The sequence below is a fragment of the Streptomyces sp. NPDC090022 genome (assembly GCF_044748145.1).
Classification (GTDB): domain Bacteria; phylum Actinomycetota; class Actinomycetes; order Streptomycetales; family Streptomycetaceae; genus Streptomyces.
This window is the reverse complement of sequence record NZ_JBIVFN010000001.1, coordinates 735,353-849,443: the sequence shown is the minus strand read 5'-3', so window position 1 is coordinate 849,443 and position 114,091 is coordinate 735,353. Positions and strand designations below refer to the sequence as shown.

The following is a 114,091-nucleotide window of genomic DNA, read 5'->3' as shown; positions in this document are numbered from 1 at the left end:
CCCCCGAACAGGCCAGCGGGTACGCTCCCCCACTCCTCGGACTTGGCATGAACGAGTCGTTCCCACCCTTCGCCCGGTGCCCTACTGTTCGGTCGAACAAGACGCGGCCCTCGCGTCCTTCGGCGCGCCGGCGTGACAGGAAGACGAGAGGACGATGACGTGACCGACCCCCTCCGCACCGACCCCCTCCGCGCTGATCCCCTCCCCGGCCGCCGGGACGTCCTGCGGCTCGGGGCGCTGCTGACCGCCGGCGGACCGGCCGCCCTGGTGCCGACGGACCTCACGTACGCCGCGACGCGCGCCGGCGGGGACGGCCGGACCGAGACGACGACGTACCGCGGCCGCTCCCCCTTCGGCTTCGACCAGTGGGCCTCCGTCGACTTCGACGTGCCGGCCGGGGTGCGCCGCATATCCGTCGGCTCCAGCTTCGACCCGGCCACCTCCCCCTCCCTGCCCGGGACCTGGTCCAACATGCTCGACATCGGCATCTTCGGGCCGACCGGTTTCCGCGGCTGGTCGGGCGGCGCCCGGCGGGACTTCACCCTGTCGGCCGCCGACGCCACCCCCGGCTACTTGCCCGGCCCCGTCCAGCCGGGCAGGTGGTCCGTGGCCCTCGGCCCGATGGTCAGCGAACCCGGCGGCATGGGCTGGGAGGTCCGGGTGACCCTGGAGTTCGGCGACCCGCCGCCCACCGCTCCCCACGACGTCCTGCCCGCTGCGGTGTCCGGCCGCGGCGCCGGCTGGTACCGCGGGGACCTGCACCTGCACACCGTCCACTCCGACGGACACCGGACGGTCGACGAGCTCGTCGCCGCCGCCCGCGCCGCCCGGCTGGACTTCATCGCCACCTCCGACCACAACACCAGCTCCACCGGCCTGTCGTGGCGCGGCAACGTCCCCCGCGACCTGCTGGTCGTCAACGCGGAGGAGGTGACCACCCGGCACGGGCACTGGCTGGCCCTCGGACTTCCGCAGGGCGAGTGGGTGGACTGGCATTACGGCCCGTCCGACGGGGCGTTCGACGGACACGTACGGCGCGTGCACAGCCTCGGCGGTCTCGTCGTCGCCGCGCACCCGATGACCCCCGGCGCCGGCTCCCTGTGGACGTTCGGCCTCGACGGCGTCGACGCCATGGAGATCTGGAACGGCCCCTGGACCCTGGACGACGAGGCGAACGTCGCCCTCTGGCACGCCCGGCTCTGCCTGGGCCGACGTCTCGCCGGTGTGGGCAACAGCGACGCGCACGCCCCCGGTGACGTCGTCGGGCGGCCGCACACCGTGGTACGGGCGGGCTCGCTGTCCACCGCCGCGCTGCTCGAGGCCGTGCGCGCGGGCCGCTCGTACGCGGCGGAATCGGCCGCCGTGACGGTGGACTTCACCGCGTCCGCGAACGGGGTGAGCGTGGGGCCGGGCGAGGAGCTCCCGCTGTCGTTCTTCGACACGGTGGACGTCCACGTCACCGTCACCGGTGCCCCGCACACCGTCGCGGTGCTCGTCACCGAGTGGGGTGTCATGGCCTCGACGGCGATCGGCGCCGGCGGCAGCGCCCGCCTGCACTGGCGGGGCTGGGGCAGGGCGTCCCTGTTCGCCCGCGCCGAGGTGCGCCGCCCGGAGCCCGCGTGGACGGTGCCGAACCAGATGGTCGCCGTCACCAACCCGATCTGGTTCTACGGCCGTCCGCTGCCTCCGTACGCGATCGACGGGCGCACGCTGTTCCTGGCCGAGCGCGCCGCGGACGGCGGCTGGGGCGGCACCCGCCCGCTGCCCGGGGCCGGGGGCGCCGCGGCCTTCGACGGCGTACGGGCCGACGCGGCCGCGCTGCCCGACGGGACCACGCTGGTCCTGGGCATCGGGCCCGACCGCGGCCTGTGGCTGATGAGCGCCGGCCGTACGGAGAACACGCCGCGGCCCTGGCAGCGCCTGGCGGGACCCGACGGGGCCGGCTCCTTCACCGTGCTGGACGCGGGGGTCGCGGGCCTGCGGGACGGCAGTGCCCAGATCGTCGCCGTCGGCACGGACGGCATCCTGTACCACCAGCAGGTCCGGACCGACGGCGTCCCGGCCGGTTTCCGTCCCGTCCCCGGCAACGGCGGCGCCGCCCGCTGGAGCGCCACCCAGGTGGCGATCGCCGCGATGCCGGACGGCAGCACACAGCTGGTGTGCTTCGGCGCGGACGGCGCCGCCCACCACTGCGTCCGGGACGCCCGCGGGAGGTGGACGCCCTGGGGCCGGCTGGCCGGCGCCCACGGGGCCGCCTCCTTCAGCGGCCCGGCCCTGGACATCGCGGGTCTGCCCGACGGTTCCGCCCAGGTCCTGGCCATCGGACTGGACGGGATCGTCTACCACCAGGTCCGCCACGCCGATGGGTCCTGGAGCGGGTTCCGGTGCCCCACCGGGGTCACCACCAGCCTCATGGGGGCGAGTTCCGTCGGGATCGCCGGCATGCCGGACGGCAGCGCGCAGATCGTGGCGGTCGGGCTCGACCGCCACGCCTGGCACCGCATCCGCGACCGGGACGGCTCCTGGACCGGCTGGACCCAGGTCAGGGGGCCCGGCGGCACCGATCCGTTCCCCGCGAGCCAGGTCCGCATCACCGCGCTGCCGGACGGCGCCGCGCGCGCCGTCGGCATCTCGGCCTCGGACGATGCCTCCGCCACCACCTCCTCCGGTAGCACCTCCTCCGGTACCGCCTCCTCCCGTACCACCGCCTCCGACCGGGCCGTGCCCGGCTTCCGGCTCCGCAACCGCCGCTCCGGCAAGGTGCTCGGCCTGGACCGGACGGCGGCGCCCGGCCGCGCCGGGATCGTCCAGGACACGGACGACGGCAGTGCCGGCCACGCGTGGGAACTCCAGGCCCACGACGACGGCTGGTACGTCCTGCGCAACCACCGCTCCGGCAAGGTCCTCGCGGTGGACGGCATGTCCACCGCCGAGGGCGCCCGGGCCGTCCAGGCCGCGGGCTCCGGATCCGGCACCGCCCCCGACGGCCACCTGTGGCGGCTCGTCGGCGACCACGACGGCTGGTACCGCCTGCGCAACAAGCACTCGGGCAGGGCGCTCGCCCTGGACGGCCGTCCGACCACGACCGCCGACGGTGCGCGGATCGTCCAGCGCGCCGACCTCGCCGCCGAGGACCGGCTCTGGCTGCTCCAGCCCGACGGCCCGGTCCGGATCGCCGACCCCGGGTCCGGCGAGGTGCTCGGCGCCGGGCGGGAACCTGCCGCCGGCCCGGCCCCGGTCGGGTCGTACGCCGACACCGCCACGCCCGGCCACCGGTGGACGTTCCTGGCCGACGCCGACGGCTGGTTCCGTATCCGTGACGCCCACGGTGGCCGCGTGCTCGGCGTGGAGCGGATGTCCACCGCCGAGGGCGCCCGGATCGTCGCGTACGCCGACACCGGGTCCGACGGCCACCGGTGGCGCCTCGTCCACCACGGCTCCGGCTGCTTCCGCCTGGTCGGCGCCCACTCCGGCAAGGCGCTGGGCGTCGAACGGGCGGCGGCGGACGGCGCCGCCAGGATCGTCCAGCGCGGCGCCGACGGCACGGACGGCCCGCTCTGGCGGCTGCGCTGACCCGCCGCACCACCGGGGTCCGAGTCCGGCCCCGTACGACCGGCCGACCACCCCCCGGCCGGTCGTACGGGGCCGCCGCGTGGACCCGCGCGCGCGGCGCGGCTGCCTCCGGCCCCGCAGCCGTACGCCTACGATCGCCGCCATGACCGCACAGCAGCCGCCGGGTTCCGGGTCCGGGGCCCTCGCCGTGCCGCCCGCGTACCGGACCGGCGCGGGCCGGGTGCTCCCGTGCGCCACCGGTCACCCGGGCCGACGGCGGGCGGCCCCGACCGCCGAACGCACCGGCGCCCACGCCTGCGCCCGGCGGTGACGTACCGCGGGAAGCCGGTCCGGCCCGCGGCGGCCGAGGGGCCGGCGCACCCGGCCGCCGCGGCGCGGCGCCGGTTCGGCGCGGTGGTGGGACCGGCGGCCCGCCTGGTGGTGTGCGCCGCCGTGTCGTGGGGCCTGTGCGTCCGGCTCGGCACCAGCACGGCCCCGGTGCCGGCCGCCCTCCCCGCCGTGCTGATCCTGCGCGGGGACCTCTTCGCCGCTCCCCGGCTGGCCCTGGAGCGGCTCGCCGGAGTCGTGGTGGGGGTGCTCGTCGGCGTGGCTGTCCTGCACTGGTTCCCGGTCTCCACCACCTCGTTCCTGCTCATGCTGGTCTGCGGCTGTGCGGGCATGTACCTGCTGGGCGGGGCGAGTTCCCCCAACCAGCAGGTCCTGATCTCCGCCCTGCTGATCTACGCCACGCCGGTGCCGGGATACCCGCTGGCCAGACTGGCGGAGAGCACGGTCGGCATCGCCGTCGTGGCCCTCCTCGGTCCCCTGCTGTGGCCGCCCGACCCCTGCCGCGCGGCACGGGAGGGCCTGGACGCGTACCGGACCGACCTGTCCGCCCTCCTCGACGGCATCGCGGCCCGGGCGGCCCTCGGACAGCCGGCCCCCGCCGGGCCGGGGGCCGCCGGGCTCTGGCAGCGGCCCCGCGAACTGGCCGCCCAGGCCGACGGGACGACCGCGCGGCTGCGCCTCCTGCCGTGGCGGAGCGCCGACCGGACCCGCCTGGCGGACCTGCGGCCCCGGCTGCGCCTGGCGGCGCGCACCGCGCTCACCCTCCAGTTCTTCACGGACGAACTGGCGGACCGGGCCCGCGACCGGGCCACCGTGCCCGACGAGGCCGTACGCGACCTCGCCCCGCTGCTGCGGGCCACGGCCCGCGCGCTCGACGAGGCCCTGCGGGGAGCGGACTGCACCGCCGCGCTGCGCCGTGCCCGCGCACTCGACGCCGCCCACCGCACCGCCCACCCGACCCGGCACGACGCCGTCCTGCGCACCGGGCTCCACCTCACCCACGAGGCGCTCACAGCCCATCTGGCGCGACCGGCACCGCAGGACGACGGCACCTCCTAGTCCCGTACCAGGGATCGGCCTCCTCGTCGTCGCCACCTCCGGTGCCTCTGCGCATGGTTTAATAAATGAACGTACATTTACTATCGGAGGGTCGGCGGAGAGAGATGGGGCGTCCCCGCGGGGTCGAGGATGTGGTGATCCTTCGCGCGACGGCGCAGGTCATGGGGCGGGTGGGGCCCACGGGCCTCACGCTGGCCGCCGTGGCGCGCGAGGTCGGGCTCGCACCGGCGACGCTGGTGCAGCGCTTCGGGTCCAAGCGCGGCCTGCTCCTGGCACTGGCCGAGCAGTCCGAGCGGGACGCGGGCGAGCTGGCGGAGCTGGCGCGCCAGTCGCACGACTCGGTGCTCGGGGCCCTGGCGGCGCTGACGACGAAGTCGGCGGCCGAGATGGCCACGCCGGAGAGCTTCGCCCATCATCTGGCGTTCCTGTGCATCGATCTCGGCGATCCGGAGCTCTACGAGCGCGCGCTGGCCGTCCACCGCACCCAGAAGCGGGCGATCGAGGGGCTGCTGACGGAGGCGGCCGGTGCGGGCGAGCTCCGGGCCGGGACCGATACCGCGGCGCTGGCCCGCACCGTCCAGGCGATCGTCGCCGGTACGGGCCTGGCCTGGGCGCTCGACCGCGAAGGAACCCTCGAGCAGCGGCTCCGGCACGAGCTCGGCGTCGTCCTGTCCCCCCACCTTCCGCCCCGGCACGACCACGGCGACGGCCACGACCACGACCTGGAGGAATCATGACGACCGACGCACGCCCGCTGACCGGAAAGGTGGCCCTGGTCGCCGGCGGTACCCGGGGCGGCGGCCGGGGCATCGCCGTCGAGCTCGGCGCCGCCGGCGCCACCGTGTACGTCACCGGCCGCAGCAGCGGCACCGGCGGACGCTCCGAACTGGACCGCCCGGAAACCATCGAGGAGACCGCCGAAAAGGTCACCGCCGCGGGCGGGCTGGGCATTGCGGCCCGGACCGACCACAGCCGTCCGGACGAGGTCCGGGCCCTCGTCGACCGGATCTCCGCCGAACAGGGCGGACGGCTCGACATCCTGGTCAACTCCGTCTGGGGCGGGGACCCGCTGACCGACTGGGAACGCCCGGTGTGGGAGCAGGATCTGGACACCGGTCTGCGGCTGCTGCGACAAGCGGTGGAGACCCACATCATCACCAGCCGGTTCGCGCTTCCCCTCATGGTCGCCCGCGGGAGCGGCCTGGTCGTGGAGGTCACCGACGGCAACACCGCCCGCTACCGCGGCACGTTCTTCTACGACCTGGCGAAGTCCGCCGTCATCCGCCTCGCCGTCGCCCAGGCCGCCGAGCTGCGGCCCCATGGCGTCGCCGCCGTGGCCCTCACGCCCGGTTTCCTGCGCTCGGAGGCCATGCTGGAACACTTCGGCGTCACCGAGGCCAACTGGCGCGACGGCGCTGCCCAGGACCCGAACTTCGCCCACTCCGAGACCCCGGCCTACCTGGGCCGGGCCGTCGCCGCCCTGGCCGCCGACCCGGACATCATGGCCAAGTCCGGCCGGGCCCTGGCCACCTGGGGCCTGTACCGGGAGTACGGCTTCACCGACACCGACGGCACACAACCGGACTTCGCCGCCCATTGGGCCGAGCACCTGGAGGCGGAGTACGGCCCCCTCGGGGACCCCCTGTGAGCGCCGACGGCCGCTGACCCGGGGAGCCCTTACCGGTGGGCGCGCTGGGCCTCGACGATCTTGCGCATGGAGCCGCCGCCGAAGCCCGCCCTGGCCTGGACCCGTTCGGCGAAGCGGGGGAACTGGCCCGCGACCGCGCTCAGCAGCCGCAGTTCCAGCGGGGCCACGTTGACCTCGCACAGGTCGCGCCGGACGGCCCGTACGACGCCGTCGGCCACCTGGCCGGGGGTGACCGTGCGGATCCGGTTCGGGGTGCTGGCGCCGGTCGCCGCGAACATGCCGGCGTCGCGGACGAAGCCGGGCTGGACCAGGGAGACGCCCACGCCGGTACCGATGAGGTCCTGGCGCAGGGCGAGGGCGAAGCCGCGCAGCCCGAACTTGGTCGCGTTGTACAGGGAGGAGGAACGGGTCGCCGCCTTGCCGGAGATGGATCCCACCAGCACGATGTGGCCGCGGCCACGCTCCGCCATCCGCGCGGCGAGCAGCCGGGAGAGCAGCACGGGGGCACGCAGGTTGACGTCCAGGGCCCGGTCGATCTGGTCCTCGGTGTAGTCGAGGAGTTCGCCGCTGGCCGGCAGCGCGGCGTTCGCGATCAGCAGGTCGGTGTCCGCGCACTCCTCGGCGAGGCGGGAGACGTCCGTACGGGAGGCGAGGTCGGCGACGACCGGGCGCGCGCCGTACGCGTCCGCGGTGGCCCGCAGCGCCTCCTCCCGCCGCCCGGTGATCACGAGCCGGGCGCCCCCGGCCGCCAGGGCCGCGGCCAGGGCCGTACCGATCCCTCCGGTGGCGCCGGTGAGCAGAACCTGCGATCCGCGTACGTCCACGGCAACTCCCCTTCCCGGGCTGTTCGTTCGAACGAACAGTAGGGATGACGGGAGAGGTCTGTCCAGAGCCCGGGACGGCCCGGACGAGCACCGCACCGGCCGCCGGACCGGCACCGCACCGGCCGCCGGGCTCGCCGGGGGTGCCCGGACGTGCCGTCAGGCGCTGCGGCAGAATGCCGTCATGTCCAGCGACTCCGCCCCGGCCGCCGTGCCCGGCCCCGCCTCCGGCACCCGTCAGAACATCATCGACGCCGTGCTGCGGATCATCGGGCAGGACGGGATCGCCGCCGTGAGCAACCGGCGGATCGCGAAGGAGGCGGAGGTCTCCCTCGGGTCCATCACCTACCACTTCGCCACCCAGCACGAACTCCTGCGCGAGAGCCTGCTGCTCTTCGTGGCCGAGGAGACCCGGCACTTCACGGCCCTGGCCGACGAGTGCCCGGACGACTGCCTCGACATCCGGCAGGCGGCCGAGGTGGTGGCCCTGGTCGCGGGCGGCGACGGTTTCGACAGCCGGCACATCGCGCCGTTCGAGCTGTACGTCCAGGCCGGCCGGGACGAGCGGCTGCGCGCGGCCGCGGCCGAGTGCTTCGCGGCGTACGACCGCCTGGCCGCCCGTATCCTGACCCGCCTCGGTCTGCCGGACGCGGACCGCATGGCCCCGGCCGTCGTCGCGGTGGTCTTCGGGCAGCAGCTGCGCCGGCTGGCCACGGGCGCGCCCATGGAGGACCTCGTCGACGCCCTGCTGGTCCTGACCCGGCGCACCGGCGGCTGAGCGGCCGGTTCAGCCGCTGCTCGCGGAGAAGTGCTGGTAGTCCGGGTTGCTCCAGCGGCCGCCCCAGTACCAGCCGACGGCACCGAACGCCCGCACCACCACACCGCCGCCGTCGATCATCCCGAGCCGGACGGGCTCGCGCCGCAGGTAGTCCCGGCCCGCCGGCGGGTGCACCGTCCCGCTCACGTCGACGTACGGGTTCTCGACGGGGTTGATGTCCACGGCGTCGCCCCACGCGTGCCGGGAGAGCTTTCCGGGATCCCCGACCACCGGCCGGCAGTTGAAGGCGGACGTGTTGTCGTCGGCCATCGACCGGAGGTCGTCTCCCCCGTACTCGGCCATCACCCGCATCCGCCGGATCGGGAACCGGGCCTCGAAGGCCTGGCCGAAGGCCTGGATCAGCGGGGCCACCGCGTCCTGGTGCGCGATCAGCTCGCCCCGGTGCACCTGGCCGTCGAACCCCCAGTGGTTCATCCGTATCAGGCGCAGCCGCTCCGGCGGCACGGGGCACCCGGGCCCGTGGCTCGCGCCGAGCTTGCCGGGGGGCACGTCCGTGACGGCGGCGGCGAGCACGGGCACCCGCGCGGCGGGCCGCACGGGTACCGTGACCTGCGACGACGGCGCGGTGCACGACACCGTGCTCACGCACAGCGCGGCCGCCACGATGAGGGAACCGGACGAAGGGCGCACGCTTCACGGTACGTCGGCCCCGCCCGCACCCGGGTTCGATATGCACCCATTCGGGTGATCCCGGCCGCCCCTGGCGACCTACGGCCGGCGTAGGGGCGGTGGGCGGCGGTCAGGGGGTGTCGGGCCGCCCGGCGGTCAGCCGGGTGATCACGTCGGCGTCGAGGTCGATGCCGAAGTCCTCCCGCAGGACCCGCTGGAGGTCGCCGGGTCCGATCTCGCTCTCGGTCCGGGTACCGTCCGGCAGCGTGGTGCTCCAGGTCAGTCCGTCGATCTGGTCGTGCCGGGTGGCGCTGAACCGCTGGGCGAACAGCCGCTTCACGAACGGCGAGCGGGGGTGGGTGCCGACGTAGTGGCTGCCGACCACGTAGTCGATCCGGTACTGCGGGTTCAGCGTGAAGGTGTGCCGGTCGACCCAGCCCTCCGGCCCGTACTGGTGCAGCCACCAGTGCGCGAAGCCCTGCGCGTCCGGACGGCGTTCCATACGGAAACGCCATCCGTCGAACTCCGACTCGGCACCGTCGGCGAGTTCGACCGGCTCCAGCGGGCCGCCGCCGAAACCGACGTCGCACAGCCAGGTCCGGTCGTCGTCGGCGGGGGTGACGGCCAGCAGGGCGTGGGTCGCCGGGAGGATCTTGTCCGCGCCGAGCGAGACCCGTCCGCTGAGGGCGGTGAACCGGAAGCCGAGCCTTTTGAGGGCCGCGGCGAAGAGGGTGACGTGCTCGTAGCAGTAGCCGCCGCGGGGACTGCGGACGAGTTTGTCCTGGACGGACTCGATGTCGAGGGGCAGTGGGATGCCGAGGACGGCGCTCACGTTCTCGAACGGGATCGAGGTGGTGTGCCCGCGGTGCACGGCGCGCAGGCACGCCAGGGTGGGTGCGCGCTCGCCGGTGTGGCCGATGCGTGCGAGGTAGGCGTCGAGGTCCAGCAGGTCCCCGTGCCATCCGTCCCCGCGGTCGCGCACTGCGGTCGTCGTCATGCTCGTCCGTCCTCCCCGTGGTCCTGCTGCATTCGGCTCCGACCCTAAATGATGATCTTCCCCCTGCGGCGCCGGCGGGTGGCGCGCCCGGGCACCGGACGCCGGATGCCCGGCGCCGGGTAGCCAGGCTGCCGGCGCGGCACCGGTCTCAGGAGTCCCGCAGGGCCGCGTCGAGCGCGTGGTACAGCGCGTCCAGCCGGCTGCGGCCGGGGCTGCGGGCGGGCAGCTGCCGCACGAGCGCGCGCACCTCGGGCGGCACGTGGCCGCTCGCCCACCGGATCTCCTCGTCCCCGGGCCCGGTGCCCGTCCCGACCGCGATCTCACGGGCGCGCGCCCCGTACACGGCGGGCGCGAGGACATGCCGGGACTGGTGCGGGGTGACGAGGGGATGGAGGTACGGGACCGCCGCCGCGTAGCCGGCGGCGCGGGCGGCGGCGGTGGCGGCCGGATCGCCGGCCTCGCGGGCGGCCGCGAGGGCCGCCCACGCGAGGGAGCGCAGCCGCGCGGTCCGCTTCCCGTCGCGCACGAAGTCCCGGACACCCTCGATCGCTTCGCGCGGGCGGGCGTCGTCCGCGACCGCCGCCTCGAACAGCGGCAGCACGCGCTCGGCACAGTCGCCGGCCCACCGCGCGAGGGACCGCCGGTCCTCGTCACCGATGGTCAGTGGGTCAACCACAGCTCCAGCCCTCCGGATCCGGCTTCCCGTCTGCGGACTTCCTATCCGACCGGGCCGGCGGGCGGCAAACGAGTTATGCCGCGGCGCCGACCTCCCGAGATGTGCGGTGCGCCCGGTCGGCGCATGATGGCCGAAGGCCGGCAGGCCCGGGCGGGCGCCGGCCTTCCGGGGCGGTACGTCCGCCCGCCCCCCCACGAGCGGCCGGGAGGCGAGACGTGGAGTTCGACGAGTCGCGCAGGGCCTGGGGCATGATCATCGCCACGGTCACGATCATCCTGGCCAACCTGCTGGCGATCATCCTGATGAACGTCTTCGGGCGGTGACCGGACCGGGGCCAGGACCGGGGTCCGGAGCGGGGTCAGGACCGGGGCCAGGACCGGGGTCAGGACCGGGGTCAGGACCGGGGTCAGGAACCCGGCGGCGCCGGGGTCCCGGGGTGCGGGCGCAGGCCGGTCAGCAGCACGTCGAGGGCGAGATCCGTCGCCTCGGACAGCGGCGTGTCCTCGAGCAGGGAGCCGACGGCCAGGGCGGCCAGGCCGTGCACCGTGGAGAACGCCACCTGCGCGAGACGGGCGGGGTCGCCCTCCCGTACGGCACGCTCCCGCTGGGCGAGCGCGATCAGTTCGGCGGCGATCCGCAGGCTCTCGTGGCCGCGCTCGCGCAGCTCCGCGCTGGAGTCGTCGGCGTGCTTGGCCGTGAACATCAGGCTCAGCAGGGGTGCGTGCGCGACGGCGAAGCCGATGTACGCGCGCCCCATGCCCGCGAGCCGCCCGGCGACCGGACCGGGCGCGTCCACGGCCGCCCGGAGGCGTTCGTTGAGCCGGACGAAGCCGTTGGTGGCGAGCGCGTCGAGCAACGCCTGCCGGTCACGGAAGTGGCGGCCCGGCGCCGCGTGGCTGACCCCGAGATCGCGCGCGAGGGCACGCAGGGACAGGCTGTCCGCCCCCGAGGTCACGAGGACGGTCTCCGCACGCGCCAGCAGGGCTTCGCGGAGGTTGCCGTGGTGGTAGGGCGCATCGGTGCCGGTCAAGGCGGTCTCCCCTTCCTCCGGAGGATGCGATGTTGTCATTGACAACAATGTTTGCTCTGCCTACATTCGAAAGTATCCCCCATCGCGGGCGATCTGCCCGTATGCCCCCCGGAACGGAGCGCCGACCATGTCGATGACCTACCGCGGAACCACCGCCCTGATCACCGGGGCCAGCGCCGGCCTCGGCGTCGAGTTCGCCCGGCAGTGGGCGGAGCGCGGGGCGGACGTCGTCCTCGTCGCCCGGCGGGTCGACCGGCTGGAGGAGCTGGCGGCCGACCTCGAGCGCCGGCACGGGGTCAAGGCCCGCCCGATCGCCGCGGACCTCGCCGCGCCGGGCGCGGCGGCCGCGCTGCACGCCGAGCTCGACACGCTCGGCATCCCGGTCCACACCCTGATCAACAACGCCGGCTTCGGCAGCCACGGCCCGTTCGCCGCCCAGGAGCCCGCGCAGATCAGCGAGATGATCCAGCTCAACGTGGCGGCGGTCGCGGACCTGACGCGGCAGTTCCTGCCGGCGCTGGTGGCCGACGGCCGGGGCGCGCTCGTCAACATCGCCAGTTCGGCCGCCTACCAGCCGACCCCGTCGATGGCGGTCTACGGCGCCACCAAGGCCTTCGTCCTGAACTTCACCGAGGCCGTCGCGTACGAGACACGGGCGTCCTCCCTGCGGGTGCTCGCCGTCTCGCCGGGCCCGGTGCGCACCGAGTTCTTCGACGTCGTCGGGACCCCGGACGCCGCCGTCGGCCGGATGGCCACCCCCGCCGAGGTCGTCACCGCGACGCGCCGCGCGCTGGAGCGGGCCACGACCCCGCCCAGCATCGTCGTCGGTCTCGGCAACCGGTTCTCCGCCACGGCGTCCACGCTGGCGCCCCGCCGCCTGGCCCTGACCGTGGCGGGACACGCCCTGAAGGCCTGAACCCGGGCCTCACACCCTCACATCACACGACGGACCCGCGCGGCGAACCCGCCGACCCGAGTGCGGGACTAACGTGACGGACTCGCGTTGAGCTCCGCGACGACGGAGGCCGGCGTGTGGCCGCTGCCGTCCGACACGCGGTGGAAGTCGACGGAGACGAAGTTCGGCCCGCGGCCCCCGGCGGCGGGGCGGCACCGTTCGGCGATGCGGTCGCGCAGCTTGGCGCCGTTGTCCAGGGCCGCCGTCAGGACGGTGGGCACGTTGCGGTGGTGGCTCATCGTGAACAGCCGCCGGAATCCCGGCTCCTGCCGGTCCAGCGGTACGTCGGACCAGCGGCTGACGCACGCGAGGTCATGGCCCAGGTCCCCCAGGCTCCAGTAGTTGCTCACCGTCCAGGACTTGTCGTACATGACGCCCAGGTGCTCGCGGTCGGACCGGTCCGAGAAGATCAGCAGGCGCTTCCCCGCGGTGACGAGGTCGGCCACCTTCGGCCAGCCGTGCTGCCCCACGCCCCACTCCTCGGGCCGGAACAGCAGCCCGGACAGTCCGCCGACCCGGTCGAGGGACTGCCGCAGCTGGTCGGCGCTGACGTAGTCCTCGAGGAAGACGGTCACCACCTCCTGCGGGTGGGCGGCGAGGAAGTCCACCACGGTCCGCAGGGTGCCGTGGAAGGACTGCCGCGGCAGGGCGTACGTGGCACCGGCGAAGGCCTTGCAGTCGCCGTGGCACAGGTACACGTCACTGGGGTAGCAGTCGCTGCCGAAGCTGATGACGCACAGCCAGGTGCTGCGCTCGTACCAGTGCGTGTCCAGGCTCAGGCCGCGGACGCCGTGGTCGAGCTGGGCCCGTACCGACTCGGTCTGGTTCACCGAACTCCAGCGGGAGTCCTCGTAGTTGGTGAAGGCGTTGTGCGTGGCGAGGAAGGCGACCTCGTCCAGGCGCCGGTCGCCCCAGCGGGCGGTGGCCGGGTCCGCCGCGACGGCGGGGCCGGCGGAGGAGGCGGTGGTGGTGGTCGGGCGGGTGCCGGGCGGGGGCGCGGCGCTCGCCGCGGACACCGCGCCCAGGAGCGCCAGCAGGAGCAGGAACACGACGGCGTACCGCCCGCCCCGGCGGCGTCCACGCACCCTCGACTTCGCCATGCCCACGTCAATCATGGACGGGAGACTACCGCCCGGAACCGGGTCCGTCCCGGCGAACGACGAAGACCCCGGCCCCCACAGGGGGCCGGGGTCTTCCGCGGAGCGCTGGGCAGGCCTTGCACCTGCATCTCCCCACAGGAAGTGGGGTGCCTTTCCTTGGACCACCAACGCCAGGCCCACCACCGCGGACCGCGGCGCGAGCTCAAGATCTACTGTAGCCCATCCGGGACACCGCCCGCACCCACCTCCCCTCCCCGCGCCCGCCGTTCAGCGCATGCCCGGCAGACGCAGGCTGAGCAGCGCCGTCAGGGCGATCAGCACGAGCTGCACCAGCAGGGTGACGCACACCGCCGCGCGCATGCCCGCCGCCGGGACCAGGGCGAGGAAGAGGCTGCCGAGCGTGGCGACCCCGAGCGCCAGCGAGGACTGCTGGGCGGTGATCATGACGCCGCCGCCCACGCCCGCCCGGTCGGCGGGTACGTCGGAGAGGATCAGGCGCATCAGCACCGGCAGTTGCAGCCCCTGCCCCAGCCCCGCGAGGGCCACGCCCGGGGCGAGTTCGGCGAGGCCGAGGTCCGGCCAGCCGTACCGGAGGGTGACCAGCAGGATCGCGATGCCGGCCGCCTGGAGCACGCCGCCCGCGGTGACGACGCGGCTGCCGTGGCGGCCGACCAGGCGCGGCCCCGCCAGGGAGGCCGCGAAGAAGGCCAGGGCCATCGGCACCAGCGCCAGCCCGGCCGTCACCGGGCCCATCCGCAGGCCCTGCTGGAGCACCACGGCGAGGACGAACATGAAGCCGCTGAACCCGACCGAGAACGGCACCAGCAGCACCAGACCGCGCCGCATCGACGTCAGCCGCAGCAGGCTCGGCGGCACCAGCGGGGTGCGGCCCCGGCGGTCGGCCCGGCGCTCGGTGACGTAGAAGGCGACGGTGGCGACGGGGAACACCGCGAGGCTGACCCAGGTCCACAGGGGCCAGCCGGCGGCCCGGCCCTCGGTCAGCGGCAGCAGCAGGGAGACCAGCGACAGCGCGAGCAGGAGGGTCCCCGGCACGTCCACGCCGGCGGGCCGGCCGGCCCGGGTCTCCGGGACGGAGCGTACGGCGAGGACCAGGCCCAGGATCACGACGGGGACGTTGACCAGGAACACCGCGCGCCAGCCGGTCCCGGCGAGGTCCGCGGCGACCAGGACCCCGCCGAGGATCTGCCCGGCGACCATGGACAGCCCGGCGGTGGCCCCGTACAGGCTCATGGCCCGGGCCCGGCGCGGGCCCTCGGTGGTGGCCTGGATGGTGGCGAGCACCTGCGGCAGCATCAGGGCGGAGGCCGCGCCCTGGGCGACGCGGGCGGCGACCAGGGTCCAGGCGTCCGGGGCCAGTCCGCAGGCGAGGGACGTGACGCCGAACGCGGCCATGCCGACGAGGAAGAGCCGGCGGCGGCCGAGGCTGTCGCCGACGCGGCCGCCGAGGACGAGCAGGACGGCGTACGCGACGCCGTACCCGCCGACGACGAGTTCCAGCAGGGCGGGTCCGGCGGCGAGGTCGTGCTCGATGGCCGACAGCGCGACGTTGACGATGAAGAAGTCGATCAGGGGCAGGGCCGCCCCGAGGAGCACGGTGAACAGGCCCGTGCCGCCCAGGTGCGCTGCGGGTTTCCCGGCCGCCGGGGCGGGGCCCGCGGGCGCCGGAGGTACGGGGGTGGTGCGTACGGTGGTCTCAGTCACGCTCCGAGACTCCTCCCGCCGCCAGACGGGTACCAGAGTGTGCTTATCCGGGTACCAGCACTACCTGGCAACAGGATGGGCGGTCGGGCAGGCTGGACGTATGACGACCGTGGCCCCTGGAAGCGATGTCCGCCGGCACGAGCTGGCCGAGTTCCTGCGCAGCCGCCGCGAACGGATCGCGCCCGAGCAGGTCGGCCTCGTGCGGGGGCCGCGCCGGCGGACGCCCGGGCTGCGCCGCGAGGAGGTCGCGCACCTGTCGTCGGTGGGCGTGACCTGGTACACGTGGCTGGAGCAGGCGCGCGAGATCACGGTGTCGGCGCAGGTGCTGGACGCGGTCGCGCGGGCGCTGCTGCTGGACGCGAGCGAGCGCGCGCACCTGTTCGCGCTGGCCGGGAGCGCGGACCCGACGCCCCACACGCTCTGCCCCAGCGTGACGCCGGCCCTGCGGGCCATGCTCGACCAGCTGGGCCCCGTCCCGGCGTGCGTCCAGAACAGCCGGTACGACATCCTCGCCCACAACGCCACGTACGGCCGGCTCTTCGGCGATCTGGCGGGCAAGCGGCCGGAGGACCTCAACTGCATGTGGCTGGCCTTCACGGATCCCGAGTGGCGCGCGGCGGTGGTGGACCTGCCGGCCACGCACCGGACCATGGCGGCCAAGTTCCGGGCGGCGATGGCCGAGCACCTGGCGGAGCCGGCGTGGAAGACGCTGCTGGCCCGGCTGGAGGGGGCGTCGGCGGAGTTCCGGGAGGTGTGGGCGCGCCACGAGGTGGTGGGGCAGGGGGCGAAGGCGAAGTACATTCGCAACGCGCACGTGGGCCTGCTGTACCTGGAGCACACCAACCTGTGGCTGGGGCCGGCTTCCGGCCCGCGGCTGGTGGCGTACGTGCCGCTGGACGAGCAGACCCGGGAGCGGCTGGAACGCCTGGAGCGCTTGGAGCACCTGGAGAAGCCGGCGGCCACGACGTCCGCACCCCTCACCCCCCGGTCATAAATCCCGTTGATGGGGTCATAAAGAGGGGCCGGGTGCACACTTAGGATACCCTTAGTTTACAGTTCCCCTTGATCGCGTTTTGGACGTTCGAAGGGAATCTGTCATGCCTCGCCCCCTGCGCGTAGCAATTGTCGGTGCCGGTCCCGCGGGGATCTACGCCGCCGACGCGCTGCTGAAGTCCGAGGCGGCCGCCGAACCCGGCGTGTCCATCGACATCTTCGAGCGCATGCCCGCGCCCTTCGGCCTGATCCGCTACGGTGTCGCCCCCGACCACCCGCGCATCAAGGGCATCATCACGGCCCTGCACCAGGTGCTCGACAAGCCGCAGGTGCGCCTCTTCGGGAACGTCGACTACCCGACGGACATCTCGCTCGACGACCTGCACTCCTTCTACGACGCCGTGATCTTCTCGACGGGCGCCACCGCCGACCGCGCGCTGGACATCCCGGGTGTCGAGCTCGACGGCTCCTACGGCGCCGCCGACTTCGTCTCCTGGTACGACGGCCACCCGGACGTCCCGCGCACCTGGCCGCTGGACGCGGAGAAGGTCGCGGTCCTCGGCGTCGGCAACGTCGCCCTCGACGTCGCCCGCATCCTCGCCAAGACCGCCGACGAGCTGCTGTCCACCGAGATCCCGCCGAACGTGTACGACGGCCTCAAGGCCAACAAGGCGCTGGAGGTGCACGTCTTCGGCCGGCGCGGCCCGGCGCAGGCCAAGTTCAGCCCGATGGAGCTGCGCGAGCTCGACCACTCCCCCAGCATCGAGGTCATCGTCAACCCCGAGGACATCGAGTACGACGAGGGCTCGATCGCCGAGCGCCGCAAGAACAAGCAGACCGACATGGTCGCCAAGACCCTGGAGAACTGGGCGATCCGCGACATCGGCGACCGTCCGCACAAGCTGTTCCTGCACTTCTTCGAGTCGCCGGCCGAGGTCCTCGGCGAGGACGGCAAGGTCGTGGGCCTGCGCACCGAGCGGACCGAGCTCGACGGCACCGGCAACGTCAAGGGCACCGGCGAGTTCACGACCTGGGACGTCCAGTCGGTCTACCGCGCGGTGGGCTACCTCTCGGACGAACTCCCCAAGCTGCCCTGGGACGTCGAGTCGGGCACGGTCCCGGACGAGGGCGGCCGTGTGATCGAGGCCGGGCAGCACATGGCGTCGACGTACGTCACGGGCTGGATCCGCCGCGGTCCGATCGGCCTGATCGGGCACACCAAGGGCGACGCGAACGAGACGGTGGCGAACCTGCTGGCCGACCACGCCGAGGGCCGCCTGCTGACGCCGGCCACGCCCGCGCCGGACGCCGTCGACGCCTTCCTGGCCGACCGGGGTGTGCGCTACACCACGTGGGAGGGCTGGTACCGGCTGGACGCGGCCGAGAAGGCCCTGGGCGAGCCGCAGGGCCGCGAGCGCGTGAAGATCGTCGAGCGCGAGGGCATGCTCGACGCCAGCGGCGCCTGACCCGACCCCCGGACCCCGGCTCCGGGACCCCGGCCCCCGTCCTGGGCACGGCTCGCAGGGGACCCGGCGGCGCCGCCGCCGGGTCCGGCCCGCCGCGCCTCAGGACGTGGCGCGGCGGCGTGCCAGTTCCGGGTAGCCGACGACCAGGCCGTCCTCGTCGAACTCGACGTCGGCGGTGAAGTCCCCGGAGGCGTACCGGATCAGGGCGCCCGCGCCGTCGGTGCGGCCCAGGTGCGTGTACGTCTGCCGGGAGGCCGTGACGGTCAGGTCGGGCACGGACACCCAGGCCATCAGGAACACCTGCTCGCCCGGGTCCCGGTGCAGGGCGTGCCGCAGGACGGGCATGGTGTTGGTGAGCGGGCACAGGCCCAGGTCACAGTCCAGCGCCCCGTCCAGGTCCGGCCGCGGGTGGCCGTCGACGCTCCACCGGCCGGCCACCGAGCGCCGCAGGTCCAGCTCCCGGACCCGGAGGGCGTCCTCGACGCGTACGGTCAGGTGCCGGGTGACGAAGTCCTCGCCGGCCTCCAGCGCGTAACTGAGCCAGTACGGCTCGGGCTCCGTGCCCACGGCCCTGCCGCGGGCACGGAGCCCGGCCGGCCCCGGCGGGCCCCCGTCGATCTCCACCCAGGCGGTCTCCAGCCCGCCGCTCGCCATCACTTCCCAGGTCAGCACGTGGTGTTCGGTCACCCGGCCAACCTACTGGCGATCGCGTCCGCGGCCCGGCACGCCCGCCCGGCGGGTCAGCCGTCGATGCGGTCCAGCACCTTGCCCAGGTCGACGAACTTGAAGCCGGTCGCGGTGCGCGCCCCGTCGTGCGGGGCGTCGTGGCCGTCCTGGACGACGAGCAGGCCACGCGGATACAGCGGGCCGAGCGGCTGGTCGAGGGCGGCCGCGCCGTCGCACTCCTCGGAGCCGTCGAGCTCACGGGTGCGGGCGGTGATCCGCAGGCCCGCCTCGTACTCGTTGTCCTCGTCGACCTCGCGGTCGTAGAAGGCGAAGGTGTCGTCGCCCTGGCTGGAGACCATGAGGTAGCCGTCGCCGTCGGGCTCGTCGATCAGGGTGAGCCCTTCGACGTCGGCGGACAGCCGGCGGCCGCCGTGACCGGGGTCGGCGCCGGCGACGCACTCCCCGCTCTCCTCGTCGTACGTGGCCGGTACGCCGTACTCGCGCACCCTGTCGACGAGTTCGGGACGGGAGGTGAGGTCGGCGCGGACGCGCCAGATGCCGACGTCCTCCTGGCCGGCGTAGAGCATGCCGTTGGCCGGGTCGACGACCATCCCCTCGACCTGGGGGCGCTCGCCGGGCTCCGCGCACGGCGTCCAGGTGCCGCCGTCCGGCATCCGGAAGGAGCCCGGAAGGTCCAGGGTGCGGACCTTCCGGTAGCCGACGGTGCCGCCGGGCGCGGCGAGGAGTTCGAGGAGCGCGACCGTCGTCTCGTGGCGGCGGCTGACCAGCGCGTACGACCGGCCCGTGGCGGGGTCGGTCCAGGTGGCCAGGCCGTACGCCGTGCGCTGTTCGTTGATCTCCGACTGGTCGGCGGAGAAGACCGGGCGGGCGGCGGGGTCGGTGATGTCGGTGAGGGGGCTGTGCGGCCGGCCGGGGTCGATCCGGTAGAAGCGCAGGCGGTCGTTGCCGCGGTCGGTGACCACCGCGAGGTCGGCGCGCCCGGGGGTCAGGCGCGAACCCTGCACCAGGTCGACGTTGTTGAACCGGCCCGGCGCGTCGTCCGCGCCGGGGCCCGCCGGTGCGGGCAGGGCCTGGACCTCGCGCGCGTCGAGCCCGTACACGCGCAGGCCGCCCTCCTTGGCGGTGGCGACGACCAGGCTGCGGGCGGGGTCGAGGCGGTTGCGCCAGATCGCGGGGTCGTCGGCGTCGGCGTTGCCGCCGGCCTCGTCGTCGAAGAGCGGCGCGGTCTCGGCCGTGGGGGTCACGGCGGGCAGCGCGGCGGAGGGCGGCCGGGCGGTCCCGGGAGCGTGGGCGGAGGCGGAGGCGGGGACGGGGTGCGCGGCCGCCGGAGCGGTGAGGGCGGTGGCGAGGACGACCGCGGCGGCACCCAGGGGAAGGGCTGCCGGCCTGGTGCGACGGTGCAGGGTCACGGAGGACTCCCATCGTCAGGGGCATGAGGGACGGTTGCTGGGCCGATCGCCGCAGAGCATCGAATTCCGGTGTGTCCAGAGGGAGTTGGGAAGACGAACCTGGGACGTGCGCGCGGTGAACTCGGCCGGGGGCGGGGCGCGGGCGCCGGCACGGCGCGCTCGGCGGACGCCCCCGGCGGCCCGTCGGGCGGACGCCTGCGGTGAACGTCGGGCGGCCGCCCCCGGTGACCCGCCGGGCCGGCGCCCCGGGTGACGATCCGTCAGGCGCACGTCCCCGATAACCCGCCGGGCCGGCGCCCCGGGTGGCGACCGTCAGGCGGACGCCTGCGGTGACACGTCGGGCGGCCGCCCCGGCGGCTCGTCAGGCTCCGCAGAGGGGCCGGGTCGTCACGTACCCGCCGCCGTTCTCGTCGTCGGTGCCCAGGAGGGCGTCGCCGGATCCGGGCAGGCATTCCATGCCCTCGACCTTGTACCGGGGGAAGGTCTCCAGCACCGTGGGGGACGTCTCGAGCGCGATCCGGGGCCGGCCCGCCGCCGACACGGTCACCCGGCCCGCGTCGCTGACCGCGGAGTCGAACGGTCCGTCGTCACCGGCGTCCGCCGCCGAGCTCACCAGGATCCGGCCCGATCCGGTCACCGAGATGTCGGAGATGTGGCGCGTGCCGTCCTCGGCCGGGTACGCCGCCCCGTACGCCCGGCGCGTCACGTCACCGAAGAGCGGCTGCCCCCACGAGGCGAACGTCACGGGCGCGGCGTACAGCGTCGCGGGACGGCCCGCGCCGGCGCCGCGGTCCGCCCACAGGGCGACGAGCCGGCCGTTCCGGGCGACGAGCGCGAAGCTCTCGAAGTCGTCGCCCGTGCCGATCGCGGGCAGGGGCGTGTGGTCGACCACGGTCGCCGTGGAGCCGGTGACCTTCATGCGGTACACGATGCCGCGGCCGGTGAGCGCCAGGTACTCCCCCGGCATCCCCGGGATGGCTTCGATGGCCTCCAGGTCGACGGGTTCGGGCCCGTCCCAGGTGATCGGCGAGACGCCGTCGGAGCCGTCGCCGTGGGTGAGCCGCGAGAGCCGCTGCTGCCCGGAGCGCTTGTTGTCGTGCACGACCAGCACGCGCACGCCGGCCCCGTCACCGGTACGGCCTTCGAAGGCGACGCCGCTGACGCCGCCCCGGGCGTCGGCGCCCGCCCGGTGCCACTCGCCGACGGCGCCGGCCAGGGTCGTACCGAGCGCCACCAGCAGCGCGGTGGTCGCGGTGAGCCAGGCCATGCGCTGCACCATCGTGGAGTTCACTGGGGTCGCTCGCCTTCCCTCGTGCGGAAGACGCGTGGTCACGCGCCGGGCGCCAGGGTATTGATCATGGCGAGCCCCGCCCAGCGGGGTGTGCTCCGTCCGGGGGAGCGCGCGGAGGGACGGCGGGCGCGGAACGCCGGGCAGCGCCCCCGGCGGTTCCGCCGCGGGCCCGCGCGGCAGCGGGCTCAGGCCTCGCGCGGGCGCGGGCGCGAGCGCGAGCGGGCTCAGGCTTCGCGGGAGCGCGAGCGGGCGCGCGCCGGGAAGTACCCGCGGGCCGCGGGCAGGTACATCGGTACGACGACCGCGGCCGCCAGCAGGTCGGGAAGGGCGGCGAGGGCAGCCCACGCCGCCGGCTGCGCTCCGCTCATGCCGAGGTCGCCGATCCGGAACAGCAGGAACGCGGCACCGAGGGCGGTCAGGGCCACCCGTGCCCAGCCGTGGCCCGCCCGCATCCGCGCCCCCACGGCCAGCCAGCCGGCCAGGAGCACGGCCAGCACCCCGCCCGACAGGGCCAGTTGCCGGGCCGCACCACGGGCTCCGAGGCTCGCCGTCAGCTCGTCCAGGCCGGTGGGCGCGACCACGAACGCACCCAGAACCCAGACCGCCGCCTCGGCGGCGACGGCGGCGAGCGTGAGCACCCATGCCGCCTCCACCGGCCGGGGCCGTCCGTCCGGCACGTTCGGTGTGTCCACGTCTCCCCCTTGCCCCGGCCGAAGGGTGTGGCCTTCGGATGATCGAACGTAACCGACCCGCGTCCGGGCACGCAATCGGCGCTGCTGTTACGGAGTCCGGAACCCGTTCGGCGCACGGGCGGGCGGCGGCACCGGGATCCGGGATCCGCGTGCGGAGGCGGCGGGCGGCGCCCGCGCGTCAACCCACCTTTGACGTATGGCTCCTACAAGCGACAGTTACGGACATATCCGCATTGTGAAACACGAGCCGATTTCGTGGCTTTTCGGGGTGGTTGGGGTCCAGAGTGTGGGTCCTCGGCACCACGCCGGGAACCGCTCGACCCCGTCCGGTTCGAACGAGCCGGGCAGGGCTGACCATTGAAGGGGTCCTCTTCATGTCTGCTTCTCTCGCGACCCGCCGCGCCCTCGCCACGGTCCTGGCCGCCGGCGCGCTGATCGGCGCGGCCGCCCTGCCCGCCGTCGCCGACGACGACCACCGGCACGACCGCCGCGGCCGCTCCTCGGTCGTCCTCGGGGAGGTCCAGCACGAGAGCCGTGGCCGCGACCGCGGTCACAACCACGACAACCGCGCCCTGAACAGGGAGTGGGTCGAGGTGAAGAACACGAGCCGGCGCGCCGTGGACCTGCGCGGCTTCACGCTGACCGACCGGGAGGGCAACCGCTACCGCTTCAAGGGCTTCCGCCTGGAGGGCCGCTCCAGCGTCAAGGTCCACACCGGCCAGGGCCGCGACACCCACCGCGACGTCTACCAGGACCGCCGTCACCAGGTGTGGAACGAGCGTGACACCGCCACCCTGCGCGACCACCGCGGGAACGTCGTCGACAGCAAGTCCTGGGGCCGCCGCGACCACCGCGACCACCGCAACCACGGCTGATCCGGAGGGGCAGCCACCCCCGTCGGGGACACGGGGACGGTGAGCTGCCGGCCACCGGGGGCGGCGTACCACGGCGAGCCGGCCGTGGTACGCCGCCCCCGGCCCACGACCGGCCGCCCCTGCCGCCGCGGGCCGCCCCCGGCCGCCGCGGCGGGTCCGGCGGCCGGTGGTGTAGGAAGGTTGTCGTGAAGGAACAGACACAGCCCTCGACGGTCCGGGTGTTCATAGCGCTCGCCCCGCCCGACGACGCGAAGGACGAGCTGGCGCGGGAGCTCGGGCCCGCGTACGCGGCGTACCCGCGCATGCGGTGGAACCGCATCGAGGACTGGCACATCACCCTGGCGTTCCTCGGCGAGCTGCCGGTACGGGACGTTCCGCCGCTGCGGCAGCCCCTGGCGGACCTCTCGGCCGCCCGACGGCCCCTGCGGCTGGCGCTGCGCGGCGGCGGGCACTTCGACGAGCGGGTGCTGTGGAGCGGCGTCGAGGGGGACCTCGAGGGGCTGCACCTGCTCACCGCCGAGGTCCGCGGCCTGGTCAAGGAGTGCGGCGTCGACTTCGTGGACCGGCCGCTGCGTCCGCATCTGACGCTGGCCCGGTCCCGCCGCGGGGACCACGTCAGCGTCCCGGAGGCCGCCACCGGCCTGGCCGCCTTCACCGGCGGGGCCTGGCCGGCCGCACGTCTGCACCTGGTCGGCAGCAACATCGGCCGCGGCCCGGGACCGATCCACTACCGCGACATCGAGGCCTGGGACTTCGCCGGCGGGCACTGAGCCCGTCCGGTCCGCCACGCTCGGTGGCGTCGCCGGTCGACAGGGGCGACGGCGTGCTTCGATGGGGCCGTGGAAGCACTCGCACGCCCGCTCCTGATCCGCGGCTTCGGCCGGCCCAGCGGTCCGCTCGGCCGGCTGGGGGGCCGGCTGATGGCCCTCGGCAACGCCGCCACCGAACGTCACGCCGTCGCCCTCGCGGCGCCCGCCGAGCGGGACGTCGTCCTGGTCGTCGGCCCCGGCCCCGGCGTCGGCCTCGAAGCCGCCGCCGAGCGCTCGGCGCACGTCATCGGGGTCGACCCCTCCGACGTCATGCTCGCCATGGCCCGCCGCCGCTGCGCGGCACAGATCCGGCGGGGCCGCGTCCGCCTCGCCCCGGGCACCGCCGCCTGCACGGGCGCGCCGGACGCCTCGGCGGACGTCGTGATCTCCGTCAACACCCTCCAGCTCTGGCCCGACGTCCCGGCCGCCCTCCGCGAACTCCACCGCGTCCTGCGCCCCGGCGGCCGCATGGTCCTCAGCGCCCACGAGAAATGGCTCCCCCTGGCCCTTCCCGCGCTCGCGGACACCGTACGCGCGGCCGGCTTCGGCGCGGTGCGCGCCTGGACCTGGGAGCCGCCGACCCGGATGGCCCCGACGGCGGCGCTGCTGAGCGCGGTACGTCCCTGAGCCACTCATCCCTCTCACGGCGGGGCGCGGCCCCGCCGCCACGCCTGCGCCGCCCGGGTCCGGCGGGCTTCGGCCGTATCCGTGCGTTCTGAGCCAACTCCACTGAGTGTGACCCGAGTTGAACTGCCATTGGCCTATCTTCTGGGAGGCATGCCTGCTTCGTCCCAGGAGGTCTGATTGCAGTCCAGGCGCATTCCCGCGCTGCCTCGCGCGATACGCCGTTCCTACGTCCTCATCGTCTTCGCCCTCGGATCCCTGCTCGTCGGGGTGACTCCCCTGCTCGGGGTCGCGAGTCCCGCCCCGGCGCCCCGTCCCGCTCCCGTGCCCTTCGAACAGCAGACGGCACAGACGTCCCCGCACCACGGCATAGCGCCGGCGAACGCCCTGGAGCCCACGGCTCCCGTCCTCGACCGGACCGGCTGGACGGCGACGGCCGACGATGAGGAGACGGCCGGTGAGGACGGCCGCGCCGGCCACGTCCTCGACGGCAACAACACGACCATCTGGCACAGCAAATGGTCCGCACCCGCCGCCCCGCTGCCGCACAGCATCACCATCGACATGCACCGCACGGCCGTCGTCTCCGCCCTCGTCTACCAGCCCCGTACCAATGGGCCCAACGGGCGCCCGGGCGAGTACAGCCTCAGTGTGAGCACGGACGGCACCAGCTGGGGCAGCCCCGTGGCCACCGGCACGCTCGCGGACGACGCGAGTGCCAAGACGCTCGGGTTCGCCCCTCAGGGGGCCCGGTTCGTGCGGCTGACGGCGCTGACCGAGGCGGGCGGGCGCGGGCCCTGGACCTCCGCGGCCGAGATCAACCTGCTGGGCGACCCCGGTACCCCGGCGGCCACGGTCGACCTGTCGCGCACCGGCTGGACGGCGACGGCCGGCGACGAGGAGACCGCCGGTGAGAACGGCCGCGCCGGCCACGTCCTCGACGGCGACAACACGACCATCTGGCACAGCAAATGGTCCGCACCCGCCGCCCCGCTGCCGCACAGCATCACCATCGACATGCACCGCACGGCCGTCGTCTCCGCCCTCGTCTACCAGCCTCGCGCCGACGGGGCGAACGGGCGGGCCGGTGCGTACACGGTGACCACGAGCGCGGACGGTGTGGCCTACGGCGCGCCGGTGGCCGCGGGCACCTGGCGGGACGACGACACCGTCAAGACCGCCACCTTCACGCGCGCCGGGAGCACCCGGTTCGTCCGGCTGACCGTGACCACCGAAGCCGGTGGCCGGGGTCCGTGGACCTCGGCGGCCGAGATCCGTCTCAGCGGACCGGCGAACCCCGCCGCGCACGGATCGTGGGGCCGGATCACCGGGTTCCCGCTGGTGCCGGTGGCCACCGCCGTGCTGCCGGGCGACAAGCTGCTGGCGTGGTCGGCGTACGCGCTCGACCGCTTCGGCGGCAGCAACGGCTACACGCAGACCGCGATCCTGGACCTCAGGACCGGCAAGGTGACGCAGCGCCGGATCGACAACACCGGTCACGACATGTTCTGTCCGGGGATAGTGATGCTCGCCGACGGCCGGGTGCTGGTCACCGGTGGCAGCAACGCGGAGAAGGCCAGCGTCTACGACCCGGCCACCGACACCTGGTCCGCGACCACCAGCATGAACATCGCCCGCGGTTACCAGGCGATGACGCTGCTGTCCACGGGTGAGGCCTTCGTGCTGGGCGGGTCCTGGAGCGGTACGGCGGGCACCGACAAGGCGGGCGAGGTCTGGTCCCCCGACACCCGCACCTGGCGCACCCTCCCGGGCGTACCGGCCGCGCCGGCGCTGACGGCGGACCCGGCCGGCGCCTACCGGGCCGACAACCACATGTGGCTGCACGCCACGTCGGGCGGCAAGGTGCTCCAGCTGGGCCCGAGCAGGCAGATGAACTGGATCTCCACCGAGGGTGGCGGCGCGATCACCGCCGCCGGGCCCCGGGCCGACAGCCAGGACGCCATGACCGGCAACGCCGTCGCCTACGACATCGGCAAGCTGCTCACGCTGGGCGGATCGCCCGCGTACGAGAAGTCGCCGGCCACCCGGCGCGCGTACACGGTGGGCATCGACGGCAGCGAGGTACGGGCCGCGCGTACGGGCGACCTGGGGCACGCCCGCGCCTTCAGCAACAGCGTCGTCCTGCCGGACGGCAAGGTGGCCGTCTTCGGCGGTCAGGCCTACCCGGTGCCCTTCAGCGACGCGACGTCCGTGCTGACCCCCGAGCTGTGGGACCCGGCGACCGGCACCTTCACCCCGCTCGCCACCATGGCGATACCGCGCAACTACCACAGCGTGGCGAACCTGCTGCCGGACGGGCGGATCTTCTCCGGCGGCGGGGGCCTGTGCGGCGAGTGCGCGACCAACCACGCCGACGGGGCGGTGTTCACGCCGCCCTATCTGCTCAACCCGGACGGCTCCGAGAAGGCGCGGCCCGTGATCACCGGTGGTGTGCCCTCCCGGGCGGACGCCGGGACGACGCTGACGGTGACCACGCAGGGGCCGGTGGCGTCGTTCGTCCTGATGCGGGCCGCGGCCGCGACCCACTCCACCGACAACGACCAGCGGCGCGTGCCGCTGGTGGCCACGGCCGCGGGGACCGGCTCGTACGCGGTGGAGCTGCCCGCCGACAAGGGGGTGGTCCTGCCGGGCACGTACATGCTCTTCGCCCTCGACGCACAGGGGGTGCCGAGCACGGCCCGGTTCCTGACCGTGTCCTAGGGCCGGGCAGGCGCGGTGTCCGGCCCGGCTCCGGGGAGCGCGGGCCGGCACCGCCGCCGGGGGTGCGCCGTCACGGCGCCAGCACCGTCAGCCGCAGCAGCGCCGCGACGGCGGGCAGCGCCGGGACCGCGTACCACCAGCGGGGCAGCCACTCGCCCTTGACGGCGACCGCCGCCAGCAGGCCGGTGACGCCCGACAGGACGAGCCCGAACACGGCGGCGTTGCGGGCGGAGGCGGCCTCCTCCGGTCCCCAGTCGCCGTTCGAGGGGAGGGACGTGCAGGCGAACCACACCCCGTACGCCGCGAGCAGGCTTCCGGCGGCCAGCAGCACCGCGCAGACCGCCGTGCCCAGCCACCCGGCCGTCCGCTTGCCGTCGCCGCTCATCCGAGGGCCTCCTTCGCCTGGTCGACGTGGTCGTCGAACTGTCTGCCGTACCGCTCGGCGTTGGGGTCCTTGTAGTACGGGCCTCCGTTGTAGCGGGCGGCCAGTTCCTGCATCTGCGCGCGGGTCATCTGCTCGGGCGGTACGTCGGCGAAGCCGCTCTCGGCCTTGAGCTGCGCGAGGTACTCGGAGGCGATGAAGATGTTCTTCGCCGGGTCGCGCACCGCGTCGACGACGACGTCGCGCTGCGTGTCGGTCAGGTGGTGCGGGTCGTATCCGAGGACCTCGGCGGCCCGGCGGACCTGGATCGCCATCGGGCCCATCGAGGTCAGGTCCGCGGCCTGCCCGCCGGAGAACGCGTTGCGGGTCGTCTGCGCGATGTCGTCCTGCCAGGTCGGATCGCCCTCGACCTCCTTCCAGGCGATGCCCGCCACCATCTCCGGCGGCAGCCCGGAGTCGTGGGCGGCGGCCCGGATCAGCTCCCGGTGCGCGGCGATGTACTCGCGGCGGCCCTCGTCGGAGTTGGACCAGAAGGGCAGGTAGTGGCCCGGTGCCTCGGGCAGGCCCGCCACGCGGGTCGAGATCCGGCTGAGGGCCTCGGTGACCACCACGTTCCCGCCGACCGTGGAGATCTCGTCGGTCTTCACGCCCGTGCCCGGCAGTTGGAGCAGGGCTCCGGAGCCCGCCTCGCGCACTTCCCGCTGGAGCGGCCCCAGCCCCCTGAGCAGGGCGGCCGGGTCGCCGGCCGGGCCCTGGTACTCGGGGATGGTCCGGTGCGCAGCCCGGATCGCGGCGACACAGGTGTGCCGGGCCTCGGACTCCGCGCGCCGGGCGTCGTCGTAGTGGCCGGCGGCCTGGCCGTGGAGCCGGTCGGCGTCCTCGCGGATGGCGTCGACGTCCACGGTGACCTCGGCGAGGAAGTCCAGGACGCCCGTGGTGCCCCGCAGGTCCTCCCACTGGCGCATGGGGGTGGCGGCGCGGGCGGTGGGGGTGATGGCCGTCGCCTCGCGGGAGATGACCCGGGCGAGCTCGCCCTCGCTGCTCACACCGCTGCGGTAGTGGCTCTTGGCGGTGGTGACGGCGTCGGCATAGGCGGCCAGCGCGGTGCCGACCGAGCGGAAGGCCGCGGACAGCGTGTCCGCGAGCTCCTTGGTCTCCTTGAGCCGGCCCACGTACAGGTCGCGGGCCTCGCTGCGCCAGTCGATCCGGGCGGCCTTGAGGAAGGACTCGTCGGTGGACTCCATCAGCCGGTGCAGGCGCGCGTACTCCTGGGCGCCCCGGTCGATGAGGGCGGGGCTGGCGTCCTCGAGGAAGCGGACGTCGGTGCGGTAGGTGGTCATCTCAGGCCACCACGTCCTTGGGCTTGCGGTAGACACCGCACTCGACCAGGGCGCTCAGCTGCGCCCGGGCCGCCTCGTCGATCTCGGTGTACGCGTTCCCGGACGACTCCAGCTTGGTCGACAGGCCGGCCAGGAGCGCCACCGTGTCGTTGTACTGGTCCTTCGCGAACGTGGCGAAGTCGAGGACGGCGGCCGCCACGTCGGCGTGGGCGCGCGGCGAGCGGGGCGCGGTGGCGTTGTCGCCGTCCATGCGGCCGGCGTAGAGCAGTCCGGCGATCTCCATCAGCAGGTGCGCGTTGCCGTTGATGGAGGCGGTGTTCGCGTGGAAGCCGTCGCCGCTCGGGGCCGACCCGGTGGCGCCGGAACCCGCGCCGGCCTGGTTGAGGCGGGTGCTCGCCTGCGCCGACCGGTCCGAGGCGCCCGCCTTGGCCCGCCCCCACTCCTCCTCGAACGACACCGCGCCCACCCCCTCCTTCGAGCTCCTTCGAGCAATCGGAAGATCATATTCCCACAGTGGGCGGACTCCCCCGCACCTCACGGCAGTTCGGGCGGTTCCGGGGCGACCCGGGACGGATCGGGGCGGTGCGCACGACCGCCTGAGCGGCGGTATCCGGTCAAGCTGCATGGCCGTTCGATGAACGCCGCTCCACCGGCCGCTGGTCAGCGGGTTCAAGGAGGCACGTCGCGAGCGCGCTCACTCCCCGTTTCCCCATGGATACCGTGCGGTACGTCCCGCGTGAGCTGCTCGAACGGCCATGCGGTGCCCGCTATCCGAACGGAGTGTCCGTAAATCGGTCATCGATGTGCGAGGCACCTTCGCATCGGACAGACTCATCGAGGTCAAACCGAAGGAACGCAAAACATTTACGCGTTCAACCTTTGAATCGAAAGCGAGTTCCGTCGTGCGTCACCGTTTCGCCGCTGTCTCCGCCGCCGCCCTCCTCTGCCTGGCCGGCGCGACCGGGATCGCGGAAGCCAAGCCCACCAGCCTGTACGCCCCGTCCGCCATGGTCTTCGCCGTCGCCAAGGGCGACGGCGACACGGCGACCGTCCTGCGGGCCTCCACCCTCAGCTGCGCGCCGTCCGCCCAGGGCACCCACCCCGACCCCGAGGCCGCCTGCGCCGCCCTGAACGCCACCGACGGGGCGTTCGACCAGCTGCTGGCCTCCCCGAACCAGAACCGGGCGTGCCCCATGCACTACGACCCGGTCACGGTGACCGCGGACGGCGTCTGGCAGGGCAGCCGCGTCTCGTGGAAGCACACCTTCGGCAACTCCTGCGCCATGAACGCCACCCTCAACGGCAACGCCGTCTTCGCGTTCTGACGAGCTGTCGGCCCGGCTTCCGCCGGCCGGGCCTCCCGCGCGCGGGACGACGCCGTCACGAACGGGCGGCGAAGGCCTTCGTGAAGGCGAGCGGCTCCTGGAGGATGGACGAGCAGGTGGCGTCGGCGCTGTTCTTCGCGCCGCCCGGGCACTGCTGGTCGCGGGCCCCGGACCACATCGAGAGCCAGGCCAGGCCCTTCGTACGGGCGAAGCCGGCGAGCTGGCCGGCGTCCTCGACGGTGAAGATCTCGCTCACCACGTCATTGACCCCGATCATCGGGGTCACGGCGAGCGTCTTCCACGCCGCGGTGTCCGAGAGGCCGAGGACCCCCTTGAGCTGCGCCTGGGTGGCGGTGGCCGCCTGGATCGCGTAACCGCCCATGTCCCCGCTGTACGCCGGGCCGTAGTCCATGGCCATGATGTTGACGGCGGAGACGGCCACCCCGTTGCGCCGGGCGTCGGCCAGCAGGTCGACCCCCGGCTGGGTCAGACCTTCGGGCATGACGGGCAGGGTGAAGGAGACGTCCAGCCCGGGGTGCCGGCGCTGGAGCAATGCGATGGCCTGCGCGCGCCGGGTGTTGGCGGCCGTGTCGGGCAGGGCCGCGCCCTCGACGTCGAAGTCGGCCTTGGTCAGCCCGTAGGCGTCCACGACCTTGCCGTAGGCCGCCGCCAGATCGGCCGCGGAGGAGCAGGCGAGGGCGAGTTCGGAGCCGGCGGCGCCGCCGAAGGACACCCGGACGTCGCCGCCCTTGGCCCGCAGGTCCGCGATCTGCGCGGCCACCCGGTCGGAGCCGAGCGGGGTGACCCCGCCCCAGCGCGGTTCGCAGCCGCCTCCCGAGGTGATGAACGCCAGGTTGAACTCCTTGACCCCGGTCCGGTCGGCCGTGGCCGGCATGTCGTAGGCGGGGTGGAGCGAGGTGTCCACGTAGGGGGCGAAGGGCGCGGCCGTGGTGGTGCCGCCGCCCGGCGGGCGCGTCGGGGTCGCGGTGGCCGTCGGAGCGGTCGTGCCGGTCGGCGGCGCGGTCGGCCGCGGCGGGGCCGTGGGCGTACCCGGGGCGGTGGGCGCGGTCGCCGTGGGCCGCACGGTGGGGCGGCCGCTGGGGACGGGTGCGGGCCCGGTACCGGCCGAGCACTTCACCTTGTCGATGAGGCAGCCGGTGGGAGTGCCCGGGGTGCCCTGCGCGGACGTCACGAAGCCGACGGTGACGGAGGCCCCGGGGGCGAGCCCGGTGTCCGCCCAGCGGGGCGGCTTCACCGTGACGTGGCTGCCGCTGACGGTGTGTTCGCCGTTCCACAGCGACGACAGGGCCGTCCCCGCGGGCAGGTCGAATTCGAGGGTCCAGCCCTTCAGCGGCTTGTCGCCGTGGTTGGTGATGACGTACTGGCCGGTGTAACCGGTGGACCAGCTGCTGGACTTGGTGAAGGCGGCGCCCACGGAGGCGGCCTGAGCCGTCCCGGTCAGGGCGATCGCGCTGCCGGCGACGGCCGTGGCGAGGGCGACCGCCCCCGCCGCCTTCGCGGGAACGCCGGCCTTGCGACGGTGTGAGTTGCGCGCCATGACTGCCTGCCTCATCGGTGCGGGGATGGGGGATCGGGCAGCACGCTAGTGATCCGGAACCGGACAAAAGGGCGGTACGGAGCCGAGCGCCGGGATCTTGAGGCGGGCTTAAGGCGGGGATGGGACACGGTTAGGGTCCGTCCGGCGGGTCAGGGTCCGGGCGAAACCATGTGTGCCCGCGCCGTGCGACGCACCCGGCGCACCGTCAGGGGATCGGGTCGGGGACGGGGTCCAGCAGGTGCCGGTCGTTGTTGCGGACGCTGTTGACCTGCGTGGACACCGCCGTGGCGGTCAGGTCCCCGCCGGCCGGGGTGTGGAGCAGGGCGCGCAGGGCGTGCAGGTCGTCGTGGCCGGGGTCGAGCCAGGCCCCGTAGTCGTCGGCGTCCAGGGCCAGCGGCATCCGGGGGTGGATGCGGCCGGCGGCGTCGGTGGCTTCGGTGGTGATGATCGTGGTGGTGATCAGCCAGGCGTCCGGGTCGTCGTCGGCGGCGACGGTCCTGTCGCGCCAGAACTCGTACAGACCGGCCATGGCCATCACCGTGCCGTCGGCGGGAGCGATGAAGTACGGCTGTTTGTAGGCCTTCGCCGTGCCGGTGGCGGGCACGGGCACCCATTCGTAGAAGCCGTCCGCGGGCAGCAGGCACCGGCGCTTGGCGAAGGCCCGGCGGTAGGCCGGCTTCTCGTGGACGGTCTCCACCCGGGCGTTGATCATCCGCGCCCCGACGGCCGGGTCCTTCGCCCACGACGGCACCAGCCCCCAGCGCAGGGCCCGCAGGCGGCGGGCCACCTCGCCGCTCTCCCGGTCCGGGCGTTCGAGGACGGCCCACACCGGGTCGGTGGGGGCCACGTTCCAGCTCGCCGCCAAGGTCTCCCGGCCGTCCCAGCGGGCCCGGAACAGGTCCGCGAGGTCACCGGGGGCGCGCGAGGAGGCGTAACGGCCGCACATGCCGTCCATTCTGCTCCCCGGTACGGCGGTACGGGGCCTGCCACGCCACGGGCGGGCCCCGCACGGCGGCATCAGTCCAGTGCGACGCGCTCCGCCCGGGCGTGGACGGTGATCCCGTCGGCGTCGACCGAGACACCGTCGGGCTCCATGCCCATCGGCAGCTCCGGGAGCGTGCGGTCCTGCCCCTGGAAGGCCTCGGCGATCCTGGGGTCGGACGGGTCGAGGGCGCGGCCGGCGACGGACGCGGAGACGGGGCGCACCGTGACCGTGTCACCGTCGAGGCCGACCTCGGCGAGGACCGTCACGGGGAACCCGAAGAAGCTGCGGCCGATCTTCAGCCGACCGTCGGCGGCGGACAGCGTGGTGCCGGGACCGAGCCGCGTACCGAGGGCGGAGTAGGGCACGGTGAAGTCCCCCGCCGCCGTGGCCGCGGTGTACGTGCCGCCGGGCCGCTCGGAGACGTCGGTGAGGTCGAGCGAGGCGTTCACGGGCTGCCCCTGCGCGGTGGTGGCCGCGGCGCGTATCCGTACGCGGGGGTGGGACCCCCGGGCCAGGTCGTACAGGAAGGGGAAGCCGTCGATGCCGACCTCGGGCGCGGCGGTCAGGCGCGGGTGGCGTTCGGCGATGCGGTCGGCCATCCGGTGCTCGCCGACCGCGGCGGCGGCGAGGTCGGCCGCCAGGAGGAGCACCGCCGACGCGCCCAGGGACACCACGGCCAGCACCCGGCGCCGACGCGGGCGCGGGCGCGGGCGCGGGCGCCGGCCGGCGGGTCCGCCGGGTCCACCGGCGGCGGTGGTGGCAGGCCGGGGCGTACGCAGGGGGGTGGGTGGGGTCATGACTTCCTCCGGGGCGTCGGGGTGGCGGACACGGGGGCGGAGCCGGATCCGGGGGCGGGGGCGGCGGCGTACGGCCCGGTGCAGCCGCCCTCGGCCGCTCCCTCGGGCCTGGCCCCACTCTCGCCGTTGCCCTCGCCCTCGATGTCGACGTCGGGGAGCAGCCGGTCGAGCCAGGCCGGCAGCCACCACGTGGCCCGGCCGAGGAGGATCATCGCGGCGGGGACGAGGATGCCGCGGACGACCGTGGCGTCGAGGGCGACGGCCGTGGCCAGGCCGATGCCGAACATCTTCACGACGGGGTCGTCGGTCAGCAGATAGCTCAGGAAGACACTGACCATGATCAGCGCCGCGGAGGTGATGATCCGTCCGGTCGTGCCGAGCCCGTCGATCACGGCGGCACGGTTGTCGCGGGAGCGGAGGTACGACTCCCGGACGGCCGTCAGCAGGAAGACCTCGTAGTCCATCGACAGGCCGAACAGCACGGCGAACATCAGCAGCGGGACGTAGCCCGGGATGGCGACCGGTCCCTCCAGGCCGATCAGTGCGGCGCCCCAGCCCCACTGGAACACCGCCGTGAGGACGCCGTACGCGGCGAGGACGGAGGCCAGGTTCATCACGGCGGCCTTGACCGCGAGGACCGGGGACCGGAAGGCGAGCAGGAGCAGCAGGCCGGCGACGGCGAGGACGAATCCGACGATGAGCGGCATCCGCTGGGCGAGGCGTTCGTTGAGGTCGGCCTGCACGGCGGGGGCGCCGCCGACGTGCGCGGTCGCCGCGGTGCCGCCGGTCGCTTCGGGGAGGGTGGTGTCGCGCAGCCGGTCGACCAGGGCGGCGGTGGCCGGGTCGGCGGGGGCGGTGGTGGGGGTGACCTGCCAGCGGACCTGGACGCCGTCGGAGCTGAGCTGCGCCGGGCTGACCGAGGCGACGCCGGAGGTCCGGGTCAGGGCGGCGGTGACGCCGGCGATCCGGGGGTCGGTGGGGCCGGCGGCCGGGGCCGGAAGGGTGTAGGTGACCTGGAGGGGGCCGTTGACGCCCGGCCCGAAGGCGTCGGCGAGCCGGTCGTACGCGGTGCGGGCCGCCGTACCGGGGGCCTTGGTGCCGGCGTCGAGCTGACCGGAGGCCAACTGGGCGGCGGGCGCGGCGAGAACGCCGACCAGGGCCAGGCCCGCGAGGAGATGACGCCACGGCCGAGCGGCCACCCGCTCGGCGACGCGCGCCCACCCATGGGCCCGCGGACCGGCGGACGCGGCGTCGGCGCGGGCGGCAGACACGGCGAAGGCGGGCGCGGCGTCGGCGAGCGGGGCAGGCGCGGCGGACGCGGACGCCTCGGGGGCGGACGCTGCGCCGGCAGAACCGACGAAGGCCGACACGGCGTCGGCGGACACGGCATCGACGGAGGCGGACGCACGCGCGGCGCCGGCACGCGCCGCGTCAGCGAGCGCCACGTCAGCGAGCGCGGCAGGCGCGGCGTCAGCAAGCGCGGCAGGCGCGGCGGACGCGGACGCCTCGGGGGCGGACACTGCGAAGGCCGGCACGGCGTCGACGGAGGCGGACGCACGCGCGGCGTCGGCACGCGCCGCGTCAGCGAGCGCCACGTCAGCGAGCGCGGCAGGCGCGGCGTCGGCGAGCGGGGCAGGCGCGGCGGACGCGGACGCCTCGGGGGCGGACGCTGCGAAGGCCGGCACGGCGTCGACGGAGGCGGACGCGGCAGGGGTGGCGGCGGACGCGGCGGCCGGGGGCTTCGGCTTCGGCTTCGGCTTCGGCTTCGGCTTCGGCTTCGGCTTCGGGGTGAGTCGGCGGCCGAGGAGGACCAGCAGGGCCGGGACCAGCGTGAGGGCCGCCGCGACGGCGGTCAGGACGGCGATGCCCGGGGCCAGCGCCAGCGCGTACAGCAGGGGCAGTCCGCCGAGGGCGAGTCCGGCCAGTGCCGTGACGACCGCGCACCCGGCGAACGCCACGGCCTTGCCGGAGCCGGCCATGGTGCGCACGGCCGCGTCCTCGACGCCGACGCCTTCGGCCCGCAGCGTCCGGAAGCGGGTGAGGCAGAAGAGGGTGTAGTCGATGCCGACACCGAGGCCGATCATGGCCGCGATGGTGGTGCCGGACGACGGCATGTCGATGAGGTGGCCCGCCAGACCGATCGCCGCGAGCGAGACGCCCAGGCCCAGGACGCCGACGACCAGCGGTACGCCGGCGGCCACCACGCCGGCGAAGCCGACGGCGAGGATGACGAAGGCCGCCGCGAGGCCGATGAGTTCGCTGTGGCGCGTGGCGCCCTTGCCGAGGGCCGCGGCGAGGTCGCCGCCGGGGGTGACCTCGATCCCGGCCGCCTCGGCGGGGGCCGCCGCGGCCACGATCTCGCGGGTGATGTCGGCGGTGATGTCCCGTCCCGACAGGTCGAGTTCGACCGACACGTACGCGGTGTGCCCGTCCGCGGCCAGGGCGGCGCGGCCGGCGGGCTGGTACGGGGTCGTGACGGCGACCACGTGGTCCACGCCGGCGATGGCGCGCGCGGCCTCCTCGACGGCCCGGACCAGCTGTGGCGCGGTGAGGGCGGGGGCGTCGGCGGCGGTGTGCAGGACCAGGGGCTGGCGTCCGGAGGCCGGGCCGTGGAAGGCCTCGGCCGCGTCGGCGGCGGCCTGGCTGTCGCTGCCGGGGATCGAGACGGCCTCGGAGGTGACCCGCCCGACCGCGCCCAGCGCGCCGGCCAGGGCGACGAGCAGCAGGAGCCAGGCGGCCACGGTCCGTTTGGGTCTGCGGGCGCACCAGCGCCCCACGGTCACGAACATCGGCGTCGTCCGCTCCTCTCGCGCGGCGCCGCGGCCGCACGGCGCGTGCCCCGCGCGCCGACCTGAAACATATTGCACTCGGCGTGCAGCTTTACGCTTGCATCGGGAGTGCAACAATGTCAACCGAGGGAAGGAGTCCAGGTGAAGGATGCGGAGCCCGGCACCGCGGGCACGGCGGGCACGTCCGGCGCCGCGGGCACGGCGGGCACGTCCGGCGCCGCGGGCACGTCCGGCACGGCGGGCACGTCCGGCACGGCGGGCGCGCCGGACGGCCGGGCGGAGCGGGGGCGGCGGACCCGCGAGAAGATCGCCGACGCCCTCCTGTCGCTGCTGGACGAGGGCGAGTCGCAGTTCCCCGCCGACCGGGTGGCCGAGCGGGCCGGCGTGTCACGGCGTTCGGTGTTCCACCACTTCGACGACATGGCGCAGCTGGTCGACACCGCGATCACGCGCCGCCTGGAGCAACTGGACGCCCGGATCAAGCCCCTGCCGACGACGGGGCCGCGCGAGCTGCGGGTCGCCGCGCTCGTGGAACAGCGCGCCCGGATCCTGGAGTGGATCACGCCGGCACGGCTGGCGATCATGCGGCTCGACCATCCGTCCGAGCGGATCGAGCGGGTCACCCGGGAGGCCTTCGACACGGCCCGGCAGCGGCTGACCGAGGTGTTCGCCCAGGAGCTCGACCCCCTGCCGCGGGAGCGCCGCCAGGACCTGGTCAACGCACTGGACGGGGTGGCCACATGGGGCGCGTGGCACCACTGGCGCACCAGTGGGCTGGATCAGCGCGCGGCGTCGCGCGCCATGGAGGTGGCGATCCACGCCGTCCTCGCCGCGGCCGCGCCCGCGGACCGGCAGGGCCCGGAAAACGCGTCGGCAGCAGCGGGCTGACGCCTGCGCTGCTGCCGTTCACGGGCACTCTTCACGTTCCCCCGGCGCACCGCTGACGGTGCGCCCGGGCCGTTCGGTCGTACGTCAGAGGCTGCTCTTCGACGCGGTGAAGACGGAGCACTCCTTGTACTCGCTGCCGTCGCCCTTGCCGGTGTACGCCGTCGTGGCCTCGGTCTGACTGGTCGCGCCCGCCTTGACCTTGAGGCCGGAGACGCGGGCCGTGGCGGGGATCACGCTCGAGGCGGCGTCCCCGCGGAACTTCACGGTGATGTTGTACGTCTGGTCCAGCGTGCCGCTGTTGGTGACGGTGAGCCGGGCGACGAGGTTCTTGCCCGTGGCGTCCAGCCGGCACTTGTCGATCTTGATGTCGCGCTCGGCCTTGTTGCTGCTGGAACCGCCGGGGACCGAGGAACCACTCGACGTGCTGCCGCTGGTGCTGCTGCTGTCACTGCCGCTGGTGCCGCTCGTGCCACTGGAGGTGCTGCCACCGGAGGTGGTGTCGCCGGAGGTGCTCCCACCGCTGGAGCTGCTGGAGCCGCTGGAGCCGCCGCTCGAACCGGAGCCGGAGCTGCTGCTGCCACCGCCGCAGCTTCCCCCGTGCGAGCCGCGGGCTCCCGTCAGGGCGAAGACGGCGATACCGAAGACGGCGACGGCGCGGACATGGCGGAGCTTCACGTTCAACCCCCGTTGAAGTACCAATGACTTGAAAGAGGCCCGCCTTGACGGGCGCACGTCACCCTAGCAGCACCCGGGAGCCACTCATTCCGCTCCCGGACCCGCCCTCAGCCGTGGGCGGCCGGACGGTAGGTGCACACGTGCACGCCGGTGCTGCTGGTGACGGTGGAGACCAGCTCCAGCGTCCGCAGCGTGCCGTCGTGGGGGAAGATGGTCTTCCCGCCGCCGAGGAGCACCGGCATGATCATGAGCCGGAGTTCGTCGACCAGGCCTTCGGCGAGGAGCGTGCGGACGAGCGTGGGGCTGCCCATGACCGCGAGGTCGCCGCCCTCGGTCGCGCGCAGCTCGCGGATCCGGTCGACCGCCCGGTCGCCGGGGATGGCCGTGGTGTTGTGCCACGTCAGCTCGTCCTCGCCGAGGGTCCGCGTCACAACGTACTTCTTGATGGAGTTCATGTGGTCGGCGAAGGGGTCGCCGGCCCGCTCGGGCCACGCCCCGGCCATCGTCTGCCAGGTGCGGCGGCCGAAGAGCAGCGCCCCGCACGTCTTCATCGCCTCGCCGATGGCGTCGCCCATGACCTCGGCGTCGAAGAAGGGGTGGGACCAGCCACCGTGCGCGAAGCCGCCGTCGATGTCCTCCTGCGGGCCGCCCGGAGCCTGGACGACGCCGTCGAGGCTGATGAACTCACTGATCACGATGCGCATGTGTCTGTCCCTCAGATCTGATTGACCAACGGATCACTCGTGGGCACGCCCACTCTGTCTGATTCCGGCGGCCGAGGTGAAGGTGATCCACCACACGGTTCACATCCGCTCCGCCGCCGGTCACAGGGGTAGACCGGGGCCGCGCCCGGAACTCATCGGCGTGACCGCAAAATTCTGCGCCGGGCCCGCCGCCGGATGGCAGTGTGCCCCGGACACACGGGACGGCGGGGGGGCACTGCACCGGCTCGCGCGGGCGGACGCCACCACCGGCCAGGACGCCGTGGAGCGCGCGTACTGCGCGGTGCAGGACCTGGTACTGGCCACGGGACGGATCACCGACGCGGGCACGGCCGCGCTGCCGTTCCTCGTGGAGCTCGCCCTCGCCCCCGGCACGGTCGCCCGGCCCGACCTCGCCTTCCTGCTGGCCGAGCTCGCGGAGAACGGCGCGGCCGACGGGACCGGGTCCGAGGCCGGTCCGAGGCCGGTCCGAGGCCGGGGCCAGGTCCGGGGCCAGGTCCGGGGCCGTGGACCCGGCGTGGGAGGCGGCCTGGCGACGGCAGTGGCCCCGCGTACGGACCCTGACGGGTGATCAGGACCGGGAGGTGCGGCGCAGCGCCCTCCATCTGATCGCCGGCCGGCCCGCCGATCTGCTCGAGCGGTGGCGCGAGGAGACCGACCGCTCGGTGCGGGTGACCCTGCTGCTGACGCTGGGCGAGGCAGGGGCGGGGGCGGGAGCCGCCGAGGCCCCGGAGGACGCCGAGGACGCCGAGGGAACGACGGCCGCCGGCATACGGGCCGTGCTGGACGGTGTCGTGCGCGGGGCGGACCCGGTGCTGCGGGTGGCGGCCGTGGTGGCCACGGCGTCCATCGATCCGCGGGCGCCGTTGCGCGCGTACGCGATGCTGCTGGAGCTCCTCACCGACCCGGCGCTCGCCCCGCAGTTCGAACAGGTCTGGTACGCCCCGCACAGCGAATACCCGTACAGCCGCGAGGACGTCGCGGCCTGGGTCGTCGACCTGCTCGGCCGGGACCCGGAGGTGGCGCTCTCGTTCGTGGCCGCCCTCGCCGCGGCCGGGCGCCGCACGGACGACGCGGAGCTGCGCCGGTGCGCCCTCGACGTGGGATGGCGGATCCTCGTGGACCGGCCGTCGGCGGCCGACGCCCTGTTGTCCCTGGCGGCCGGGCTGCTGGCCGACCCGGACGACGACGTGCGCTACAAGGCCGCGCACCTGCTGGCGGTGCTCGGCCGCCGGTCGGCCCCGTACGCCGACCGGCTCGCCGGGCTCCTCGACGACACCGGCGCGGCGAAGTTCTTCGACGGCACCGTCGGCGACCACGCCCGGTGGGCGCTGACCCGGATCGGCGACCCGCGCGCCCTGCCGGATCTGGTCGAACGGCTCGTGGCACCGTACCGGGACCTGCAGGGCTGGGGCTACGTCCTCGGTGACCCGCGGCCGCCGGACGTCGCCGACGTGCTCCGGCCGCTCGCCGCGCACGCCGGCGTACTGCTGCCGGCGGTGCGGGAGGCGCTGCGGGACGAGGTCGCCCGCTCCGGCTGGCTGGTCCGCGACCTCCGGGAGGTCCTCCGGTCCTGGGGGCAGGACCCGCTGCTCCCCGGGGAGACGGATCCGTACCCGCCGCCGTGGGAACCGCCGTTGATGGATCCGGCGGAGGCGGAGGCCGCGGTGCTGACGTACGCGGCCGACCGGGAGCACCTGGGGTCGTTGTACACCGCGCTGCTCTCACTCGCCCACCACGGACACGTGACCCCGCCGGCCCGGGAGGCACTGACGGCGCTGCGGGACGCGAACCGCCGGCTGACGGCGTACGTCGACTACCGGGCGTTCCTCCAGGACGAGGAGATCCGCACCCTGATCGCCGCCGTGCTCGCGCTCCCCTCAAGGGTGTTGCAGAAGACTCAGGCTGGGGCATTTTCCCTGTATGGGTGGGGTGTTGCGGGCTGAGCTGGTGTGGGTGGAGACGTTCACGGGCTTGCGGATGGACCGGTTCGTGAAGTTGGTGAGGGTGGTGCGGGAGGGGGGTGGGAACGGGCCCGGTGGTGGTCGGCCGTGGTGTCTGCCGCTGGCGGACCGGGTGCTGCTGGTGGCGGTGTACTACCGCACGAACCTCACGATGCGGCAGCTCGCCCCGCTCTTCGGGATCTCCCCGGCCACCGTCTGCCGGATTATCCAGCGTCTGCGTCCGCTCCTGGCGCTCGAGCCGCCCCCCCCCCCCCCCCCCCGGCCCGTCGCCGACACGGACCGGTTGTGGATCGTGGACGGCACCCTCATCCCTGTCCGCGACCGGAAAGTGGGGGCCTCGTCGAGGAACTACCGGTTCTCGGCGAACGTGCAGGTCTTCATCGACGCCGACACCCGTCTGGTGATCGCATCCGCCCGGCCGGCGCCGGGCAACAAGGCCGATGCCCACGTCTGGCGGGAGTCGGACCTGCCCGCCGCAGCGGCCGGGACGACGGTGATCGCGGACGGCGCCTACCTCGGCACCGGGCTGATCGTCCCGCACCGCAGAAGAGCCGGCCGTCCTCTCCTGCGCGGGCAGGAGGAGGACAACGCCGAACACCGACGCGTCCGCGCCCGTGTCGAGCACACCTTCGCCCGCATGAAGAACTGGAAGATCCTCCGCGACTGCCGCCAGAAGGAGACGGCCTCCACCACGCCGTCCAGGCCGTCGCCACCATGCACAACCTCGCCTTGGCACGGTGAAAGCACAGGTCAAGCGCCACTCCGGCCTACCCACGACGGACCTTCTGCAACACCCTTTAGAGCGTGTCTCTTTGATCGGTTGGTCAGTTGATCGGACGTGTCTGTCCGGTTAGTGATCACTGATGCGATGTGGGACCGGATCGAGCCGCTGATGCCGGCCGATCCGGTCCGCGGTCGGCGATGGGCCGATCACCGCCGAACCTTGGAGGCCATCGCGTGGAAGTACCGAACCTGCTCGCCCTGGCGAGACCTGCCGGAAGAGCTCGGCTCGTTCCAGACCGCTCACAAACGGCTGATCAGATGGGCCGTGGACGGCACCTGGGAACGCGTTTTTGCAGCGGTGCTGGCCGCGGCCGATGCCGGTGACGACATCGGCTGGACCCTGCCGGTGGACTGCACCGTCTGCCGGGCTCACCAGCATTCCGCCGGAGCCAGGAAAAAGGGGCTCCAGGCCGGGCCGAACCCGACGACCATGCGCTCGGACGCTCCCGTGGCGGCCTGAGCACGAAGGTCCACCTCGCCAGCGACGGCCGTGCACGACCCCTGGCCCTCCGCGTCACCGCAGGCCAGGCGGGCGACGCCCCGGCCTTCGAAACCGTCATGGCCGCTATCCGTGTTCCACGAAGCGGACCCGGAAGACCGAGGAATCGACCCGATGCCGTCCTCGCGGACCGCGCGTACTCATCCCGCGCGATCCGGAGTCACCTCCGCCGACGCGGAATCCGCGCGGTCATCCCCCAGCCCTCCGACCAGGTCGGCCACCGGCTGAAGCGAGGCCGCGCTGGAGGCCGCCCGCCCGCCTTCGACGCTGAGGCATACAAGCAGCGCAACTCACTTGAACGCTGCATCAACCGGCTGAAGCAATGGCGCGGCCTGGCCATGCGAACGGACAAGCTCGCCATCGCCGACCAGGCCGCACTCCACCTCGCTGCCATCCTGATCTTGACCCGACGCTGAGCGACGCAGAACTAACCGGAGGTGCTGGGCAGCCAGCTGGTAGCGCCCAACACCTCACGAGCTATGTCCACCACTGAACGACCGTCGGTCGCCACTCGCACCGTGTCCAGAGGCGTCTGCTCATCCAGAATCCGCGCCTTCCGGGCGCTGCTCTCCAGTTCTTGCTCCAGCTCCGAGCCCAGTTCCCGACCGGTCAGGCGCTCACGAGCGGTGGCATCGGAGGCGGTGAGCACAACCCGCACGATCCTGACATTCGCACCCATGGCGCGCTGGAACATGCCCTCGTTCTCAGCCAGCACGCTCACAGTGTGCGTGTAGATCAAGCGGCGGTACCCGAGCTCGGCGTAGTTCGACCAGAGCGCCGTCAGATTGCGCTCCGCGATTCTTCTGCGCCGGGGGTCCCCCTCCGGAGCAGGATGTGCCTGCCCCATGAAGTCACCTTCGACTACGCAGTGAGCAACCATCGCGGCGCGCAGACGCGCTGAGACCTCCCACCCCACTGTCGTCTTACCGACGCCCGCGCGCCCTCCGATGAGCAATACCTCTGCTTGATCCATAACGGCACCCTGCCACCTGGTGGTCGAACTGCGCGAACCAGATGTGCGCGGATCAAGAAGACAGGCTCTAGCGGTCGGAGCCGGTTGCACACCACCCGGTCCACGCGGTGGTGCGGCAGCGGACCGGTACGGTTCGGCCATGGATCTTTCCGGAGCACACGCTGACGAGGACACCACCACGCGCGCGGCGGCCATTGCGAACACCGCCAAGAACACCGCGCGCCAACTGCTCGCGACGACGGGGGCCTTCGGGCTGACCCCGGAGGCCGTGGCCGCGGCGGGCGGGTTCGCCGTCGCCGACGTGGCGGCCGTGTTCCCGCACCGGGACGACTTGTTGACCGCGCTGATCATCGACGCCTACGACGCCTCCGCCGCCGCGATGGAGCAGGCCGACCGGGCGGCCCTGGACGCAGGCGCGTCGGCCGGCGCGCGGCTGCTCGCGGTGACGCGGGCGCTGCGGGCGTGGTCCTTCGCCCACACCGCCGAGTTCACACTGATCTACGGCTCCCCGGTGCCGGGGTACCACGCCCCGCAGGACACGGTCCCGGCCGCCGCGCGCACGCCCGCGTCACTGGCCGCCATCGTGCGTTCGGCGCTGGAGGCCGGTGAACTCACCCCGCCCCGGCGGGCGATACCGGGGCCGCCGCTGCTCCTGCCGGACGCGGTGGCGCTGTTCGGCGGCGCGCCCGGGGCGCCGTTCTCGGATCTCGTCGAGCGCGGGATCGTGCTGTGGAGCAACCTGATCGGGCTCCTGGTGTTCCAGGTGTTCAGCCGTACCCACGACAGCGTCCGCAACGAGTCCGCGTACTTCGACTTCGCGATCGCCGTGACGGCCGAGAGCATCGGGCTGACGGTCCCCCTGGACGGGGACACCGGCTCCGGCACCGCATCGTGAGACGCAGGAGGGAGAAGAGGAAGCGGCCCGACTGGGGCATCCCGCAGGGGATCGTGCTGTTGGCGACGCCGGAGGGCTGGCGCCACAGCGTCCTCACTATGGAGGGCGGCATGCTCTGCGGGCGTCTGGATGTGCCGATCGACACCGACCCACAGGACGCGCGAGCCGCGGCGGCCCGGATGGTGACGGAACTCGCGCGCGACTTCCACGACACCGACGTCGAGGTGAGCTGGAATCCTCCTCTGAAGCCCGGGGCATGGACGGCTCACGTCACCCTCGCCGCCGGAACCGACGCTGCTCCGCCGAACCGGCCCTGAGGCGGGTAACGACTGTCGCGAGCGCCACGCGGTGGAGTGCGGCATCAACCGTCCTTGTCGCGGCTCTCAACGAGTGGTTGTGACGAGCCCTTTCGTAACCGGCTGCGCGGCCAGTGCGAGAAAATCGGCTCGCGAGGCGCATGGGGCGGATGGCAGGGTGCGGCGCATGGCCCCCCAATATCAGATTCGTGCCGATTACGACGCTCGCACGATCGTGGTCTACCAGGCGTATGCGCCTGCCATCGCCGACGCGGCCCTGCAGGCAGGCCGCTTCGTTGCACCGTTCTCATTCCACAGGATGACGTGGATCAAGCCGTCGTTCATGTGGCTGATGCACCGGAGCAACTGGGCCCGCAAACCCGGTCAGGAGCGCCTTCTCGCGGTGCGGATAACGCGCGAGGGCTGGGAGGAGGCCCTGTCCCAGGCCGTGCTCACGACCGCAGACCCAGCGGCCGTGGCCCAGGCGGCCGTGCACGTCCAATGGGACCCGGAGCGCTCACCGCGCGGGGCAGCGCTCAACCATTACAGCATCCAAGTCGGCATCGGCCGCCATCTGATGCGCACGTTCACCGACGACTGGATTGTCAGCCTCACCGACCTCACCCCGCAGGTCCGCAAGGCTGCTTCCCTGATACAGACCGGGCATGCCGCAAAAGCCCAGCGGTTCTTTCCCACGGAGCGTGCCTACCCACTGCCCCCGCCACTGGAGAACCGACTTTCCTCAGGTGTGTGACCGCCGACCGCCACGGAGCCGGCCACACCGCAGGCCATGTGGGCGAAGAGTTCGAGACCCCGTTCGAGGCGTGAGGGCGCTCAGTCGGGCAGCGCGACGGTGAGGTCCACCTCGATCAGCTGCCCTGCGAAGCCCAGCTGCGCAACCCCCAAGAGCGTGCTGGCGGACGTGAAGGCCGGACCGAGGGTGGAAGCGGTAAGCCGGTGCCAGGCAAGGCCCAGGTCCTTCCTGTCATCGCTCCGCACGTAGATCACCGAACGCACCACGTGCTGCGGCTGAGCATCCACCGCCGCAAGGGCAGCGAGTGCGTTCACGACGACCTGATGGACTTGCACGTCGAGGGAGCCCGCGCCGACGAGAGAGCCGCCCTTGTCGAGAGGGCACTGCCCCGCCAGATAGGCCGTTCGGCCGGTCTCCACCACGGTGATGTGGTGGTAGCCCGGCGTCTCGTGCAACTGATCGGGGTTGATGCGGCTGATCTTCGCTGTCATGCCACGAGTCTGACTAACCTGCCCCCGACACGCACCGAATTTTGCCCCACCGCGTGACCGTCCGACGCGGCGCGAGGCTGGAGAACAGACTAAGGGGTGGCCGTCGGCGTGGCCAGGCGGGTGCGCCACCAGGCCACCGTCGACTCGATCTGCTGGTCGAGCGGGGTCGCCCGTACCGTGAACTCGGCCTCGTAGGCGGTCGTATCGAGGACGAACGGGCGGTCGAACTGGTAGCGGATCTCCTTGAGTTCACGCAGCAGCGGCGAGACGAGGGCGCCCACGCCCAGGACGGCGGACGGCAGCCGGCGCACCGCCACCGGTCCCGTGCCCGCCTGCGCGGCCAGCCGGTCCACCATCTCCCGTACGGACAGCGGGGGTTGCGTCGGGACGTGCCAGGCCCGGCCCCAGGCCCGTGGCTCCCCCGCGACCTCGGCCAGGGTCCGGGCCACGTCGGGGAGGTAGGTCCAGCTGTGCGGGGCGTCCGGGTCGCCCAGCGTGGAGACCGGCTTGCCGCGCAGCAGCCGGGGCACCACGCGCTCGGCCAGGTGGCCGCCGGCGGTCACGCCGGGCCCGAAGAAGTCCGAGGCGCGGACCTCGACCGCCGTGATACGGCCCGCCTCGTGCAGGGCGCGCGCCTGCTCCCAACCGGCCGCGCGCACCCGCCCCTTGGGCCCGGTGGCCGCGAGCGGCAGCCCTTCGGTCAGGGGCCCGTCCACCGGACCGTAGCCGTAGAGGTTCCCGAGCATGACCAGGATGGCCCCGGTCGCCTCGGCCGCCGCGCAGACCGACGAGACCAGCGCCGGCCATTGGCCCACCCAGTGGTGATAGGGCGGGGCGGCGCAGTGGTGGATGACGTCCGCGCCCCGCGCGGCCGCGGCGAGCCCTTCGCGGTCCGTGGCATCGCACGCGACGTGCTCGATACCGGGTTCCGCGGCACGGCCCGACCTGGTCACGACCCGTACCGAGTGCCCCTGCCCGACCAGCAGTCGAGCGGTGGCCGCCCCGGCGGGCCCGAATCCTACGACGACATGAAGGCTCACGGACGAACACTAGCGCGGGGGCCGGCGGTGATCGCCGGGGCGGGGCCGGGCGATACGGCGGAACCGCTGCGTCAGCCCGCGCGCAGCGGGCACAATCCGTGAGGGTTCACCCGGGCAGCGCCCCGCACGCCGTCACCCCTTGGAGCCGCCGGTGTCGTCGCACGAGATCCCCGTCACCCTGACCCCGCAACAGGCCGCCTACGGGGTGATCCTCACCGTGGATCTGCCCACCGGCACCGCCCGTCTCAGAATTCCGCCCGCCCAGGACGGCGCCCTCGTCCGGGCCCGGGTCGGTGACGCCGAGGTCCACTTGCGCATCCGGGTGGCGGTGCCCGCGGCCGCGTGGCCGGGGCCGGGTCCGGGGCAGCCCGGGCCGGCGGGCACGACCGGGGCCCGGCGGTGGCTGGTGCCGCTCGCCGTCGTCGCCGCGCTGGTGATCGCCCTCGTCCTGTACGCCGGCTGGAGCGACGGCGACACCGTGGCGTACCCCACCCCGTCCGACTCACCGACCGCGACCGACACGCCCACCCCTTCCGACATGCCCACGGCGGACGACACACCCGCCGCGACCGACAAGCCCGCCCCGCCGTCCGTCCCGGCCTATCCCGGCCCGTTGCCCTCCGAGACCGAGGCCGACCCGTTCGACCAGGGCACCTGCCTCAACGGACCGAAGCCGAACTCGTCGACGGCGCAGCGCGTCACGGGCATGCACGAGGTCCCCTGCTCGGCGTCCGACGCGCACTACCGGGTGATCGAGCGCATCCCGCTGACCTCCGACCTGAACCGGTGCAACTCCAACCCCAGGACGGAGTACTCCTTCTCCCACCGCTACACGCGGGGCGGGATCACCGTCAACGAGTACGTGTACTGCCTGGTCGGCATCGGCCCGTACGCCCGCGGCAACTAGGGCCTGTCCGGCGTCGGTACCCGTGTCGGCGGCGGGGCGGTCGCCGACGCGCCCGCCGTGACGCGGTCCAGGTCGGCCAGCAGCGACTCCAGCCAGGAGACGGCCGCGTAGTACGTGGCGGGGGCGCCCGGCGGTTCCGGCGGGGGCGGCGCGGGCGGGCGCGGGCCGACCGGGGCCTTGGGGGTGTCGTCGCCGGGGTCGAGGTGGGCCGACGCCACCAGCATCCGCCCGGCGACCCGGTCCCCGAGCCGCAGGACGGCCTCGGCCTCGGCCGTGCCCAGGGGTGGCGCCGTGGCCGGTGAGCCCGGGGCCGGCTCCAGGAGCCGCCGGGCCCCCCACAGCGTGTGGTGGGCGGTCATCAGGGCGTTCTGCCAGTCCACGGCGGGCCGGTCGGCGTCATCGGCCGGCCGCACCCCCTCGCTCTGGTACTGCGCGAACGCCGATTCGGCCATCGCCAGGCTGTGCTGGAGCGAGCCATGGCCCGGCTGCGGCCCCGTCTGCCGCGTGCCGCCCGCCGCGAGCGCGGCCGCGGTGGCCACGACCACCTCGGCGGCCCCGCGCAGCAGCACGGCCACCGACCGTCCCAGCTCGTCGTGCGCCCCCCGGGGCCAGGCCAGCAGGCCGAACACCGCGCCGATCGCGCTGCCGATGAGCACGTCGAGGAGCCGGACCTCGGCCAGCCTCCAGGTCGCCGGGGCCAGCTGGGCGAAGACCAGGGCCACGACCAGCGTGAACAGCGCCTGCGCCCAGCCGATGCCGCGGACCGGCCCCACGGTGAAGGTGAACAGCATCAGCGGCGGCAGCACGATCCCGTAGAACAGCAGGTCCGTACCGCCGAGGGCGAGCACGGTGCCGGCGGCGAGGGCGCCGATCAGCGTGCCGGTGAGCGCCTGCCGGATGGAGGTACGGGTCTCGGTGACGGTGGTACGGGTGAGCGAGAGGGTGGCGAGCATGGCCCAGAAGCCGTGCGGCAGGGTGTCGAGCCCGGCGACGGTGCGGGCGGCGGCGAGCGCGAGGCCGAGGCGTACGGCGTTCTGGAAGAACACCGACCGACCGGCCGCGTGACCCTGGAGCCGGTACCACCACAGCGCGGGAGCGGTGTGGTGCGCGTACCAGAACCGTCCGGTGTCCACGAGTTCCTTCCCCGCCGCGCGGCCGCGTACGGCGAGGTCGGCTCCGGTGCCCATCGCCAGCGCGGCGTCGGCCACCTCGATGAGGGCGGCCCGGCGGCGCAGCGTGTCGGGGTCCCCCGCGTCCGTCCCGGCGGCCGCGGCCCGGTCCTGTGCCAGTCGGGTCCGGGCGGAGTGGTGCTCGGACTCGGGGCCGGGGTCGGACTGGGGGCCGGGGTCGGGCTCGGGGCGCTTCCGGGGGCGCCCGGGCCCCGCTCCGCGCAACTGCGCGGCGACTTCCTCGCAGACCCGTCCGACGGAGCGGAGCAGGTCCGGCCCGGCATCCGCGACGGGCTGCCCATGCTGTCCGGGGGCGGCGGGGGCGGCGGGCAGCCGGGTCAGGCGGTTGAGGAGGGTGCGCGTGGCGAGTCCGGTGTGGGCCAGTGCCCGTTCGCGCAGGGAGGGGCCGGCGGGCCGGTCGGCCTCGGCGACCTGCGAGGGCCGCAGGGACTGGCTCACCCGCTGGGCCTCGTCCAGGAGCGCACCGCCCACCGTGTACGGGGCCGTGTCCGCCGCCGCGGCGCACCGTGCCGCGGTACCGGCGGCGCGGGCGGCGATCTCCCGGTAGGGGACGGTCGGCGGATCGGGGAAGAGGAAGGCCTCGGCGGCGATCAGCAGGCCGATGCCGACGGTCGCTCCGATGAGCCGTTCGTCGAGGGTGTCCGGGGCGTACGGCGGGAAGCTCGGCAGGATGTACAGCAGCTGGAGCCCGGGACCGGCCCCCGCGGGCCGGGGCCCCGCCGCGGCGGCGAACGCCAGCGTGAAGCCGATGACCAGCATGCCGAGGACCGCGGTCCAGGTGTGTACGGCCAGCAGGGTGCCGGCCGCGATCAGGAACCAGGCCAGGGGCAGCAGCCGGACGAGCACGGCGGCCCGCTGGCGTCCGGTGCCCGGGATCCGGGAGAGGCCCGCCATGGAGACGGCGCCGAAGAGCGCGTACGTCGCGGCGGTCCGCTGGTCCAGGCCGTAGCGGAAGAGGTAGAACCCGGCACACGCGGCCAGCGTGACGCGGGCGGACCGGCGGCCCGCCGCGGCATACGCCCCCGTGCCCCGCAAGCCGGTACGGCCGCGATCAGCGCCCATGGCACCAGGATCACGCACAGCGCCCGACCCGGCACGGCGGACGTCCCGGACGACCCCGGCCCGGGCCGTTGACCGCGGGGGCCGGCCCGGCGGACGTGAGGCGGGCCCGGGGGCGAGACCACCGGCGCCCGTGCCGGTGGTCTCGCCCGCCGTTCCCGGCCCCGACGGCCTCCGCGGCCCGCTGGCCGCGATCGCCGCGATCACCGCGATCACCGCGATCACCGCGATCACCGCGATCGACATACGTGACTTCGGCGCCCCGGCGTGATCGAGTCCTCGACCAGCCCCGCGTGCCCGACGTCCTTGGCGTGGCCGACGTCCACGACGTGGCCGAGGCCCCTGGCGTGGCCGACGCCCACGGCATGGCCAGCGCCCCTGGCGAAGCCGGCGGCCCCGGCGTAGCCGGCGTGCCCGACGTTCCTGGCATGACCGGCGTCCTCGGTGTCCCGGGTGTGCCTGGCATGCCCAGCATCCGCTGCCTTCCCTACGCCCTTGGCCTGGCTGAGCGTCCTCGACGTGGCCAGCGTCCTCGACATCCCGACGTGGTCGGCGTTCCCGGCGTCCCCGACGCCGCTGGCACACCCGGCACGCCCGACGTGGTCGGCCTGCCCTGGCCCCGGCGAGCGGTTCACCGGCCTTCCGGGGCAGCCCCCACGAAGCCCGGAGCGGCCCCGGAAAGGGATCCGGATCGGCCGGGCACCCGGGCGCCCTGAACGGTTCGGACGGTCCGGGCCATCCTCCTGGCCGTCCGGCCTGTCGGGGCCGGCAGGGCCGGCAGGGCCCGGCCCCATCCGGGCTGTCCGGGTTGCCCGGGCCGGCACGGCGGTCCGGGCCGGCCAAGCCGTCAGGGCTGGCCAGGGGCTGTCCAGGGGCTGTCCAGGGGCTGTCCAGGGGCTGTCCGGGCCGGCACGGCTGTCCGGGTCGGCAGAGCCGCGCCCCGGGGGCGGTCAGGTCGACAGGGGGCGGTCGTGGGGGGCGATGGGGGCCGGGAGTTGGGTTCGGCCCGTCAGGTAGCGGTCCACGGCGGCGGCCGCCGAGCGGCCCTCCGCTATGGCCCACACCACCAGGGACTGGCCGCGCCCTGCGTCGCCCGCGACGAACACCCCGTCCGTGCGGGCCGGCGGTGTGCCGAGGGCCGCGAAGCCCGCGTCCCGCGCGAAGTTGCCCCGCTCGTCCCGGCTGAGACCGAGCTGTTCGCCCAGGCCACCGGCCCGCTCGGGGCCGGAGAAGCCGAGCGCCAGCAGGACCAGACCGGCCTCGATCACCCGCTCGGTGCCCGCCAGCGGGCGCCGCGCCGCGGGTTCGACCTCGGACAGGTGCAGCGCCCGTACCCGGCCCGCCGCGTCGCCCTCGAAGCGCAGGGTCGCGCTGGCGAAGACCCGGGGATCGGTGCCGTGGCGGCCGCGCGCCTCCTCGTGGGCGTGGGAGATCCGGTACACCTGCGGATGCACCAGCGGCCAGGGCTCGGCATCGGGCCGGCCCGGTCCCGGCTCGGGGCGGATGTCGAGCTGGACCACCGACGTCGCGCCCTGTCGCAGCGCCGTGCCCAGGCAGTCCGAACCGGTGTCCCCACCGCCGACGATCACCACGTGCGCGCCCTCGGCCGTGACGGCGGGCGCCTCGACGTCGCCCTCGCCGACCCGGTTGGCACCGGTCAGGTAGTCCATGGCCTGGTGGATCCCGTGCAGCTCGCGGCCCGGTACGGGCAGTTCCCGGGGCTCTCCGGCCCCGACCGCGACGACCACCGCGTCGTGGCGGCGCCGCAGGTCGGCGGCGTCGACGCCGCCGCCGACGTCCGTGTCCGTGCGGAAGGCGGTGCCCTCGGCCCGCATCTGGGCGATCCGGCGCTCCAGGTGTGCCTTCTCCATCTTGAACGCCGGGATGCCGTAGCGGAGCAGCCCGCCGACGCGGTCGGCGCGCTCGTAGACGACGACCGTGTGCCCGGCCCTCGTCAGCTGCTGGGCCGCGGCCAGCCCGGCCGGGCCGGAACCTATGACGGCCACCGTCCTGCCGCTGAGCCGCCCGGGCGGCGCCGGCTCGGCGTACCCGCGCTCCCAGGCCTGGTCGGCGATCGTCTGCTCGACGTTCTTGATGGTCACCGGATCGGCGTTGATCGCCAGGACGCAGGCGTCCTCGCAGGGCGCCGGGCAGAGCCGGCCGGTGAATTCGGGAAAGTTGTTCGTCGCGTGCAGCCGCTCCGCGGCCGCCCGCCAGTCGCCGTGCGCGGCGTAGGCGTTCCACTCGGGGATCAGGTTGCCCAGCGGGCAGCCGTGGTGGCAGAAGGGGAGACCGCAGTCCATGCAGCGGTCGGCCTGTTCGGAGACCAGGGGCAGCAGTGCCTGGCCGGCGTAGACCTCCCGCCAGTCGCCGAGGCGGAGGGCCGCGGGGCGGGCGGGTACGGGGCGGCGGGGGATCCGGAGGAAGCCGTGCGGGTCGGTCATGCGCCGCCTCCCTGGCTCGCGGGGCGGATACGGCGTTCCGACCAGGCTACGCCGCCTCCGGGGCGGCCACCCGTCGCCGGCCGGCCGGCGACGGCCGGAGGCGGGAGGCCGGGTCGGAGGCGGCGTAGCCGCCGGTTCCCCGTCCCCCGTCACGACAATCCGGTACCGGAGCCGCCCCTTCCTTCCGCGGCCCCTGTCAAGGGGCGTGTTTGTGTGACTGTCGGGGCGGTCCGGCCGTCGCGGAAGGTGGCTCACGTCGTCGTTGATCGACCGATCCGACCGATCCGACCGAGGAGACTGAGCACCGCATGTCCACTGATGACCGCGGGTTCCTGCCCCTGACGTCGCCGCAGGCCGGCGTCTGGTTCGCGCAGCAACTCGACCCCACCCGTGGCGACTACACCATCGGCGAGTACCTGGAGATCCGTGGCGCCGTGGACCCGGCGCTCTTCGAGGAGGCGCTGCGCCGGGTCCGGGACGAGACCGACGCGCTCGGCATGCGCTTCGCCGAAGTGGACGGCTCCGTACGGCAGGTCCCCGCCGGCCGGGCCCCGATGGTCCTCGAGACGGTCGACGTCAGCGGATCCGCCGATCCGGTCGCCGAGGCCGAGGCGCGGATGCGGGCCGAGCTCGCCCGGCCGATGGACCTCGCGACCGGTGACGTGTGCCGGAACCTGCTGGTGCGGACCGGGCCGGAGGCCTACGCGTGGCTGCACGGCTACCACCACATCGTCATGGACGGCGTGAGCGGCTCCCTGGTGGCCCGGCGGACCGCCGAGGTCTACTCGGCGCTGGTGGCGGGCACCCCCGTACCCGCGTCCGGCTCCGCGCCCTGGCAGGAGATCGTGGCCGAGGAGGACGCCTACCGGCAGTCGCCGGAGTACGAGCGCGACCGTGCGTTCTGGCGTACGAAGCTGGCCGGTGCCCCGGAGCCCGTCGGTTTCACCGGCAGCGCCCCGGCCCGGCCGACGGGCGAGGTGGTACGGGTCCGGCGCGACCTGACCGACGAGGACGCCCGCACGCTGCGGGACGCCGCCCGCCGGTACGGCACCCGGTGGTCGGCGCTGGTGATGGCCGCGGCCGCCGCGTACCTGCACCGAATGAACGGCGCCGAGGACATCGTGCTCGGCCTGCCGGTCACCGGCCGCGTCACCCCGGCGGCGCGCCGGACCATCGGCATGTTCTCCAAGGTCCTTCCGCTGCGGCTGACCGTCACCGGCGCGACGAACGTCGGTGAGCTGGTGCGGCGTACCTCGGCCGGCATCAAGGAGGTGCTGCGGCACCAGCGGTACCGCATCGAGGAGCAGGTGTCCGGCGACCGGCTGTGGGACGCCGCGGTCAACCTCATGTCGTTCGACTACGCGCTGTCCTTCGCCGGTGCCCCGGCGACCGCGCACAACCTGTCGGTCGGTCCGGTGGACCACCTGTCGCTCAACGTCTACGACCGCGGCGGGGACAGCCCGCTGACCGTCCAGGCGGAGGTGGACGTCGCCGACGCCGGCGCCCCGGAGCTGGCGGGCCACCTGGAGCGGTTCACTCGCTTCCTGGTCGGCTTCGCGGCCGCGGGCGCCGACGCCCCCGTCGACGCGCCGGACCTGCTCACCGGGGCCGACCGCGCCCGGCTGGCGGTCCTCGGTGACGGCGGCACGGGCGGGGCCCCGGTGGACCGCTGCCTGCACGACCTGTTCGAGGAGCAGGCGGCCCGGACGCCGGACGCCGTGGCCGTGGTCTGCGACGGCGAGGAGCTCACGTACGGCGCGCTGGACGCCTGGGCGCGGGACGTCGCGGCCCGGCTGCGGCCGCTGACCGCGCCCGGGGAGCCGGTCGGGATCAGCGTGGAGCGCTCGCCGGCCATGGTCGCGGCGCTGCTCGGGATCCTGAAGGCGGGCGCGGCCTACGTGCCGCTGGATCCCGGGCTGCCGAAGGCCCGGATCGCGTACGTCGTGGCCGACGCCGGGATCCGGACGGTCGTGGCCGGGGAGGCCGCGGCGGGCCGCCTGCCGGCGGGGCCGGCGGTCGTACCGGCGGGCATACCTGTGGGGCCGGCTCTCGTACCGGCGGGTCCGGCGGGTCCGGCGGGTCCGGCAGGTCCGGCGGGTCCGGCGGGTCCGGCAGGTCCGGCGGGTCCGGCGGGCGACGGGCGTACGGACGGTACCGGTGGTACGAACGGCTCGGGCGACGCCGACGGTGCGGGCGACGCAGGCCTCACGGGCGATGCCGGCGACGCGGGCGCCGACGCCGGCCTCGCCGCGCTCACGCCGCCGCCGCTGCCCGCCGCGGCGCCCGCCTACCTGCTGTACACCTCCGGCAGCACCGGCGAGCCCAAGGGCGTGCTCGTGTCGCACGCCGCGGCGGCCGACTTCGTCCTCGGGCACCTCGCGCTCACGGGCGTCGGCGCGGGCGAGCGGTTCCTCGGCTTCGCCTCGCTCTCCTTCGACGTCTGTGTCCTCGACGTCTTCGGCGCGCTGCTCAGCGGCGGCACGCTGGTGCTGGCCACCGACGAGGAGCGGGTGGACGTGGACCGGCTCCAGGCGCTGCTGGCCGACGGCGCCGTCACGGTGGCCGACCTGCCGCCCGCCCTGCTGCCGCTGCTCGACCCGGACGCGCTGCCCGCGCTGCGGGTGCTGTCCACGGGCGGCGAGGCGCCGTCCGGCGACGCCGTCGAGCGGTGGGCAGCCGGCGGGCGCGCGGTGTGGAACGCGTACGGGCCGACCGAGGCCGCCGTCTCGGTGACCATGCACCGGTGCGCGTCGCCGTCGGCGGGCCGGGTGCCGCCGATCGGGCGGCCCATGGTCAACCACCGGGCGTACGTGGTGGATCCCCGGCTGCGACTGCTGCCGCCGGGGGCCGCCGGTGAGCTGTGCGTGGCCGGCGACGGGCTGGCCCAGGGGTACGCGGGACGCCACCGGATGACCGCGGAGCGGTTCGTTCCCGATCCGTTCGCCGCCGTGCCCGGGGCCCGGATGTACCGGACGGGTGACCTGGTGCGCTGGACGTCCGGCGGGGAGCTGGAGTTCCTCGGACGGATCGACCAGCAGGTCAAGGTCAACGGCCACCGGATCGAACCGGGCGAGATCGAGACCGTACTGGCCCGGCACGCGTCGGTCGGCCAGGCGGCGGTCGTCGTGCACGAGGCGGCGCACGCGGGCCGCCGGCTGGTCGCCTTCGTGGCCCCGGTGCCCGGCGGGTCCGTGGCCGGGGCGGACGTCCTGACGGCCCATCTGGAGCACGCCCTGCCGCGGTACATGGTGCCGCACACCTTCGTGGCGCTGGACCGGCTGCCGCTGACCGCGGGCGGCAAGGTCGACCGCAAGGCGCTGGTCGTGCCCGAGGCGCCGGCGGACGGGGCGGCTCCGGCGCGGCCGGGGCGGACGTACACGGCCGTCGAGGAGCGGCTCGGCGCGCTGTTCGCCGAGGCGCTCGGCCGTCCCGCCACGCCCGACGACAACTTCTTCGAGCTCGGCGGGGACAGCATCACCGCGCTCACGCTGGTCAGCCGGGCCCGTGCGCAGGGCTTCGCCTTCACGCTGCGCGAGGTGTTCGCTCACAAGACCGCGGCCGCCCTGGCGGCGGCGGCGGGCGAGGCCGCCCCGGCGGCGGACGCCGCCGACATCCCCGAGGAGTACGGCGAGCTGCCCGCGACGCCCGTCATGCGCTGGCTGCTGGACGGCCCCGGGCCCGTGGGCCGCTTCAGCCAGTCCCTGGTGCTCACCCTGCCCGAGGGGGCGGACGAGGAGCGGCTGGTCCGTGTCCTGCAGGCGGTCCTGGACCGGCATGCCGCCCTGCGGATGCGGGTGACCGAGGGCCCGGACGGGCGCGCGCTGTGCACGGTCGGCGAGCCCGGCTGCGTGGACGCCGCCGGCCTGCTGCGCCGTATCGGGACGGCCGGACTCGACGGTGCGGCCCGCGCCGCGCTCCTGGAGCGGGCGGCGGCGGACGCGGCCGGTGAACTGGATCCCGCCGAGCGGCGGATGGTGCGCGCGGTCCACTTCGACGGCGGAGCCGATGTCCCCGGGCGGCTGCTGCTGTGCGTGCACCACCTGGCCGTGGACGGCGTCTCCTGGCGCATCCTGATGGCGGACCTCGCCGAGGCGTGGGACGCCGTCGCCGCGGGGCGGCCGGTGACGCTCGCGTCCACCGGGACCTCGTTCCGCGACTGGGCCCGTCATCTGGAGCGGCAGGCCGGCTCCGCCGAGGTACTGGCCGAACTGCCCTTCTGGCAGCGGACCCTGGCGCCCCTCGCCGCCCCGTCCGGCGCCGGTACCGTCGCGGCCCTGTGGGACCGGGTGCCGGATCCCGTACGGGACACCGTGGCCACGACCCGGACGCTGACGCTGACCCTGCCCGCCGAGGTCACCGGTCCGCTGCTGGCCGAGGTACCGGCGGCGCTGCGTACCGGGCCCACCGAGGTGCTGCTGGCGGCGCTCGCCCTGGCGGCCCACGACCCCGCCGTGCCGGGAGGCCGTCCCGAGGCGCTGCTGGTCGACCTGGAGGGCCACGGGCGGGCGGACCGTACGGGAGTGCACGACCTGTCGCGGACGGTCGGCTGGTTCACGACGCAGTACCCGGTCCGGCTCGATCTGCGCGGCCTCGACGCGCCGGAGTCCGGCCCGCATGCCCCGGGCGCGCAGGAGTGCGGCACGCCTGCCCCGGCCGCGCCGGGTCCCGATGTGGCGGAGCTGGTCGGGCGGGTCCACGAGTGCCTCGCCGCCGTGCCGGACCACGGCACCGGCTACGGGCTGCTGGCCCACCTCAGCCCCGGCACGGCGGCGGCGCTGGCCGGACTCCCCCGGCCCCGGGTGCTGTTCAACTACCTCGGCCGCTTCGACGGCTCCGGCGAGGCGCCCTGGACCCCGGCCCCCGAGGCGGGCGGGCTGCGCGCCGACGCCGACCCGGCCATGCCGGTCGACCACTGCCTCCAGATCGACGCACTGGCGGTGGACGGCCCCGCGGGCCCGGCCCTGACCGCCGTCCTGACCTGGCCGCAGTCCCTCGTCTCCACGGCGGAGGCCGAAGCCCTGGGCGCGGCCTGGGAGGCGGCGCTGCGCGCGCTGGCCGCCTGGTCGGCCCCGGCCGGTCCGGCCCGGCTGACCCCGCGCGACCTGCCGCTGGTCGGGCTGACGCGGCCGGAGGTGGACGGCCTGGCGGAGCGCTATCCCGGGCTCGCGGACGTCCTGCCGCTCTCGCCCCTCCAGGAGGGCCTGTTCTTCCACGCCGCGTACGACGCCCAGGGGATGGACGCGTACACCGGGCAGATCGTGCTGACCCTGGACGGCGCGCTGGACGCGGACGCGCTGCGCGCGGCCTGCGGACGGCTGCTGCGACGGCACGGCGCGCTGCGGGCCGCGTTCACCGACCGCGGCCTGGACCGGCCCGTGCAGGTCGTACCCGCCGCGGTCGACACGCCCTGGGAGGTGGTGGACCTCACCGCTCCGGCCTCCGCCGGGGACGGCGGGGACGGCGGGGACGGCGGGGACGGCGGGGCGGCCTGGGAGCGGCTGCTGGCCGAGGACCGGATGCGCCGCTTCGACCTGGAACGCCCGCCGCTGGTGCGCTTCACCCTGGTCAAGGTCGGCGAGGACCGGCACCGGCTGGTGATGACGAACCATCACATCCTGTGGGACGGCTGGTCGTCCGCCGTCCTGCTGCGCGATCTGCTGACGTCGTACGCCGCGTCGGTGGGCGGCGCGTCGGTGGACGCCGAGTCGGCCGGCGGTATCGATTCGGCCGGCGCCGGGCCCTCCGCCACCGTGGCGGAGGTCGCCTACGGCGACCACCTGGCCTGGCTGGGACGCCAGGACCGGGACGCGGCCGCGGCCGCCTGGAGCGAGGCCCTCGCGGGCCTGGCCGAGCCCACCCTGCTGGGCGCGGCCGACCCGAACCGGCTCGACGCGCTGCCCGAGCGGATCACGCTGGAGCTCTCGCCGGAGCGGACCGCCCGGCTCACCGAGCGGGCCCGGGCGGCGGGCGTCACCCTCAACAGCGTGGTCCAGGGCGCCTGGGCGGTCCTGCTGGGCCGGCTGACGGCCCGTGACGACGTGGTGTTCGGCGGGACCGTCTCGGGCCGCACGGCCGAGGTCGAGGGGATCGAGCGGCTGGTCGGCCTGCTGATCAACACCCTGCCCGTACGCTTCCGGATCCGCGACGAGGAGCCGCTGCTGACCGCGCTCGCCCGGTTCCAGGACGAGCAGGCCCAGTTGATGGACCATCAGCACCTGGGGCTGGCCGACATCCAGCGGGCGGCCGGGCTGGGCACGCTCTTCGACACCACCGTCGTCGTCGAGAACTATCCGCTGGACCTGGAGTCCCTGCGGGACCTGGCCGGAGGGGTCCGGCTGAGCGGGGTGGAGGGCGCGGACGCCACCCACTACACCGTCAACCTCATCGTCCTGCCCGGCGAGCGGCTGCGGCTGCACCTCGACCACCGGCCCGACGTGCTCGACGCCCGGACCGCGCGCAGTGTCGCGGACGGTCTGGAGCGGCTGCTGACCACGGTGGCCGAGGAGCCCGGCCGCCCGGTCGGCTCGGTCGACCTCCTCTCCGCCGAGCAGCACCGGCTGCTGGAGGAGTGGAACAGCACGGCGGTCCCGGTCCCGGCCACCACCCTGGTGGAGCTGTTCGAGCGGCAGGCCGCCCGGACCCCGGACGCCCTGGCCACCGTCTTCGGCGCCGAGCGGCTGACGTACGCGCAGCTCGACGCGCGCGCCGGGCGGCTGGCCCGGGTGCTGCGGGCGCGCGGCGCCGGTCCGGAGACGATCGTGGCGGTCGCCCTGCACCGCTCCACCGAGATGGTGCTCGCGCTGCTGGCCGTACTGAAGGCGGGCGCCGCGTACCTGCCGGTGGACCCCTCGCTGCCGGCGGAGCGGGTGGCCTACCTGCTCGAGGACGCCGCACCCGTGCTGCTGCTGACCACACCGGACGTGGACGCCGGGCTCCCGGCCGCGCCGGGCCTGCCCCGGGTGCACCCCGACACGGCGGACGGCCCGGCCGGGGGCGCCGAGGGCGATCCCGGCGAGGCGCCGCGGCCGACCCACCCCGCCTACGTGATCTACACCTCCGGCTCGACCGGGCGCCCCAAGGCCGTCGTCGTGGAGCACGCGGCGATCGTCAACCGGCTGCTGTGGATGCAGGACCGCTACGGACTCGGGCCCGACGACCGGGTGTTGCAGAAGACCCCGTTCGGCTTCGACGTCTCGGTGTGGGAGTTCTTCTGGCCGCTGCTGACCGGGGCGGGGCTGGTCGTCGCCGAGCCCGGCGGCCACAAGGACCCGGCGTACCTGGCCGGCGTGATCCGGCGCGAGTCGATCACCACGGTGCACTTCGTGCCGTCCATGCTGGCCGCCTTCGTGGAGGACCCGGCGGCCGGCGCGTGCCGGTCGCTGCGGCGGGTGATCTGCAGCGGCGAGGCCCTGCCCGAGGCGCTGAAGAACCGGTTCCTCGATGTGCTCGACGTGCCGCTGCACAACCTGTACGGGCCCACCGAGGCGGCGGTCGACGTCACCCACTGGGAGTGCCGCCGCGCGGACACCGGACCGGTGCCCATCGGACGGCCGATCTGGAACACCGCGCTGTACGTGCTGGATCCGGCGGGGCGGCCCGTCCCGATCGGGGTGCCCGGCGAGCTGTACCTGGCGGGTGCCGGGCTGGCGCGCGGCTACCTGCGGCGGCCGGAACTGACTGCCGAGCGCTTCCCCCTGGACCCGTTCGGGCCGCCCGGGTCGCGGATGTACCGCACCGGCGACATCGCCCGGTTCCGGGCGGACGGGGCGGTGGAGTACCTCGGCCGCACCGACGACCAGGTCAAGATCCACGGGTTCCGGATCGAGCTCGGCGAGATCGAGACGGCGCTGTCCCGGCTCCCGGGCTCCGGCCGCGCGGCGGTGGTCGTCCGCGAGGACACCCCGGGCGAGCGCCGGCTCGTCGGGTACGTCGTGCCCGCGCCCGGGACGGACCCGGACCCGGGGCAGCTGCGCGCCGAACTGGCCCGCACGCTCCCCGAGTACATGGTGCCGCTGGTGGTCCTCGTCGAGGAGCTGCCGGTCACGCCGAACGGCAAGCTCGACCGCAGGGCCCTGCCGGCCCCGGCCACCGCGGCCACCGGTCACGAACCGCCCGAGGGCGAGACCGAGGAACTGGTCGCCCTGGTGTGGCAGTCGGTCCTGGACGTGACGGAGATCGGGCGCCACGACGACTTCTTCGGCCTCGGCGGGCACTCGCTGAGCGCCACGCGCGTCGCGGCCCGGCTGCGCCAGACGCTGGGCCTGGAACTGCCCCTGCACACCCTCTTCGAACAACGGACCGTCGCCGAGCTCGCCGTCGCGATCGAGACGGCCCTCTTCGCGGACATCGCGGCCGCCACGGCCGATGACGCGCTGTCACTCGTACCTCAGGGAGAGACCTCGTGACCACCCAGGAGAGCAGGCCGGCCGCGGTGGACAGCCGCCTGGCCGCCGCCCGTGAGCTGCTGCGCCGCCGTGTGCGGGAGGCGCTGGCCGCGTCCTCGGACGCGGTGGCGCCCGGCAGCACCGATCCCGACGCCGCCACCACCGCCGCCACCACCGCCCCCGCCACCGCCGGGGACACTCCCGGCACCGGTGCCGAACCCGCCCCGCCCGTCGCCTCCTTCGCCCAGGAGCGGATGTGGCTGGTGGACCGGATGGCGGACGGCACGCCCGGCTACGCGATACCGGAGGTCGTCCGGCTGCGCGGCCCGCTGCGGGCCGAGTCGCTGCGGCGCGCCCTGACCGCCGTCGTGGCCCGGCACGCCCCGCTGCGCACGGTGTTCGAGGAACGCGACGGATCGCCGTACCCCGTCGTCCTGCCGGCCCCCGAGGCCGTGCCGCTCCCGCTGCTCGACCTCGGCACCCCCGCACCGGAGGAGGGCGGCGACGCCGCCGAGCGCGAGCGGCGGGCCCTCGGCCTGGCCCGCGCCGAGGCCCGCAAGCCGTTCGACCTCGCGGCCGGCCCGCTGCTGCGCGCCCTGCTGATCCGGCTCGCCGACGACGACCACCTGCTGGTGCTCGTGGTCCACCACATCGCGACCGACGGCTGGTCGATGACCCTGCTGTGGCAGGAACTCTCCGCCGGTTACACGGCGCTGGTCCAGGGCCGGCCGCTGCCCGACCCGCCGCTGCGGCTGGACTACCAGGCCTACGCCCGTGAGCAGCGCGAGCGCTTCGAGCGCGGCGCCATGGACGGGCAGCTGCGCCACTGGGAGCGGTGCCTGGCCGGGCTGGAGCCACTCGAACTGCCCACCGACCGGCCCCGGCCCACCCGCCGCAGCGGCGCCGGGTGCAGCCTCGGCTTCACCCTCGACGCGGGCCTCACCGACCGGCTGCGCCGGCTCGCCGAGGCCCAGGGCGCCACCCTGTTCATGACCCTGCTCGCCGGGTTCCAGGCCGTACTGGCCCGCTGCGGCGGCAGCGACGACATCGCGGTCGGCACCCCGGTCGCGGGCCGCGACCGGGTGGAACTGGAGCCTCTCATCGGCTTCTTCGTCAACACCGTGGTGCTGCGCACCGACCTGTCGGGCGAGATCGGCTTCCGGGAGCTGCTGGGCCGGGTGCGCCGGGTGACGCTGGACGCGTACGACCACCAGGAGGTGCCCTTCGACCGGCTCGTGGAACACCTGAGCCCGGAGCGGGTCGGCGACCGCAACCCGCTGGTGCAGGTGATGTTCGCGTCCGCGCAGGACGAGACCGCCGGGCTGCGGCTGCCGGGCCTGTCCGCCGAGCCGGTCGGCACCGACTTCGGCGGCTCCCTGTTCGACCTGAGCGTGTTCGTCGCGGAGGGCGCCGACCGGTGCACCGGCTCGCTGGTCTTCGACACCGACCTCTTCGACACCGCCACGGCCGAACTGCTGCTGGGCCACTACCTGGAGCTGCTGGCGGCGGCCGCCGACGCCCCCGAGCGGCCGCTGGCCGAGCTGCTGCCGTCCGACGGCGCGGCGGCCCGGCTGGTGGGCCGGGGCCACGGCGCGCCGCGCCCCGACCTGGCGCCCGCCACGCTGGTGGACCTCTTCGCCGAGCAGGTACGGCGCTCCCCGGACGCGGATGCGGTGGTGTGCGGCGCGGAGCGGCTCACGTACGCCGAACTCGACGCCCGTTCCTCCCGGCTGGCCGCCCGGCTCGCCGGGGCCGGCGTGGGCCGCGAGTGCGCGGTGGCGCTGCTGATGGAGCGCTCGGTGCACGTCCCCGTGGCGCTGCTGGGCGTCCTCAAGGCCGGGGGCACCTACGTGCCGCTGAACCCGTCCTTCCCGGTGGAGCGGCTGCACTGGATGGTGGAGCGCACCGGCGCCCGCCTGCTGCTGGCCGACCCGGCGACGGCGGCGCACGCGGCGGTGGCCGCCTCGCCCGTCCCGGTGCTGGACGCGACCGCGAGCGAAGGGCCGGAGGGGCCGGAGGGGCCGGAGGGGCCGGCGTACACCCCCGCACCGTGCGCCCCGGACCAGCTGGCGTACGTGATGTACACCTCCGGCTCGACCGGTGAACCCAAGGGCATCGCGGTCACGCACGCCAATGTCGCGGCGCTCGCCCGCGACGCCTCGTTCGGGCCGGCCCACCGCCGGGTGCTCGCGCACTCCCCGCTGTCCTTCGACGCCTCCACGTACGAGCTGTGGGTGCCGCTGCTGGCCGGCGGCCAGGTGGTGATGGCGCCGCCCGGCCGGATCGACACCGCGGCCCTCGCGCGGCTGGTGCGCGAGCACCGGATCACCACGCTGTGGCTGACCGCCGCCCTGTTCAACCTGGTGGTCGACGAGTGCGTGGAGCTGCTCACCGAGGTGCGGGAGGTGTGGACCGGCGGTGAGGCCGCCTCCCCCGAGGCGTTCCGCCGGGCCCTGGAAGCGGCCCCGGACACGCTGCTCACCAACGCGTACGGTCCCACCGAGACCACCACGTTCGCGCTGCGGCACCGGCTGGACGCCCGCGCCGGGGACGGTGTCGAGGGGCGCGTGCCCATCGGCACCCCGCTGGACGACACCCGGCTGTACGTTCTCGACGGCCGCGGCCGTCCGGTGCCCGAGGGCGCGGTCGGTGAGCTGTGCGTGGGCGGCACGGGCGTGGCCCGCGGCTACCTGGGCCGTCCGGGGCTGACCGCGCGGCAGTTCGTGGTCGACCCGTACGGCCCGCCCGGCGCGCGCATGTACCGCACCGGCGACCTGGCCCGGCGCCGCCCCGACGGGACGGTCGACTACCTGGGCCGCGCCGACCAGCAGGTCAAGATCCGCGGCTTCCGGATCGAACCGGGCGAGATCGAGGCCGAGCTGACGCGCTGCCCGCAGGTCGGGCGCGCCGCGGTGGTGGTCCGCGAGGACACGCCCGGCGAGCAGCTGCTGGTGGCGTACGTCGTCCCGGTGCCCGGCGAGAGCGCCGACCCGGACGCGCTGCACCGTGCGCTGGCCGCCCGGCTGCCGGCGTACATGCTGCCCGCCGCGATCCTGCCGCTGGACGCGCTGCCGATGACGCCCAACGGCAAGCTGGACCGGCGTGCCCTGCCGGCACCGGCCGGGCAGGGTGTGCGCCGGGCGGAGTTCGCCGCGCCCGCGACGGCCGGCGAGGAACTGGCCGCAGCCGTGTGGGGCGAGGTGCTCGGCGTCGACCGGATCGGCCGGCACGACGACTTCTTCGCGCTGGGCGGTCATTCGCTGCGCGCCACCCGGGTGGTCTCCCGGCTCGGGGCCCGCCTCGGCGGCGCGGTGCCGCTGCGGCTGCTGTTCGAGCACCCGGTCCTGGAGCGGTTCGCCGCTGCCCTGGACGCGCTGCACGGCGACATCCTGCCGGGCGCGGGTTCGGGCTCCGCCGCGGGGTCCGCCGGCGCCGTCATCACGCCGCGGCCGGCCGGGGAGCCGGCTCCGCTGTCCTTCGCCCAGCAGCGGCTGTGGTTCCTGGACCAGCTCCAGCCGGGCCGGCCCGACTACAACATCCCCGTCGTCACCCGTATGGACGGGCCACTGGACGCCGACGCGCTGCTGGCGGCGCTGCGCACCGTCGTGGCGCGGCACGAGGTGCTGCGCTCGCGGATCGGTGAGGGCCCCGACGGCCCCGTGCAGTGGGTGGCGCCGGCGGAGGTGTTCGTACCGCTGCTGACCGACCTCGGCGACCTGCCGGCGGAGGAGGCGCGCTCGCGGGCGCTCGGGCTCGCGCACGCCGACGCGGCCGCGCCGTTCGACCTGACGGCCGCCCCGCTGCTGCGGGCCCGTGTGGTGCGGATGGGCGCGGACGAACACCTGCTGGTCCTGGTCCTGCACCACACGGTCGGCGACGGCTGGTCGATGCCGGTGCTGTGGCGGGAGCTGTCGGCGGCGTACGGCGCGCTGCGGCGCGGCGAGCGCCCGGCCCTGCCTCCGCTCACCGTCCAGTACGGCGACTACGCGCACTGGCAGCAGCGGCGGCTGGGCGAGGGCGCGGCGGACGCCGGGATCGCCCACTGGCGCGAGGCGCTGGCGGGGCTGGCCGCGCTGGAGCTGCCCACCGACCGGCCGCGCCCGCAGGCGCGCTCCGGCGCGGGCGACGTGATCACCTTCGAGGTGCCGGCGGAGCTCGCCGCGCGGCTGGGCGCCCTGGCCCGGGAGCGCGGGGCGACGCTGTTCATGGTGCTGCTGGCCGGCTTCCAGGCGCTGCTGGCCCGCTGCACGGGGCAGGACGACATCGCGGTCGGCTCCCCCATCGCGGGCCGTGACCGGACCGAACTGGAGCCGCTGATCGGCTTCTTCGTCAACACCCTGGTGCTGCGCACCGACCTGTCGGGCGATCCCGCGTTCACCGAACTGCTGGGCCGCGTACGGCAGACGGCGCTGGCCGCGTACGAGCACCAGGACGTGCCCTTCGACCGGCTGGTGGAGGAGCTGCGGCCGGAGCGCGACCTCAGCCGCAACCCGCTCTTCGACGTGCTGTTCCAGCTGCACCCCGAGCAGCTCGACGCGCTGCCGCTGGACGGGGTGCGCGTGGAGTCGCTGGACACGGCGAACGGGACGGCCAAGTTCGACCTCAGTCTGGCGATGACCGAGCACCCCGGCGGTCTGACGGGCACGCTGCAGTTCGCCACCGACCTCTTCGACCGCGCCACGATGGACCGTTTCGGCGCCGCGTACCTGCGGCTGCTGGGCTCGGCCGCCGACCGGCCCGAGGACCGGCTGTCCCGGCTGGAGGTGCTCTCCGAGGAGGAGCGGGCGGCGCTGCGCGGCGTGCCGGACACGACGCCCGAGCCCCCGGCGACGACGCTGCACTCGCTCGTCGAGTCACAGGCCCGGCGCCGGCCCGGCGCGGTGGCGGTGACCTGCGAGGGCCGCTCCACCACGTACGCGGAGCTCGACACGGCGGCCAACCGGCTGGCGCGGCGGCTGCGGGAGCACGGGGTCGGCCCCGGCGCGCCGGTCGCCGTGATGACGGGACGCGACACGCGGATGGTGGTCGCCGTCCTGGCCGTGCTGAAGGCGGGCGGTGCCTTCGTACCGGTGGACGCCGGCCACCCGGCCGAGCGGATCGCCACGGTCCTGACGGACAGCGGGGCGCGGCTGGTGCTGACGGGCGGGCTGCCCGACGGGGTCCCGGACGGCCTGCCGGCCGCCGTGCCCGTCCTCGACCTGGACCGGGAGCAGCCGCGGATCGACGCGCTGTCCCCGGAGCCCCTGCCGGACGCGGCGGCCGGCGCGGCCGGGCCCGGCGGGCTGGCGTACCTGCTGTACACCTCGGGCTCCACCGGCCGCCCCAAGGGCGTGGCGGTGCCGCATGCCGCGATCACCGGCTATCTGGCGGCGCTGACCGCGACGTTCGGTCTGGGCGAGGACGACACGGTGCTCGCCCGGACGGCGCTCACCTTCGACCCGTCCGTCCGGGACCTGTTCGCCCCGCTGACGACGGGCGGCCGGGTGGTACTGGCCGGGGCGGACGAGGCCGCCGATCCCGACGCGCTGGCCCGGCTGCTGCGCACCGAGCACGTCACGGCCGTCCTGTCCATCGTCCCCTCGATGCTGGCCCCGCTCGTCGACGCGGTGGCCGAGCCCTGCCCGGCGCTGCGGCTGGTGATGACGACCGGGGAGGCGCTGACCGCCGGGCTGGCGGGCGCCGCGCGCGCCCTGGGGCCGGCGGACCGGCTGCGGCTGGTCAACCAGTACGGCCCCACCGAGTGCACCAACACCACCACCTACCACGTGGTCACGGACGCCGACATCGCCTCCGGTCGCATCCCGATCGGCCGGCCGCTGCCCGGGGCCCGCGTCCTGGTCCTCGGCGTGCACCTCGAACCGCTCCCCCTCGGTGCGATCGGCGAGCTGTTCATCGCCGGGCGCGGGGTCGCCCGCGGCTATCTCGGCGATCCCGTCCGGACGGCCGAGGCATACCTGCCGGACCCCTACGGTCCGCCCGGCAGCCGGATGTACCGCACCGGCGACCTGGTGCGGCTGCGGGCCGACGGGGTGCTGGAGTTCCACGGGCGCCGCGACAACCAGGTCAAGGTACGCGGCCACCGCATCGAGCTCGGCGAGGTGGAGGCGGCCGTGCTGCGCCACCCCGACGTGGCGCGCGCGGTGGTGGCCGCGCACGGCGAGGGCGAGGACAAGGCCCTGGTCGCGTACGTGGTGTGGCGCGGTCGGGGCGCGGCGGCGGACGGCGGCGGGGCCCCCACCAGCGGTAGTACGGCCGGTGCGGCCGGTACGGCCGGTGGGCCCGGCGCGGTGCTGGACTCCGTACGCGAGGTCCTGCCCGCCGCGCTGGTCCCCTCGTCGCTGGTCGTGCTGGACGCGCTGCCGCTGACGCCCAACGGCAAGGTGGACCGCCGGGCGCTGCCCGCCCCCGCGCCCGGCGCGGACGGGGCCGGCGACCGGGTCGCGGTCCCCGCGCGGACGCCGCTGGAGCGCACGGTCGCCGAGGTCTGGGAGGAGGTGCTGGGCAGCGGTACGGTCGGCATGCGCGACCACTTCTTCGAGCGGGGCGGCCATTCGCTGCGCGCCACCCGGGTCGTCTCCCGGCTGCGGTCGCGGCTGGCGCGGGAGATCCCGATGCAGCTGCTCTTCCGCCACCCGGTCGCCGAGGACTTCGCCCGGGCGCTCGCCGCGCTGGACACCCGGGCCGGGGCCGCCATCCCGGCACTGCCCGCCGGCCCCGGTCCGCTCTCCTTCGGCCAGCAGCGGCTGTGGCTGCTGGACCGCCTCCAGCCGGGCCGCCCCGACTACAACATGCCCGGCGCGATGCGTCTGCGGGGCGAGCTGGACACCGGGGCCGCCCTGGGTGCGCTGCGCGACGTCGTGGAGCGCCACGAGGTGCTCCGCTCGCGCATCGCCGCGGACGGCGAAGGCGGCGAGGGCGGCGAGGGCGGCGACGGTGCCGGTGCCGGTGCCGGTGGGGCCGGTACCCGGCTGGTGCCCGAGGACGCGGCCGTGTTCACGCCCGCGTACACCGATCTGGCCGCGCTGGGCTCCGCGCGGGCCGCGGCGCGGGCCCGGGAGCTGGCGGCGGACGACGCCGCCCGGCCCTTCGACCTCGCCACCGCACCGCTGCTGCGCGCCCGCCTGGTGCGCATCACGGAGGACGAGCACCTGCTGGTCCTCGTCGCCCACCACATCGCGTTCGACGGCTGGTCGGTGGGGGTGTTCTGGCAGGACTTCTTCGCCGCCTACCGCGCCCGCACCGAACCGGGCGCCGAACCGCTCGCGGAACTCGCGGTCTCCTACCGGGAGTTCGCGGCGTGGCAGCGCGACCGGCTGACGGGCGAGCTGGTCGAGGACCAGCTCGCGTACTGGCGGGAGCGGCTGGCGGGGCTCGCCCCGCTGGACCTGCCCACGGACGCGCCGCGCCCGGCCACCCCCTCCGGGCGCGGCGACCAGCTGCCCTTCGTCCTGCCCGCGCCGCTGCTGCGCGAGCTGCGCGCGCTGGGCCGACGCCACGACGCGACGCTGTTCATGGTGCTGCTGGCCGGCGTCCAGGCGCTGCTGGCCCGCTGGTCGGGCTCCGACGACATCACGGTGGGCTCGCCGGTCGCGGGCCGGGACCGGGCCGAACTGGAGCCGCTCGTCGGCTTCTTCGTCAACAACCTGGTGCTGCGCACCGACCTGTCCGGCGACGTGGGCTTCGGCACGCTCGTCGGCCGGGCCCGGGAGACGGCGCTGGGGGCCTACGCCCATCAGGACGTGCCCTTCGAGCGCCTGGTGGAGGAGGTCCGCCCGGAGCGCGACCTCAGCCGCAACCCGCTGTTCCAGGTGATGCTGGTCCTGGGCGAGGAGCAGCCGCCGGCGCCCGCACTGCCGGGCCTCGCGGCCGAGCCGGTGGAACTCGGCAGCGGCGCCTCGAAGTTCGACCTCTCCCTGTACTTCGCGGAGGAGGACGGCGAGCTGCGCGGTGAGGCCGTGTTCGCCACCGACCTCTTCGGCCGGGAGACCGTCGCGCGGATGACGGCGGCCCTGGTGGAGCTGCTCACCGCGGCCGTCGCCGCCCCGGACGCACCCGTCCGCTCGCTGGCCCTGCTCGGGGCCGAGGCGGAGCGGGAGGTGCTGCACCGGTGGAACGACACCGCCCAGGAGGTGCCGGCGCTGCCGCTGCACGCGCTGGTCGGCGAGCAGGCGGCCCGTACGCCGGACGCCGTGGCCCTCGACGACGGGATGCGGCAGCTGACCTACGCCGAGGTGTGGGACCTCGCCGGCCGGCTGGCCGGGGAGCTGTCCGCGCTCGGTGTCGGGCCGGACACCGCGGTCGCGGTGAGCGTGGAGCGGTCGGCCCTGCTGCCCGTCGCCCTGCTGGGCGTGCTGCGCGGCGGCGGGCTGTACGTGCCGCTCGACCCGGAGTACCCGGCCGACCGGGTGGCGTACATGCTCGACGACAGCGGCGCGCGGGTGCTGGTGGCCTCCACGGGCCCGGCCGGGGCGCTCCCGGTGCCCGAGGGCGTACGGGTGGTGGACCTCGACGCGCTGTTCGCCGTACCGGACGGTGGCCAGGCGGACCCGGAGGCGGACCCGGAGGCGGACCCGGACCCGGACGAAGCCGCGGCCGCGGCCGCGGCCGCTCCGGAGCAGCTGGCGTACGCCCTGTACACCTCGGGCTCGACCGGCCGCCCCAAGGGCGTGATGGTGCCGCACCGGGCGCTGGCCAACTTCGCCCGGGACATGGCGGACCGCCTGGGGCTGACCGCCGGTGACACGGTCGCCGCCGTCACCACGGTCTCCTTCGACATCGCCGTGCTCGAACTGCTGGTGCCGCTGACCCGGGGCGCCACCGTCCGGGTCGTCGACCGCGACACCGCGCGCGACGGCACGCTGCTGGCCAAGGAGTTCGACGCGGCGGGCGTCACCGTCGTCCAGGCCACGCCCGCCACCTGGCACCAGTTGATGGAGAGCGGCTGGCAGGCCCCGCACGTACGCGCCCTGTGCGGCGGCGAGGCCCTGCCGGCGGCGCTCGCGGCGCGGATGCGGGCCGCCCTGGGCCAGGTCTGGAACGTGTACGGACCGACGGAGACCACCGTGTGGTCGACGGCCCACCGGCTGACGGCGGGCGACGGCGACGCTCCGGTGTCCATCGGCTCGCCGCTCGCCAACACCCGGCTGTACGTCCTCGACGAGCGGATGCGGCCCGTACCGGTCGGCGTCTTCGGCGAGTTGTTCATCGGCGGCGACGGGGTGGCCCGCGGCTACCACGGCCGGCCGGGGCTGACCGCCGAGCGGTTCGTCCCCGATCCGTACACGGCCGGTGGCCGGCTCTACCGCACCGGGGACCTGGTGCGCCGGCTCCCGGACGGCTCCCTGGAGTACCGGGGCCGGGCCGACGGCCAGGTCAAGGTGCGCGGGCACCGGATCGAGCTCGGCGAGATCGAGGCGGCGCTGGCCCGTCACCCCGAGGTCCTCGCGGCCGCCGTGGCCGTGCACGGCCAGGGGGTCGGGGCGACGCTGGTGGGCTATGTGACCTGGCGGGCCGGGGCCGGCGATGTGGCGGCCCTGCGGGACTTCCTGCGCGAGGACCTGCCGGCGTACATGGTGCCGGGCGTGCTGACGGCGCTGGACCGGCTGCCGCTCACCCCGAACGGGAAGCTCGACCGCAGGGCCCTGCCCGCTCCGTCGGCCGACGCGGCCCGCACCGGCGGCACGCCGGTGGTGGCGCCGCGCGACGCGGCGGAGCTGCGGATGGCCCGGCTGTGGGAGGAGGTCCTCGGCACGGCACCGGTCGGGGTGCGCGACGACTTCTTCACGCTCGGCGGGCACTCCCTGAAGGCCTTCGAGCTGATGGGCGCGGTACGCCGGGAGTTCGGCGTGGAGCTGCCGCTGAACCTGGTGTTCCGCAAGTCCACCGTGGAGCTGCTGTGCGAGGCGCTGCCGGAGGCGGCGGCCGCCTCGGCGCGGCTGCTGGTGCCGCTGGCCGACGGCGATCCGTCGCGGCCGCCGCTGATCCTGGTCCATCCGCGCGGCGGCGACGTGGTCTGCTACCGCGACCTGGTGCGCGAGCTGGGCGCGGGGGCGGACGGGTCCCGCCGGGTGCTCGGGCTGGAGTCGGTCGGCTACAACACCGCGGACGTGCCGCTGGAGCGGGTCGCCGAGATGGCGGAGCGCTACCTCGCGGCGATCCGGGACGAGGTGCCGGCCGGTCCGTACCTGCTGGCGGGCTGGTCGTTCGGCGGCACGGTGGCGTACGAGATCGCGGCCCGCCTGGAGGCGGCCGGCGAGGAGGTCGCCTTCCTCGGTCTCGTCGACACCGCCGCCCCGGGTCCGGCGGCGCGCGCGGACGCCACCGCGGGCGATCCGGATCTGCTGCGCTACGGCATCGCCGCCGGGCTCGACGCGCGGCAGGCGCGGGAGCTGGACGAGGACGCCCTGCTCGACGCGCTGGTCCGGCGGGGCCGCGAGAACGGCAGCCTGCCCCGGCGTACGGCCGTGGCGGCGCTGCGGCGGATGCTGCGGGTCGCCGAGGCCAACGGGGCGGCGTCCGCGGCGTACCGCACGGAGGCCGTGCTCGCCACGGATCTGCACCTCTTCACGGTGACGGAGCGGCACGCGGAGCTCGCCACCCCGCTGGTGGATCCGGCGCCCTGGAAGGCGCGGACGCGGGCGACGGTGCGCCACGCCACGATCCCGGGCAACCACCACACCCTGATGGACCCGCCGTACGCCGCCGTCCTGGCGGAGCGGCTCGCCGAGGCCCTCGCGGCGGCGGCACCGGACGGTCACCGGACCGTCTGACCCGAGAACCAGCACCACGGCACCACGGCACCACGTCAACACCTAGACACCTCGACACCTCGACACCTCGACACCTCAAGGAGAGAACGATGAACGACACCACGACGCAGCTGACCTACCTCGTCGTCGCCAACGACGAGGAGCAGTACTCCCTCTGGGAGGCCGGCCGGCCGCTGCCGCTGGGCTGGCACCCTCAGGGGTTCGAGGGCGGCAAGGAGGAGTGCCTGGCGCACATCGAGCAGGTGTGGACCGACATGCGTCCGCGCAGCCTGCGCCTGAGCATGGCCGGCTGACCCGGCCGACCCACCGACCGACCCGCACGGCACGCACCGTACGCCGCCCGGCGCCCCGCATGGGGTGCCGGGCGGCCCGCGGAGTGCCGGGAAAGGAATGACCGTTGTGACCAGAGCGACCGCAGTGGCGGAACCGCCGGAAGCGGAAGCACCCGCGGCGGCGGAGGCGAGCGGGCCGCGCAGCCTGACGCCGCTGCTGACCCTCGTGGCCGTCTCCGGCATCACCTCGCTCGGCGTGGCGATGACGCTGATCGCCGTGCCCTGGTTCGTGCTGCAGAGCACCGGCAGCGGCACCCGGACCGGGCTCGTCGCCGCGGCCGAGATGCTGGGGCTGCTCTGCTCGGCCGTGCTGGCCGGGCCCGTGATCGACCGGCTGCCCGCCCGGGCCGCCGGGATCGGCGCCGATTGCCTGACCGCCGCCGCCCTCGGCCTGATCCCGCTGCTGCACGCCGTGGACCTGCTGGCCCCGCCCGTCCTGCTCGTCCTGGTCTTCGTCGTGGGCGCGGCACGCGGGCCGGCGGACACCGCCAAGCAGCTGCTGCTGTCGGACGCGATGGCACGGGCCCGCGTCGGCGCGGAGCGTGCCACCAGCGCCGTCGAAGGCGCCCGCCGGGTGGGCCTGATGGCGGGCGCCCCGCTGGCCGGCCTGCTCATCGGTACGGCGGGCCCGGTCCGGACGCTGTGCGCGGACGTGGCGGCCATGCTGGTCTCGGCGCTGCTCGTCGCGCTGCTGGTACCGGCGGCGAAGACCGACGCGAAGGCGGACACGGGCGGCGAGGCGGGCGCGGAGGCCGACGCCGCGGGCGGATCGTCGTACCTGCGGGATCTGCGGGTGGGCCGGCAGTACGTGTACGGCGACCGGCTGGTGCGCGCGATGACGGCTGTCCTGCTGGTGACCAACGCCCTGGACGGCGCGCTGAACGGGGTGCTCTACCCGGCGTACGGCACCCGCGTCCTGCACAGCAGCGCCCTGTTCGGGGCCATGGTGACCGCCATCGGGGCCGGCGCCCTGCTCGGTGCGGGCCTGTACGGCTGGACCGGGCACCGCCTGCCGCGCAGGGCGCTGTTCGTCGGGGCGTTCACCCTGGTGGGCGCGGTGCGGTGCGCGACGCTGGCCGCCGAGCCGCCGCCCGCCGTACTGCTCGGGCTGCTCGCCCTGTCGGGGATCGGGTCGGGGATCGTGGGCCCGCTGATGATGTCGGTGGCGTACGAGCGGGTGCCCGGGCCCGTGCGCGGCCGGGTGTTCGGCCTGCTCGTCGCCAGCGCGCTGGCGGCGACGCCGCTGGGGATGCTGGGAGCGGGTCTGGTGCTGGACCACTGGGGTCTGACGTCGACGCTCCTGGGGATCGCCGTGGTCTATCTGGGGGTCACCCTGGCGCCGCTGGTGTTCCGGGTGTGGCGGGAGCTGGATCGACCGACGTCCGGAACATCCGCTTTGGGGTGATCTGCCGCCCTTCACTTTAGCGCCAGGCAGCTTGATGAACGCCCGCACCCGTCGCAGCGGTTCACCGCGGACGGCAGGGTTGGTTCCGCAAGGCACGACCGGCGCGGGTCGCCCACGAAGCAGCCCGCGCCACGCCGACCACCGGATCCCTGGGGGGACACCATGCTGAAGCGCTTCGTACTGGCCCTGTCCGTCGTGACGGCCGCTCTGCTCATGCCGGCCACCGCCGCCCACGCGGAGGAGGGCGGCACCACGGGCCCGGCAGGCGGCACCGGCCACCCCCGTGTCGTCCTCACGGGAGGAACCCACCTCGGCGCGTCCGGCGGACTGCGCGACCAGGGCGACACCTCGTGGGGCGGCTGAGCACTGCACGCCGACTGCTGACCACTGCCCACTGACTGCTGACCCCTGACCGCTGACCGCTGACCGCTGACACACCAAAAGGAATGAGACGCCTCGCGGGAGGCATCTCATTCCTTTCGTCATGCGGGGGAAAGACAGACGACCGTCCAGCTGGCAGCCGCGGTGCATTCGGCGCGACGGCTCCAGCGGGCGGGCACGTACAGCACCTCGCCGGGGCGCAGCCGGTAGCGCAGGGACGGCGCGGGGGCCGTCCCCGCGCCGCCGTTCCCGGTGAGGAACCAGGTGGCAGCGCCCGCGATCTGATGGACCAGCAGATGTCCCGTGCCCTCGGTGTCGAAGGCGCCGACGGGCACCGCGCGGGTCCGCAGGCCCGTCAGCCGGCCCAGTCCGGCGGCCAGCGAGGCGAGCCGGGACGCGCGGACCCCCGGATCGGCGGGGCCGGTCCCGCCGTCGAAGACCGGGTGTTCGTGCTCGGGCCACAGGACGCCCGGCGCCCGGTCGAGGTGGACCGAGAGGAACAGGGCGAGTTCCCGCAGGTGCCGGTCGGCCCGGTCGCCCCCCGGTCCGTCGTCCGGCGGAATCATCAAGACGCCTCTCCCCTTGCTGCCGTTGGCCGACGCACCGTGCGTGCGCACACCGGGGACCGGGGTCACAGCCCCCCGCCCGGGGAAGCATCGTGCACCCGGCGCGCGGCGTGCCAGTCACGAGAGCACGTTCCCGGACTCGCGCGACATACGCACGACACTCGCACGTCAGGTCCGCGCGGCCGGAGGCGGGGAGGGGGTGTGCGGCGTCCGGCGGATCAGGCGGCGGGACCGGCCTCGGGGCCGGCGGCGGGATCCGGGTCGAAGAGCCCGCGCGCCGCCGCGGCGACGCCCGCCTGGAAGCGGCTGCCGGCGCCGAGCTCCTCCATGATGTCGGCGATGTGCCGGCGCGCCGTACGCAGGGACATGCCCAGCCGCCGCGCGATGGCCTCGTCCTTCAGCCCGGCCGCGAGGAGCCGGATGATCGTCTCGTGGATCTCGCGGGCCACCTCCTCCAGCCCCTGCCCGACGGCGTTGGAGAACGGGGTGGCCAGGTCCCAGGTCTGGTCGAAGATGTCGCACAGGTAGGCGACGGTGGACGGCTCCCGGATGACCACGGCGCCCCAACTGCCGTCCTTCACCGGTATGAACGCCAGCTCGCGGTCGAAGGCGATGAGCCGGCCGAAGAGTTCGTGCGCGGTGCGGTACTGCGCGCCGAGGGCCGAGGCGGCGGCGACGTACGCCTGGCTGGGGCCGTTGAAGCGTGCCGTGTGGTGGTAGAGGCTGCGCATCGAGATGCCGCGCCGGAGCATGATCTCGTCCCGCTTGAGCGCCTCCTGCATCGCCTCGGGGACCCGGCCGCCGCCGCCCGGCTGGCAGGTCAGGACCTCCCGGGTGCACTGGTCCGAGGCCCGGTTGAGGGCGCCCCGTACGTCCTCGACGTTCTCCAGGACCTCCAGCGCCTCGCCGGTGGTGCGCCGCTCCAGGTAGTACGGGACGAAGCGGCCGAGGTCCTCGCGGATGCCGCTGATCTCCCGCTGCCGTTCCCGGATCTGGGCCTCCAGCGGGGCGACCAGCCGCGAGGCGGCCGTGTCCGGTGCGACCGCGTAGGCGACGGCGGGGTCGCCGGGGCTCAGGTGCAGCAACTGGGCCTGGAGCAGCCGCTCCACGCTGCGCCGGACCTCCTCCGGGTCACGCCCGGTGCCGGCGGCCACGGCGTCCGCTCCGATCATCCGGTGCTCGAGCACCCAGCCATAGACATCGAGATCCACGTCATTCAGATCAGACAACACTCTTGCCCCATTTTGCACTGTTCGCCCCGGGTCGCTTTGCTGCCAGTCACCTTGGTGAGGTGCCCGCCCCCTGGCGTCAGCATAAGCAGGGCGAAAGTCTGTTCCCGGCGAACAGCGGGCGAACGTCGGCGGGATGTCAGCCCGTCGCCGACCGCCCCGACGGCTGGAGGAACACGCTGGAACACGCCCGCATCCCGCAGGAATTCGCCTCGACGCAGGTCGCGGCCGTACCGGTGACGGCGCCCGCCGTCCCGGCCACGACGGCGGGATCCCATCGGGCGCGGCGATTCGGACAGCGGCATCGAGCCACGCGCGGGACGTGGGGCGCGACGCGCCGTGTCGCGCCCCGCCGGCGCCCTCCCGGCACCAACTGATCGTCACGCAGCACCGTTACGCAGCACCACCCGACCACGACCTCCCGGAGCCCCCCGTGCCCCACACCACCCTGAGCACCCCCACCCTGTCCCCGGCCGCTCTCACCCCCCGCGAGCAGGAAGTCCTCGCCCACCTGGCGCAGGGCGACACGTACCGGATGATCGCCCGGCGGATGGGGCTGAGCCCGCACACCGTCGACACCTACCTGCGGCGCCTGCGCAACAAGACGGGGGCCGTCAACCGCACCCAGCTGACGCACCTGGCCTTCCAGCTGGGGTACGGCCCGGGCTACTGACCCGGGCCCGGCGCCGGACCTCCGCAGGCGCCGGACCTCAGGAAGCGCCGGGCCTCAGGAAGCGCCGGACCTCAGGAAGCGCCGGACCTCATGAGGCGTCGCAGTCGGGGTGTCCCCAGCGGGTGCCGACCTTGGTGATCGTCTCACCGGCCGCGTACGACCGGCCGCACGGGCACGTGCCGGGGAACTTCGCCTTGAGCGAGACGCGCCCGCGCGCGGGCGCCGCCGCCTTCTTCGCCCCGGCCCGGGCCGGAGCCTTGCGGGCCGGAGCGCTGCGGGCCGGGGCCGGCACCGGCACGGCGGTGTCGCCCAGGGCCGTGCCGGCGGCCCGCTGGCCGGCGGCCGCGTCGCTGGCGGCCTGGTCGGCGATGGCGTTCAGCAGGTCACCGTCCTCGCGGTGGGCGGGTACGTAGCGGAACTCCACCTCCCGGTCGGCCAGCAGCGCGTCGATGCTCTCGACGAGGTCCCGGTTGGCGACCGGCTTGCCGGCCGCGGTCTTCCACCCGTTGCGCTTCCAGGCCGGGAGCCACTGGGTCACGGCCTTCATGGCGTACTGGGAGTCCATCCGCACCTCGACGGCGGTCCCCGGATCGAGCGCCTCCAGCAGCTGCCGCAGCGCGGTGAGCTCGCCCACGTTGTTCGTGGCGCGCCCCAGCGGACCGGACTCCCAGCGCTGGGGCCGTTCCTGGGCATCGGCGATGACCCACGCCCAGCCGGCGGGTCCGGGATTCCCCTTCGCCGCCCCGTCGCAGGCGGCAATGATGCGATCAGACATCCCCCGATCATGCCCCACCCCGGGCGGCCCGCCGACCGCCGCCCGTACGGGTGACCGCGCGGGAACCCTCGCCCGGGGGACTCCGAGTGGCTTGTCACGGCCCCCAACTCGGCGCATTGGGCCGCGTGTTCATACCGCTGCGACGGATCGCCGGGCTCGCGGGCGGACGGCTGGTGACGGTGGGCCAGCTACCCTTGCGGGCATGACGCTGCGCAAGACCGCCCAGGTGAGTGTGGACGCGATGATCGAGGACCTCCGTACGCTCGTGGAGGTCGAGTCGCCCTCGCGTGATCTCGACGCCCTGGCGACCTCGGCCAAAACGGTCGCCGCCGTCATCGAGAGCCGCCTCGGCGGGGAGGCCGTCCTCATCGGCAGCGAGGCCGGGCCGCACGTCCACTGGTCGGCCGGCGGCGCTCCCCGGGTGCTGGTCCTCGGTCACCACGACACGGTGTTCCCGCTGGGCACCCTGGAGCGCCGGCCGTTCGCGGTCGCGGACGGACACGTGACCGGACCCGGCGTGTTCGACATGCTGGGCGGTCTGGTGCAGGCGGTGCACGGTCTGGCGTCGCTGGAGGACCTGTCGGGCGTCGAGATCCTGGTGACCGCGGACGAGGAGGTCGGCTCCCGCTCCTCCCGCGCCCTCATCGAGGAGCGGGCACTGGCCTGCGGCGCCGTCCTCGTCCTGGAGGGCGCCGCCGACGGCGGAGCCCTGAAGACCGGCCGCAAGGGCTGCGGGACGTACCAGGTCTCCATCGCCGGCCGGGCCTCGCACGCGGGCCTGGAGCCGGCAGCCGGGGTCAACGCCCTGATCGAGGCGGCGCACCAGGTCCTGGACATCGCGGCGCTGGGCCGCGCGGAGGCCGGGACGACCGTGACTCCGACCGTCGCGTCCGCGGGAACCCTGGACAACGTGGTGCCGGCCGAGGCGACCGTGATCGTGGACGTCCGGGTCGAGTCGGCCGCCGAGACCGAACGCGTCGAGGCGGCGTTCGCGGCACTCGCTCCCCATCTCGACGAGGCGGAGATCACGGTCCAGGGCGCCATCGGCCGGCCCCCGATGCCCGAGTCGGCCTCGGCCGAACTCTTCGCGGTGGCCCGGCGGCTGCTGCCCGGCCTGGAGGGCAAGGCGGTCGGCGGCGGCAGCGACGGCAACTTCACGGCCGCGCTGGGGGTTCCGACGCTGGACGGCCTGGGAGCGGTCGGGGGCGGCGCGCACGCGGACCACGAGTACGTGGTGATCGACGCGATGGCCGAGCGGGCGAACCTCGTCGCCGGGCTGGTCAGGGCGATCCGGGCCGCGTAGCCGGCGGCCGGGTCAGACGCACTCGCCCCTGTTCACCGGGGTGAAGTCCGACGGGCCGACATCGTTGACCGCGCGTACCTGGAAGCACTGCCTGCCCAGCGGGAGTCCGGTCCAGACGAACGACTCGCTGTTCGCCTTCACGCCCTTGGTCTGCTGGAGGGAGCTGTTGAAGATGTGGTACGCCGTCTCGTCGGCCGCGGTGTCGGTCCACTCCACCTTCACGGTGGTGGGGTCGGCGGCGTCCCGGGTGACGATCACGTTCGACGGTTCGGCCGGCCGGCCGATGCCGATCCCGGGGCCGGTGGAGTGCTTCAGGCTGAAGGTCACCCGGGTGGAGTCGTCGGAGCCGACCTCGTCGCTGTCGACGGACAGCCGCCAGTTGGTCAGGGACTTGTTGGGCCTGAAGCCCTGCTGAATGCCCTCGTCCGTGCCGTCCAGGTCGTTGGAGCGGCAGGTGGACCCCTCGAAGAGACGGAGCGTGGGTGTGGCCACGACCATCTCGTTGGACCTGAGCTCGACGTGAACGGTGAGCTCGCCCCGGCTCTCCCCGCCCGCGCACGCCGACGCCGTCAGGGTGTCGGTCGGCCGGTCGTGACTCAGCCTGACCAGCCGGTCGAACGGGGTGTTCGTCGTGGTCCGGCTCGAGAACAGACCCGGGCCGTTCGACACGGTGAGGGTCCCTTTCATGGTGATGGTGTGCGTAGGGGCCGCCGCGGCCGGCGGAGCCGACCACACGCACCACACCGTGAGCGGCACCACCGCCGTGAGAGCCGCTGTACGTCGCCATCGCATCGCCGTACCTCGCAACCGCCTGCTCCAGGCCTGGGGGAAATGACCGGATCGCAAGGCCCTGCCCCTTCATCGTCACGCCACACCGCCACCCCGTCCACCGGGGGGCCGGTCGCGGCGGCCGCGACCTAGTCGTCGGCCCCGCCGCCCCCGTCGCCGCCGGTGACACGGCGGCGACGGGGGCGGCGGGCCAGTTCGCCCGCGGCGAGGGTGACGGCCGCTACAGCGCGGACCCAGCGGGGGCCGCCACGCTCGGCCCACACCACGCAGACGCATCCGCCCACGGCGAGCGCCAGGACTCCGAGCAGCAGAACGGTCATGCTTCCCCACTTCCGTGTGTGTTCGCGCGGTCCGGGAATCGTCCCGGACCCGGACAGTGACCGGGACCGGGACCGGGACCGGATGTCCCGCTCCTACCCGTCAGGAGATCCCGTACCACTGGCTGGCCCAGCCGGTGTTGATCGTGCTGGTGGACTGTTCGGCGAGGTTCACGGTGGCCGGCAGGGAGGTCTGGCCGGTCAGGAGCGTGCTGTAGCGGAGATGGGGCGGGGTCAGGCCCGCGTTCACCGAGATGCCGGCGCCCGTCGCCTTGAGGGTGAGGGCGTTGGTGGCCCAGGTGCCGTTGAGCAGGAGGGCGACGAAGTAGGTTCCGGGGGCGGCGGTGAACGGCTTGGCGAGCGGCAGCGGCTTCGCGATCGGCTCGGTCATCAGCAGCGGTGATATGTCCGCGGTGGACGCGCGCAGGGTGCCCTTGGCGTCATAGACGCCGAGGTAGCAGTTCGCGAGCTGGGCGTTCGGATCCAGGCCTGCCAGCCCCAGCCAGATGTTGGACCAGGTGATCTCCTCGCGCAGCACGATCCGCACGAGGGTGACCCGGCCGCCGACGCCGGCGGCGGACTGGGCGGTGACGTGCCCCGCGTCGTTGGGGTCGCCCGTCCAGGCGAGCAGGTTCTGGTCCTGCGGCCGCGGCCCCTCGTAGCCGGTGCCGGAGCCGGCGGCCGGCGCCGGGGCCGCGGCGGTGCTCCCGTCCTGCCGCGGGCCGTCCCCGGCCGCGGTGCAGCCGGTCAGGACGAGCGAGGCCGCGAGCGCGGCGGCGAGGCCGGCCCTGACGACGGTGGTACGGGTCGTGCGCATGGTCCCCCCCATGTGGTGCGGATGTGCCGAGGGACATGGTCACACGGCGCGGCCCGGACCCCGAAGGCAGGCACCGGCGGCGAGGATCCGGCGCCGCGCCGCCCGGCTCCGGGGGTCGGGCACCGCTGGTCAGGTCAGGCGCGGGCGCGGGCCGGGCGCGGGCCTGCGACGGCCTCGGCGAGCATGCGGCGGCCGGCCGGCGTGGTGAGGACACCCCGCAGGGCCGTGTCCCGTACGGCACGGGCGGGTGCCGAGCGCAGCGTCCAGGCGCGGGTGGCGAGATCGGTGCGGGTGAGCACGCCCAGGGCGTCGGCGCGCCGCGAGCGGCGCCAGGCCGTGAGCGCGTCCGCCCCCGGGCCGCCCCGCGCGGTCGCGGCGGGCAGGACGGCCGCGAGTGAGACGGCGTCGCGCAGGCCGAGGTTGAGGCCCTGCCCGCCGACCGGGCTGCACACGTGGGCGGCGTCGCCGATCAGCAGCACCCGTCGGCTCCCGTGCCCCGCGGCGAGACGCCGGTGGGTACGGAAGGTGCTGGTCCAGCGGCATTCGCGGACGGTCGCCGTCCAGCCGCGGGCCGCCGCCTCGGCGGTGAGCGCCGCCGTGTCCTCCGTGGGGCCCGCGTCCCGCGGAGGGCCGGGCGTGGGCCCGTGCGGCAGGTGCAGCACCACGCGGGCCCAGCCGTCGAGGTGCATCGGCAGCACCACGAGCAGGCCGCGCGGCCCGCCGACCATGTGCACGCGCGCCGGGTCCAGCGAGGGGTCCTCGACGCGCAGGTCGGCGAGCTGCCACGTACCGGCGTAGGTCCGGCCCCGGAACGCCGTACCGGCCAGGGCGCGCAGGGTGCTCGACGCGCCGTCGGCCGCGACCACCCAGCGGACGCGCAGCGGGTCGAGGGCGTCCGTGCGCACGGTGACGTGGTCCGCGTCCTCCTGGACCGACCGGACCGCCGCCGAGCGGTGCACCCGCACGCCGGCGGCCGTGGCCCGTTCGGTGAGCAGGCCCTCGGTGGCGCACTGCGGGACGGTCAGGATGTACGGGTACGGGGAGCACAGCCGGGTCAGGTCGAAGCCGCCGAGCCGGCGCCCACGCGACCACATCTCGACGGTGTCCACGCGCCGTCCCAGCGGGTGCAGCGCCTCGGCCAGCCCGCTCGGGGTCAGGGCCTCCAGCGTCCGCGCGTGCACGTCCGTCGCGCGGGACTCGGTGACCGGACCGGGACGGCGTTCCAGTACCACGACGTCGAGCCCCGCCCGCGCGAGCAGCAGTGCGGCGGCGAGGCCCACCGGCCCGGCCCCCACCACCGCCACATCCGCGTCGATCGCCATGCCCGGCACTCTAACCGGGCCGGTCGGCGGGCCGGAGCGCGGGCCGGGAGTCCGGTGCGGGGCAGGCTTCTTGACGGCTGGTCAGGGTGGCGGGATCCGGTGGGTGGCGGTGGCCCCACCACGGTTCGGGGGACAGCCCCATCGAGCGGGGACGGCCGCTCTCCTAACGTCTAGCTGCATGACACACGTACGGCGGGACAGGCAGCGCTCCCCTTCGGGAAGTCGCCGACCGGCACGGAGCGCGGCGGAACCGGCCGTGGCCGCGGCCGTGTTGGCGGCCGTGCCGGCGGGCGGATCGGCGACCGCGCCGACGGGCGGGTCGGCGGTCACCGCATCGGCCACCGCGGTGACGGCGGCGGCCGCATCGCCGACGGACGGTCCCGGCGGCCCCGGCCGCCCGGGCACCGCCCTCGCCCCCGCCCTCCCCCTCCCCCGCACCCGCACCCGCACCCGCACCCGCACCCGCACCGACGTACCTGGCGCCCTGCGCGCCGGAACCGGCTTCCGCGCCACCGACCACCATCCCGCGAACCAGCACGAGGAGACCCCGTGACCCCCCTGCGCCCTGCCGCCCGCCGCTCCGCCGCCGTGGGCCTCGCCCTCGCCGCCTGCGTGACCGCGACCCCCGCCCTCGCCGCGCCCGCGGCGCCCCCGGGCCCGGACGCCGCCCCCGCCGGCACCCCCGGCCTCGAGCGCTACTACCAGCAGCGCCTCGCCTGGGGCAGTTGCGTGCAGGGCCCTGACGACACCAAGGGCCGCGACCTCGACAAGGCCGGCGTCCAGTGCGCGGGCGTGACCGTCCCGCTCGACTACGCCGACCCCCGGGGCCGAACGATCACCGTCGCCGTCTCCCGGCTGCGGGCCACCGACACCCGCCACCGCATCGGCGCGATCCTGCAGAACAACGGCGGACCGGGCGGCGGCGCCGTCGAGTCGCCGCCCGAGACCCGCGCGGCGATGAAGGACGTCGGCGCGCGGTACGACATCGTCGGCTTCGACCCGCGCTTCGTCGGCCGCAGCACCCCGCTGGACTGCGGCTGGCCGGTGGGCACGGCCTGGTTCTCGGCCGGCGCCGACCGGGCGGGCTTCGACCGCCAGATCGCCCTCCAGAAGGGGCTGGCCGACAAGTGCCGCGCCGCCGACGCCTCGGTGCTCCCGCACGTCAGCACCCGCAACACGGCCCGGGACATGGACGTGATCCGTGGCGCGCTCGGCGAGCGGAAGATCTCGTACCTGGGCTACTCGTACGGCACGTACCTGGGCACGGTCTACACCCAGATGTTCCCCGGCCGCTACGACCGCGTGGTGTTCGACGGGGCGCTCGCGCCGGGCGACTACGGCCCCCGGATGCTGACCGGCGTCCTGCGCGAGAACGAGCGGGCGCTCGCCGGCTGGGCCGCCTGGGCGGCGCAGCGCCACGACACCTACCGGCTCGGCCGTACCCGCGCCGAGGTGCTGGCCGCCGTGGACCTGACCGTCGCGGCGGCCGCACGCGGCCCGCTCACCCTCGGCACCGCCCCCGACGTCTTCGAGGTCGACGACAGCCAGGTGCCCACCCTGCTGTTCATGGGCCTCGCCGACGACACCGACGCGGCGCGGGCGGCGCTCGGCGAGCAGGTGTCCGTACTGTCCCGGGCGGCGCGGGGCGAACCGACGAGGCTGTCGCCGGAGTTCGCCGGGCTGCTCCGGTACGGGCTGCGCGGCGAGAACGCGGCCTCGGGCGGCGTGCAGGCCGCGATCATGTGCGGGGACGTGGCCGCGCCGCGCGATCCTGAGGTCTACTGGCGCGACATCGAGCGCGTCCGCGCCGCGCACCCGCTCTTCGGCCCGATGACCCACAACATCAACCCCTGCGCGTTCTGGGACCGGCCGCGCGAGGAGCCCACGCGCGTACGGCGCGACACCCCGGCGCTGATCGTCGCCGCCACCGGCGACCCGCGCACCACGTACCGCAGCAGCGTCGACCTGCACCGGCAGTTGCCGAGCTCGCGGCTGATCACGCTGGAGGGCGCCAACCGGCACGCGATCTACGGCCTGTACGGCAACGCGTGCGTGGACGAGCAGGTCAACCGGTACCTGGCGACCGGCACGCTGCCGAAGCGGGACCGGACCTGCGCCCAGCAGACGGCGGACTAGAGACCCGCGGCCGCGCGCGGGCGGGGGTCAGCGGCCGGCGCGGTGCTCGTAGACCGTGAGGGACAGGGCCTTCACCGCCGCCTGGGCGCGGTGCTTGTCCAGGGCCTCGTCGATGGCCTCCAGGGCGGCCGCCGCCGAGACGCGCACGGCGAGGGGCAGGCCGTCGTACGCGGAGACCCGGTAGGCGAGCGTGCGGCGGGCCGCCCGCTCCTCGTCGCTCACGCCGTCCGCGGTGAGCGGGAAGACGGCGGCCTGGTAGGTCGCGATGCTCACGAGGACCGCGTCGGCGATGCCCTCCGCGTACCCGTCGACGCGTACGGGATCGGGCTGGAGGTACGCCTTCACCTGGCGCCGGGCGAGGAACGAGCCCGCGCCCGCGCCCAGGCCTGCGGCCGCCGCGGCGATCAGGGCCGTGGTCCGGCCGCCCACGAGCAGGCCCGCGCAGGCCCCGCCCACGACCCCGCAGGTCACCAGGACGAAGCTGATCATCAGGTGGATACGGGTGGCTACCGGCGGCTTCATACCCAGCAGTATGCACAGCCTCGCCACCGGGCCCCGTCCGGCCCAGCGGGTGCGGGGTGCGTCCGGATGGGGGAAGCTGGGCGAGGCTGCACTGTACGGCGACGACGGACGGCGCGAGGAGGTCCCGTGGACGCTTCAGGAGAGGGCAGGACCGCTCCCCCGGCCCGTACGCGGCGTACGAGGCTGCGGACGGCCGTCCTGGTGTGCGCGGCCGCCGCGCTCGCGGGCGGCACGGTGTCCGCCTCCGCCACCACGGCTCCGGCGCAGGATCCCGCCCCCGACCCCGTCGTGCTCGTCGACTGCTTCTCGGAGGCGCAGGTACGGCCCGACGAGTACCTGCTGGCCTGCGGCGACGGCAACAACCGGCTCGTCCGGCTGGACTGGGACACCTGGGGGCCGAAGACGGCGACGGCCACCGGCACGGACCTGGTGAACGACTGCCGCCCCTACTGCGCGGCCGGCCGCTTCCACGCGTACCCGGTCACGGTGACCCTGGCCAACCCGAAGCCGTGGGCCGAGCATCCGGACGTGCAGCGGTTCACCACCATCCGCCTGCTGTACACCGACACGGCTCCGCACCCGGTCCCCGAGGACGTCACGTACAAGCTCCTCGGCTGACCGCTACCCGGGGGCGGTCCGGGCACGGTAGTGGCTGGGCGGGGTGCCGAACTGCCGGGTGAAGGCGTGGGAGAAGGCGTACGGGGTGCCGTACCCGACGCGGCGGGCGATGGTGGCCAGGGGGGCCTCGGTGTCGCGGAGCTGGGCGGCCGCGAGGTTCAGCCGCCACCAGGTCAGGTAGGCCATCGGCGGGCGGCCGACGAGGGCGGTGAAGCGGCGGGCCAGGGTCGGGCGGGAGACGCCGGCCTCCCGGGCCAGGCGGTCGTTGGTCCAGGGGGCCGCGGGGTCGGAGTGCAGGGCGCGGAGCGCCTCGGCCGTCACCGGGTCGCTGAGCGCCGCCGGCCAGCTGCCCGTCCTGGCCTCGGCCATCCAGGAACGGATCATGTAGACGAGGAGCAGGTCGAGCAGGCTGGACACCGCCACGCAGGAGCCGGGCCGCCGTGCGCCCGGCCCGCCGCCCGGCTCACCGCCCAACTCGCCGCCCAGCAGGCCGATGGCGGAGCGGAGTTCGCCGTGGCTGCCGACCCGGTTCGGCAGGTGGACGACGGGCGGCAGCTCGCGCATGAGGGGGTGGGCCCGGCTGTGGTCGAGCCGGTACTTGCCGCACAGCATCTCCACCGCCGCCGCGCCGGGATCCGCGGGCAGGGCGGAGGCGCCCGCCCACCCGTCCCGCCACGCCTCGAAGGGCACCGCCCGCGCCACGGCGGCCGCGTCGGCGGGGCCGTCCGCGATGACATGGCCGGTGCCGTGCGGCAGGAGCACCGCGTCGCCCGGGCCGAGGGTGACCGGCTCGCCGCCGTCGGGCAACAGCCGGCAGCCGCCCTCCAGTACGACGTGGAAGCCCGCCCCCTCGTAGGCGCCGAACCGCACGCACCAGCCGCTCCCGCCCGCCCCCGCCCCCGCCCGCACCGGTACCCGTACCCGTACCCGCTCCGAGGAGGGACGTCCGGTGCGTACGGCCGAGATCGCGTCGCTCACCACATCCATGCGGGCCAGGCTATCCCCGCGGCGGCCTCGGCAGCCTCGATGGTGAGCCGCACACGTATGGGGATGACCCACAGGAGCATGGAGATGCTCACCCGTGGTTCCTAGGGTCGGTGCCATGGAGAACACGAGCGAGCAGAGCAACATCGTGCTGGGGGACGTCGAGATCGTCCGGGTCGTGGAATGGCGGGGCGCGTTCGCGCCGGCGGCGGAGCTGGTTCCGGGGGTGGGGGCCGAGGTGTGGCGGGAGAACGCCCGCTGGCTGTCACCGGAGCACGTGGACGCGGCGAGCGGCGCGGCGGTGATGGCACTGCAGTCCTGGGTGCTGCGCAGCGGCGGGCGTACCGTCCTGGTGGACACGGCGGTGGGCAACGGGCGTGAGCGGCCCGGCTCGCCGGCCTTCCACCAGTGGCAGGGCGACTACCTCGGCGCGCTGGCCCGGGCGGGCGTCCGGCCGCAGGACGTCGACGTGGTCGTCAACACCCACCTGCACGCCGACCACGTCGGCTGGAACACCCGCAACGCGCAGGACTCAGGCGGTGACTGGGAGCCGACCTTCCCCAACGCCACGTATCTGATCCCGGCGGCCGACGACTTCCACTTCGGCCCGCGGGGCGCGTACGGCGGCGGCCGGAGCGTGGACGACCGGCTGGTCTACGAGGACAGCGTCGCGCCCGTCCACCGGGCGGGGCAGGCCGTGCTGTGGGAGGGGTCCCACCGCATCGACGAGCACCTCACGCTGGAGCCGGCGCCGGGGCACACGCCCGGCTCGTGTGTGCTGCGGCTGGCGTCCGGGGGCGACCGGGCGGTGTTCGTGGGCGACCTCCTGCACAGCCCGGTCCAGATCGTCGAGCCCTCCTGCAACAGCTGCTTCTGCCTGGACGCGCGGCAGGCGGCCGTGAGCCGCCGCCGGATCCTGGGGCGGGCCGCCGACCTGGGCGAGCTGGTCGTACCCGCCCACTTCGGCGGGGCGGGGGCCGTGGAGGTGCGGCGGGCGGGGACGGGCGACAGGTTCCGCCTCGGGCGGTGGGCCGCGTACGGGCGGTAGGCGACGGACCGTACGCACCGCGCCGCGCCGCATGGCGAGCCCCGGGCGACAGCGGAATACGCCCCTCCTTCAAGCGCCTTCCCCGCCAAAGAGGACATCGGTGCCCGGAGCATCTCGGCCAATCGTTGCGATGTGCGCCCGCGCGCCCCCGCAGTGACGTTCCATCATCCCGTCCCCGGGGCAGCCGGGTGGGTGCTGATGGTTCGTCACCGAAGGAGAGCACGCAATGACGAAGGTCCTCGTTCTGCACAGCGTCAGCCTGGTGCGGTCCGCGCTGGCTGCCCTGCTGAGATCCGAAGGGCCCTTCGAGGTCACGTCGGCCGGCTGGCGGTCCGCGGCGCGCCAGGCGGAGTCCTTATGCCCGGACGTGGCCGTGGTCGACCTGGACTGTCCACGGGCGGCCGCCGCCCTGGCGGGGGACGGACGAGGCGACCGCCAGGTGCTGTCGTCGCCCACGCCGGTGCTGGTGCTGGCCTCGACGGGGACGCCGGGTCCGCTGCGCCGGGCGTTCCAGGCCGAGGCCCTCGGCTACGTCGACAAGGACGGCTCGCCCGGGCGGCTCGTACGGGCCGTACGGAAGGTCGCGGAGGGGCAGCGCTTCATCGACGCGTCGCTGGCCTCCGCCTTCATGGAGGCCGAGCCGGTGCCGCTCAGTCCGCGTGAGCTCAGCGTCCTGGCGCGGGCGGCCGAGGGCGACTCGATCTCCGAGATCGCGCACGCGCTGCACCTGGCCACGGGCACGGTGCGCAACTACATGGCCGCCGTCACGCGGAAGACCGGCGCCCGCAACCGCGTCGACGCGATCCGCATCTCGCGGCGGGCGGGCTGGGTCTGACCGTCCCGTCACGTCCCGTCACGTCCCGTCACGTCCCGTCCCGTCCTGGACAGTGGTCCGGTCACGTCCGACCGGGTCAGGTGTCCAGGCCGTGGTTCCACATCCCGACCAGCTCCCGGTACAGCGGCGATCTGGCCGGGAGCTCCGCGTGCGTCCCGCACACCGCCCGGGTCCCGTCCAGGACGAGGACCCGGTCGGCGCGGGCCGCCGAGGAGATCCGGTGGGCCACCACGACGAGCGTGCCGGGGCGGGCGGCGAGCGCCCGTTCGGCGCGTTCCTCGGTCCGCGGGTCCAGGTGGCAGGTCGCCTCGTCGAGCAGGAGCAGCGGGGCGGGCGAGAGGTAGGCGGCGGCGAGGGCGAGCTGCTGGCTCTCGCCCCGGGAGAGCCGGCCGGGGTCGAGTACGGCGTCCAGCCCGCCCAGGCGGTCCACGAGCCCGTCCAGCCCGAGGGCGGCCACGGCCCGCTCCACGTGCGCCGGCCCGGCGTCCGCCGGATCGGGGCACAGGTGGGTGAGGTTCTCGCGTACGGTGCCGGTGAAGACGTAGGCCTGCTGCGGCAGCAGGGTACGCCGCAGGTCGGGCCGCCCGGTCGCACCGCACGCCCGCCGGGCCGCCGCGCCGGCGACGAGGACCGTCCCCCGGTCGGGCGTCAGCAGCCCGGCGAGCAGGGCGGCGAGGGTCGACTTGCCGATCCCACTGGGCCCGACCACCGCAAGGTGCTCCCCCGCCCGCACCACCAGGTCGAGCCGGTCGAACACGGGCGCGGCACACGGCCCATACGCGTAGCCAACAGCACGCAACTCCAGGGCAGGCACCCCAGCACCGCCCGCCCCGCCCCCGCCGGACGCAACAGACGCCGGCACCACAGCCCCCGGCGCTAGGGGGGCCGACGCCCCGGCGCCCGGCGCTACGGCGGCCGACTGCACGGCGGTCGGCGCCGCGGGAGCCGGTGCACGGACCGGGGGCTGGGGTGGGAGGGCGGGGGCGGGAGCGGGTGGGGTGCAGAAGCGGTCCAGGACGACCAGCAGCCGGGTTCCGGCCGTACCCAGCGCCGCCATCAGGGCGTTGAGGGCCGGCAGGAGTGACTGGGCCAGGTAGGTGAGCGCGCCCGCCAGGGCGCCGGCGGTGACCCCCCGCCCGAGCAGCCACGGCGTCGCCGCCAGGAGCGCGACCACGGGCAGCTGGCCCGCCGTGCCCAGGGCCAGGGTCCGCAGGGCCGCCCACCGGGACAGCCGCCGGGTCAGCCGTTCCTGCGCGGCGATCAGGGGCTCCACGCCCGCCGCCGCCTGCGCCGCGCCACCACAGGCGACGATGTCCCGCAGGCCCGCCCCCAGGGCCCCGACCCCGGCCGACAGCGCCTCGTCGGTGTCGAGGCAGCCGCGCTGGACGGCCGCCATGGGGCGCAGTGTCGCCACGAAGGCCGCCAGGCCCAGCAGCAGCGGGGGCAGGACGACGACCAGCAGCAACGGGGCGAGGGCGGCCATGCCGGCCAGCGCGCCGAGCGCCGTGAAGACGAACGAACGCCCCGTCAGCACCAGGCCGGCGAACGAGTCCCGGGCCATCTCCGTCTGCCGCGACAGCCGGGAGACCACGCCCGCGTCGGCGGCCTTCGCCGGGTCGGCGACGGCGCGGTCCAGGGCCTGCCGCACGGCTCGGCGCACGAGTCCGTCACGCAGGGGCTCGACGAGGTCGGCGAGTCCGGCGAACACGCCGCGCAGCGCGAGCGCGCCGGCCAGCGCCCCGGCGCCGGCCACGGCGAGCCAGCCGAGTCCGGTCGCGGTACGGCCGGCCAGGAACCCGTCGTCGAGCGCGCGGGCCACGGCATAGCCGCCGAGGAAGGTGTGCGCGGCCTCCAGCAACGACCAGGCCGCGAGCCGACGCAGGGCGCCGGTATGGCCACGCAGGAACCGCCGGCCCTCGGGAGCCACCCGCTGCCAGGCCCCGTACTCGCTCACCGGGCCACCTCCTGCCCCCGGTGCGACGCCGGCTCCGGATCCCGTCCCGGCTCCGGCCACGACCCCGACCCCGACCCCGGCTCCGGCGACGCCTCGGCGGTGACGGCGAACACGGCCCGGTAGTGCGGGTCCCGCCATAGTCCGGCGTGCGTACCGGTGGCCCGCACGCGCCCGTCCTCCAGCCAGACGACCAGGTCGGCGCGGGCGGCCGTGGACAGCCGGTGCGCGACGACCAGGCGGGTGCCGGGCCGGACCTCGCGGGCCAGGGCCCGCTCGACCTCGCGTGCGGTGACGGTGTCGAGGCTGGAGGTGGCGTCGTCGAGCACGAGCAGCCGGCCGGCGCCGAAGAAGGCCCGGGCCAGACCCAGGCGTTGGACTTCGCCCCCGGACATGGGCGCGTCCGCGACGGCGGTGTCGTAGCCGTACGGCAGGCGCCGTACGAAGGGCTCGGCACCCGCCGCCCGGGCGGCCGCCCGCACCCGGGCGGCCGCCCGCACCCGTGCGGGCCCGTCACCCCCCGGGCCGGCGCCGCCGCCCGGGGCGGCCCCGGGGCCCGGGGCCAAAGCCGCGCCCCCGCCCCCGCCGACCCCGCCCGTGCCGAACGTGATCGTGTCGGCGATGGTCCGTCCCAGCAGTGCCGGGCGGTCGAAGGCGTGGCCGACCTCTCGGCGCAGGGCCTCGGCGGTCAGGTCGCGCAGCGGTACGCCGTCCAGCAGCACCTCACCGGCGTCGGGGTCGGTCAGGCGGCCCGCGACGGCGGCGAGCAAGGTCTTGCCGGAGCCCGAACGGCCCACCACGGCAGCCGTGGTGCCGCCGGGGATCCGCAGGCTGACGTCGCGCAGGACCGCCGTCCCGCCGCGCACCACGCGGACGTCGCGCAGCTCCAGGGTGCCGGGACCGCCGGCCGGCGGCTCCGACCGCCCGTACTCCAGCGCGGGCAGCGTGAACAGCGTCGCGGTGCGCCGGGCGGCCGTCCTGCCGCGTACGACGGCCGCCAGCCGGCCGGTCACCGCGCCGACCCCGGCCGCGAGCGCGGCGTAGCGGACGGCGGCCAGGAGGTCGCCGACGCCGAGCGCCCCGGCCGCCAGCCGGACGCCGCCCACGGCCAGGACCGCGTACAGCAGCAGCGGCATGAGCGCGGTGGAGCGGGCCATCGTCGCGCCGTAGACCTGCCACATCCGGCGCCCCTCGGCGTGGAGCTCGGGCAACTGGGCCAGGATCCTGGCCCGTTCGCGGTCGACGGTGCCGGCGGCCGCGATGGTCCGCGCCCCGGCGAGCGCCTCGACGAGCCGGCCGGCGGTGGCGAGCTGGAGCTGCTGGTAACGGCCCACGCTCGCCGAGGAGTCGCGGGCGAACACGCGTAACAGCAGCGCCAGGAACGGGAGTCCGGCGAGGAAGGCGAGCGCTGTCCAGACGTCGATGACGACGAGGGCCACGAGCGCCCCGAGCGGCGGCAGCAGCGCGGCGGCTCCGGCCGCGACGGCCGACGGGACCGTGCCGGCCTCCGCGGCGTGCGCGGTGAGCCGTGCGGCGAGGTCTCCGGGCGCGTGGCGGGCCGCGTGGTGCGGGGCCGTGCCCAGCAGCCTGGCGAGTCCGAGCCGGCGCAGCCACGCGGTGCTGCGGGCGTCGACCGAGCCGGTCAGCCGCAGGGCGGCGGCCTCCAGCAGGACCTGGGCGACGATCAGCGCGGCGCACAGCACGGTCCACCGGGTAGCCGCCGGGTCGCGGGACAGCAGCAGGTCGAGGGTGTGGCCGAGTACGGCCGGTTCCGCGAGCGCGGTGACGGCGGCCGCCAGCGAGCAGCCGAGCACCGCGGCGGTTCGGCCGCCGCTGTGCCGGGCGGCCGACAGCAACGCCCGGTCGGCGCACCGGCGTTCCTCCGCGTGCGCGTCGTCCGGCGCGGCGCCGGGCACCGACCCGGACGGGGGCGGGGAGGGCGGGGTCATCCGCGTTCGCCTCCAGGGATCGGGTACGGGTCCGGGCCCGGACGGCGAACCGTCCGGGCCCGGAGGGGACCTTGTCAGTTACAGGTCGTGATGCTCAGGCTGCTGTCCCCGCAGAGGAGCAGGCTGGCGCGGCTGCCGCCGCCACCGCCGGTCAGCGCGGCGTCGGTGGTCTCGTCCTTCGGGGTCTCCATCGACTGCAGGTCAAGGAGCGTCATGTCTGATTCCTCTTCTCTGTGAGTGTTCCGATGGGTCACGGTCCCGTGGTGCGGGACCGGTTCAGGGGCGCGCCGCGGCGGACCGCGGCGGCGGGAGGAACGGCAGGTGCGCGTGCCCGCCCGGCGCCGCGGCGCCGAGGGCGAGGAGGGCGCCGGCCGTGCCGGTGGCGAGGTCCATGGACAGCCTCATCATCTGCTCGCCGGGGAAGGCCAGATGTCCCTGGTACGGCACCGCGTGGCGGGCCAGGGCGTCGATCTGGCGCGTGATGTCGTCGGGCCGGGTGCCGGGTCCGGGCGTCGTGGTGCGGGCCAGGTGGAGGATCATCCCGGCGGCACCGCGGAACAGGCCGGGCTGCGCGTAGAAGGTCGCCTGGGCCGCCCGTACGATCCCGCGGCGGGCCTCTTCGAAGCGTTCGTCGCCGCCGTGTTCCAGCCAGTCGTCGATGACCATGCCGATGCCGGCGCTGCCCTCGCCGAGGTACGGCATGGTGCGCCAGCCCTCGTTGACCTGGAGGGTGCCGAACGCGCTGGTCACACAGTGGTCGAGGTCGCGGTGCAGGGCGTGCGCGGCGTGCCGGAGCAGTTCCCCGTCGCCGGTGCGCTCGTACAGCCGCAGGAAGAGCAGGGCGGGGCCGGAGTTGCCGTGCAGCAGCCCGGCGCGGGCGGTCCGCGGCCCGGAACGGACGGCCAGTTCGGCACAGCGCAGCGCCGCGGCGTGCAGCTCGCCCTCGCCGGTGGCCGTGCCGAGCGCGTCCAGGGCGAGGCCGACGCCGGCGAGCCCGCCGTACAGGTCGGGGCCGAGCTCCTGCCAGGGCTGGCCCAGCAGTTGGCCGGCGAGACCGAGCGCGCGGTCGCGGTGACCGAGCCGGTCCAGGAGCCAGGCGGTGCCGGCAAGGCCGTCGTAGAAGCCGAGCGGGGTACCGGAAGCCGGTTCCTTGGTCTGGGCCAGCAGCCATTCCTCGGCCTCGGGCCAGGGGTCGAAACCGGTCTCGGCGAGGGCGAGGAGGACACCGGCGGCTCCGTTGGCGAGACAGGTGCCGCCGCCCGCCGTCGCGAACTGGGCGATGTCGCCGGGGAAGAGCCGGTCCTCACGGTCCGGGGTGGCGGCGGCGCGCAGCGCGGAGGCCATCGACGTACGGGCGGCGGGCCAGTCCCCCGGCGCCACCGGCAGGTACGGCCGTCCGGACCCGGACGCCGTCCTGAACCGGGACCCGGACCGGGCAGGCCCGGCCTCCGCAGGGCTGTCCTCCGCAGGGCTGTCCTCCGTACCGGCGAGGATCTCCTCGACGGCTTCGTCGAGGAAGTCCCTCGGTACGGGGAACTGCTCGGCGGCGACGGCGGCCAGGTGCGCGGCCTTGGCCCGGTCCATGGCGAACAGGCTGGTCAGCGGCAGGAACAGGGCCAGGCGCAGGCAGGCCAGGGCGTAGCGGTCGACGGAGAAACCACGCCGGTCGGGCGGGGCGACGAACGCCGGGTTGGCCACGGTCTGGCGCAGTCCCTCGTCCACGTGCGCGGCGGCCTCGAAGTCCAGCAGCGCGACGGAGGGTTCACCGAAGCCGGCCGCACGACCGTCGCGACCGCCGCGACTGTCCCGGCCGTCGCGGGCGCCGCCGCCCTCGCCGTCGTCCTCCGCGACCATGATGTTGAAGAGGTGGAGGTCGTTGAAGACGACCCCGCGGGCGTGGACGGCGTCGACGGCGTCGGTCACCTTCCGGTGCACCGCGAGGGCCCACTCGGTGTAGGCGGCCAGTTCCGCGGGACCGGGGTCGGCCTCGATGAGCGGGTGGCGGCGGGCGAAGTAGGTGTTGAGCGGCTTGCCCTCGAGATACTGCATCGCCAGGAAGTGGTGGTCTCCGACCGTGAAGGAGCCGCGCAGCGCCGGGACGCAGTCGAGCCCCGCGAGCCGTTCCAGTGCGGTCCGCTCGCGGTGGAGGCGGGCCACGGCGTCGGCCCCGTCGGCGGCGAGGCCGGCGTACGGGCGGGCCTCCTTGAGGACGACCCGCTCGCCGGTACGGCTGTCCCTGGCGGCGTACACACCGCCGCCGTTGGAGAAGTGCAGTGCCTGCTCCACCGTGTACGGCACGTCGGTGAGGTTCACGGCCGCGCGGGCGGCGAGGTGCGGCGTGAGGAACGCGGGCGGCTCGACCCAGTCGGGCAGCCGGAAGACCGGGCCGCGCGGGTCCGGGACCAGGCGGCCGTCCGGGGTCTCGACGGCCGGTACCAGCTCGCCGTGCTCGTCGTAGCAGTGCCGCAGGGTGAAGCTGCCGTAGCGGACGTGGACGGGGCCGGCGCCCCAGCGCAGGTCGCTGAGGATGTACGGGCCCGCCTGGCCCGCGAGCAGGGCGTCGAGGTCCTCGCAGATCCGGCGGCACTGCTCCGGGTCGGCCGGGTAGACGGTGAGGAACTTCCCGCTCGCCGCCCGGTCGGCGTACTTGGCGTTGCGCAGGTGCAGCAGGTAGCGGCTCGGTACGAACTTGAAGGCGATCCGCCGGTCGACGCAGTAGGCGTACACGGCGGCGAGCACCTGCTCGGCGTTGTCGAGGCCGGCCGACACGTGGATCTTCCAGCCCTGGGCGGGCAGTTCGACGGCCTGCGGGCGCAGGGCGAGCCAGTCCCCGCTGCGGTGGGAGCGCCATCCGGACGGGACCGGTGCGAGCGCCTGCGGGTAGCTCTTCTCGGCCCGCCGGTACGGCGCGTCGTAGAACCAGCGGTCGGCGTCGCAGTAGGCGGCGTACCCCTTGTTCACACCTGCTCCCTCGTTCGGCGGCAGGTCCGACGGTGTCACGCCCGGCGGGCCGGACGACAGTCACCCCTGTCACCGATGCGGTGTGCAGTACGCACGAGTCACTTGGCGGGCCGTGCACGGGGCGCCCGGCGCCGTCCGGCGGCACGACCGGTCTCGTCCCGCTCCCCTCTGGCGGACCCCGGGAGGGCTCGGGCACCATCTCCTTGCTCCACCTGCACACCCACGCGCAACCACCCACGCACGCGCACCCGTACCCGTGTCCCCATGCACGGTCACGGCCACCCGCAGGAGGAATTCCCCGTGAAGATCCGCCCGTTCCTCACCGTGCTCGCCCTCGTCCTCGGCGCGCTCTTCGCCCCCGGTGCCGGCGTGCTCGCCGGCGCCACCGAAGCGCACGCGGCCACCAAGATCTCGCACGCCACCGCGACCTCGATGTTCCGCGCCGCCGGGATCACCTGGTCCTCGTCGGGCGGCTGCTCCGCCCGGAACAACCCCACGTGCACGTCGTTCGAGCAGCTGAACCGGGCCACGGCACAGGGCGCCCAGACCCTCAGGAGCGCCAGCGGGTGCGCACTGAACATCACCGGCGGCACGGAGACGGGCCACGCCGGCGGCACGTACTCGCACTGGAACGGCTACAAGCTGGACTTCAGCAAGTACGCGTGCCTGGGCTCCTACATCAAGAACACCTTCACGTACATCGGCGTGCGCGGTGACGGCGCCCCCCAGTGGCGCTCCGGCGCCGGCAACGTCTACGCCGACGAGGGCAACCACTGGGACGTGATCTTCTACAACTGCGGCGGCTGCTGACAGCCGGGCGCGTCAGCGGAGCCCAGGGCGTCAGCGGAGCCGGGGGCGTCAGCGCAGCTTCGCGCCGTACACGTGGTCGACCGCCATCGTCATCAGGACCCGGCGGTCGGCCACCATCACGGCGCGGTACTCGTCCCAGTCCGGGTGTTCCCCGGCGGCGAGCCGGTAGTAGCGCACCAGCGCCTCGACCTCCGGGCCGTGGGGGTCCGTGCCCGGGCCGGTCAGGGTCACGGTGCCCTCGGCGGTGGCCCAGGCCCAGCCCTCGGGGCTGGTGACCTCCAGTGCAGCCCGCGGGTCCCGGCGCAGGTTGGCCGTTTTGGCCCGGCCCTCGGTCATCGACACGTGGAGGAGGCCGGTCTTCTCGTCGTAGAAGGGCATGACGGGGGACAGCTGGGGACGGCCGTCCGACTTGATCGTGGCGAGGACACCGAGCCGGGCCCGCGCCAGCAGCGTACGCGGGTCGAACGGGGCGTCGGCATCGGTAACGGCATCGGCATCGGTATCGGTCATGTCTGATGTCAACCGCTCGTCGGCCGACGGCTATTCCCCCGGTCGTCCGCAGGCCGGCGTGGTGTCCCCCGCTCGTCGACGGGTGGACCGCCCGGGGGACACGGCCCGGGCCTGCGGGCCGTGTCCCCCGGGCGCCCCTACCGTGTGCGTATGGCCCACGACGAGACCCCCGCGGCCGGGTCCGCCGGATCCCCCGGCGGTGTCGGCCGCGTCGGCGGCGGCATCGGTGACGAGGACCTCGAGCGCGATCCCCGGTTCGCCGCCGCGCGGCTCAAGGAACGCCTCTACGCCTCCATCACCATGATCTCGGTGGTGGTCGGGCTCGCCGGCGCCACGCACACCGACGCCCCCGCGGCCGCCGCGACGGTGCTGACCGCTGCGGTCGGCCTGTGGCTGGCCGCGCTCGTCGCCGACCAGCAGGCCCACCGGGTCGTGCACGGCCGTCTGGCGACCGGCCGCGATCTGCGCGCGATGCTGCTGGTCAGCGGCCCGCTGCTGCTGTCCGCCGTGGGTCCCCTGATCCTGATCGCCGTGGCGGCACTCGACGTGATGGACCTGGACACCGCGCTGCTCACCGCGGCCGGGGTGAACGTCGCCACCCTGTTCGGATGGGGCTGGTACGGCGGCATCCGGATGGGCGCCGGCACCTTCCTCGGCCTGCTGGCCGGTGCCCTCGACGCGATCATCGGAACCGCCGTCGCCCTGGTCAAGAGCGCCGCCGGCCACTGACCGCGGTGCGCCGGGGCCGGGAACCGGCCGGCGGACACCCGCGGGACGGGCACGTTCAGAGGGCCCGGCCGTAGCGGACCGCCGCGCTCCAGATGCGTTCGAGGCGTACATAGGTACCCGGGCGCGGGGCGTGCCAGATCCGGTCGTGTCCGGCGTAGATGCCGACATGGCCCACGGTCCCGCCGCGGGGGAAGAAGACCAGGTCACCGGGTACGCGATCGGCCTCGGGAATGTGCCGGGTGTGCTCGTACTGCTGGGCGGCGGTGCGCGGGAGGCGTCGGCCCGCCTTCTTGAAGGCGTAGAGGGTCAGGCCCGAGCAGTCGAAGCGCTTGGGGCCGGTCGCGCCGTACTGGTACGGCGAGCCCTGTTTGGAGGCCGCCACCTCGACGGCCTTGGCGCCGTAGGGGGCGGATGCGTGGGCTGGTGTGGTGGGCCCGGCCAGCATGCCGGCGGTCAGGAGCGGCAGGAGGAGAAACGTCAATGCTCCGGGGGAGCGTCGCACAGGCTGACGGCCCGTGAGGGCCTCTCGGAAGTCCGTCGTGAAGCAGGGCATCGTGCTACCTCCGCAATCGGTTGCAGGCAACTGTCAGATCGCTGGGGAGATCCTGATTCTCGGGGCACGCCTCTCGGCTCTCATTGGCCGCCCAGTTTTCTCCGCCGCCATGCAGCCGTCACCAACGGACACGGGGCACTTTGTCACGATTTTGCATCAAGTCGGGTCTTTCCGTTTCAGATGATTTCCACCTTTCCGTTCCTTTCTCGCGTCGAGAAACCGCCTCGGTGCGCCCGCCGGAACCGGGCCGTCTGTCGTGCCGACCGAAGCCCTGCGCCACCATGGAAGGACCGACCCGTGGCCCCCGGTCCGCGGTCCGCGGCCCCCACAGTGGTCGAGGCGGTGAGGTGCCCATGCCCACCCAGCCGGAACAACAGCCGCCCGAGTCCGCCCCGGACGGCGGCGGCCGGTACGGCGAGGCGGCGTTCCGGCCGCAGCAGGCCGGCGAGGACGCACGCATCGACCTGGGCGCCCTCGCGTACGACGAGATCACTCTGGCCCGCCTGACGCGGCTGGGCGCCGGCCCGGGCTGGCGCTGCCTGGACCTGGGCGCGGGCACCGGTACCGTCGCGCGACAGCTCCTGCGCCGGGCCCGTGTGGCCTCCGTCCTGGCCGTCGACCGCGACACGCGCTTCCTCACCTCCCGCCCGCTGCCCGGCCTCACGGCAGTGGAGGCCGACATCACCGACCCGGACTTCGACCCCGGCCGGTTCGCCCTGGTGCACGCCCGGTTCGTGCTCATGCACCTGCGGCCGCGGCTCGAGGTGGCCAAGCTGGCCTCGCTCGTGGCGCCCGGCGGGGTCCTGGTCCTCGGCGACGCCGTCGACCTGACCACGGCGTCGGCCCCGGTCACCCCGTACACCAGGGCGATGCGCGCGATGTGGCAGGCGCTGCGGGACACGATCGGCACCGACGTCTCCTGGGTACCGCAGTACCCGCAGCTGCTGCGCGCGGCCGGGCTGCGCTCCGTGGCGGCCGAGATCCACGTTCCGCCGCTGCTGCCGGGCAGTCCCATCAGCCGGTTCTGGGCGGAGACCTGGGACCGGGTACGGGCGGCGATGGTGGCCACGGAGCTGGTCGACGACGCCGCGATCGACGAGGCGATCCGCTACCTCGACTCGCCCGACTGCGCCGGACTCTCGCCGGGCCTGATCACCGCGTGGGGCCGGCAGCCGGAAGCCGTCGCCGCGTGACCCCCGGCCCGCGACCGGGCACCGTCGAAGCGCCGTCGAAACGCCATCGGGCTTCGTCGGGCATCATCGGAGCTGCTTGCGGCGGCGGGGCCGGCACGGGCCGGCGACGTCCCCGGCGACGGTGACGGCCGCGGTGAGCACGCGGTCGAGCGGGCGCTGCTGGCGGCGTGTCCGCCGCGCGGTGCGCGTGTGGCCGCCGTACTGGAGGCCGTACGCCTCGGCGGCGAAGTGGCACTGGCCGAGCGGCAGCTGACGGCCCGTGGCCTGCTCGGCCCGTTGCGGCGGCGTCCTACTCGGCGCGGCCGGCGGTGCCTGGAGGCGGCCCGGCGGTCCGGCGCGCTTCCCGCGTACGTGTTCGACGGACCCGGCGCCGTCACCGACCGGATGTTCCGCCGGGTCGTCCTCCGTGCGTCACTGCCATCCGGGCTGGGCGGGGCCCTCCGGCGGACTGGCAAGGCGCTCGACGACGAGGACGGCGGGAAGGGCGGTACCAGCGACCACGGCGGGCGGGACGGGGACGGGGGGTTCTCGGCCGGCGGGGGCGCAGGGAGTGGCGGGGACTGACCGGGGTACGCCGCCGGGCCGGCGGGCGGTCAGTCCACCGCGAGGACCACGAGGTCCGCCCGGGCGCGTCCCGGGGCGATCAGGCGGGCGTTGGCCTCGTCCGAGCGGGTCACCCAGTCCCGGGCGTACGCCTCCTCCTTGCCGTGGCGGACATGGCGGTCCACGAGCCACCGCACGCGCAGCGAGTCGTCCGGAGCCAGGAACCAGGCCTCGTCGAGGAGGGGCCCGACCTCCGCCCACTCCCCCGCCCCGTGCAGCAGGTAGTTCCCCTCGGTGATCACCAGCGGCACCTGCGGGCCCACCGGGACGCTTCCGGCGACCGGTTCCTCCAGCGCGCGGTCGAAGGCCGGGGCGTAGACGACACCGGCCCCCGGCGTGCGCAGCCGGCGGAGCAGGGCCGTATACCCGGCCGCGTCGAAGGTGTCCGGCGCGCCCTTGCGGTCGGCCCGCCCCAGGCGGACCAACTCGGCCTGGGCGAGGTGGAATCCGTCCATGGGTACGACGACGGCCAGCGCGGGGCCCAGCGCCCGGGCCAGTCGTGCGGCCAGGGTGGATTTCCCGGCGCCGGGCGGCCCGGCGATGCCCAGGATCCGGCGGCCGCCCGCGGCCGCCAGCCCACGGGCCCGCCGCTCCAGCCCGGCGAACTCCGACGTCGCCGTCTCCCCGTACTTCTCCGCCCGCGTCTCCCTCTCCATGCGCCCATGGTGCACGAGGGCGGCGCGCCCGGGGGCGTCCGGCGTAGCCTGAGCCCCATGGACGAGCTCGACGGAGTGCAGATCATCACCTTCGCGGACGCCGCGGCGTTCGAGGACTGGCTGGCCGCCCACCACACGCGCCAGGAGGGCGTGTGGGTGAAGGTGGCCCGGCGGAACTCCGGCATTCCGTCGGTGACCGACGACGAACTCGTCGACGCCGGGCTGTGCTACGGCTGGATCTCCGGGCAGCGGCGGTCGGCCGACGGGCCGTACTACCTCCAGAAGTACGTGCCGCGGCGGCCCCGGAGCCTGTGGTCGCAAGTGAACGTCGACAAGGTCGCGGCGCTCACGGCCGCCGGGCGGATGCGCGCACCGGGCCTGGCCGAGGTGCGCAAGGCGCAGGAGGACGGGCGCTGGGCGGCCGCGTACGCATCGCAGCGGACGGCGACGGTCCCGCCGGACCTCGACGCCCTGCTCGACGCGAACCCCGAGGCCAGGAAGGCGTTCGAGGCGCTCGACAAGTCCGGGCGCTACCAGCTGATGCTGCCGGTGCTCCAGGCGCTCACGCCGCGGACGAGGCAGGAGCGGCTCGGCAAGGTCCTGAGCCGGCTGCTGCCCGGGCCGGCCGGGCCCTGAACCGGACCGGCCCCCGCGGCGGCCCCGGCCCGGTTGCGCGCAGGTGGCCGCGGGGAGCGCGCGCACCTGCTACGCCACACCCGCCAGCGCCGTGTCCACCTCCGCCAGGGCGCCGTCGCCCACGGTCAGCGAGTCGTACACGAGGTGCACCGTCGCGTCCTCGATGCCGCAGTAGCCGGAGATCCCGTCCCGCAGGGTGCGGGTGACCACCTCCTCCCAGCCCAGCTTCGTGAACCGCTCGCGCCCGTAGCTGACCAGGCTGATCCAGACCATCCGCTTGGCTGCCAGCCGCGGGCTGCTGAGACCGTAGGAGAAACCGTTGTTCCACACCCGGTCGATCCACCCCTTGAGGATGGCGGGGAGGCCGAACCACCAGAGCGGGAAGACCACCACGATCAGGTCCGCGGCGTCGACCCGCGCCATGTGCGCGTGGACCTCCGCGCTGTAGCGCTTGCCCGTGTCGGCCCAGTCCGGTTCGTCCTCCGGCGACATCCGGGGGTCGAACTGCTCGGCGTGCAGGTCGAGTACGTCGAGCTCGTAGCCGTCGCGCTCGAGGCGCCGCGCCGCCCGCCCGGCGAGCTGCGCCGTCAGGGAGTCCGTCCGGGGGTGGGCCAGGACGAGCAGCGCACGCCGCCGGGCGGACGATGTGCCGGACGCCGACGGGACGGACGCCGACGGGACGGGCACGGAGGTGGTGGACACGGTGGATCCTCTGCTCTCGGTGGGCTGGGCCGACATGGTCGCCCCGGTGGACGGGGAGGTCGCGGGCATCAGTGGTCGCCCAGCCGGACCAGCATCTTGCCGGTGTCGGCCCCGCGCATCATCCCCAGGAAGGCGGCCGGTGCCTGCTCGATGCCGTCGACGACGGTCTGTTCGGTGCGCAGGCTGCCGTCGGCCGGCCGGCCCGCCGCCTTGCCGGTCCACTCCGGGAAGAGGTCGAAGTGGCTGCTGACGAGCATGCCGCGCAGCGTCGCCTCGGCCGCGTCGTAGCCGAACACGTCGGGGAGCTTCCTGGTCCTGTCCGGGCCGCCGGCCGAGCCGATCACCCGGGAGGCGCCCAGCTTGCGGGCCGGCTGTCCGGCCACGCTGCCGACCGCGCCGGCGGCCGCCGAGACGAGGACGACGTCGCCCTCGCGGACCGGAGCGGTGCGGGTCAGCGCCGCGTAGGCGGTCAGGCCGGTGGTGCCGAGCGGGCCGAGGTGGGCCGCGGGCGGAGCCGGCGTGGTGTCGACGACGGTGGCCGCGGAGGCGTCCAGGACGGCGTACTCGCGCCGGCCGAGGAAGTGGGTGACGGCCGCTCCGACCGGCACGGACGGGGCGCGGGAGGCGATCACCTCGCCGATCGCGCTGCCCTCCAGGGCGGCGCCGAGGGGGAAGGGCGGGATGTAGGAGGGGGCGTCGTCCATCCGGCCCCGCATGTACGGGTCGACGGACATCCAGGTGTTGCGGACCACGATCTCCCCCTCGCCCGGCTCGGGGATCGTGGTGGTGACGAGGGCGAAGTTCTCGGGCAGGGGCTCGCCGACGGGGCGGGAGACGAGGCGGACCTCACGGGAGGAGGTGGGCTGGGACATGGGGTGCGCTCCAGGTGCTCGGCGGGGACGGCAGCGACGGCCGCCCCGTTCTCAATTGCCTTGGCCTTCTTCTGTGTTCGCTCCCGGATCCGTTACCGGTCCCGGTCACGGACTTCACGATGCGGGCCCCCGCGCACGAACCGCTGACGGTCCGCGCACGGCCGCCGGATAGCGTGTTCCCATGCGCTTCGAGGTACTCGGTCCGGTCACGGTCCGCACGGACGACGGGGAGGCCGTGGCCGTGCCGGAGGCCAAGGTCCGCGCCCTGCTGGCGGATCTGCTGGTGCACGAGGGCCGGCCGGTGCCCGTCGACACGCTGATCGACGACCTGTGGGGCGACGCCGTCCCCGGCAATCCCGCCAACAGCCTGCAGACCAAGGTCTCCCAGCTGCGCCGGGCGTTGGCGAAGGCGGAGCCCGGGGCCCGCGCGCTCGTGGCGTACGGGCCGGCGGGTTACGCGCTGCGGGTGGCGCCGGACGCGGTGGATGCGGGCCGCTTCACACGGCTGACCGCCCGGGCCCGGCAGGAGACGGATCCGGCGGCGAAGGCGGAACTGCTCACGCGGGCACTGGAGTTGTGGCGGGCTTCGGCGTACGCCGATTTCCGCGACGCCGGATTCGCCCGGGCCGCCATCGCCCGCCTGGAGGAACAGCGGCTGACCGTACGGGAGGAGCTGGCCGAAGTCCGCCTCGCCCTCGGTGAACACACCGCGCTCGCCGATGAGCTGGCCGCCCTCGTCGCCCTCCATCCCCTGCGGCAGCGGCTGTGGGCGACCCTGATGCGCGCCCTGTACCGCTCGGGACGGCAGAGCGAGGCCCTCGCCGCCTACGCCGGGCTGCGGGAACGATTCGCCGAGGAGCTGGGCATCGACCCGGGACCCGAACTGGCCTCCCTGCACACGGCGATCCTCCGGCAGGACCCGGCGCTCGCCGGGGCACCCGCACCACCCGGCACCGCCACCGCCCCCGTCGGGCCGAGCCCAGCCGCCCCGGCCCCCGCCTCGCCCACCACACCCACCACACCCGCCGCCGAAGCCCCCTCACCCACCCCCTCACCCATCCCGTCGCCCGCCCCGGCGCCGCCCTCCCGGCCGCGTACGAACCTGCCGGCACCCGTGAGCGCGCTCGTCGGACGGCAGGACGCGACCGCCCGGGTCCGCGCCCTCGTCGAGGCGAACCGCCTGGTCACCCTCACCGGGCCCGGCGGCGTCGGCAAGACCCGGCTCGCCCTGGCGGCCGCGGCCCGGCTGGCCGAGGAGCCGGCGGCGGCGCGGTTCCCCGACGGGGTGTGGTTCGTCGAACTCGCCGGATCCGGGGGCGAGGTGGCCGAGACGGTGGCGGCCGCCCTCGGCCTCCGCGACGACGACGTGCACCAGGACGCCGACGTGCGGGCGGCCGCCGCCCGGAACGGGACGGCGGACGTCCTGTCCGGCGTGGTGGCCGAGGCGCTGGCGGCCCGCCGGATGCTGCTGGTCCTCGACAACTGCGAGCACCTCGTCGGTCCCCTCGCCGCCTTCGTCGGCCTGCTGCTGCGCCGCGCCCCCGGGGTGCGCGTCCTGGCCACGAGCCAGGAGCCGCTGGCGCTGTCCGGCGAGGTGCTGGAGGCCGTCGCGCCGCTCGCCGGGGCCGAGGCCATGGAACTGTTCGCGGCCCGCGCCGCGGCCTGCGCGCCCGGGTTCGCGCTGGAGCCGGGGAACACCGAGGCCGTCGCCCTCATCTGCCGCCGCCTCGACGGCATCCCGCTCGCGCTCGAACTGGCGGCCACCCGGGTCCGCGTCCTGGGCGTCCACGCCCTGGCCGACCGGCTGCACGACCGTTTCCGGCTGCTCGACCAGGTACGCCGCGACGCCCCGGCCCGCCAGCGCACCCTGCGCGCGACGATCGACTGGAGCTGGGACCTGCTGGCGCCGCCCGAGCGGACCCTGATGCGCCGGCTCGCCGTGTTCACCGGCGGGTTCACGCTGGAATCCGCGGAGGCGGTGTGCGCCGGCGGCGGCATCGCCGCCGACGACGTCCTCGACCTCCTCACCCGGCTGGTGGACCGCTCGCTGGTCGTCGCGGCGCACCCGCCCGCGCGCTACCGGATCCTCGAATCGGTCCTCGCGTACGGCCGGGAACGGCTCGACGAGGCGGGCGAGGCGGCGGCCCTGAGGCAGCGCCACGCACGGCACTTCACCGAGCTCGCCGAGCACGCGGCACCGCTCCTGCACGGCGGCGACCAGCGCCGCTGGCTGCACGTGCTCGACACCGAGGCCCCCAATCTGCGGGCCGCACTGGAGCACGCCGGGCCCGACGGGCTGCGCCTGGTCAACTCCCTCGCCTGGTACTGGCACGTTCGCGGCCGCGTCGGCGAGGCGCTGCGCTCACTGGACCAGGCCCTGGACCAGGCCCTGGGGCAGGCCCTGGGACAGGCCCGCGCCGACGGCGGGGACCGGGCACACCGGATCCGGCCCGCGTACGCCTCGGCCCGGATCCGGCGTGCGGCGTTCGCGCTGCTCACCGGGGTCGAAGTGGCGCCGGACGACGACTTCGCCGGGGCGGACGCACGCGGCCGGTGGCTGCTGGCCTACGGCCGGTGCGGCTTCGGCGGTCCCGTCGACCGGCCGGAGGAGGAGAGCGATCTGGACGCGCTGGGCGCCGAGTTCCGTGCGCTGGGCGACCGGTGGGGCGAGGCGGCCACCCTGGCCGTCCGTGCCTCCCGTGCCCTGTACCAGGGGGACCTGGCAGCTCTGCGGCAGTACGCGGAGGCCGGGGCGGCCCTGTTCGGCGAGCTCGGCGACCGCTGGGGCTCGCTGCAGGCCGCCGAACAGCTGGGCGTGCTCGCCGAGATCGGCGGGGACTACGAGGCCGCGGCCCGGCTGCACCGGGACGGCGTACGGGACGCGCAGGAGCTGCGGCTGTGGACCAGCGCCTCGTTCGGGCTGGCCCGGCTGGGCCGGATCGCGCTGCTGACCGGGGACGATGCGGGGGCCACCGACTACCACGAGCAGGCCCGGCGGCTGGCGGTCGAGCAGTCCCACCGGCCCGCACAGCAGTTCGCCGAGACCGGGCTCGCGCTCGGGGCGCGCCGCCGGGGCGACCTGGCCACGGCCCGGGCGCTGCTGGAGCCGTGGCTGGAGTGGAACCGCCGGCTCGGCGTGGACTCGGGCACCGCCCTGATCCTGGCCCAGCTCGGGTACGCCGCCGAGCAGGCCGGGGACGCGCGGCGCGCGGAGGCCCTGCACCGTGAGGGCCTGGCGGCCGCCCGGCGCACGGGCGACCGGCGGGCGCTGGCCCTCGCCCTGGAGGGCCTGGCGGGCGCGCACGCGGCGGCGGACCGGCCGGTGCGCGCGGCGACCCTGCTGGGCACGGCGGCCGCCCTGCGCGCGTCGGTGGGCACCCCGCTGCCCCCGGCCGAACGCGTCGACGTCGACCGGGCGGCCGCGCGCGCCCGTGCGGTGCTGGGCGAGGCGGAGTTCACGGCTACGTTCACCCGGGGCCGGGAGCTGTCCCCGGACGAGGCCGACGCCACCTGCGCCGCCGGTCCGGCCGGTCCCGCCGATCCCGCCGACGCCGTGGCCGCAGGGCCGCGGGGAGCCCGCGCGGGCGTCTGATCACGGCGGATATCCTGGGCCGTCGGCACCGGCCGACGGCGCCCCCGACGCAGATGCAACACCCGAGATGCCGGGCCCGATGGTCGCGCGGCAGGAGATGGAGTCCTGATGGACGTGCAGCACTTCGAGCGGATCACCGCGTTCATCGAGGCACGCCTCACGCCGCTGTTCGCCGAGGAGACGGGCAGCGACAGCGGGTTCGCCATGGACGACACCTCCCGCGCGCTGCGCGCCCTGCGCAACGCCGTGCTGGAGGCGTCGGCCGTCAAGGGGCTGATCGAGAAGCGCGCGACGGCCGAGCCTGCGCTGCGCCGCGTCATCGACCAGTCGGTGGAACACCACTGGGACGTGCTGCGCGGGATCGCCCGCCAGTGGGAGGACCACGCCGACTTCGTACGGGAGTTCAAGCGTCACGCGTGGGAACTCGACGAGGCGCCCGCCGCCGGATGACGGGCGGGCGCTGCCCGGAGTCGGCTAGCGCTCGTCGTCCCAGGGCGGTTCCTCGTCGAAGGCGTCGAAGGCATCGAAGGGATCGAACGGCGGCTCGTCCGGGAGGTCGAACGGTGGCTCGTCCGGGAGCGCGTCGTGGCCGGGCCCGCGCTGCGCCGGCGGGGCGGGCACGGTGACAGCTGCGGCGGCGGGTGCCGGGGCCGCCTCGGGGGCGGCGGCCGCCAGGGCCGCCAGGATGCCCTCGCCGTACTTGGCCAGCTTCGCCTCGCCGACCCCGTTGACCGTGGACAGCGCCGTCACCGTCGCCGGCAGCTGCGTGGCGATCTCCCGCAGCGTCGCGTCGTGGAAGACGACGTACGCGGGGACGCCCTGCTCGCGCGCGGTCGCGGCCCGCCAGGCCCGCAGGGCCTCGAAGACCGGCACGGCCGCCGCCGGCAGGTCGACCGGGACCCGCGCGCCCTTCCCGGAGCCGGAGCCGGAGCGCGACCCCGCCGTCTTGCGGGCCGCCGCGGCCGCCGGCGCCTCCTTGCGCATCTCGACGCGGCGCCGGCCGCCCAGTACCTCACCGCTGTCGTCCGTCAGCACCAGCGTGCCGTAGTCGCCCTCCACGGCCAGCAGCCGCTGCCCCAGGAGCTGGCGGACCACGCCGCGCCACTCCGCGGTGCTCAGGTCCGCCCCGACCCCGAAGACCGACAGGGCGTCGTGGTCGAACTGGATGACCTTGGCCGTCTTCTTGCCCTGGAGGATGTCGATGATCTGGCCGGCGCCGAACTTCTGGCGCCGCTCCTTGGCCAGCCGCCACACCGTCGACAGCAGCTTCTGCGCCGCGACCGTCCCGTCCCAGGACTCGGCGGGCGTCAGGCACGTGTCGCAGTTGCCGCAGGGCTCGCCCGACTGGCCGAAGTACGCCAGCAGCCGCACCCGGCGGCAGGCGACCGTCTCGCACAGCGAGAGCATGGCGTCGAGGTGCAGGCCCAGCGAGCGGCGGTGGGCGTCGTCGCCCTCGGAGCCGTCGATCAGCTTGCGCTGCTGCACCACGTCCTGGAGGCCGTACGCCAGCCAGGCCGTCGCCGGCTCGCCGTCCCGGCCCGCGCGGCCGGTCTCCTGGTAGTACCCCTCGACCGACTTCGGCAGGTCCAGGTGGGCCACGAACCGCACGTCCGGCTTGTCGATGCCCATGCCGAACGCGATCGTGGCGACCACCACGACCCCGTCCTCCCGCAGGAAGCGGGCCTGGTTCGCGGCGCGCGTACGGGCGTCCATGCCCGCGTGGTAGGGCACGGCGTCGATGCCGTGCTCCACCAGGAAGGCCGCGGTCTTCTCCACCGACGCCCGCGACAGGCAGTAGACGACTCCGGCGTCGCCCTCGTGCTCGGCCCGGATCAGGTCCAGCAGCTGCTTGGCCGGATTGTTCTTCGCAACGATGCGGTACTGGATGTTGGGCCGGTCGAAGCTGGCCACGAAGTGCCGGGCGTCCTCCAGCCCCAGCCGGGCCGCGATCTCGGCGTGGGTGGCCTCGGTGGCGGTCGCGGTCAGCGCGATCCGCGGCACCGACGGCCAGCGCTCGTGCAGCATCGACAGCGCGAGGTAGTCGGGCCGGAAGTCGTGGCCCCACTGGGCGACACAGTGTGCCTCGTCGATCGCGAAGAGCGAGACCGTGCCCCGGTCGAGCATCCGCTGGGTGCCCTCGGTGCGCAGCCGCTCCGGTGCCAGGTACAGCAGGTCCAGCGAACCCGCGAGGAAGGCCTGCTCGACGGCCTGCCGCTCGTACGGATCCTGCGTGGAATTGAGGAATCCGGCCCGCACCCCGAGGGCGGTGAGCGCGTCCACCTGGTCCTGCATCAGCGCGATCAGCGGGGAGATCACCACCCCGGTGCCTTCTCTGACCAGTGCCGGGATCTGGTAGCAGAGCGACTTGCCGCCGCCGGTCGGCATCAGCACCAGCGCGTCGCCGCCGCCGGCCACGTGCTCGATGATCTGCTGCTGCTCGCCGCGGAAGGAGTCGTACCCGAAGACGCGGTGCAGCACCTGCAGGGCATCGGGGGAGGCGGTGGTCGCGTCGAGGAGGCTCATTCCAGAAGCCTAGCGACCTCCTGTGACACTCCGGTCCCGTTCCCCCGACCCCGCCCCATCCGTGCGGGGCCCCGCGCCGCCCCGCGCGGCTCGGCACGGCTGCGCGCGGAGGCCGCAGTAGCCTTCCCCCACATGAGGTGCCGCCGCCGGCAGGGTGGCGGACCGCAGGTTCCCCACGGCAGAGAGGAAGCATCCGTGACCCGCAGCGCACTCCTGGTCGGCGCCACCGGCCTGGTGGGAGGACAGCTGCTCGCGCGGCTGCTCCGCGAGCCGCTCTACGACCGGGTCACGGTGCTGGCCCGCCGCCCGCCCGCCGTGGAGCACCCCCGCCTGGAGACCCGGGTCGTCGACTTCGACGGGCTGGGACCGGACGACGTCCCGGTGGTGGACGACGTGTACGGCGCGCTGGGCTCCACGATCCGCAAGGCGGGGTCGCAGGAGGCCTTCCGCCGGATCGACCAGCACTACACGGTCACGGTGGCCCGGCTGGCGCACGACGCGGGCGCGCGGCGGCTCGCCGTGGTCTCCTCCATGGGCGCGGCCGCCGCCTCGCACGCGTTCTACCTGCGGGTCAAGGGGGACATGGAGGAGCAGGTCGGCGCCCTCGGCTACGAGCAGGTGGAGATCTTCCGGCCGTCCTTCATCCTCGGGCCGCGCGCGGAGCGGCGGACGGCCGAGCGGGCGGGCATGGCCGCTGCCACGCTGCTGGCCCCGGCCCTGGTCGGCCCGGCCCGCCCGTACCGCCCCGTGCACGCCGGGCAGCTGGCGGCGGCGATGATCGCCGCCCTCCGCGAGACCCGCCCGGGCACGGCCGTGCGCACCTACGACGACTTCGTACGGCTGACCGCGGCCCCGGAGTGAGCGGCCTCGCGACGCCGGGTCAGTGCCATCGTCCAGTTGGTCAGCCAGGTGCGGCCGTCGTCGGTGGAGAAGGCCTGCTCCCAGTGCGCGGAGTCCTCGGTGATGTCCGACCAGACGAAGCGCACCCGCACCGGGCGGCCGTCGTGGGTGTCCACGCCGTGGAACTCGCCGCGGCCGTCCGTGAAGCGCCCCACGACCGGCGGGAAGAGGGTGCCGGTGCGCTTGCTCGCCCAGTACAGGGACCATTCGGCGCGCGCCGGGTCGTACAGACGCAGGGTGAGCCCGGCGGTGCCCTGGGTGGGGAACTCCACGGCGTCGACGTTGGCCGCGCCCTCGAAGTGGCAGTCGGCGCGGCTGACGCCCGGGAAGTCCTCCCAGTCGCTGCCGGGGTCGAGGAAGTCCGTGCGCCGACGGTTGGCGACGTCCCAGGTTCCGGTGAAGAAGTCGAAGTCGTGCATCAGCGAACTTCTGTGGTGGTGCGGTCGGGGAGCGAGTCGGCGAGGTAGGCCTCGAGGTCCGGGGCGCCCGGGTGGTCGAGCATGTGGCGGACCCAGGCGTCGCGTTCGTGGGCGATCGGCGGCAGTTCCCACACGCAGCCGATCAGCGAGCCGTCCAGCCGGACGAAGTGCGTCGGGTCCCGGTCCGGGCAGCCGAGCACCGGCTGCCCGGCGGCCGCGCCCGCGAAGTGCAGCGCGTTGTCCCAGACCCAGCTGTAGACGTTGAGGTAGGCCCCGTCGTCCCCTCCCCTGTGGAGGACGACGAAACCGCCCGGCGGTGTCCCGTCGGCCGCCGGCAGCGTGCTCAGCAGGCCGGGCAGGAAGCGGTACGCCGCCGCCTCCACCTCCGGCTCGATCCCGGCCGGGTCGGCGGTGACGTGGTAGCGCTTGATCCGGCGGCCCCCGACCGTGAGCGGGGGCGGGACCGTCAGCAGTTTCTCCGCGAAAGTCATGACTGGACCGTAGGAGCACTTCACTGACACCTTGTGTCAGTGAAGTCGAGCCGCCTCCTGACGATCCTGCTGCTGCTCCAGACGCGCGGGCGGATGACCGCCGCCGACCTCGCGGACGAGCTGGAGGTCTCCGTACGGACCGTCTACCGCGACGTGGAGTCGCTGGCCGCGGCCGGTGTGCCGCTGTACGGGGACGCCGGGCACCGGGGCGGGTACCGGCTCCTCGAGGGCTACCGGACCCGGCTGACCGGGCTGAGCGGCGGGGAGGCGGAGGCGCTGTTCCTCTCCGGGGTGCCGGGACCGGCCGCCGAACTCGGGCTCGGCCGGGCGCTGTCGGCCGCCCAGCTCAAGCTGCGCGCCGCGCTCCCGCCCGAGCTGCGGGACCAGGCCGACCGGATGCGGTCGCGCTTCCACCTCGACGCGCCCGGCTGGTACGCGCGGAGCACCGGCGTACCGTTCCTGCCGCGGGTCGCGGACGCGGTGTGGCGGGGCCGGGTGCTGGAGGTCCGCTACCGCCGCTGGAAGGAACCCACCGATGTGGACCGCCGGCTGCGCCCGTACGGGCTGGTGCTCAAGGCGGGGCGCTGGTACGTGGTGGCGGCGCCCGCCGAGGGCGCGGAGTCGCCGGGCCCGGTCGGCGGGCCGGCTCCGGCGCCGGAGCCGGAGCCGGCGCCGCGGACGTACCGGGTGGACCAGATCCTCGCGCTCACCGTCACCGACGAGGAGTGCGCGCCGCCGCCGGGCTTCGTCCTCGCCGCGCACTGGGAGCGGGCGCAGGCCGGCTTCCGGGCCCGGCTGTACACGGGCGAGGCCGAGGTTCGGCTCTCCGCGCGCGGGGTGGCCCGGCTGACCGGTGCCGAAGCCGACGCGGTGGCCGCCGGCGGCGTCCCGGACCCGGAGCTGGCGGGCTGGACGCGGGCCACGCTGCCGGTGGAGTCGCCGGAGCGCGCCGAGGCGGCCTACCTCGCCCTGGGCGCCGACATCGAGGTCCTGGGACCGCCGGACCTGCGCGCCCGGATCGCGGCCGCCGCCGCGGCCGTGGTGGCGCGCTACACGTCCTGAAGGCCGGTGACCTCGCGGACGTGGCGCAGGCTCGGGTCGAGCAGGACGCCGTGCAGCTGCTGGAAGACCTGGCGGGCGGCGACCGCGTTCCAGTCGGGCGGCAGGAGTTCGGTGGGCAGGCCCGGGTCGAGGTAGGGCAGGCGGCGCCACTGGGTGAGCATCGGGACGTAGTGGCGGAAGGCGTCGGCGTCGTCGAGGCCGGCCGCCGCCGCGGCCGTCATCCGGTCGGCGACGGGTGCGTAGGTGTCGGTGAAGCTGGCGTACTGCTCCTGGATCGCCGGGAAGTCCCACCAGGAGCTGACCGTCCCGGCGAGGTCGCTGAAGGCGGCGTAGTCGGCGGCGAACAGGTGGACGTAGTCGCTCAGTCCGAGCCGTACGAGCATGCCGCGGGCGTCGTCGAGGAGCCGGCCGGGGGCCAGCCACACGCCGGGGGCGATGTTACCGAAGCCGAGCCACGTCAGCCGGGTGCGCAGCTGGTAGCGGTGCGAGCGCTCGGACTCCGGTACGGAGAAGACGGCCATCGCCCAGCCGTCGGCGAGGTCGGCGGGCTCCAGGCTGGCGAAGATGCGGCGGTCGCCCTCGTCGAAGACGGGGTGCACGGCGGGGCTGAGGCGGTAGCCGGTGGCGCCGCGCCGTTCGGGTTCCAGGACGCCCTTCTTCTTGAGCCGGGAGATCGCCGAACGCACCGCCGGGCCGTCGACGTCGAGTTCCGACATCAGCGTGATCAGGTCGGCGATGGAGATCCAGCCGCCGAGACGGCGCAGGAAGGCTCCGTAGACCGTGTTGATCAACGAGCTGGGCCTGAGGGGGCTGTCCGACATGATCGCCTTCCGTTGTGTGCGGTCGCGATCATATCGAGCCCTCCCCCAGGCCCCCGGGCCGTCATGCCCTCCCGGCCGCCGGGCCGGTACGGCCCCGGGCCCGGCAGCCGGCCCGGTCCGCCGGACGGGCCCTACCCCGGCAGGGGCGCCTGCGCGTACGCGCCGGAGAGCAGGTGGCCCGCTCCGGGGGCGACGGCCGGGAGGCCGAGCGCGCGCAGCATCTGGTGCGCCGTGCAGACGGCGGCGGAGACGACCGGCTTGCCCAGCAGCTGCTGCGCCTCCTCGATCACGCCGAGGGAGGGCATCTGCACGCAGGCGGACAGGACGACCGCGTCGGCTTCGGCATGGTCCAGGGCGCGGGCGAGCTCCGGCAGCCGGGCCGGGTCGTGGGCGGCCACGTCGAGGTTGTCCGGGATCTCCAGGGACCGGTGGTCCAGCACCTCGACGCCCTCGTGGCCGAGGTAGTCCACGACGGTGCGGGTCAGGGGCCGCATGTACGGGGCGAGCAGCGCGACCTTGCGCGCGCCGATGGTGCGCAGGCCGTGGACGAGGGCGCCGGCGCTGGTGACGACGGGGGCGGGGGCGCCGTTCTCGGCGGTGCGCAGGTGCAGGCGCTCCTCGGAGGTGCGGTGGTAGCCGGGGCCCATGCTCATGATGGCGACGAGGCAGGCGTAGCCGAGGACGTCGACGCGGGCGTCGGAGAGTTCGACGGCGCACCGGTCGGAGTCGGCGTCCATGGCCGCCAGTTGCTCCGGGGTCACCTGCGTCATGCGCATCCTGCTGGAGTGGAAGGTGAAGCGGTCGTCGGGGACGACGGCCTCGCGGGCGCGCAGGATCGCGGGGACCTCGGTCTCCATGGTGACGTTGGAGCTGGGCACGATCTGGCCGATGCGGAAGGTGCGGGGCGGCACGGGTACTCCTCGGTTCGGTACGGGGGTCAGCGGGCGTCGACGACGGGGTTGGTGAGGGTGCCGATGTGTTCGACGGTCGCCTCGACGGTGTCGCCGGGGCGCAGGAACTCGGGTGGCACCCGCCCCGCGCCGACCCCGGACGGGGAGCCGGTGGCGATGACGTCGCCGGGCTCCAGGGTCATGCCGGAGCTGATGTCGGCGATGAGGCGGGCGATGGGGAACAGCATGTGGCGGGTGTTGGAGCTCTGCTTGGTGACTCCGTTCACGCGCAGCGAGAGGTCCAGCTTCATGGGGTCGGGGATCTCGTCGGCGGTGACGACGACGGGGCCGAAGGGGGCGTAGGAGTCCTGGCCCTTGGAGAAGAACCACTGGCCGGAGCGGCGCTGGTCGCGGGCGCTGATGTCGTTGACGATGCTGTAGCCGAAGACGTGACCGTACGCGTCGGCCTCGCTGACGCGGAAGGCGGTACGGCCGATGACGACGGCGAGTTCGCACTCCCAGTCGAGCTGGGCGGTCAGGTTCCCGTCGTGCCGGATCGGCGCGCCCGGGCCGGTGACGGCGGTGGCGGGCTTGCCGAACAGGACGGGGCGGGAGGGGAGTTCCTTGTCGGTGTCCAGGCTGCGGCTGGACTCCTCGACGTGTTCGACGTAGTTGAGCCCGACCCCGATGATCTTGCCGGGGCGCAGCGGGGCGAGCAGGGTCACGTCCTCCAGCCGGTGGACGGCGCGGGCGGGGCGGGCGACCGGGTCGGCGTCGAGCAGGAGCCGGGCGGTCTCCCGGGCCGCGGCGCCGGCGCGGATGAAGGCCGGCAGGTCGCCCGGGAGGTCCGCGCCGGTGTGGTCGGCGAGGGCGGCGAGGTCGAGGACGAGGTCGCCCTCCTGGACGCCCAGGCGGCCGCCGTAGGCGCGGTCGTCGGTGGTTGCGGTGGTTCCGGTGGTGAAGGTGAGCAGGCGCACGGTGGGGCTCCTCGCGGGTCAGTCGGTGATGGGCTGGTGGCCGCCGTTGTCGGCGTACGCCTCTTCCCGGTGGAAGCCGAGCGCGCGTATGACGGGGAAGTCGTCGAAGGAGAACAGGCAGGCGTCCTCGGACGGGTCGAGGTTGTGGTGCTCGTGCCAGGCCCAGGACGGCACGCAGAAGATGTCGCCCTGCTGCCACGCGAAGCGCCGGCCGGCGATCACCGAGACGCCGTGGCCCTTGGCCGCGGTGTAGATCACCGAGCCGGTGTGGCGGTGGGCGCGGGTGGCCTGGCCGGGGCGCAGCAGCTGCATGTGGGCACCCATGGTGGGCATCACCGGGCCGCCGGTGACGGGGTTGGTGTAGGCGGCGATCACCCCGTCGTACGGGGAGCCCTCGCTCGCCCGGGCCAGGTTGCGCAGGGCCTCGTACGTCGCCTCCCAGGGGTAGGCGAGCAGCGGGGAGTAGGGCCGGGTCCACTTCTCCATGCCGTACGGCAGCAGGTTCGCGCCGTAGGTGAGGACCGAGGAGTTGATGACCTCACCGGGGGCCTGGTAGAGGTCGGGGTGGACCTCGTAGAACCCCGCGTCGAGGGCGTTGACCAGGGGAATGTCGAGTCCGTCCTGCCAGATGACGGGGGCGTCGTCGGCGTCGTTGCCGTGCTCGTGCCAGGTGCCGTTGGGGGTGATGGCGAAGTCGCGGGGGCCGACCTTGAGCTTCTGCCCGTCGACGATGGTCCACGCGCCGGTGCCCTCGTGGACGAAGCGCAGGGCGGCGGCCTGGTGGCGGTGGGCGGTCATGGCCTCGCCGGGCCCCATGATCTGCAGGCCGGTGTAGAGGAGTCCGGCGGCGGCGCTGACGTCCTTGCGGCCGGGGTTGACGAGCATGACGACGCGGCGGCCCGCGTCGTCGGCCTTGACCAGGTCGAGGGCCTTGTGGACCAGGGGGCGCAAGGAGGCGTAACGCCACAGCACGGGCACCGACCTGGGCTGGGGGTACCAGGGTTCGATGTCGTTGGCGACGGTCCACAGGGCACCGGCGTCCAGGGCGTCGAGTTCGCCGTAGTAGTGGGTGAGTTCGGGGGTGTCGGTGACCCGGGCGCGGCCCAGCGCGGTGTCGTCCTGCTCGGGGCTCATTCGTCCTCCTCGGTGATGGCGGTGGCGGCGGTGACGGGGTACGCGGGGGCGGGGTGCGGCTGCTGCGGCGGCGGCGCGGTGAAGGTGACCGGCGTACGGGGCCGGTTGTCGACCTCCAGCCGGAAGACGTCGAAGCGGTTGTAGTGGCCGACGATGTCGTGCATCTGCTTGGGCCGGATGCAGCGGGCCAGGTCGATCTCGCCGTAGACGATGCCCTCGTCGTCGACGAGCGGTTCGGTGACGGGGCGGCCGTCCGGGCCGAAGACACCCGACA

Annotated in this window: 95 protein-coding genes and 1 pseudogene (1 of these 96 only partly in view); 45 read left to right on the top strand and 51 right to left on the bottom strand. The window is 74.8% G+C overall.

Translation table 11 applies throughout. The features are described 5' to 3' along the window. Positions 1-159 precede the first annotated feature (159 nt). From ACIPXB_RS03760 to ACIPXB_RS03740, 5 genes are all read left to right on the top strand, one after another. Positions 160-3,573, top strand: a complete 3,414-nt coding sequence (locus ACIPXB_RS03760; protein ID WP_401444067.1) for a CehA/McbA family metallohydrolase — start codon at positions 160-162, stop codon at positions 3,571-3,573. A gap of 142 nt (positions 3,574-3,715) precedes the next feature. Then, complete coding sequence (locus ACIPXB_RS03755; protein WP_401444064.1) at positions 3,716-3,883, top strand: hypothetical protein; 168 nt, start codon at positions 3,716-3,718, stop codon at positions 3,881-3,883. After that, positions 3,880-4,959 carry an FUSC family protein gene (locus ACIPXB_RS03750; RefSeq protein ID WP_401444061.1) on the top strand — a complete coding sequence of 360 codons (1,080 nt, stop codon included), beginning with the start codon at positions 3,880-3,882 and terminating at the stop codon, positions 4,957-4,959. Before ACIPXB_RS03755 ends, ACIPXB_RS03750 begins: the two co-directional genes overlap by 4 nt. 131 nt (positions 4,960-5,090) lie before the next feature. After that, positions 5,091-5,696, top strand: coding sequence for a TetR/AcrR family transcriptional regulator (locus ACIPXB_RS03745; RefSeq protein WP_401444058.1), 606 nt, complete (start codon positions 5,091-5,093; stop codon positions 5,694-5,696). Beyond that, positions 5,693-6,607, top strand: coding sequence for an SDR family oxidoreductase (locus ACIPXB_RS03740; protein ID WP_401444055.1), 915 nt, complete (start codon positions 5,693-5,695; stop codon positions 6,605-6,607). Before ACIPXB_RS03745 ends, ACIPXB_RS03740 begins: the two co-directional genes overlap by 4 nt. A gap of 29 nt (positions 6,608-6,636) precedes the next feature. On the opposite strand, the gene ACIPXB_RS03735 is transcribed toward ACIPXB_RS03740, so the two are convergent. Further along, a complete protein-coding gene (locus ACIPXB_RS03735; protein WP_401444052.1) occupies positions 6,637-7,431 on the bottom strand; it encodes an SDR family NAD(P)-dependent oxidoreductase in 795 nt (264 codons plus the stop codon). Between the two features lie 181 nt (positions 7,432-7,612). Here ACIPXB_RS03735 and ACIPXB_RS03730 point away from each other — a divergent pair, with 181 nt between their 5' ends. Then, positions 7,613-8,206, top strand: coding sequence for a TetR/AcrR family transcriptional regulator (locus tag ACIPXB_RS03730; protein WP_401444049.1), 594 nt, complete (start codon positions 7,613-7,615; stop codon positions 8,204-8,206). A 9-nt stretch (positions 8,207-8,215) separates the two neighbouring features. Here the strand turns inward: ACIPXB_RS03730 and ACIPXB_RS03725 are convergent, their stop codons facing one another. The 4 genes from ACIPXB_RS03725 to ACIPXB_RS03710 form a co-directional block, all read right to left on the bottom strand. Then, complete coding sequence (locus ACIPXB_RS03725; protein WP_401444046.1) at positions 8,216-8,896, bottom strand: M15 family metallopeptidase; 681 nt, start codon at positions 8,894-8,896, stop codon at positions 8,216-8,218. Between the two features lie 109 nt (positions 8,897-9,005). Then, complete coding sequence (locus ACIPXB_RS03720; protein ID WP_401444043.1) at positions 9,006-9,872, bottom strand: arylamine N-acetyltransferase; 867 nt, start codon at positions 9,870-9,872, stop codon at positions 9,006-9,008. 148 nt (positions 9,873-10,020) lie between these two features. After that, positions 10,021-10,548: a putative immunity protein gene (locus ACIPXB_RS03715; protein WP_401444040.1), complete on the bottom strand. Its 528-nt coding sequence runs from the start codon at positions 10,546-10,548 to the stop codon at positions 10,021-10,023. Positions 10,549-10,954: 406 nt separating this feature from the next. Then, positions 10,955-11,578 carry a TetR/AcrR family transcriptional regulator gene (locus ACIPXB_RS03710; protein WP_401444037.1) on the bottom strand — a complete coding sequence of 208 codons (624 nt, stop codon included), beginning with the start codon at positions 11,576-11,578 and terminating at the stop codon, positions 10,955-10,957. A gap of 127 nt (positions 11,579-11,705) precedes the next feature. Between ACIPXB_RS03710 and ACIPXB_RS03705 the strand changes: the two genes are divergently transcribed. Next, positions 11,706-12,494, top strand: coding sequence for an SDR family NAD(P)-dependent oxidoreductase (locus tag ACIPXB_RS03705; RefSeq protein WP_401444034.1), 789 nt, complete (start codon positions 11,706-11,708; stop codon positions 12,492-12,494). A gap of 68 nt (positions 12,495-12,562) precedes the next feature. Here the strand turns inward: ACIPXB_RS03705 and ACIPXB_RS03700 are convergent, their stop codons facing one another. Beyond that, positions 12,563-13,648, bottom strand: coding sequence for a PI-PLC domain-containing protein (locus ACIPXB_RS03700; RefSeq protein WP_401444031.1), 1,086 nt, complete (start codon positions 13,646-13,648; stop codon positions 12,563-12,565). Positions 13,649-13,900: 252 nt separating this feature from the next. After that, positions 13,901-15,355: an MFS transporter gene (locus tag ACIPXB_RS03695; protein ID WP_401444028.1), complete on the bottom strand. Its 1,455-nt coding sequence runs from the start codon at positions 15,353-15,355 to the stop codon at positions 13,901-13,903. A gap of 100 nt (positions 15,356-15,455) precedes the next feature. Between ACIPXB_RS03695 and ACIPXB_RS03690 the strand changes: the two genes are divergently transcribed. Continuing rightward, a complete protein-coding gene (locus ACIPXB_RS03690) occupies positions 15,456-16,349 on the top strand; it encodes a helix-turn-helix transcriptional regulator (protein ID WP_401444025.1) in 894 nt (297 codons plus the stop codon). A 103-nt stretch (positions 16,350-16,452) separates the two neighbouring features. Then, entirely contained in the window at positions 16,453-17,814 is a 1,362-nt protein-coding gene (locus tag ACIPXB_RS03685) for an FAD-dependent oxidoreductase (protein ID WP_401444022.1), read from the top strand. Between the two features lie 99 nt (positions 17,815-17,913). Here ACIPXB_RS03685 and ACIPXB_RS03680 read toward each other — a convergent pair whose 3' ends face one another. The 4 genes from ACIPXB_RS03680 to ACIPXB_RS03665 form a co-directional block, all read right to left on the bottom strand. Continuing rightward, entirely contained in the window at positions 17,914-18,501 is a 588-nt protein-coding gene (locus ACIPXB_RS03680; protein ID WP_401444020.1) for a putative glycolipid-binding domain-containing protein, read from the bottom strand. 53 nt (positions 18,502-18,554) lie between these two features. Next, positions 18,555-19,910, bottom strand: coding sequence for a phytase (locus tag ACIPXB_RS03675; protein ID WP_401444018.1), 1,356 nt, complete (start codon positions 19,908-19,910; stop codon positions 18,555-18,557). Between the two features lie 361 nt (positions 19,911-20,271). Next, a complete protein-coding gene (locus tag ACIPXB_RS03670; protein WP_401444016.1) occupies positions 20,272-21,201 on the bottom strand; it encodes a hypothetical protein in 930 nt (309 codons plus the stop codon). 224 nt (positions 21,202-21,425) lie between these two features. After that, positions 21,426-21,893 carry a hypothetical protein gene (locus ACIPXB_RS03665; protein WP_401444014.1) on the bottom strand — a complete coding sequence of 156 codons (468 nt, stop codon included), beginning with the start codon at positions 21,891-21,893 and terminating at the stop codon, positions 21,426-21,428. A gap of 374 nt (positions 21,894-22,267) precedes the next feature. On the opposite strand from ACIPXB_RS03665, the gene ACIPXB_RS03660 reads away from it, so the two are divergent. The 4 genes from ACIPXB_RS03660 (at position 22,268) to ACIPXB_RS03645 (ending at position 26,922) form a co-directional block, all read left to right on the top strand. Further along, positions 22,268-22,768, top strand: a complete 501-nt coding sequence (locus ACIPXB_RS03660) for a lamin tail domain-containing protein (protein WP_401444012.1) — start codon at positions 22,268-22,270, stop codon at positions 22,766-22,768. A gap of 185 nt (positions 22,769-22,953) precedes the next feature. Continuing rightward, positions 22,954-23,538, top strand: a complete 585-nt coding sequence (gene thpR / locus ACIPXB_RS03655) for an RNA 2',3'-cyclic phosphodiesterase (RefSeq protein WP_401444009.1) — start codon at positions 22,954-22,956, stop codon at positions 23,536-23,538. Between the two features lie 69 nt (positions 23,539-23,607). Continuing rightward, positions 23,608-24,204, top strand: coding sequence for a class I SAM-dependent methyltransferase (locus ACIPXB_RS03650; RefSeq protein ID WP_401444007.1), 597 nt, complete (start codon positions 23,608-23,610; stop codon positions 24,202-24,204). 177 nt (positions 24,205-24,381) lie between these two features. Further along, positions 24,382-26,922 (top strand): discoidin domain-containing protein, encoded by a 2,541-nt coding sequence (locus ACIPXB_RS03645; RefSeq protein WP_401444005.1) that lies wholly within the window; start codon positions 24,382-24,384, stop codon positions 26,920-26,922. Positions 26,923-26,992: 70 nt separating this feature from the next. Here the strand turns inward: ACIPXB_RS03645 and ACIPXB_RS03640 are convergent, their stop codons facing one another. The 3 genes from ACIPXB_RS03640 to ACIPXB_RS03630 are packed head-to-tail and all read right to left on the bottom strand — an operon-like array spanning position 26,993 to position 29,101. Further along, positions 26,993-27,307 carry a hypothetical protein gene (locus ACIPXB_RS03640; RefSeq protein ID WP_401444003.1) on the bottom strand — a complete coding sequence of 105 codons (315 nt, stop codon included), beginning with the start codon at positions 27,305-27,307 and terminating at the stop codon, positions 26,993-26,995. Then, entirely contained in the window at positions 27,304-28,644 is a 1,341-nt protein-coding gene (locus ACIPXB_RS03635; RefSeq protein ID WP_401444001.1) for a hypothetical protein, read from the bottom strand. Before ACIPXB_RS03635 ends, ACIPXB_RS03640 begins: the two co-directional genes overlap by 4 nt. Position 28,645: 1 nt before the next feature. Continuing rightward, positions 28,646-29,101, bottom strand: a complete 456-nt coding sequence (locus ACIPXB_RS03630) for a hypothetical protein (protein ID WP_401443999.1) — start codon at positions 29,099-29,101, stop codon at positions 28,646-28,648. Positions 29,102-29,546: 445 nt separating this feature from the next. On the opposite strand from ACIPXB_RS03630, the gene ACIPXB_RS03625 reads away from it, so the two are divergent. Beyond that, entirely contained in the window at positions 29,547-29,969 is a 423-nt protein-coding gene (locus ACIPXB_RS03625; protein WP_401443997.1) for a subtilase-type protease inhibitor, read from the top strand. Positions 29,970-30,024: 55 nt separating this feature from the next. Here the strand turns inward: ACIPXB_RS03625 and ACIPXB_RS03620 are convergent, their stop codons facing one another. The 4 genes from ACIPXB_RS03620 to ACIPXB_RS03605 form a co-directional block, all read right to left on the bottom strand. Continuing rightward, on the bottom strand, positions 30,025-31,527 hold the full coding sequence (locus tag ACIPXB_RS03620) for a cellulose binding domain-containing protein (RefSeq protein WP_401443994.1): 1,503 nt from the start codon (positions 31,525-31,527) through the stop codon (positions 30,025-30,027). A gap of 205 nt (positions 31,528-31,732) precedes the next feature. Then, the gene (locus ACIPXB_RS03615; protein ID WP_401443992.1) at positions 31,733-32,473 is read right to left on the bottom strand and encodes an SOS response-associated peptidase; all 741 of its coding nucleotides are present in this window, start codon (positions 32,471-32,473) and stop codon (positions 31,733-31,735) included. Between the two features lie 71 nt (positions 32,474-32,544). Beyond that, entirely contained in the window at positions 32,545-33,309 is a 765-nt protein-coding gene (locus ACIPXB_RS03610) for a DUF2993 domain-containing protein (protein WP_401443989.1), read from the bottom strand. After that, complete coding sequence (locus ACIPXB_RS03605) at positions 33,306-36,098, bottom strand: MMPL family transporter (protein ID WP_401443987.1); 2,793 nt, start codon at positions 36,096-36,098, stop codon at positions 33,306-33,308. Before ACIPXB_RS03605 ends, ACIPXB_RS03610 begins: the two co-directional genes overlap by 4 nt. 141 nt (positions 36,099-36,239) lie before the next feature. Here ACIPXB_RS03605 and ACIPXB_RS03600 point away from each other — a divergent pair, with 141 nt between their 5' ends. Continuing rightward, positions 36,240-36,986 carry a TetR family transcriptional regulator gene (locus ACIPXB_RS03600; RefSeq protein WP_401443985.1) on the top strand — a complete coding sequence of 249 codons (747 nt, stop codon included), beginning with the start codon at positions 36,240-36,242 and terminating at the stop codon, positions 36,984-36,986. 84 nt (positions 36,987-37,070) lie between these two features. On the opposite strand, the gene ACIPXB_RS03595 is transcribed toward ACIPXB_RS03600, so the two are convergent. Further along, the gene (locus tag ACIPXB_RS03595) at positions 37,071-37,661 is read right to left on the bottom strand and encodes a hypothetical protein (RefSeq protein WP_401443983.1); all 591 of its coding nucleotides are present in this window, start codon (positions 37,659-37,661) and stop codon (positions 37,071-37,073) included. Positions 37,662-37,768: 107 nt separating this feature from the next. Continuing rightward, positions 37,769-38,365: a dihydrofolate reductase family protein gene (locus ACIPXB_RS03590; RefSeq protein ID WP_401443981.1), complete on the bottom strand. Its 597-nt coding sequence runs from the start codon at positions 38,363-38,365 to the stop codon at positions 37,769-37,771. A gap of 160 nt (positions 38,366-38,525) precedes the next feature. On the opposite strand from ACIPXB_RS03590, the gene ACIPXB_RS03585 reads away from it, so the two are divergent. From ACIPXB_RS03585 to ACIPXB_RS03570, 4 genes and pseudogenes are all read left to right on the top strand, one after another. After that, on the top strand, positions 38,526-38,954 hold the full coding sequence (locus ACIPXB_RS03585) for a hypothetical protein (RefSeq protein ID WP_401443978.1): 429 nt from the start codon (positions 38,526-38,528) through the stop codon (positions 38,952-38,954). 13 nt (positions 38,955-38,967) lie between these two features. After that, the gene (locus ACIPXB_RS03580) at positions 38,968-40,329 is read left to right on the top strand and encodes a HEAT repeat domain-containing protein (RefSeq protein ID WP_401443976.1); all 1,362 of its coding nucleotides are present in this window, start codon (positions 38,968-38,970) and stop codon (positions 40,327-40,329) included. After that, positions 40,307-41,088 (top strand): annotated as a pseudogene (locus ACIPXB_RS03575) (transposase). The gene ACIPXB_RS03580 and the pseudogene ACIPXB_RS03575 overlap by 23 nt, the downstream one beginning before the upstream one ends. A gap of 97 nt (positions 41,089-41,185) precedes the next feature. Beyond that, positions 41,186-42,045 (top strand): IS5 family transposase gene (locus tag ACIPXB_RS03570; protein WP_401443973.1). Its coding sequence is split into 2 segments (ribosomal slippage): positions 41,186-41,528 and positions 41,528-42,045, totalling 861 coding nucleotides; the frame shifts between segments, so codons are not numbered across the junction. An 11-nt stretch (positions 42,046-42,056) separates the two neighbouring features. Here the strand turns inward: ACIPXB_RS03570 and ACIPXB_RS03565 are convergent. Beyond that, positions 42,057-42,602: an AAA family ATPase gene (locus tag ACIPXB_RS03565; protein WP_401443971.1), complete on the bottom strand. Its 546-nt coding sequence runs from the start codon at positions 42,600-42,602 to the stop codon at positions 42,057-42,059. 139 nt (positions 42,603-42,741) lie between these two features. Here ACIPXB_RS03565 and ACIPXB_RS03560 point away from each other — a divergent pair, with 139 nt between their 5' ends. The 3 genes from ACIPXB_RS03560 (at position 42,742) to ACIPXB_RS03550 (ending at position 44,547) form a co-directional block, all read left to right on the top strand. Then, complete coding sequence (locus ACIPXB_RS03560) at positions 42,742-43,497, top strand: TetR-like C-terminal domain-containing protein (protein ID WP_401443968.1); 756 nt, start codon at positions 42,742-42,744, stop codon at positions 43,495-43,497. A 98-nt stretch (positions 43,498-43,595) separates the two neighbouring features. Further along, entirely contained in the window at positions 43,596-43,814 is a 219-nt protein-coding gene (locus ACIPXB_RS03555; protein ID WP_401443966.1) for a hypothetical protein, read from the top strand. Between the two features lie 166 nt (positions 43,815-43,980). After that, a complete protein-coding gene (locus tag ACIPXB_RS03550) occupies positions 43,981-44,547 on the top strand; it encodes a DUF4291 domain-containing protein (protein WP_401443963.1) in 567 nt (188 codons plus the stop codon). An 80-nt stretch (positions 44,548-44,627) separates the two neighbouring features. Here ACIPXB_RS03550 and ACIPXB_RS03545 read toward each other — a convergent pair whose 3' ends face one another. Both ACIPXB_RS03545 and ACIPXB_RS03540 read right to left on the bottom strand, forming a co-directional pair. Continuing rightward, positions 44,628-45,038: a RidA family protein gene (locus tag ACIPXB_RS03545; RefSeq protein ID WP_401443961.1), complete on the bottom strand. Its 411-nt coding sequence runs from the start codon at positions 45,036-45,038 to the stop codon at positions 44,628-44,630. Positions 45,039-45,127: 89 nt separating this feature from the next. Next, positions 45,128-46,078, bottom strand: coding sequence for an NAD-dependent epimerase/dehydratase family protein (locus tag ACIPXB_RS03540; RefSeq protein ID WP_401443958.1), 951 nt, complete (start codon positions 46,076-46,078; stop codon positions 45,128-45,130). 151 nt (positions 46,079-46,229) lie between these two features. Here ACIPXB_RS03540 and ACIPXB_RS03535 point away from each other — a divergent pair, with 151 nt between their 5' ends. Next, positions 46,230-46,985, top strand: coding sequence for a hypothetical protein (locus ACIPXB_RS03535; protein WP_401443956.1), 756 nt, complete (start codon positions 46,230-46,232; stop codon positions 46,983-46,985). Here the strand turns inward: ACIPXB_RS03535 and ACIPXB_RS03530 are convergent. Beyond that, on the bottom strand, positions 46,982-49,237 hold the full coding sequence (locus tag ACIPXB_RS03530; protein ID WP_401443953.1) for an FUSC family protein: 2,256 nt from the start codon (positions 49,235-49,237) through the stop codon (positions 46,982-46,984). The two genes, ACIPXB_RS03535 and ACIPXB_RS03530, sit on opposite strands and share 4 nt — an antisense overlap. Positions 49,238-49,367: 130 nt before the next feature. Between ACIPXB_RS03530 and ACIPXB_RS03525 the strand changes: the two genes are divergently transcribed. Continuing rightward, a complete protein-coding gene (locus ACIPXB_RS03525; RefSeq protein WP_401443951.1) occupies positions 49,368-49,505 on the top strand; it encodes a hypothetical protein in 138 nt (45 codons plus the stop codon). A gap of 679 nt (positions 49,506-50,184) precedes the next feature. On the opposite strand, the gene ACIPXB_RS03520 is transcribed toward ACIPXB_RS03525, so the two are convergent. Next, complete coding sequence (locus ACIPXB_RS03520; RefSeq protein ID WP_401443949.1) at positions 50,185-51,678, bottom strand: glutamate synthase subunit beta; 1,494 nt, start codon at positions 51,676-51,678, stop codon at positions 50,185-50,187. A gap of 308 nt (positions 51,679-51,986) precedes the next feature. Between ACIPXB_RS03520 and ACIPXB_RS03515 the strand changes: the two genes are divergently transcribed. The 5 genes from ACIPXB_RS03515 to ACIPXB_RS03495 all read left to right on the top strand — a co-directional run bounded on the left by ACIPXB_RS03515 (position 51,987) and on the right by ACIPXB_RS03495 (position 72,931). Next, positions 51,987-60,083: an amino acid adenylation domain-containing protein gene (locus ACIPXB_RS03515; RefSeq protein ID WP_401443947.1), complete on the top strand. Its 8,097-nt coding sequence runs from the start codon at positions 51,987-51,989 to the stop codon at positions 60,081-60,083. Continuing rightward, positions 60,080-70,831, top strand: coding sequence for an amino acid adenylation domain-containing protein (locus ACIPXB_RS03510; RefSeq protein WP_401443945.1), 10,752 nt, complete (start codon positions 60,080-60,082; stop codon positions 70,829-70,831). The genes ACIPXB_RS03515 and ACIPXB_RS03510 overlap by 4 nt, the downstream gene beginning before the upstream one ends. A gap of 89 nt (positions 70,832-70,920) precedes the next feature. Further along, positions 70,921-71,124, top strand: coding sequence for an MbtH family protein (locus ACIPXB_RS03505; protein ID WP_401443943.1), 204 nt, complete (start codon positions 70,921-70,923; stop codon positions 71,122-71,124). Positions 71,125-71,230: 106 nt separating this feature from the next. Then, on the top strand, positions 71,231-72,568 hold the full coding sequence (locus ACIPXB_RS03500; RefSeq protein WP_401443941.1) for an MFS transporter: 1,338 nt from the start codon (positions 71,231-71,233) through the stop codon (positions 72,566-72,568). A gap of 162 nt (positions 72,569-72,730) precedes the next feature. Continuing rightward, positions 72,731-72,931 carry a hypothetical protein gene (locus ACIPXB_RS03495; RefSeq protein ID WP_401443939.1) on the top strand — a complete coding sequence of 67 codons (201 nt, stop codon included), beginning with the start codon at positions 72,731-72,733 and terminating at the stop codon, positions 72,929-72,931. A 119-nt stretch (positions 72,932-73,050) separates the two neighbouring features. On the opposite strand, the gene ACIPXB_RS03490 is transcribed toward ACIPXB_RS03495, so the two are convergent. Then, positions 73,051-73,518 carry a hypothetical protein gene (locus tag ACIPXB_RS03490; protein ID WP_401443937.1) on the bottom strand — a complete coding sequence of 156 codons (468 nt, stop codon included), beginning with the start codon at positions 73,516-73,518 and terminating at the stop codon, positions 73,051-73,053. 215 nt (positions 73,519-73,733) lie between these two features. Next, positions 73,734-74,726 (bottom strand): helix-turn-helix domain-containing protein, encoded by a 993-nt coding sequence (locus ACIPXB_RS03485; RefSeq protein WP_401443936.1) that lies wholly within the window; start codon positions 74,724-74,726, stop codon positions 73,734-73,736. A 451-nt stretch (positions 74,727-75,177) separates the two neighbouring features. On the opposite strand from ACIPXB_RS03485, the gene ACIPXB_RS03480 reads away from it, so the two are divergent. Beyond that, complete coding sequence (locus tag ACIPXB_RS03480; RefSeq protein WP_401443934.1) at positions 75,178-75,417, top strand: response regulator transcription factor; 240 nt, start codon at positions 75,178-75,180, stop codon at positions 75,415-75,417. An 88-nt stretch (positions 75,418-75,505) separates the two neighbouring features. Here the strand turns inward: ACIPXB_RS03480 and ACIPXB_RS03475 are convergent, their stop codons facing one another. Beyond that, positions 75,506-76,192, bottom strand: a complete 687-nt coding sequence (locus tag ACIPXB_RS03475; protein WP_401443932.1) for a ribonuclease H — start codon at positions 76,190-76,192, stop codon at positions 75,506-75,508. A gap of 202 nt (positions 76,193-76,394) precedes the next feature. On the opposite strand from ACIPXB_RS03475, the gene ACIPXB_RS03470 reads away from it, so the two are divergent. Next, positions 76,395-77,495: a M20 family metallopeptidase gene (locus ACIPXB_RS03470; RefSeq protein WP_401443930.1), complete on the top strand. Its 1,101-nt coding sequence runs from the start codon at positions 76,395-76,397 to the stop codon at positions 77,493-77,495. Between the two features lie 12 nt (positions 77,496-77,507). Here the strand turns inward: ACIPXB_RS03470 and ACIPXB_RS03465 are convergent, their stop codons facing one another. The 4 genes from ACIPXB_RS03465 to ACIPXB_RS03450 all read right to left on the bottom strand — a co-directional run bounded on the left by ACIPXB_RS03465 (position 77,508) and on the right by ACIPXB_RS03450 (position 80,740). After that, a complete protein-coding gene (locus ACIPXB_RS03465) occupies positions 77,508-78,182 on the bottom strand; it encodes a fibronectin type III domain-containing protein (protein ID WP_401443928.1) in 675 nt (224 codons plus the stop codon). 230 nt (positions 78,183-78,412) lie between these two features. Continuing rightward, the gene (locus ACIPXB_RS03460; RefSeq protein ID WP_401443926.1) at positions 78,413-78,604 is read right to left on the bottom strand and encodes a hypothetical protein; all 192 of its coding nucleotides are present in this window, start codon (positions 78,602-78,604) and stop codon (positions 78,413-78,415) included. A 100-nt stretch (positions 78,605-78,704) separates the two neighbouring features. Further along, entirely contained in the window at positions 78,705-79,418 is a 714-nt protein-coding gene (locus ACIPXB_RS03455; RefSeq protein ID WP_401443923.1) for a hypothetical protein, read from the bottom strand. 134 nt (positions 79,419-79,552) lie between these two features. Next, positions 79,553-80,740, bottom strand: a complete 1,188-nt coding sequence (locus tag ACIPXB_RS03450; RefSeq protein WP_401443920.1) for an FAD-dependent oxidoreductase — start codon at positions 80,738-80,740, stop codon at positions 79,553-79,555. A gap of 256 nt (positions 80,741-80,996) precedes the next feature. On the opposite strand from ACIPXB_RS03450, the gene ACIPXB_RS03445 reads away from it, so the two are divergent. After that, positions 80,997-81,293, top strand: coding sequence for a hypothetical protein (locus ACIPXB_RS03445; RefSeq protein WP_401443919.1), 297 nt, complete (start codon positions 80,997-80,999; stop codon positions 81,291-81,293). Next, complete coding sequence (locus ACIPXB_RS03440) at positions 81,290-82,876, top strand: alpha/beta hydrolase (protein WP_401443917.1); 1,587 nt, start codon at positions 81,290-81,292, stop codon at positions 82,874-82,876. Before ACIPXB_RS03445 ends, ACIPXB_RS03440 begins: the two co-directional genes overlap by 4 nt. Before the next feature lie 27 nt (positions 82,877-82,903). Here ACIPXB_RS03440 and ACIPXB_RS03435 read toward each other — a convergent pair whose 3' ends face one another. After that, entirely contained in the window at positions 82,904-83,398 is a 495-nt protein-coding gene (locus ACIPXB_RS03435; RefSeq protein WP_401443914.1) for a hypothetical protein, read from the bottom strand. Between the two features lie 126 nt (positions 83,399-83,524). Between ACIPXB_RS03435 and ACIPXB_RS03430 the strand changes: the two genes are divergently transcribed. Further along, entirely contained in the window at positions 83,525-84,016 is a 492-nt protein-coding gene (locus tag ACIPXB_RS03430; protein WP_401443912.1) for a hypothetical protein, read from the top strand. A gap of 3 nt (positions 84,017-84,019) precedes the next feature. Here the strand turns inward: ACIPXB_RS03430 and ACIPXB_RS03425 are convergent, their stop codons facing one another. Beyond that, positions 84,020-85,003 (bottom strand): AraC family transcriptional regulator, encoded by a 984-nt coding sequence (locus tag ACIPXB_RS03425; RefSeq protein ID WP_401443909.1) that lies wholly within the window; start codon positions 85,001-85,003, stop codon positions 84,020-84,022. Positions 85,004-85,118: 115 nt separating this feature from the next. Here ACIPXB_RS03425 and ACIPXB_RS03420 point away from each other — a divergent pair, with 115 nt between their 5' ends. Then, on the top strand, positions 85,119-86,048 hold the full coding sequence (locus ACIPXB_RS03420; RefSeq protein WP_401443906.1) for an MBL fold metallo-hydrolase: 930 nt from the start codon (positions 85,119-85,121) through the stop codon (positions 86,046-86,048). Between the two features lie 226 nt (positions 86,049-86,274). Then, positions 86,275-86,883, top strand: a complete 609-nt coding sequence (locus ACIPXB_RS03415) for a response regulator transcription factor (protein WP_401443904.1) — start codon at positions 86,275-86,277, stop codon at positions 86,881-86,883. Between the two features lie 76 nt (positions 86,884-86,959). Here ACIPXB_RS03415 and ACIPXB_RS03410 read toward each other — a convergent pair whose 3' ends face one another. From ACIPXB_RS03410 to lanKC, 4 genes are all read right to left on the bottom strand, one after another. Then, a complete protein-coding gene (locus ACIPXB_RS03410) occupies positions 86,960-88,837 on the bottom strand; it encodes an ATP-binding cassette domain-containing protein (RefSeq protein WP_401443902.1) in 1,878 nt (625 codons plus the stop codon). Continuing rightward, on the bottom strand, positions 88,834-90,783 hold the full coding sequence (locus ACIPXB_RS03405) for an ABC transporter ATP-binding protein (RefSeq protein ID WP_401443899.1): 1,950 nt from the start codon (positions 90,781-90,783) through the stop codon (positions 88,834-88,836). The genes ACIPXB_RS03410 and ACIPXB_RS03405 overlap by 4 nt, the downstream gene beginning before the upstream one ends. Positions 90,784-90,857: 74 nt before the next feature. Continuing rightward, positions 90,858-90,998 carry a SapB/AmfS family lanthipeptide gene (locus ACIPXB_RS03400; protein WP_401443897.1) on the bottom strand — a complete coding sequence of 47 codons (141 nt, stop codon included), beginning with the start codon at positions 90,996-90,998 and terminating at the stop codon, positions 90,858-90,860. A gap of 61 nt (positions 90,999-91,059) precedes the next feature. Further along, the gene (gene lanKC / locus ACIPXB_RS03395; protein ID WP_401443895.1) at positions 91,060-93,744 is read right to left on the bottom strand and encodes a class III lanthionine synthetase LanKC; all 2,685 of its coding nucleotides are present in this window, start codon (positions 93,742-93,744) and stop codon (positions 91,060-91,062) included. 264 nt (positions 93,745-94,008) lie between these two features. Between lanKC and ACIPXB_RS03390 the strand changes: the two genes are divergently transcribed. Beyond that, positions 94,009-94,554 carry a hypothetical protein gene (locus ACIPXB_RS03390; RefSeq protein ID WP_401443892.1) on the top strand — a complete coding sequence of 182 codons (546 nt, stop codon included), beginning with the start codon at positions 94,009-94,011 and terminating at the stop codon, positions 94,552-94,554. Between the two features lie 48 nt (positions 94,555-94,602). Here the strand turns inward: ACIPXB_RS03390 and ACIPXB_RS03385 are convergent, their stop codons facing one another. Next, entirely contained in the window at positions 94,603-95,064 is a 462-nt protein-coding gene (locus tag ACIPXB_RS03385) for a PPOX class F420-dependent oxidoreductase (RefSeq protein WP_401443890.1), read from the bottom strand. 150 nt (positions 95,065-95,214) lie between these two features. On the opposite strand from ACIPXB_RS03385, the gene ACIPXB_RS03380 reads away from it, so the two are divergent. Beyond that, complete coding sequence (locus ACIPXB_RS03380) at positions 95,215-95,793, top strand: hypothetical protein (RefSeq protein ID WP_401443889.1); 579 nt, start codon at positions 95,215-95,217, stop codon at positions 95,791-95,793. Between the two features lie 55 nt (positions 95,794-95,848). On the opposite strand, the gene ACIPXB_RS03375 is transcribed toward ACIPXB_RS03380, so the two are convergent. Continuing rightward, positions 95,849-96,238: a C40 family peptidase gene (locus tag ACIPXB_RS03375; protein WP_401444417.1), complete on the bottom strand. Its 390-nt coding sequence runs from the start codon at positions 96,236-96,238 to the stop codon at positions 95,849-95,851. A 461-nt stretch (positions 96,239-96,699) separates the two neighbouring features. On the opposite strand from ACIPXB_RS03375, the gene ACIPXB_RS03370 reads away from it, so the two are divergent. Then, positions 96,700-97,539, top strand: a complete 840-nt coding sequence (locus ACIPXB_RS03370) for a class I SAM-dependent methyltransferase (protein ID WP_401443887.1) — start codon at positions 96,700-96,702, stop codon at positions 97,537-97,539. A 189-nt stretch (positions 97,540-97,728) separates the two neighbouring features. Next, positions 97,729-98,103, top strand: a complete 375-nt coding sequence (locus tag ACIPXB_RS03365; protein WP_401443885.1) for a hypothetical protein — start codon at positions 97,729-97,731, stop codon at positions 98,101-98,103. Between the two features lie 29 nt (positions 98,104-98,132). Here ACIPXB_RS03365 and ACIPXB_RS03360 read toward each other — a convergent pair whose 3' ends face one another. Next, a complete protein-coding gene (locus ACIPXB_RS03360; protein ID WP_401443883.1) occupies positions 98,133-98,798 on the bottom strand; it encodes a nucleoside/nucleotide kinase family protein in 666 nt (221 codons plus the stop codon). A 57-nt stretch (positions 98,799-98,855) separates the two neighbouring features. Between ACIPXB_RS03360 and ACIPXB_RS03355 the strand changes: the two genes are divergently transcribed. Next, on the top strand, positions 98,856-99,434 hold the full coding sequence (locus tag ACIPXB_RS03355; RefSeq protein ID WP_401443880.1) for a YdeI family protein: 579 nt from the start codon (positions 98,856-98,858) through the stop codon (positions 99,432-99,434). Positions 99,435-99,503: 69 nt separating this feature from the next. Here the strand turns inward: ACIPXB_RS03355 and ACIPXB_RS03350 are convergent, their stop codons facing one another. Continuing rightward, the gene (locus ACIPXB_RS03350) at positions 99,504-100,136 is read right to left on the bottom strand and encodes an NAD(P)H oxidoreductase (protein WP_401443879.1); all 633 of its coding nucleotides are present in this window, start codon (positions 100,134-100,136) and stop codon (positions 99,504-99,506) included. 68 nt (positions 100,137-100,204) lie between these two features. Further along, a complete protein-coding gene (locus ACIPXB_RS03345; protein WP_401443877.1) occupies positions 100,205-101,008 on the bottom strand; it encodes an NADP-dependent oxidoreductase in 804 nt (267 codons plus the stop codon). A 181-nt stretch (positions 101,009-101,189) separates the two neighbouring features. On the opposite strand from ACIPXB_RS03345, the gene ACIPXB_RS03340 reads away from it, so the two are divergent. Continuing rightward, positions 101,190-104,600 carry an AfsR/SARP family transcriptional regulator gene (locus tag ACIPXB_RS03340; RefSeq protein ID WP_401443874.1) on the top strand — a complete coding sequence of 1,137 codons (3,411 nt, stop codon included), beginning with the start codon at positions 101,190-101,192 and terminating at the stop codon, positions 104,598-104,600. Between the two features lie 108 nt (positions 104,601-104,708). Beyond that, positions 104,709-105,050 carry a hypothetical protein gene (locus ACIPXB_RS03335; protein WP_401443872.1) on the top strand — a complete coding sequence of 114 codons (342 nt, stop codon included), beginning with the start codon at positions 104,709-104,711 and terminating at the stop codon, positions 105,048-105,050. A 24-nt stretch (positions 105,051-105,074) separates the two neighbouring features. Here ACIPXB_RS03335 and recQ read toward each other — a convergent pair whose 3' ends face one another. Beyond that, the gene (gene recQ / locus ACIPXB_RS03330) at positions 105,075-107,123 is read right to left on the bottom strand and encodes a DNA helicase RecQ (RefSeq protein ID WP_401443869.1); all 2,049 of its coding nucleotides are present in this window, start codon (positions 107,121-107,123) and stop codon (positions 105,075-105,077) included. Positions 107,124-107,318: 195 nt separating this feature from the next. Here recQ and ACIPXB_RS03325 point away from each other — a divergent pair, with 195 nt between their 5' ends. Beyond that, positions 107,319-107,984, top strand: coding sequence for an NAD-dependent epimerase/dehydratase family protein (locus ACIPXB_RS03325; protein WP_401443867.1), 666 nt, complete (start codon positions 107,319-107,321; stop codon positions 107,982-107,984). Here ACIPXB_RS03325 and ACIPXB_RS03320 read toward each other — a convergent pair. Both ACIPXB_RS03320 and ACIPXB_RS03315 read right to left on the bottom strand, forming a co-directional pair. Next, positions 107,945-108,442, bottom strand: coding sequence for a hypothetical protein (locus ACIPXB_RS03320; RefSeq protein WP_401443864.1), 498 nt, complete (start codon positions 108,440-108,442; stop codon positions 107,945-107,947). The two genes, ACIPXB_RS03325 and ACIPXB_RS03320, sit on opposite strands and share 40 nt — an antisense overlap. Beyond that, entirely contained in the window at positions 108,442-108,933 is a 492-nt protein-coding gene (locus tag ACIPXB_RS03315; protein WP_401443862.1) for a hypothetical protein, read from the bottom strand. The genes ACIPXB_RS03320 and ACIPXB_RS03315 overlap by 1 nt, the downstream gene beginning before the upstream one ends. Positions 108,934-108,972: 39 nt before the next feature. Here ACIPXB_RS03315 and ACIPXB_RS03310 point away from each other — a divergent pair, with 39 nt between their 5' ends. Next, on the top strand, positions 108,973-109,995 hold the full coding sequence (locus tag ACIPXB_RS03310) for a helix-turn-helix transcriptional regulator (RefSeq protein WP_401443860.1): 1,023 nt from the start codon (positions 108,973-108,975) through the stop codon (positions 109,993-109,995). Here the strand turns inward: ACIPXB_RS03310 and ACIPXB_RS03305 are convergent. The 5 genes from ACIPXB_RS03305 to ACIPXB_RS03285 form a co-directional block, all read right to left on the bottom strand. Further along, positions 109,983-110,816, bottom strand: coding sequence for a PaaX family transcriptional regulator C-terminal domain-containing protein (locus ACIPXB_RS03305; protein WP_401443858.1), 834 nt, complete (start codon positions 110,814-110,816; stop codon positions 109,983-109,985). The two genes, ACIPXB_RS03310 and ACIPXB_RS03305, sit on opposite strands and share 13 nt — an antisense overlap. 131 nt (positions 110,817-110,947) lie before the next feature. Next, positions 110,948-111,673, bottom strand: coding sequence for an Asp/Glu racemase (locus ACIPXB_RS03300; protein WP_401444416.1), 726 nt, complete (start codon positions 111,671-111,673; stop codon positions 110,948-110,950). A gap of 80 nt (positions 111,674-111,753) precedes the next feature. Further along, entirely contained in the window at positions 111,754-112,683 is a 930-nt protein-coding gene (locus ACIPXB_RS03295; RefSeq protein WP_401443856.1) for a fumarylacetoacetate hydrolase family protein, read from the bottom strand. Positions 112,684-112,701: 18 nt separating this feature from the next. Next, a complete protein-coding gene (locus ACIPXB_RS03290) occupies positions 112,702-113,817 on the bottom strand; it encodes a cupin domain-containing protein (protein WP_401443854.1) in 1,116 nt (371 codons plus the stop codon). Further along, positions 113,814-114,091, bottom strand: the end of a protein-coding gene (locus tag ACIPXB_RS03285) for a carbon-nitrogen hydrolase family protein (RefSeq protein WP_401443852.1). The gene runs 760 nt beyond the window's last position; only the last 278 of its 1,038 coding nucleotides appear in the window; the start codon falls outside the window, past its right edge; its stop codon occupies positions 113,814-113,816. Before ACIPXB_RS03285 ends, ACIPXB_RS03290 begins: the two co-directional genes overlap by 4 nt.

Bases quoted from the DNA above. Each gene is read 5' to 3' on its own strand.
- ACIPXB_RS03755 (WP_401444064.1), top strand. From the start codon at position 3,716: ATGACCGCACAGCAGCCGCCGGGTTCCGGGTCCGGGGCCCTCGCCGTG.
- ACIPXB_RS03740 (WP_401444055.1), top strand. From the start codon at position 5,693: ATGACGACCGACGCACGCCCGCTGACCGGAAAGGTGGCCCTGGTCGCC.
- ACIPXB_RS03730 (WP_401444049.1), top strand. From the start codon at position 7,613: ATGTCCAGCGACTCCGCCCCGGCCGCCGTGCCCGGCCCCGCCTCCGGC.
- ACIPXB_RS03720 (WP_401444043.1), bottom strand. From the start codon at position 9,872: ATGACGACGACCGCAGTGCGCGACCGCGGGGACGGATGGCACGGGGAC.
- ACIPXB_RS03705 (WP_401444034.1), top strand. From the start codon at position 11,706: ATGTCGATGACCTACCGCGGAACCACCGCCCTGATCACCGGGGCCAGC.
- ACIPXB_RS03700 (WP_401444031.1), bottom strand. From the start codon at position 13,648: ATGATTGACGTGGGCATGGCGAAGTCGAGGGTGCGTGGACGCCGCCGG.
- ACIPXB_RS03690 (WP_401444025.1), top strand. From the start codon at position 15,456: ATGACGACCGTGGCCCCTGGAAGCGATGTCCGCCGGCACGAGCTGGCC.
- ACIPXB_RS03685 (WP_401444022.1), top strand. From the start codon at position 16,453: ATGCCTCGCCCCCTGCGCGTAGCAATTGTCGGTGCCGGTCCCGCGGGG.
- ACIPXB_RS03660 (WP_401444012.1), top strand. From the start codon at position 22,268: ATGTCTGCTTCTCTCGCGACCCGCCGCGCCCTCGCCACGGTCCTGGCC.
- ACIPXB_RS03640 (WP_401444003.1), bottom strand. From the start codon at position 27,307: ATGAGCGGCGACGGCAAGCGGACGGCCGGGTGGCTGGGCACGGCGGTC.
- ACIPXB_RS03635 (WP_401444001.1), bottom strand. From the start codon at position 28,644: ATGACCACCTACCGCACCGACGTCCGCTTCCTCGAGGACGCCAGCCCC.
- ACIPXB_RS03620 (WP_401443994.1), bottom strand. From the start codon at position 31,527: ATGGCGCGCAACTCACACCGTCGCAAGGCCGGCGTTCCCGCGAAGGCG.
- ACIPXB_RS03615 (WP_401443992.1), bottom strand. From the start codon at position 32,473: ATGTGCGGCCGTTACGCCTCCTCGCGCGCCCCCGGTGACCTCGCGGAC.
- ACIPXB_RS03610 (WP_401443989.1), bottom strand. From the start codon at position 33,309: ATGACCCCACCCACCCCCCTGCGTACGCCCCGGCCTGCCACCACCGCC.
- ACIPXB_RS03605 (WP_401443987.1), bottom strand. From the start codon at position 36,098: ATGTTCGTGACCGTGGGGCGCTGGTGCGCCCGCAGACCCAAACGGACC.
- ACIPXB_RS03590 (WP_401443981.1), bottom strand. From the start codon at position 38,365: ATGCGCATCGTGATCAGTGAGTTCATCAGCCTCGACGGCGTCGTCCAG.
- ACIPXB_RS03565 (WP_401443971.1), bottom strand. From the start codon at position 42,602: ATGGATCAAGCAGAGGTATTGCTCATCGGAGGGCGCGCGGGCGTCGGT.
- ACIPXB_RS03560 (WP_401443968.1), top strand. From the start codon at position 42,742: ATGGATCTTTCCGGAGCACACGCTGACGAGGACACCACCACGCGCGCG.
- ACIPXB_RS03555 (WP_401443966.1), top strand. From the start codon at position 43,596: ATGGAGGGCGGCATGCTCTGCGGGCGTCTGGATGTGCCGATCGACACC.
- ACIPXB_RS03550 (WP_401443963.1), top strand. From the start codon at position 43,981: ATGGCCCCCCAATATCAGATTCGTGCCGATTACGACGCTCGCACGATC.
- ACIPXB_RS03545 (WP_401443961.1), bottom strand. From the start codon at position 45,038: ATGACAGCGAAGATCAGCCGCATCAACCCCGATCAGTTGCACGAGACG.
- ACIPXB_RS03530 (WP_401443953.1), bottom strand. From the start codon at position 49,237: ATGGGCGCTGATCGCGGCCGTACCGGCTTGCGGGGCACGGGGGCGTAT.
- ACIPXB_RS03520 (WP_401443949.1), bottom strand. From the start codon at position 51,678: ATGACCGACCCGCACGGCTTCCTCCGGATCCCCCGCCGCCCCGTACCC.
- ACIPXB_RS03515 (WP_401443947.1), top strand. From the start codon at position 51,987: ATGTCCACTGATGACCGCGGGTTCCTGCCCCTGACGTCGCCGCAGGCC.
- ACIPXB_RS03505 (WP_401443943.1), top strand. From the start codon at position 70,921: ATGAACGACACCACGACGCAGCTGACCTACCTCGTCGTCGCCAACGAC.
- ACIPXB_RS03495 (WP_401443939.1), top strand. From the start codon at position 72,731: ATGCTGAAGCGCTTCGTACTGGCCCTGTCCGTCGTGACGGCCGCTCTG.
- ACIPXB_RS03475 (WP_401443932.1), bottom strand. From the start codon at position 76,192: ATGTCTGATCGCATCATTGCCGCCTGCGACGGGGCGGCGAAGGGGAAT.
- ACIPXB_RS03470 (WP_401443930.1), top strand. From the start codon at position 76,395: ATGACGCTGCGCAAGACCGCCCAGGTGAGTGTGGACGCGATGATCGAG.
- ACIPXB_RS03465 (WP_401443928.1), bottom strand. From the start codon at position 78,182: ATGAAAGGGACCCTCACCGTGTCGAACGGCCCGGGTCTGTTCTCGAGC.
- ACIPXB_RS03460 (WP_401443926.1), bottom strand. From the start codon at position 78,604: ATGACCGTTCTGCTGCTCGGAGTCCTGGCGCTCGCCGTGGGCGGATGC.
- ACIPXB_RS03455 (WP_401443923.1), bottom strand. From the start codon at position 79,418: ATGCGCACGACCCGTACCACCGTCGTCAGGGCCGGCCTCGCCGCCGCG.
- ACIPXB_RS03450 (WP_401443920.1), bottom strand. From the start codon at position 80,740: ATGGCGATCGACGCGGATGTGGCGGTGGTGGGGGCCGGGCCGGTGGGC.
- ACIPXB_RS03435 (WP_401443914.1), bottom strand. From the start codon at position 83,398: ATGAAGCCGCCGGTAGCCACCCGTATCCACCTGATGATCAGCTTCGTC.
- ACIPXB_RS03425 (WP_401443909.1), bottom strand. From the start codon at position 85,003: ATGGATGTGGTGAGCGACGCGATCTCGGCCGTACGCACCGGACGTCCC.
- ACIPXB_RS03420 (WP_401443906.1), top strand. From the start codon at position 85,119: ATGGAGAACACGAGCGAGCAGAGCAACATCGTGCTGGGGGACGTCGAG.
- ACIPXB_RS03415 (WP_401443904.1), top strand. From the start codon at position 86,275: ATGACGAAGGTCCTCGTTCTGCACAGCGTCAGCCTGGTGCGGTCCGCG.
- ACIPXB_RS03405 (WP_401443899.1), bottom strand. From the start codon at position 90,783: ATGACCCCGCCCTCCCCGCCCCCGTCCGGGTCGGTGCCCGGCGCCGCG.
- ACIPXB_RS03400 (WP_401443897.1), bottom strand. From the start codon at position 90,998: ATGACGCTCCTTGACCTGCAGTCGATGGAGACCCCGAAGGACGAGACC.
- ACIPXB_RS03390 (WP_401443892.1), top strand. From the start codon at position 94,009: ATGCACGGTCACGGCCACCCGCAGGAGGAATTCCCCGTGAAGATCCGC.
- ACIPXB_RS03385 (WP_401443890.1), bottom strand. From the start codon at position 95,064: ATGACCGATACCGATGCCGATGCCGTTACCGATGCCGACGCCCCGTTC.
- ACIPXB_RS03380 (WP_401443889.1), top strand. From the start codon at position 95,215: ATGGCCCACGACGAGACCCCCGCGGCCGGGTCCGCCGGATCCCCCGGC.
- ACIPXB_RS03375 (WP_401444417.1), bottom strand. From the start codon at position 96,238: ATGCTGGCCGGGCCCACCACACCAGCCCACGCATCCGCCCCCTACGGC.
- ACIPXB_RS03370 (WP_401443887.1), top strand. From the start codon at position 96,700: ATGCCCACCCAGCCGGAACAACAGCCGCCCGAGTCCGCCCCGGACGGC.
- ACIPXB_RS03360 (WP_401443883.1), bottom strand. From the start codon at position 98,798: ATGGAGAGGGAGACGCGGGCGGAGAAGTACGGGGAGACGGCGACGTCG.
- ACIPXB_RS03355 (WP_401443880.1), top strand. From the start codon at position 98,856: ATGGACGAGCTCGACGGAGTGCAGATCATCACCTTCGCGGACGCCGCG.
- ACIPXB_RS03345 (WP_401443877.1), bottom strand. From the start codon at position 101,008: ATGTCCCAGCCCACCTCCTCCCGTGAGGTCCGCCTCGTCTCCCGCCCC.
- ACIPXB_RS03340 (WP_401443874.1), top strand. From the start codon at position 101,190: ATGCGCTTCGAGGTACTCGGTCCGGTCACGGTCCGCACGGACGACGGG.
- ACIPXB_RS03335 (WP_401443872.1), top strand. From the start codon at position 104,709: ATGGACGTGCAGCACTTCGAGCGGATCACCGCGTTCATCGAGGCACGC.
- recQ (WP_401443869.1), bottom strand. From the start codon at position 107,123: ATGAGCCTCCTCGACGCGACCACCGCCTCCCCCGATGCCCTGCAGGTG.
- ACIPXB_RS03320 (WP_401443864.1), bottom strand. From the start codon at position 108,442: ATGCACGACTTCGACTTCTTCACCGGAACCTGGGACGTCGCCAACCGT.
- ACIPXB_RS03315 (WP_401443862.1), bottom strand. From the start codon at position 108,933: ATGACTTTCGCGGAGAAACTGCTGACGGTCCCGCCCCCGCTCACGGTC.
- ACIPXB_RS03305 (WP_401443858.1), bottom strand. From the start codon at position 110,816: ATGTCGGACAGCCCCCTCAGGCCCAGCTCGTTGATCAACACGGTCTAC.
- ACIPXB_RS03300 (WP_401444416.1), bottom strand. From the start codon at position 111,673: ATGGAGACCGAGGTCCCCGCGATCCTGCGCGCCCGCGAGGCCGTCGTC.
- ACIPXB_RS03290 (WP_401443854.1), bottom strand. From the start codon at position 113,817: ATGAGCCCCGAGCAGGACGACACCGCGCTGGGCCGCGCCCGGGTCACC.